We start from the raw sequence: 112545 nt of genomic DNA, 5'->3' as shown, positions 1-112545 counted from the left end.
GCCCAACCAGCATGCGGCCCCAGAAGGTCTTATTAAACCAGTGCAGTGCGCGTAAAGGCTTGTTCATGTGCGCCCATCGCGCCGGCGCGACGTAATTACTCTCGGTGTCCAGCGCAGGCATCGTCAAATGAAAATCGTTGTGGTGCCGCAGATGGCTGTCGCGGTACAGTCCATAGGGATACCAGACCGCCAGCGGCAGATACCCGAACAAGCGATTCACCGCCGGCCAGCGGGTGGGGTGGCCGTGTATCAGCTCGTGCTGAAGCGACATGTACCACGCACACCACCAGATCATCAGCAACGTAGCGACCACCGATCCGATCTCACGCCAATAGGCAAGCGTCAGCAGCCAGCCGCCGTGGATCACCACGATCAGCATCCAGGTCGGCCATTCGCCGAGCCATAGCAGGCGGCCCCGTTCCGCAGCGACCTCGCCGCGCTGACGCGCATCGATATACTCGGATGGCCGCTGCTTCAACATCAGAATCTCGCTTTAACGCGCAGCCCCACGGTGCGGGGACGCGCCATGTACACCAGATTACCAGGCTGAATCGCTATCGTGTTAGGAACCACATCGCTCACCTTGGCGCCATTGGTCAGATTGGTCCCGAACAGGCCAACTTCATAGGCGCCAGTCTTGTACGTCAGGGTGGCGTTGACCGTGTTCGACGACGGAATGCGCGCATAACTACCCTGCTCCGGCGCGAAGTTGGTGTAAGCGTCGCCGCGATACGCATAGCTGGCGGAGATGCCCACTTCGTCCGTGCCACGCACAGGAATGCTGTAGCTGGCGGTTGCCGTCGCCGACAAGCGCGGCGCATACGGCACGCGACTGTCTTCGGGAATGTTCTGCGCCGCGATTCCGGTCACCACGGTGCGCGTGGCGTAGGCGTGATTGTAGGCCGCGCTCAATCCCACCGATGCGCGGCGAGTCAGCTTGAAGGCCGTTTCCAGTTCCAGGCCTTCGCTGCGGATCTTGCCGGCGTTTTGCGTGAAGTAGTACGTGCAAGGCAGGCGGTTAAAGACCTGCACGTCCTTCCATTCGATCACATAGGCGCTGGCGTTGAACGTCATGCGGTGATCGAGCAGCGTGTTTTTCGAGCCGACCTCGTAGTTCCACAGGCTGTCCGGCTCAAAAGTGGTCGGCGCGTTGATGCCGCAGAAGTTGAAGGGCACCGGCTGGTTATTCCCGCCGTAGCGGAAGCCCTTACCCGCCGAAGCGTACAAGGTGTGATCCGGATCAAGGCGATAGGCGGCGACGAAGCGCGGATTGGCGCCCTTCGACGTCGCGCTGCTGTTGCTGAGGGTCGGCTGTCCAACCGGGGCGGCCGGCGTGGCGCCGACCAGATTGCCGAACAAGCCGCTGAAACGCAGATCGAAGTCCTGCGTGCCACGGAACAGCCGCACCCCGGCCGTCAGGTCCAGCTTCTCCCAAACGGTGTACGTCGCTTCCGCGAACAGCGCGGCCTGGCGCGATTTGGTGTTTTGCGCGCCGGAGAAGAAGTCGTCCGGATTGAAAGCCAGTTCATTGGTCAGCGAGCTATAGCCGGGGAAGTTGCGAGTCGCCGCGTAACGCGCATCGAAACCGACGGTCGGCTCATCCTGCAGCGTATTGCGCTTGCCTTTCTCGAAGAAGGCGCCGGCGGTCCACTTGAACGGACCCTGGCCCTTGGAATTGACGCGGAATTCCTGCGCGAAGTCCTCGACCTTGTTACCGATCGTGTATGCGGCCTGCATCAGCGGATTTTGCCCGCCGAAGATGAAGGCGGTCGCCGGATACTGGGCCGAAGTCACGTACAAGGTGTCGCGGTGCAGATAAGAAGTCGACGACACCAGCTGCGCGCCGCCCAGATCGTAGTTGACCCCGACGTTATACAACTGCAGTTTGTCGTTGCTGGTTTGCGGGATCAGCGCGAAGGTGGTGTACGGCGCCAGGTCGCCATAGGCGTCGTTGACGCCTGCCTTGACGTTGGAGACGGTGACGCTGGCGTCGACCACCAGGTCGCGCGAGGCCTTCAGGCGCAGCGCGGCGCGTTCCTGGTTGGTGGAGACGGCGTTGGTGATCGCGCCGTTATATTGGTTGCGAATGTAACCGGAGTCGTTACCCGTGTAGGCCGTCAGGCGAAGTCCCAGCACGTCGTTTTTCAGCGGCAGGTTCACCATGCCGCGGAGGTTGTGATTTCCGCCACCGAATTTGGAGGTGCTCGAGCCGACCGCCTCCACCGACCCGAAAAGATCGGTCAAATCGGGTTTCTGGGTGATCTGACGGACCGCGCCCGCCATCGCACCTGCGCCGAACAAGGTGCCCTGCGGCCCTTGGAGTACCTCGATGCGCTCCAGGTCGAGCACCTTGAGATCGGGATTGGACGATTTCAGCGTCACGGGCATATCGTCGATGTAGACGGCGACCAGCGACGCATCCTGTACTTCGGAAGGGACGATGCCACGCACGACCAGCCCGCGCATCGTGATGTTATTGATGCCGGGGCCCTGCTCTTGCACCGACATGGCCGGCACCAGGCTGGCGATATCGGTCAGATTCCCCAAGCCGTATTTGGTCAGATTGTCCGGTTTCAGCACCGTGATCGCCGCCGGCACCTGCTGCACGTCGACAGCGGTGGCGGAACGCGTGGCGGTGACCTCGACTTTTTCTATACGATCTGCGTCCTGCGCCGGCACGCCGGTCTGCGCATGTGCGCCCGCGATGACGCCAGCCGACAACACCACCGCAGCCCGAATCTCCCTCTTCCCCATCATTTTTCCTTTTTAAACAGCCTATACCATGAGTAAACAGTATATAGACCCGTAAAAAACAGGGAAAGGAAGATAAACGCGCTTACTTAGAAGAAAAGTAGAAGAAAGTCGAAGCGAAAGTGGCTTTGCGCCAACGTGGTACACCGCACAGCCGGCGTTTCGTGCTGAGGCCACAATAAGACCCATGGATACTTCAAACACCCCCAAACATACGCCCGCCGCCCGCGCACTCCATCGACAGATGAAGGCAGTTCAGCGGACCATGTCCGCGCCGACGGTGGAGGAATCGATGCTGGCGTCCAAATGGGCGATGGCGTGGTATTGCCTGGTGCAGCGCGAGCTGGAACAACTCCAGCACGCGCCAAGGTACCTGCATTAAGAGGCTTGAAGCGGAGACGTACTAATATAGAAGCGCTTATGCGGCGACGTAGCAACCGCCGGCGCGACGTTCCATGCCGCTGCGATCCAGAACGGTGACGGTGCCGCGACGGTATTCGATCAAGCCCTCTTCCTGCAGCTTACCGGCCGAGCAGGTGATGCTCTCGCGGCGCACGCCCAGCATATTGGCGATCATCTCCTGCGTCACTTTCAATTCGTTGGAGGTGGAGCGGTCCAGGCGTTCCAGCAGCCAGCGGCACAGGCGCTGCTCGATGCTGCCGTGACGGACACCAGCCACCGTCTGCGCCAGCTGGGCGAACAGCGCGCTGGTATGGCGCATCAGCTGCTGCGCCAGGGCGCCGCCGCTGAAGAAGGCTTCGCGCAGCACGGCCGATTTGATGCGGTAGCCGTAACCGGCGCTCTGCACAACCGCCGAGCAGTTGGCACGTTCGGTTTCGTACATCGACACACCAACCACGCCTTCGCGGCCAACCACGGCGATCTCGGTCGCGCCGCCATCTTCGGTCACATACTGCAGCGAGATGATGGCATTGGTTGGGAAGAAGGCATATTCCATCTTGTCGCCGAAGTCGAACAAGTGTTTGCCGGCGGTCAGCGGCACCAGTTCAAGGTGGTCGAACAGGCTAACCAGCTCCTCACGCGACAGCGCCCGCAGCAGTTCGTTTTGCTGCGCGCCGATAATGCTGATGGCGGGCGACGGCGCAGAAACCGGGGTAGCTGCGTGCATTGCCAGAACTGCGTTGCCGGAGACGTTGGTGTGAGTAGCTTGTTGCATGGCGAGCCTCTTATAGTGTGTTTTATTCCGATAGGCCGTTGCCGACCTGATGGATACACTATATCTCCACTATGTGCGCTAGCTCATAGGAGCGCGTAGGAGCCTTATGTAGGCTGGGAACATAGCACTTTGTCATCCCAGTCCTACGCTGACTCTCTTGTATTCCTACCCTTTACACGGTTGGTTTAAAAGGGATTTCAAAATGCCCCGACATAATTCTCCGCCAGCGCGGTCGCCATCGCGCGCGAGGAGACGATGTTTTCCAGCTCCGCGCGCTGCATTTCGCGCTCGAACGGCGTCGCGTCGGCGAAGGTGTGCATCAGCCGCGTCATCGTCCACGAGAAGTACTCGGCACGCCAGATGCGCTTGAGCGCATCGTCGGTGTAGCTTGCAAGCCGCTCCTCGCTGCCTTTTTTATAGAACTGCTCAAGTCCACGCGCCAGCAGTTTGACGTCGGCGACGGCCAGGTTCATGCCCTTGGCGCCCGTCGGCGGCACGATGTGCGCCGAATCGCCGGCCAGGAACAAGCGGCCCGATTGCATCGGCGTCGACACGAAGCTACGCATGCCGATGATATTTTTCTGGAAGATCCTGCCTTCGTTGAGCTTCCAGCCATCGTGGTTTTCCAAGCGGGCATGCAGCTCGGCCCAGATTTGATCGTCGGACCAGTTGTCGACGTTGTCCGACGGATCGCACTGGAAGTACAGCCGCTGCACCGTGGGCGATCGCGTACTCACAAGCGCATAGCCACGATCGTGCTGCGCGTAGATCAGCTCCTCCGACGACGGCGCCGACTCCACCAGGATACCGAACCAGCCAAAGGGATAAATGCGCTGGAAGTTTTTACGCTGCTCCTGCCCCGGCATCGCCGGGCGGCTGACGCCATGATAGCCGTCGCAACCGATGACGAAATCGGCCTCGATCGAGTGCGCCTCGCCTTTATGGACGAACGTCGCGGAAGGCGTCAAGGTATCGACGCCATGCAGCGCAACGTCGCTCACCTCGAACAGTATCTGGCCATCGGCCGCCAGCCGGGCCGCCACCAGGTCCTTGATCACCTCATGCTGCGGGTAGACGGTGATGGCCTTGCCGGTCAATCCCGTCAGGTCGATGCGATGGCGCTTGCCGCCGAACGCAAGCTCGAAGCCGTGGTGCAGCGCGCCTTCGCTGCGCATGCGCTCCCCGACGCCGGAGTTGTTCAGGATATCCATCGTGCCTTGCTCAAGCACGCCGGCGCGGATGGTCGCTTCGATGTCCGCGCGCGAGCGGGTCTCGATCACGATGGACTCGATGCCGTCGAGGTGCAGCAAATGGGATAACAGCAGGCCGGCCGGGCCGGCACCGATGATGGCTACTTGGGTACGCATGGTTGTCTCCGATGTGTTTGTGATTGCTCTGACGGCATCGTAGCGCCGCCACCCGCCAAAAAAAATGGATGAAACGGCATAAAACTTGTACTATTTAGACAAACAACGGATTCCACATCATGCCCTCCCCAGCCAGAGCCCCCCTCGCCGAGATTCCCAAATTTGCGCTGTATGGCGAGCAAACCCGCACGGACAACGCCGAATTCGTCCACATAGAACTGATTGAGACGCGCAGCCGCATGTACGACTGGCATATCGGCAACCATACCCATCCAGGCATGTTTCAGGTACTTTTTTTATTCGGTGGCGAAGTGCGCGCCAGCGTCAACGACGCGCTGTGGGAGCGGCGCGGCCCCGCCGTGCTGACCATCCATCCGTCGGTGGTGCACGGTTTCGATTTTTCGCCGGAGGCGCAGGGCTACGTGCTGACGGTGGATCAGAATGTGATTTTCTCGGCGGCGGACAACCAGGGCGATTTGTACTCCACCTTGTTCGTCGAGCCGCTGGCGATCGATCTGGCCGGCCTGCCGGACGTGCGCGCGCGGCTAGAGGCGCTGCTGCAACAGCTGCTGGCGGAAACGGCCTGGCCGCAATACGGGCATACGCTGATGCTGGAGTGGCTGGCGCGCGCCGCCCTGCTGCTGCTGGTGCGGGTGCAGGCCGATCACCGCTTCGCCGACCAGTCGGGCCGGGGCGACTTTGAGCTGTTCAGCCGCTTCAGGGCGGAGGTGGAACGTCATTTCAAGGACCAGTGGCAGGTCGGCCAGTATGCAGAGATGCTCAAGGCGTCGCCGGTGCGCCTGAATCGATTGTGCCTCAAGCTGTCCGGCAAATCGGCGTTCGACATCACCCAGGACCGGCTGATGCTGGAAGCCTGCCGCAAACTCACCTACGTCCCGGCCAGCATCGCCAGCATCGCCTATGAACTGGGGTTCCAGGACCCGGCCTATTTCAGCCGCCTGTTCAAGAAACGCATGGGCCTCACGCCCAAGGACTTCCGCAAAACCGACTAGAGCAAGGCGTTCAGCTCCACCTGCATCTTGATCAGCGCCGGCAGGCAGCGCTCCACCATCTGGTCGAGCGGCATGCGCGCCGCATGGACGCTGATATTCATGGCCGCCACCACGTCGCCGCGAAAATTCTTCAGCGGGACCGCCATCGTGCGCAGCCCGAGCTCCAGTTCCTGGTCCACCAGCGCATAACCCTGCGCCCGTGCACGCGCGATCTCCAGCGCCAGGCGCTCCTTGCTGACGATCGTATGCTCGGTGATCTGCTCCGGGCGCACGCGCGCCAGAAAAGCGTCCAGCTGGTCCTGCGGCAGGCTGGCCAACAGCATGCGGCCGTTCGCGGTGCACCACGCCGGCACCCGCGTACCCGGTTGCAGCGTCGCCGACACCAGCTGGCCGGCGCTGACCGCCGCCACGCACACCAGTTGGTCGTGATCGAGCACGCCGGCAGATGCCGCCTCCCCCACCGAATACGCGAGACGGTACAACAGCGGCTGCGCCAGACGCGGAAGCCGCGCCGAATGCAGGTAGGACTGGCCGAGGCGCAGCACCATCGGCGTCAGCGAGAACAGCTTGTTCTCGTGCCGCATGTAGCCAAGATGCGTCAGCGTGATCAGGTAGCGCCGCGCCGCCGCGCGTGTCAGGCCGGTGCGATCGGCCACTTCGGCGATGCTCAAGCGGCCGCGCTCCTGATCGAATGCTTCGATCACTTGCAGGCCTTTTTCAAGGCCGGCGATCATGTCGCGCTTGGCTGGAATCTCGTTTTCGGTGCTCATGGCTGAGAAAAATGCGAATTTGGGCGATATGCGCACAAAATGTGCGTATAGCGAATATAGCACGACGCCGATGACTTGTGACGGCCATCCGGCTTTCGTAACATCGACTGCACAACATCACCGCCTTATCATCAGGAGACCAGCAGTGAAATTCGATGCGATCGCGCCGGGCGTCTACCCGGAACTGATTTACCCGGAATATAAATCCACCGTCAAACGCGGCCCGGTGCAGCCGGCGCTGCGCATCGTCGCGCCGCTCCCGGTGACGCAAAATATCGCGCCGTCCCCGCGCATCCTGCTGCCGAACGATATGGACCTGACCGCGCACGGCGAGGCGGAACCGCTGGGCGAGAAGATCGTCGTCACCGGCCGCGTGCTCGATGAAGACGGCAAACCGGTACGCAATTCGCTGCTGGAAGTCTGGCAGTGCAACGCGGCCGGCCGCTATCGTCACAAGCGCGATCAGCACAACGCGCCGCTCGATCCCAACTTCAACGGCTGGGGCAAAATGATGACGGACGACGATGGCCGCTACCGCTTCGTCACCATCAAACCCGGCCCCTACCCTTGGGGTAACCACGACAAGGCCTGGCGTCCCGCGCACATCCACTTTTCGCTGTTCGGCAACGTGTATGCGCAGCGCCTGGTCACGCAGATGTACTTCCCCAGCGATCCGCTGTTCGACTACGATCCTATCTTCCAGAGCATTCCGGACCTGGCCGCGCGCCAGCGCCTGATTTCGCGCTTCAGCCTTGAGCGCACGGTCAGCGACCAGATGCTGGGCTATGAATTCGACATCGTGCTGCGCGGCCGCGACGCCACGCCAACCGGCATCTGAAGGGAACCGACATGACCAATCCAGCAAAACCGATCACCACCTCGCAGACCATCGGCCCGTTTTCGCACGAGGCCTGGCGATGGGCGGTGGACCTCAGCGACGCCGTCCAGCCAGTGGGCGGCGTCACCATCACCGGCACCATCTACGACGGCGACGGCGTGGCGATCAACGATGCCCAGATCGAAGCCTGGCAGCCAGCGGCCGCCGAGGCGGAAGCCGCGCAGCCGCTGGCCGGCTTCCGCCGCGTGCCGAGCGGCGACCAGGGCGAGTTCACCTTGCGCCTGTCCGTCTGCCCGCAGGCGCCGGGAGAGCCGCTGGCCTATATCACCGTGTTCGCGCGCGGACTGGTCAAGCACCAGTTCACCGCCATTTTCCTGGAAGACGACGCGGGACTGGCACAATCGGCGATACTTGAACAAATTCCGGCGGGGCGCCGACCCACCCTGCTCGCGGTCAAGACCACCGATGGCCAGTACCGCTGGAACATCCACATGCAGGGCGCACAGGAAACCGCCTTCTTCGACTATGTTTGAACCAGAACTGGAGTAGCAGTGAGTGTATCGATTTTCGACAGCTTCCTGACCACCACCGACATGATCGCCGTGTTCGACGACGCGGCCATCGTGCAGGCGATGTTCCGTTTCGAGGAAGCGCTGGCGCAGGCGCAGGCCGACGAAGGCATGATGACGCCGTCGGCGGCGCGTGCCATCGCCGGCGTCTGCAACGCCCAGCTCTATGACATCCCCGCCATCATCAGCGCTGGCCGGCGCGCGGGCAGCCTTGCCATCCCGCTGGTGAAGGAACTGACCAAGACCGTGGCGCTGTACGACGCGGAGGCGGCAGGCAGGGTCCATTGGGGCAGCACAAGCCAGGACGTCATCGACACCGCGATGGTGCTGGCCACGCGCGACGCGCTGCAACTGCTGGACGACGGCCTGCACGACCTGACCGGCCACCTGCTGGAGCTGGCGGAGCGGCACCTGGCCACGCCGGTACTTGCGCGCACGCTGATGCAGCCGGCCCAGGTGACCAGCTTCGGCTTCAAGCTGACCGGCTGGCTGGCACCGCTCGTGCGCGCCCGCCTCCGCCTGCGGGAAAGCGCCGCGCGCGCGCTGCAGCTGCAACTGGGCGGCGCCGTCGGCACGCTGGCGGTGATGGGAGAACAAGGTCCGGCGGTCGCCGCCCGGGTCGCCGCTACGCTCAAACTCAAGGTGGCCGATGCGGCCTGGCACACGCAGCGCGACGAGTGGGTGCGTCTGGGTCTGGAGGTGGCGGTGTTGTCCGGAAGCCTGGGCAAACTGGCCACGGACCTGAGCCTGATGGCGCAGGGAGAAATCGCCGAACTGGCCGAACCGTCGGGTAATGGGCGCGGCGGATCGTCGGCCATGCCGCACAAGCGCAATCCGGTGTCGGCGATGATCGCGCTGGCCGCGGCCGGCCGCACGCCACAGCACGCGGCGGCGCTATTGGCCAGCATGGGGCAGCAGCATGAACGAGGCCTGGGCAACTGGCAGGCGGAACTCGCCGAGTGGCCCAACCTGTTCCTGAGCGCCCACGGCGCCCTGCAAGCGCTGAACGACGCCTTCGCCGGCCTGCAAATCGACACCGCGCGCATGCTGCGCAATATCGATGCGTTGCAAGGACTAGTGTTCGCCGAGGCGGCATCGGCGTATCTGGCGGCGGCCATCGGCAAGCAGGCGTCCCACGCGCTGCTGGAGAAGATGACCGGCGATGCGCTTTCCAGCCGGCGTCATCTCGCCGACGTGCTGGAGGAAGCGGTAAAACAGGACCACACGCTGCGCGCCCACGTCGACACGGCGCATCTGCGCACGCTGTTCGATCCGGCCACCGCCACCGCGCCCGCACAGCGGCTTGCGCAACGACAGCTGCAAAGCCTGCGGGGCGATATCGCCTCGCTCAACCAAAAGTGACCACACCATGAGCTACGATCCCATCGACCACGACTTCGAACGTGGCCTGAACAACCGGCGCGCCATCCTGGGCGATGCGTGGGTGGACCGGTCCCTCGGCAACGCCAACAACTTCAACGCCGATTTCCAGAACCTGATCACGCGTTTCGCGTGGAACGAGATCTGGGGACGTCCGGGTCTGGAGCAGAAAACCCGCCGTGCCATCGTCCTCTCCATCACCACCGCCCTGGGCCGCTGGGAGGAGTTCGACCTGCATGTGCGCGCCGCGCTGCTGGGCGACGAGGCCAACCGCCTGGCACCGGACGAATTGAAGGAAGTGCTGATCCAATCGGCCATCTACGCCGGTGTACCGGCCGCGAACACCGCCTTTACCCACGCGCTGGCGATCCTGCGCGAAGTCGGCCCGCAAATCGGCTACGAACTGGAGCCGGCCGCGCCGGCCGACGCCAGCCACCCCGGCGTCGGCCGCGAAGGCCGCAGCGACAGCCGGGACAAAACCCGCCCATCGCTGCACTACACCGTGCGCGAGCCACGCAACGGCAAGGCGCCGCGCCACACGGTGGTGCTGAGCCACGCCATCGGCTGCGACCTGACAATGTGGGATGGGCTGGCGAACCAGCTGGCCGAAGATAGCCGCGTGATCGCCTACGACCACCGGGGCCATGGCAGTTCGGAGTCGCCTGCGGGACCTTACACGATGGCCGATCTGGCCGACGACGCGGCCGCGCTGCTGCGCGAGCTCGATACCGGGCCGGTGGTATGGGTGGGCCTGTCGATGGGCGGCATGGCGGGCCAGGAACTGGCGCTGCGCCATCCGACGCTGGTGCGCGCGCTGGTGCTGGCAAATACCACGTCCGGCTATCCGCAAGCCGCGCGCGACGCCTGGAAGCAGCGCATAGCCACGGTCAACGAGAGCGGCATCGAGGCGATCGCCGATGCCGTCATGGGCCGCTACTTCCACGATGGCTTCCGTGCCTACCATGCGGCGACGGTAGCCCGCTTCCGCAGCCGCGTGGTCTCGACCGACACCGTCGGCTACACCGGCTGCTGCAACGCCGTCGGCACGGTCGACACGACCGCGCGCCTGGCATCGATACAAGCTCCGACCCTGGTGATCGCGGGTGAACTGGATCAGGGAACGCCGATCGACATGTCGCAAACGCTTGCCGACGGCATACCCAACGCCAGGCTGGAGGTGCTGCGCGAGGCTTCCCACCTGAGCTACATCGAGCAGCCGGAGGCCTTCGGCCGGCTGGTCCGCTCGTTCATCGCGGAGCTCTAGACGGGAGGGGGACGCTCAAAATCTGTGGTGTATCCCGACCCCGTAAAAATTGACCGCTGTCGCAGCCTTGCGCTGCGACGCATCGGCATACAGGAACGTGCGCGTCGACAGGTTGTACTCGTACCCGACGCCAATCTGCCTGGTCGGCACAACCCCGTCGGGAGACTTGCGTCCGTACCCTGCCAGCAGCGTGCCAGGGCCGACGTCCAGATTCGCCCCCACCACCCAGGCCTTGGTCACCGAATTGACGGCCACCGTGCGATCCTGATCCTGGCTCTGATAGGAACTGCACGCACAGCTCAACGAGCTGTGAACGCGGCCGCATCAAACATTACACGCCCGGATCGCGCACCTTGTCGATCTTGTCGAATTCGACGTTGAAGAACGAGCCGCCGCTGGCTTCGGCCTTGCGGATATAAACCGTCTGGACGATATCGCGGGTGCCGGCATCGATGCTGACCGGACCACGCACGCTGGTCCATTCCATGCCTTTCATCGCGGCCAGCAGCTTGTCGCCGTTGCTGTCGCCAGCGGTCTTCTTGAGCGCCGCATACAGCAAATGCATGCCGTCATATGCGCCGACCGAATGGAAGTTGGGCCGCATACCCTTGTTGGCCTTGCCGAACGCCTCGACATAGGCCTTGTTCTCCGCCGACGGATGCGCAGCAGAATAATGATGGCTGCTGACCACACCCGCAGCGGCCGGGCCGATGCTTGCCATCAGATCGTCGTCCAGCACATCGCCGGTGCAGATCAACCGTATGCCGGCGCCGGCCAGACCGCGCTCGGTGAACTGCTTGAGCACCGCCGCGCCCTCGCCCGATGGCACAAACACAAACAGCGCATCCGGTTTCAAGTCCTTCACCTTCGCCAGGAACGGCGCGTAATCGGGATTGCGCAACGGCGCGCGCAGGCTCTCGACTACCTCGCCGCCACCTTCGTTGAAGTCCTTGACGAACACCTTCTCCGCGTCCAGCCCCGGACCGTAGTCGCTCACCAGCGTCACCACCGTCTTCATCTTGTTTTTGGCAGCCCATTGCGCCATCGGCGCGGTCACCTGCGCCAGCGTAAAGCCGGTGCGCACGATGTATGGCGAGCGCTGTGGTATCACCGACGTCGCGGCGGCCATCACGATCATCGGCACCTTGGCCTGCGTGGCCACCGGTGCCGCGGCAAAGGCCAGCGGCGTCAGGCCGAAGCCGGCCAGCACCTGTACCTTGTCGCGCGAGACCAGTTCCTGCGCCAGCCGCTTGGTAACATCCGGCGCCACGCCGCCGTCGTCCTTGAGGATGATTTCGACCTGGCGTCCGGCGACGCTGGCGCCGTTCTGCTGCATGAACAGCTTGACGGCGGCCTCGATCTGGCGACCGGTGGAAGCGAACGGCCCGGACATCGGCACGATCAGGCCCACCTTCAGCGGCTCGGCGGCGGTGGCGACCGCCGGCAACACGCCGGCGGACAAGGCGGCCGCGCCCAGCAGGATGTGGCGGCGATGCGTATTGATATTCTCTGACATGGTGTCTCCTTCTTGTTTTTTATAGGTCGAGCACGAGGGTCGGGCTTTTGGAACGGGAACAGCAAGGGGTGAACTGGTCGTTGGCCGCCTGTTCTTCTTCGGTCAAATACAAATCGCGGTGATCGGGCACGCCTTCGATGACGCGCGTCAGGCAGGTGCCGCACACGCCCTGCTCGCAGGAAGCCGCCACGAACACGCCGGCGTCTCGCAGCACCTGCATCACGGTCACTCCGGCGGGAACAGTGTAACGCGCACCGGTGGACGACAGCTCGACGTCGAAGGCCTGGTCGCTGCCCGTGTCGACGGCGGCGGCGCCGAAGTATTCCAGATGCAGCTGCGGCTCCGGCCACTTGTGCGCGGCGGCCGTCGCCTTCACATAATCGATAAAGCCGGCCGGCCCGCAAAAGTAGATGTGGGTCTCGCGGTCCAGCCCCGCCAGCAACGCTGCCAGATCGAGTTTTTGCTCCGGTGGGCCGCTGTCGTAGTGAAAATGCACGTGCGCGGCGAACGGCGAAGCGGCGATGCGCTCGCGGAAGGCGGTGCGCTCGGGCGAACGCGCGCAATAGTGCATCTCGAATGCCGCACCCTGGGCCGACAGCGCCTCCGCCATTGCCAGCACCGGCGTCACGCCGATGCCACCTGCCAGCAGCAGGCTGCGTTTGGCCTCCACCAGCGGAAAGTGATTTTTAGGCGCGCTGATGGTCAGCGCGGCGCCGGCGTGGATATTCTCGTGCATGCCCTGTGAGCCGCCGCGTGAGGCGGGATCGCGCAACACGCCGATAAGATAGCGGTGGGTTTCGTGCGGCGGATTGCACAGCGAGTACTGACGCACCAGATCCGGTCCCACATGCACATCGATATGCGATCCGGCGCTGAAGGCGGGTAGCGGCGATCCATCCGCGCTCACCAGCTCATAGCTGCAGATATCCTCCGCTTCGCTGATGCGGCGCTCGACGCGGACGTTGAGCAGATCGGCGCTCATGCCGCCTGCTCCGGCTTGCGTGACGCGTTTTCTTTTTCCAGCCACTGATCCAGCAGGCGGCGCGATTGCACACCGCCGGCGTCGATATTCAGCATCAGCAGCTTGCGGTCGGGATGGCGCAATATGTTTTGCTGCTGCAGTTCCAGCATCTGCTGGTCTTCGGCGAAGATCTTGCCCTGCCCCTCGCGTATGGTCGCCGTCAATTCCTTGTCCTCGGGCTTGAAGTTGCGCGCCATGCCCCAGAAGTACCAGTGCGACGTCTCCGTCTCCGGCGTGATGAAGTCGACGACGATGCTGGACGCCTTGAACTTCGGATCGGCGTCGTAGCCGCCATTGCCCGCGTGCGCCACGCCCACCTCGATCATCACATGGCTCGGTGGCGTGAAGCGGCATACCTGCCAGCGGTCGACCGGCACGTCGTCCGCCAGGCCGTTGCCGCGCAGGGCCGCGCGCCAGAACGGCGGCGCCATGATGTTTTCCATATAGCGGCTGGTGACGACTTCCTCGCCCTCGACGCGGGTGTTCACCGGCGCCTCGTCGATCTCCTTCTGGCCGATGCTCGACGCGTGCACGTAGGTCTCATGCGTCAGGTCCATCAGGTTGTCGATCATCAGGCGGTATTCACATTGAATGTGATACAGGCCGCCGCCGTAGGCCCACTCGGGATTGTCCGCCCATTCGAGATGGTGGATCAGCGCCGGATCGGCCAGCTCCTTGTCGCCGGTCCAGACCCAGATGAAGCCATAGCGCTCCTCGACCGGATAGCTGCGGATGCAGGGGAAGCCGCGCACGCGCTGGCCGGGCATGCTGATAACCTTACCGTCGCAGCCCATCTCCAGCCCGTGGTAGCCGCAGACCAGCTGCCCGTCGCGCACGAACCCCAGCGACAGCGGCGCGCCGCGATGCGGACAAAAATCCTCGACCGCCGCCACTTTGCCCCCGGCGCCACGGTAGAACACGATTTTCTCGCCGCAGATCTGGCGTCCCAGCGGCTTGCCGTCGATCTCGTCGGGTGTGCAAGCCACATACCAGGTGTTTTTCGGATACATCTTGTCTCCTTATTGGTTTTGAGCTTAACATTCAGTGTACTGAATATCGTAAAGTATAGACCGTAAAATCAGGAAGTAAACACCGAAGTCCAACTCTTTTTTATTGCGCCGCACAAGCAGAGAGCCGTCATGCCAGAAACCGAAAGCGCTTTAACCAACCTGTACGAGCATCCCGGCCACTTGCTGCGCCGCGCGCAGCAGATATCGGTCTCGATGTTTTATGACGAGATGGGTGGCGAGCTGACCCCGGTGCAGTACGCGATGCTGCGCAACCTGGCCGGCAATCCCGGCATCGACCAGGTTTCGCTGTCGGCCAGGAGCGGCATCGACACCTCCACCGGCGCCACCGTCTGCGCCCGGCTGGAGGAAAAGGGTCTGCTGGAACGCAAGGTCATCCCGACCAACCGCCGCCAGCGCGCACTGACCATCACCGAAGCCGGCCAACAGCTATTGGACGATATGATCCCAGGCGCACAGCGCCTGCGCCGCCGCCTTCTGGCGCCGCTGACCAGCGAGGAACAGCTCAAGTTCATGGAGCTGCTGAACAAGCTGGTACAGGAGAACAACGAACAAAGCCGGGCGCCGCTGACCGCGTCCTCCGGCGCTTCGGCGCCCTCCCCGACAACGCCAGTGCGCGACGCGCGCTAGTTAACCAAGCGCCATCGCGCGGCGTCCAGATAGGTAAGGAAACCGCTCGGGTGCACGCCACGCAAGTTTTTATTGACATATCGGGAAATGTCGATATACTCGGATTCATGGACCTGCTCGAAATATTCAAAGCCCTCTCGAACCGTACGCGACTTGAAATCTTAAAAGGTTTGAAGGAGCCGGCGAAGAACTTCCCTCCACAAGATGAAGGGGATGTTCATACGGTTGGCGTGTGCGTGAGCAGCATCCAGGAAGGCGTCGGCCTGTCGCAATCGACGGTGTCCGATTATCTTGCCACATTGCAGAGGGCAGGTCTGGTCGAAGTTCGCCGCATCGGCCAATGGACGTACTACAAGCGTAACGAAGCAACCATCAGTGCGTTTGCCGAGCTGATCGGCAAAGAACTGTAACTTTTTTTAACCCATGATATCGACATTTCCCGATATCCCTTTTTACCGAAGCGAGGATATAAAATGAAAGCAGCCCTACTCAAATCGTTTGGCGGTCCCGAAGCGTTTGAAATCAGCGACGTCGCCAAGCCCGTCCCCCACGCCGGACAAGTGTTGGTCCGGGTGCACGCAACGTCCATCAACCCGTTGGATTACCAGGTCCGTCGCGGCGACTATGCCGACCTGGTGCGACTGCCCGCCATCACCGGACACGACGTATCCGGCGTTGTCGAAGCAGTGGGACCGGGCGTGACCGCCTTCGCGCCAGGAGACGAAGTCTGGTACACCCCGCAGATTTTCGACGGACACGGAAGCTACGCCGAGTACCACGTCGCAGACGAACGCATCATCGGACTGAAACCATCGTCGCTGAGCCATCTGGAGGCGGCAAGCCTGACCCTGGTCGGCGGAACCGCATGGGAAGCACTGGTCGTGCGTGCCGGGCTGCGCGTGGGTGAAAGTGTTTTGATCCACGGCGGCGCCGGCGGTGTCGGCCACGTTGCGATCCAGCTCGCCAAAGCGATCGGCGCGCGGGTCTTTACCACCGTCCGTGAAGAAAATAATGAATTTGTGCGCAGTCTCGGCGCCGATGTCCTGATCGACTATCGCAAGGAAAATTATGTCGACGCCATCGTGCGCGAAACGGGCGGACGCGGGGTCGACGTCGTGTTCGATACGATCGGCGGCGGCACCTTGTCGGACAGCTCAGCCGCGTTGGCGCAACTCGGTCGCGTCGTCACCATCGTGGACACCGCGCAACCGCAGAACCTGCTCGCAGCATGGGGCAAAAACGCCAGCTATCACTTTGTGTTCACACGACAAAATCGCGGTAAGCTCGACGAGTTGAGCGCACTGGTGGAGCGCGGTCAGCTGCGGCCACACGTCGGCGCCGTGTTTTCGCTGGACGACGTTGCGAAGGCTCACGCGCTGCTGCAGAACCCGGAGAACGGACTGCGCGGAAAGGTCGTCATCGCTGTGGTGCCGCCAGCCGATTCCACGAGTGGCGACACCGGCCACGCAACCGGCTTGAAAGGAACGCCATGATTTACGAGATCGCCCTGCTCCCGGTCCGGAGCGAACACGCCGCAGCCCTCAAACGTGCATTTGCCGAGGTCGTCCCGCTGCTAAGCCGCGCAAAGGGATACGGCGGTCACTTGCTCGCGCAAGGGATCGAAAACCCTGAGCAGTTCAATCTCATCGTGAAATGGCGGTCGCTTGAGGATCACACGCCGGGATTCGAAGCGAGTGCAGACCATCAAGTGTTCATGACGGCCCTGCAAGCGTATTTTTCTGACGAGCCGACGGTCTATCACGTTGAAGGCCCGGAGTGGCCGGCGGGCGAGCATGACAGGCAGTAAATTACACGGTGTCGCGCCCGGCGAACTTGCGCCGGGCGCCATCCGTTTCGGACAGCACGCGTTGCTGCGCGCGTCGTCACAGCTAGTCGGCAAACAATTCCACGATCAATGAACGCAGCCATGCATTGGCACCATCCTTGGCGAACTTTCGGTGCCAATACGGCTTCAGATCGAATCGCGGTATCTCCATCGGCGGCTCCATCAACTTGATCGCCGCGAACTGCGCAAAGCTCTCCCCCACCGCGCGCGGAACTGTCGCCACCAAATCACCGGCGGAAATCAAAAACGGAATCGACATGAAGTGCGGCGTCTCCAGCACCACGCGGCGACGGATACGCCTGCGTATGAGGAACTGCTCGAACGCGATTGACTGCTCGTGTGAAGTCGGTGTGTGCGGCAGTTGCCGCACCGTTGTACTGGATGGCCGGCCCGAACATCTCGACTCGGTTTTGAGCGACGCGGAGAAGCAGGCCAATGGCTGCTTCATGCCGTGCGTTTCGCGGTCACTGACGTCAGTGTTGTATCTCGACCTCTAATGGCATTTCTCCTGTCAAGAAAACACCTGTTGCGCTAACATGATTTGTACCGGGACACCGGGAAAAAATCCATAACAATACAGGAGTCAACATGAAATCATCAACGCTTATCCCTTCGCTGGCGGCCGTTGCGCTGGCCGCCGCGCTGCCGGCATTCGCGCAAAACGCGTCCAAGCCCGAAGTGATCGCACTGGTCGACAAGGCGGTCGCGAATATCGAGAAAAAGGGCGCCGAAGAAGCCTGCAAGGACTTCGCCGATCCCAAGGGCGGCTATATTCAGGGCGAGTTGTACGTCTTCGTCCAGGATGAAAAAATGAAGATGACCTGCCACTCCGCCAATCCCAAAATGAACGGCAAGGACATGTCGGAACTGAAGGACGCCAACGGCAAGCGCTTCACAAAAGAGATGCTCGATGTCGCCATGTCGAACAAACCAGGCTGGGTCGATTACACATGGGTGAACCCTGTGACCAAGGCGCTGGAACCGAAGACCTCCTACATCCGCCTGGCGGCCGGCAAATACACCGTCGGCGTCGGCATCTACAAAAAATAGCACGTAAAAAGGCGCGCCACGATGGCGCGCCTTGAAGGCCAAGCCTAAGCGACCGACACCAGCTTATCGAGCTTGTCGCCATCGGCCAGCAGACTGGCGCTGTCCGAGTCGTGCACGATGCGGCCGCGATCGAGAACGATGGCGCGCTTGGTCAGCGACAGCGCCAGGCGCGCATGCTGCTCCACCACGATCACCGACATGCCCTCCTCCTCCACCAGCTTGCGGATCACCCGCACCAGCTCCTGCACGATGATCGGCGCCAGGCCCTCCATCGGTTCGTCCAGCAGCAGGATACGCGGATTGGTCATCAGCGCGCGTGCGATCGCCACCATCTGCTGTTCGCCGCCGGACAGCTGGTTGCCCATGTTGGCGCGGCGTTCGAACAGGCGCGGGAAGATCTGATACACCTTCTGCAGATTCCACGGACCGGGACGCGCAACCACGGTCAGGTGCTCCTCGACCGTCAGCGACGGGAACATATGGCGTTCCTGCGGCACCCAGCCCAACCCGGAGCGCGACCGTTTGTGCGTCGGCATGCGGGCGATGTCGTTGCCGTCCCAGCGGATGCCGCCGCCGTGCAGGCGCGTCAATCCCATCAGCGTCACCAGCAGGCTGGTTTTGCCGACGCCATTGCGCCCCAACAGCGCCAGGCTGTCGCCTTCATTCATCGTGAACGACACATCTTCCAGCACGATAGACTCGCCATAGCCGGCGGTGACTTTATCGAGCGCCAATAACTCACGCATGTTCGGCCTCCCCCAGGTAGACTTCCTTCACTCGCGGGTCCGCCGCGATTTCCTCCGGCGTGCCCTCGGTCAGCACCTTCCCGCCCACCATCACGGTGATGCGGTCGGCGAAGCGGAACACCAGCCCCATATCGTGTTCGATGAAAAGCACCGTCACGTCGCGCGGCAATTGCGTCAACACTTCGAAAAGCTCCTTGCTTTCTGCCGATGGAATGCCGGCCGCCGGTTCGTCCAGCAGCAGGATGCGCGGCTTGGTCGCCAGCGCCAGCGCGATCTCCACCAGCCGTTGCTTACCGTAAGCCATACTGCGCGTGATGCTGTTGGCCTGGTCCGTCAACTTCAGGGTGGCCAGCAGCTCCATCGCCTCGTCGATGACCTCCGAATGGTTCTCCACCGTCTTGTACCAGACCGACTGCAAGCCGCGACGCTCGCTGATGGCCAGCACCACCGATTCGAGCACTGTCATCCCCGCGAACAAGGTGTTGAGCTGGAAGGTGCGCGTCATGCCGCGATGTACCCGCTCGTGCTGCGGGAGGTTGGTGATGTCCTCGCCGCCCAGATAGACCTTGCCGCTGCTGGGCATGAAGCCGCCCGTCAGCAGATTGATGAAGGTGGTCTTGCCGGCGCCGTTAGGGCCGATCAGCGCGTGGCGCGCGCCGGGTTTGAAGGTCAAGGTCACGTCGCTGTTGGCGACGAATCCGCCCCAGCGCTTGCCCAGGCCTTCGGTGCGCAGTGTGGTGTCCTTGCTCATGCCTGCTCCTTACGCGATGGTTTGAAACGCTGGGCGATCTTCTCCAGGCCACCCAGGATGCCGCCGCGCGCGAACAGCACGATCAGCACCAGCAGCAGGCCGATATAGAACTGCCAGTAAGCCGGATTGAGCCCGGCGATATAGTCCTGTGCCACCATGAACACGGCGGCGCCGATCAGCGCACCGTAAAGACGTCCGGTCCCGCCCAGCACCAGCATGATCAGCAACTCGGCCGAGCGCGGGAAGCCCAGCGCATCGAGTCCGACGAACTGCGTCGTTTGCGCCAGCAGCGCGCCGGCCACACCGGCGATGGCCGCAGCGGCCGTGAAGATGGCGATCAGGCGGCGGTTGACGTTGACGCCCAGCGAAGGCATGCGGCGCACGCCTTCGCGGATGCCGATCAGGCTCAAACCGAACGGCGACTTGACCACGCGGCGCAGCACCACGAACAGGATGAACAGCACGGCAAAGCTGTACCAGAAGGCCACCGTGCCGTTCAAGTCGAATTCGAACACGCCGAAAAGCTTACCGACCATCATGCCGGACAGGCCATCGACACCGCCGGTGATGAAGGAAGCCTTATTGGCCGCTTCGTGCAGCATCAGGCAGATGCCCATGGTGACCATCAGGCGCGTCAGATCCTGCCCGCGCACCACCAGAAACGATGTGACGAAGCCGAACACGCCAGCCACCACCGCGCCGGCCAACAGGCCGCTCAACGGCTCGCCCCAACCATGTACCGCCAGCAGGCCGGCGGTGTACGCGCCCAGCCCGAAGAACGCCGCATGTCCGAGCGAGACGATGCCTGCGTAGCCGAGGATCAGATCCAGCGACAGTGCGAACAGGCCGATGATCATGATCTGGCTGATCAACACCAGGTAGCCTGGAAAGGCGAAGTAGGCGATCACCGGCAGCAGCCAGAAGACGACTTCCAGCGGCTTCCAACGATCGTTCGGTAGATTCAGTTGTCGTTTCTGGATAGGCGTCATGACGTTCTTTGCGAGGGGAATAGCTGCGGTTTCGGTAAAGGCGTTCATGCTTTCCTCCGTACCAGCCCAGCCGGGAAGACGATCAGCAGCACCACCATCAGCGCGTAGATGACAAACGCGCCGATTTCAGGCACATAGTATTTGCCGGCGACGTCGAACACGCCGAGTATCAACGCGGCCAGCAGCGGGCCCTTGATGGTGCCGGCCCCGCCCACCGCCACGACGAGCAGGAAGTAGACCATGTATTTGATCGGGAAGGTCGGGTCCAGGCCCAGCACATCGATGCCAAGGCCGCCGCCAAGGCCGGCTAGCCCGGAACCCAGCGCGAAGGTCAGGCTGAACACCAGGCTGACGTTGATGCCCAGGCCCGCCGACGCGGTTTGATTGTCGACCGACGCGCGGATCTGCGCGCCGAAGCGGGTACGCTCGATCAGCAGTCCAAGCGCGATGGTGATCAGCACCACGACGCCGATCAGGAACAGCCGGTATGCGCCAACATCGAGCCCAAACAGCGACACCTGCCCGTGCAACCAGGCCGGCAACGTGACCGGCTGCTGCGTCGGTCCGAAGAAGAAGGTGGCTGCGGCCACCGACATGAAGGTCAGGCCGATGGAGAACAGCACCTGATCCAGGTGGCTGGCCTTGTACAGGCGGCGATACAGCAGCCGTTCCAGCACCAGCCCAACGACTGCCGAGGCGATGAACGCCAGCGGCAGCGACGCCAGGAACGGCACGCCAAGGCGCGACAGCACCATCACGCTCACATACCCGCCCAGCATCGCGAAGGCGCCGTGGGCCAGGTTAATAAAGTTCATCATCCCCATCGTGACGGACAGGCCGACGCTGATGAGAAAAAGAAGGCTGCCATAGGCGATGCCGTCAAACAGCACGCCTGCAAGATTCCCTAGCATGGCCGCCTCCGTCGATATGCAAGGTGCTCATGGGCGCCGTTTTTTTGCTTGTTCATTTTGTCTCCTGCACTTGTAACTACATTGAATCGCGGCCGCTTTACACCCTCTCGATGATCATCGCGATGCCCTGCCCTACGCCGATGCACATGGTGCATAGCGCATACCTGCCGCCGGTGCGTTGCAGCTGGTACGTTGCGGTGGTGACCAGGCGCGCGCCGCTCATGCCGAGCGGATGGCCCAGCGCGATCGCGCCGCCGTAGGGGTTCACACGAGGATCGTCGGCGTTCAAACCGAGTTCGCGCAGCACGGCCAGGCCTTGCGCGGCAAATGCTTCATTCAATTCGATGAGGTCCATCTGCTCCAGCGTCAACCCGGTCTGGCGCAACAGCTTTTGCACCGCCGGCACCGGGCCTATGCCCATGATGCGTGGCGCCACACCTGCCGTGGCCATGCCGACGATGCGCGCCAGCGGCTTCAGGCCGTGCTTCTGCATGGCGTCGCCGCTGGCGATCAACAGCGCGCAGGCGCCGTCGTTGATGCCGGACGCATTACCGGCCGTGACGCTGCCGTCGGGGCGCACCACGCCTTTGAGTTTCGCCAGCGCCTCCATCGTCGTCGCGCGCGGATGCTCGTCCTGCGCAAAGATAACCGGATCGCCTTTCTTCTGCGGGATGGCGACGGGCACGATCTCGCGATCGAACAAGCCTTGTGCGATGGCGGCCGCGGCCTTTTCCTGGCTCGCCAGCGCAAAAGCATCCTGGTCGACGCGACTGACGCCGAAATCCTGGGCGACGTTTTCCGCCGTCTCCGGCATCGTGTCGGTGCCGTAGGCTTCTTTCATCTTCTTGTTGACGAAACGCCAGCCCATCGTCGTGTCCTGCAGCGAGGCGCTGCGCGAGAAGGCCGAATCGGCCTTGCCCATGACGAAAGGCGCGCGCGTCATCGACTCGACACCGCCGGCAATCATCAGGCAGGCGTCGCCGGCCTGGATCGCTCGCGCCGCCGTGCCCACGGCATCCATGCCGGAGCCGCACAGGCGGTTCAGCGTGGTGCCCGGCACCTGCTCCGGCAACCCAGCCAGCAGCGCCGACATGCGCGCCACGTTGCGGTTATCCTCGCCCGCCTGGTTGGCGCAGCCGTAGATCACATCGTCCACCTGGTCCCATTGCACGCCGGGATTGCGCTGCATCAGTTCGCGCAGCGGCGCCGCGCCAAGATCATCGGCCCGCACGTCTTTCAGCGCGCCGCCATAGCGGCCGATCGGAGTGCGGATCGCGTCGCAGATATAAGCTTCGTTCATGTTTCGGTCCTCGCTTTACATTCTATGTACTAAATTGTGTTCATTAAATCCGGTTGGCGCCGACGGACGGCGGCAGCAGCTTGGTGCCGGTGGCTGCCTGCAGCTCTTCAAAGGTCAGTCCCGGCGCCATTTCGCGCACCGCCAGACCGTCCGGCGTCACATCCAGCACGGCCATGTCGGTATAGATGCGGTTGACGCAGGCGACACCGGTCAGCGGATAGGTGCACTGGTCGACGATTTTACTGTCGCCGGTCTTGGTCAGGTGGTCCATCATGACGAACACCTGCTTGGCGCCGATCGCCAGGTCCATCGCGCCGCCGACGGCCGGTATCGCGTCCGGCGCGCCGGTGTGCCAGTTGGCCAGGTCGCCGCGCTCGGATACCTGGAAGGCGCCCAGCACGCAAACGTCCAGATGGCCGCCGCGCATCATCGCGAATGAATCGCCATGGTGGAAATAGGCGCCGCCGGTCAGCAAGGTCACCGGCTGCTTGCCGGCGTTGATCAAGTCTTCATCTTCTTCGCCCGGTTCCGGCGCGGGGCCCATGCCCAGCAGACCATTCTCGCTGTGCAGGAACACCTCGCGCTCGGCCGGCAGGTAATTGGCGACCTTGGTCGGCAAGCCGATGCCGAGGTTGACGTAAGCGCCTTCCGGGATGTCCTGCGCCACGCGGGCCGCGATCTGGTCGCGGCTATATCGGTTGTTGATACTCACGCCGCCTCCTGCACCACGCGTTGAACGAAGATACCCGGCGTGACGATCACTTCCGGATCGAGTTCGCCGAGCGGTACCACCTTGCGCACCTGCGCGATCGCGACCTTGGCCGCCATCGCCATGATCGGGCCGAAATTGCGCGCGGTCTTGCGGTACACCAGATTACCCCAGCGATCACCCTGCAGCGCCTTGATCAGCGCGAAGTCGGCGTGGATCGGCGACTCCAGCACGTAGTGGCGGCCGTCGATCAGGCGCGTCTCCTTGCCTTCCGCCAGCAGCGTGCCGTAGCCGGTCGGCGTGAAAAAACCGCCGATGCCGGCGCCGGCGGCGCGGATGCGCTCCGCCAGATTACCCTGCGGGGTCAGTTCGAGCTCGATTTCGCCGGCGCGGTACAACGCGTCGAAGTGCTGGGAGTCGGCCTGGCGCGGGAACGAGCAAATGATCTTGCGCACCCGTTTTGCCTTGAGCAGCGCGGCCAGTCCGGTTTCGCCGTTGCCGGCGTTGTTGTTGACGATGGTGAGCTCGCGCGCGCCCTGGGCGATCAGCGCGTCGATCAGCGCCGAGGGCATGCCCGCGTTGCCGAAGCCGCCGATCATGACGGTCGCGCCGTCGTGGATGTCGGCCACCGCGCGCTCCAGTGATTCAAATGTTTTATCGATCATATCTCTGCCTTGATGATTCGTCGCATGTCATTGTTTTACTTGTCATGCTCCGCCTGTCGTTTTGTGCGATAATCGAACTAATGATTGATTACCGCACACCCAGTGTAGAACCTGCGCATGCGGTGGTCAAGAAAAAACGCCAATTAAATCCACCGTCTGCATTAAAATCACGCCATGTCAAAAGCCACCACCACCGAAATGAGCGCCGTCGAGCCGGATGATGAGCGCGAGCCGACCATCGCCGAACAGATCGACGCGATGACCGATCCCAGTTTCATGACCTCCCTCGCCCGCGGCCTGGCTGTGGTACAGGCCTTCAGCGATTCGCGCAAGCCGCAGACCATCGCCAACATCAGCCAGAAAACCGGCATCCCGCGCGCGGCGGTGCGCCGCTGCCTGCACACACTGCGCGAACTCGGTTATGTGGACGCCGAACTGAATAATTTTTCGCTGCGTCCCAAGGTGCTCACGCTGGGCTACTCCTATCTGTCGTCGACGCCGTTGACGGTCTCGGCCCAGCCTTACCTGAACGACATCAGCCGCACCTTGAACGAATCGAGTTCGATGGCGGTGCTGGAGGACGGCGAGGTGCTGTATGTCGCGCGCGCGGCGACCGCCCGCGTGATGTCGGTCGCGCTCAACACGGGCAGCCGCTTGCCGGCCTATTGCACCTCGCTTGGCCGCGTGATGCTGGCGCATCTGCCGCCCGCTGAGCTGGAGCAGTACCTGGCCAGGACCAAGCTGCGCGCGATGACCGAAAACACGGTCGTCAACCAGAAGCGCCTGCGCGAGATCCTGGCCGACGTCCGGCGCGACGGTTACGCCATCAACGACGAGGAGCTCGAGCTGGGTTTGCGCTCGATCGCGGTGCCCGTGCGCGGCGCCTCCGGGCAGGTGCTGGCGGCGCTGAACGTGGGTGCGCAAGCGGCCCGGGTCAGCGTCAGGCAGCTGGAGAAGGAGTTCCTGCCGGTGCTGCTGCGCGGCGCGCAGGAGTTGGCGATTCTGCTGCCGTAGTGCGCACGGCAGCCGGTGGTGGCGGATCGGTCGGAACGCCGCGATCCGCCACCAGCCGCCACCAGCCGCCAGTGTCGGCTTAGAAGCTGTGACGCAAGCCGGCCATCACGCCGTTCTGCGTTTTGCCCACGCCGACCGTGCCACCGGCGTCCAGCGCAATCGCGGACAGACCGCTGTTCTTCATGCGGCCAATTCCGCCGTAGACGGCGGTCCGCTTCGAGAAGTAGTACGTCAACCGCGCCACCAGCAGGGTCGCATCCGCGCTGCTGTCCTTCACATCACGCTTGGCCACCTGCGCGTCGAGCGTGGTCAATGGCGTGACCGGATAGCTCACCCCGAGGAAGTACAGGTCCGATTCCGTCAGCCCCGTCACCGCGCGCGTGGTGCGATCAACCACGCCGGCGCCGATCTTGCCCTCGCCAACCTTGAAGTAACCGTTGACGGTGATGCGCTTGTCGCTGTTATCGCTGCTGGTCAGGCCAGCGGCCGCGCCGGTGTTCCCGTACAGGATATCGTAAGACGCATTCAAACCGTAAGCCGGCAACTCATAGCCGAACAACGCGGTGACTTGGCGGCAGGCCTTCGAATTGCCGGGCACCTCGCCGGCGCAACCCGTCGCAGCGGGACCGCCGGCGGCCGACGAATCGCGCCCGGTGCTGTAGGTGGCGCCGACCACGAAGTTATTGAAGTTACCCAGGTAGCCGATGGCGTTGTCGCTGCGGGCGTTCGGCAGGTACGGATCGATACTGCCGATCGCGAACAGGTTAGGGCCCATCACGTCGGCCTTCTGGCCGGCGATGTAGGTCATGTTGATCTGGCGTCCCAAGGTCACGGTGCCGAAGGCGCCCTTCAACCCCACCGACGCCTGGCGGCCGAACAGGCGGTTGCCCTGCTGGCTGGTGCCGGTATCCAGCGCCAGTCCCGATTCCAGCGTGAAGACCACCTGCAGTCCGCCGCCCAGATCCTCGACGCCGCGGAAGCCGATACGCGATGGGAAGGAACCCGTCAGCGACGGCATCTTGGTCACGGAATCGCCGGCCGCATTGACGTTGGTGACGTGAACCAGGCCGGTGTCGAGCAATCCGTACACGGTCACGCTACTTTGCGCCATCGCTGTGGACGCGCCCATGCCTGCCAGAAGCGCCACGGCGCAACGGATACTGTTTTTCATTACTGTCTCCTGTTATTTTATTGGATGTGCGATTATCGAACAATAGGTTGTTAATCGCACATAAATTGGATACTATGATTGTCGCGGGAGGTTGTCAAGAAACAGAACAGCAGCAACGCGTCGACAAAACGACACTAAAATGGTCGCGACGTGGACGCTTGGCACCTGCCCACATAGACAAAAACAGAACCAGACAGGAGACCGGCATGACGATGAAAAAATTTGTAAAGATTGCGACACTTGCGGCCATTACGCTGGCCGCGATGCCGCTGGCGCGCGCGCAGGACACCATCAAGGTCGGCGTGATCGCGGCGTTTTCCGGCCCGTTCGCCGACTATGGCAAACAGATGGAGGGCGGCATCAAGGCTTACATGGCGCAGAACGGCGCCACCGTGGCCGGCAAGAAGATCGAGATCATCATCAAGGACACCACCGGCCCGTCGCCGGAAATCGCCAAGCGCCTGGCGCAGGAGCTGGTGGTGCGCGACAAGGTCGACTTCCTGGCCGGCTTCGGCCTGACACCGGAGGCGCTGGCGGTGGCGCCGATCGCGGAACAAGCCAAGAAGCCGATGATCATCATGAACGCGGCCACGTCGATCATCACCACCAAGTCCAATTACATCACGCGCTTCTCAATGACCTTGCCGCAGATCTCCGCGCCGATGGCGACATGGGCGGTGAAGAACAATATCAAGAAGGTGGTGACGCTGGTGGCCGACTACGGTCCCGGTATCGATGCCGAAGCCGCGTTCAAGAATGAACTGGTCAAGGGCGGCGGCACGGTAACCGAATCGATCCGCGTGCCGCTGCGCAATCCGGAGTTCGCGCCCTACATCCAGCGCATCAAGGATGCCAAGCCGGATGCGGTGTTCATCTTCGTGCCGGCCGGGGAGCAAAGCATCGCCTTCATGAAGGGCTATCGCGAGCGCGGCCTGGCCGAAGCGGGCATCAAGGTCATCGCCACCGGCGACCTGACCGACGACCACGTGCTGCCGGCGATGGGCGACGCCACGCTGGGCGTGATCACCACCTTCCACTATTCGGCCGCGCACAAGTCGCCGGAAAACGCGGCGTTCCTGAAGAGTTTTGCGGCGGCCAATCCCACCGCCGGCCGTCCCAACTTCATGGCAGTGGCGGCGTATGACGGCATGGCCGCGATCTATGAAGTGGTCCGCAAGCTGAATGGAAAAATCGACAGCGACAAAGCGATGGCAGTCCTCAAAAACATCAAGCTCAATAGCCCGCGCGGCCCGATCGCCATCGACCCGCAAACGCGCGATATCGTGCAAACGGTTTATGTACGCAAGGTGGAAAAGATCGGCAATGAGGTCTACAACGTGGAGTTCGACCAGTTCACGAACCAAAAGGATCCGGGCAAATAGCCCGGCAAAGCCTGGCCACGCCCTCTAGAATTTGTAGTGTAGATTCAGCGTGGCCGTGCGCTCGGCGCCGGGCGACACCCACAACTGGCTGTACGAACTTGCGTAGTACTGCTTGTCGAACAGGTTGTCGATATTGAGCGACAACCGAAGATTCGTGGTGGGCGACCAGGCCGAGATGAGCCTCGCAATGGTGTAAGCCGGTAGCTTGAAATTGCTGGACACGGCCACGTCGCCCATACGCTCGCCCACGTAGTTCAAGCCACCGCCGGCGGTCGCCGTACCGCCGCCGATTGCGAATGCCCGCGTCAGAACGATCGTGCCGCTCTGGCGTGGCACATTCGGGAAACGGCTACCGGTACGGATGGTGTTGTCGCCCTTGGTCACGGTGGCGTCGGTGTACGCGTAGGCCGCCGACAAACGCAGGCTGCGCGCGATCTCTCCCGACACATCCAGTTCAACGCCTTTGCTGCCCACCTCTCCGGCGGAGATTGAGAAGTCGGTGTTCAGCGGATTGGTGGTCAGTACGTTCTGTTTCGATATCTTATAAGCCGCCAGGGTTCCGGTCAGCTTGCCGTCGGCCGATTCCATCTTCGTTCCCACCTCATGCGACTTGCTCTCCTCCGGCGCGAACGCCCGGTTGTCGATACTGATCCCGCTGTTGGGGCGGAAGCCCTTCGCGGCGGTCGCATACAGCGAAACAACGCGCGATGGCTGGTAGACCAGGCCAGCGCGCGGGCTCGTGGCGGCCAGCGACTGCGCGTTCGAAGCGGCGGTGCGAAAGTTCGTCACGGTCTGGTCGTAACTATCCCACCGCACACTTAGCAGCGCCTTCCAGCGCGGGCCCAGGTCGATCTGGTCCTGCGCATAGACCGCATGCGCGCGCTGGCTTTCCCTGGTGTCGATCGATGGCGTCATCACACCGGCGGCGCCGCCATAGACCGGCTGGTAAATATCGATCGCATACGGAAAGGCGGCGATCGGATTGCGGCGCAGTTGAACGCGACGGTCGTCGAACTTGTAGGCGTCGACTCCGGCCAGCACGTTGTGCGTCACCGCTCCGGTATCGAACTTCCCCACCACCTCCACCCGCCCCGAGAAGTCGGTGGCCGAGTAATCGCGGTGGCGGTGCTGTCGACGAAGCGTGCGGCCGTCGGCTTGCAGCGCGCCCGCTTCGGTCGACGAACCTTTCAATTCGCTGTCCCGATAGGACAGGCCGGATTGCAGCTTCCAGGCGTCGCTGAATTCATGCTCGACGAAGACCTGATGGCCCAGCGATTTCACGACGGTCGGCCCATCCGATGGCTCGCCGAGAAATCGCGAATTCGGAACAAGTCCGAGCACGCCGCCGACCGCCAGAACGCCACGGTCGAAAGGCACGCGCTGCTCGCCGGCCTCGATTTCGTACGAAACGCGGGTGACATCGCCGATCAGCCAGATGAACGACGGTGACAAAAACGCGTGCTCGGTCTTCACCGTATCGCGATAGCTGCCGCCTTTTGTATAGGCGCCGGTCAGGCGGTAGGCCACGTTCTCGTTGATTGGACCGGTCAGATCGAGTCCGCCTCGATGTGTATCGAAACTGCCTGCGGAGAGATCCAGTTCATACGACTGCGCGAAACGGGGCTTCCTGGTGGTGATATTGACCGTGCCACCGGGCTCCCCTCGCCCATACAGCGCCGATGCCGGTCCCTTGAGCACTTCCACGCTGGCGGTATTCGCGGACTCGCGCACGCCGTTATAGCCGCGACTGGAGCTGAAGCCGTTGACCAGATAGTCCGAGCCGAAATTAGGATCGCCTGTGAAGCCGCGCATGGCGTAACTGTCCCACAGGCCGCCAAGATTGCTCTGTCGGGCGACACCGCTGGTCAGATCCAGGGCCCCGGCCAGATCGGTGACGCCGACATCGCGCAGCAGATCGGCGGTCAGTACGCGCACGCTTTGCGGCAAATCCTTGAGCAGCGTATCGGTTTTGGTGGCGCCGGTTGCGGATAGGGCGCGGTAGTTCTGCCGCGACGCGCTCACCACCACGACATCCCGGCCGGACGGCGCATCGGCCTGCGCCACCTCCTCCGCGCTGACGGCTGCGTGATCGGATATGGCGGCCAGCGCGGTCAACGGACAGGTCGCGCCCATGAGCAGAACCCAGGTGCCGTGCGGCGTGCGGTGCATGAAGGCTCTCATTAGGTGTGGCGTCACGGCGGGGACACCGGTCCAAATATCTCTTCAGCCATCATATCCGAGTGAATACTGCGCAACCAGCGATATCCATCGCACTTTTTTGCGTCGGCGTGTCATCCGAATCGCTTAGTGATGCGTTATAGCAATGCAGGACAACGCAATCGGTGCCATTTGATCAACGTCCGACTATCAATAAATGAGACATCATGCAAGCATATCAAAACGCCAACGAAGCGGATTTCCGCTGCCAGCAAACGATTAATCCCAACCTGACGCAGGCCGTGCGTTATTGGGCGAGCGAGTTCGACGTGCCACCATCGAAGCTGCTCGAAGTGGTCCGCGAAGTGGGCCGCAACCTGCTCGAAGTGCGCAAACGCCTGTCGACCTAAGCGGGGGGCGCCGGCGGGTAAGCACATGCGGTGCTGGCTGGCGTCGGGATTCACACGTGGCTTGCATAATGAATGATTACCGTCACCGGATAACTTCAATTTGGTCAAGCGCGTGATTTACCGTCCTGCGTGCGGTAATGCACTGTAGGACGCGCGAATCGCTGCGACCATTGTGAATCCCGGCACTAACCATTTAACATCATGCACGCACAGCACACCATCCCTCCGGCGGACTTCCGCTTCCAGACCACCATCAATCCCAACCTCACGCAGGCGGTGCGCTATTGGGCCGACGAATTCGATGTCCCGCCCGCCAAACTCATTGAAGTAGTGCGCGAGGTAGGACGCAACGTTCTGGAAGTGCGCAGGCGCCTTTCCATCTGAACGCTGGCTACTGCGCCGGCGACGGCACGCCCTGCGGCGCCTTGCCGCCGTGCGGCACCAGCCACCCGCTGTCGCTGAGCCAATCGGCCAGACGATCGGGCCAATGGACATCGGACAGTCGCTCCGAACGCTGCCCCATGTTGAACGCGTGGTCGGTGTCCGCATACATATGCAGTTCCGCCGACACGCCGGCCGCCACCAGCTGCTGATATAGCGCCACCGCCGGCGGCCCACAGCATTTATCCGCCGATCCGGCGACGATGAAAGCCGGCGGCGCATTCTGCGCGGCCTTCGCCGGCACACCCAACGGCCCCGGATATACCAGCACTTGGAAGTCGGGCCGCCCGCTTTGCTGGTCGACCGCGTCACGCTTCACGCCAACCGCCGGCGTTGGCGCCGGGTTGTCCGCCACCAGCGACACCAGCTCTCCACCGGCCGAGAATCCCATGATACCCACCCGGTTCGGATCGACGCCGAATTCCGTCGCGTGCGCCCTCACCCACCGCACCGCGCGCCGCAAATCGGCCGCGCCGTCGTTCTCGATGCTGTAGGTGGAGCCCTGATCGCGCGCCAGCCGGTACTTCAGCACGAAGGCGGTCACGCCGACGCGGTTCAGCGACTTCGCCGCCACCATGCCCTCGTTCATCCACACCAACATCCGGTGCCCGCCGCCCGGCGCGATGATGACGGCCGCGCCGTTGGCATGGCGCGCGTCGGCCTTGACCACCGTCAGCGATGGATCGTGGATATTGCTGACGTATGTGTTTTGCACGGTCTCCGGCTCGCCATGGCGCTTCTCCGATCCCGGCGCGCCGTCCGGCCACAGCAAGTGCGTTTGCTGCGCGCCTGCCTGCGCGCAGACCGCCAGCAACAGCACCGAGAGCGCGCGTCCGATATTTTTAAGCGCCATTCAAGCCTCCTGTCGAGTACAACGCGCGGTGGGTCAGGATGAACAAGGTCCGTCCTCCCTCGCCGCCGAAGATCAGCTGCAACGGGCGCTCCGGCACGTCGATGCGGCCGATCTCCTTGCCATCCGGTGCGTAGACGAAGATCTGGCCGTTGGCCACATACACATTGCCCGCCGCATCGACGGCCGCGCTCTCGCCGCCGCGATTGGCCACTAGTTTGAGATCGGTGATGCCGCCGCCGGCGCCGATCACACCGCTGAAGGTGCGGTTCTCCGAGCCGTTGGTGAACACCACACGGCCATTTCGCCCGGCCGACACCAGACCATGGGTATCGAGCGTATCGGAGAAGCGCCAACCCAGATGGTTGGGCTGCCCCTGCTGGAACATGCGGTAGGCCGGCAGCACCAGCGTGCCGTCCGGCGACACGTACTCGCGCTTTTTCGGCAGCGCGACGTCGCGCGCGAACATCTCCGCCAGTGTGGTGAACTCGTAGGTCTCGGGATTGAGCTGGTCGCGGAATTCACCGTTCTGCCAGAAGTTGACCGGCACCACGGTCTTCGCGCCGGCGTGGGCTTTCACCGGGGTCGGTTTGATCAGCGTCACCTCGCCGGCCGGACGATCCGGATGGAAGGAATACACCGTTCCCTCGACGCCGTGCGACGACAACACCATCAGCGCGCCGCTGTTGTCGATGGCAAGATTGATCGGGTCGAGCGGCGCGTCGCGCACCACCACCAGTCCCTTGTCCTTCGACCAACTGTAGATGCGCTGGAATCGGCGGTCGACGAAATACAGCTTGCCCTTGGCATCGACGACGCCGCCGGCGATCGAGTAGAAGCCCTCCTCCAGCTTCTCCACTTTGATCGGATTTGCCGGTGGCGCCACCGGCTTGGCAACGATATCGAGCATGGCGAACTCGCGCTCGCGCACTTCCAGTTTGTGCGTGACATCCACCAGCGCGTTCTCGAACGGGAATTTGCTGGCGCGCAGATAGGTGTCGCAACCGTTGGCGTCGCAGGTGGCGTAACCGCTCTCGCCGTTGACGTGCACATTGCGGAAGCGGATATCGCTGGAATTGGTCATCTTCACGGCCGCAAGCGCCGGCTTGATCGAGCGGGTGACGCGATAGGCGTGATAGTTCGCGAACAGGATATTGCGTGAATTGCGGATCTCCAGCGACACCGCGTCCATGCCGTCACGTACCTCCTGCTCCGTTTGCGGGGCCAGGAACTCCCAGTTTTCCACGTTATCGAGCACGATCTCGGCGCGCACGTGATGCTCGGCGGAGAGCTCGTAAACACGGCCCGGCGTCTTGGTGTCGGAGACATAGAAGCCGGCCTGCGAGAAGGTGCTTGGCGACCAGACCGAGACAAAAGTGCCGCCACCACCGTCGGTTACCCAGATGCTCGGATACTGGCGGTCCCAGTGCGCGGTCGGATCGAAGTCGGCGCGCTTTTGATACGGATCGCGGCGCACGCCGTCGTAAAGGCGCGTACCGTGGCCGCCCTGGATGCGGATGTCGTCGACCAGCGAGTGCTCGCCGGCCTTCCACAGCAAGCCGACCGCGCGCGGATTGACTTCGCCGGTCGCCAGGCCGAAGCCGGAAACGATCGCTTCGCCGCCCTTGGCGCTTTCCAGCAGCGCCTTCGGTCCGTCCACGCCTGCGTATAGCGCAGAGCCGTTCGGCAGCACCAGTTGCGTCAGTCCCGGATGCAGCGCGACGATCACCGTGTCGGGCTTCATGCGGATGGTATCGTTGACGATGTAAAAGCCCAGCGGCAGGTACACGACGCGGTTGTTGTCGATGGCTTTCTGGATCGCCGCCGTGTCGTCGGTCTGGCCGTCGCCTTTGGCGCCCAGGGCGCGGGCATTGGCCCATTGGTTGGTCGGCGGCAGCGCGCGCAGCACGCGCTTGGGCGCGGCCGGCATGGCGCTCAGTGGAGAGATTTTGGAATTGGTGCCGAACTTGCCGGTGCTGCCCACACCCGGCAGCATCAAACCATAGTTGAATTCACCGACGCGGTAAATTGGACCGGGAGCGGCGATCTTCTTGCCGCTGTCGCGGAACTGCGCGAAGACCGGCGTATTGCGTGCGACCGCATTGTCGAAACCGACCTGGGTATAGACGTTGTCCTCGTTCGAGATGATAACCGCCGCCTTGGACACGTTCTCGAAGCGCACATCCTTGCCCCATAGCCAATCGCCGTATCCGCGATCGATCTCGATGCCGACCTTGGTATCGCGGATGGAGACGTTGATCATCGTCAGGCCGGCTTCGTGCTCGCGGATGGCGGCGTCACGCTGACCTTCGAAGGTCGAATCCATCAGCGTGAACTGCCATGCCGGCGACGTCTTCTCCGACAGAATGCCGTAGCGTCCACCGTAAAACTTCAGGTTGAAGCCCTCGTTGCCGACCTGGTAAATGCCGGCAAGGCCGGAGCCGATATGAAAGTCGATGTGGCTCAGGTTCGAGTGCTGCGCCGTGCGCAAACGCACCGCCGCCGCTGCCGGATTGCCGTCGCCGATTTCAAAGTCGACATTGCTCATCGCCGAATAAAAGGTCGAAGAATTCGCGTCGCGCACGTTCTCGCTGAACGGCACGGCACTTGCCACGGGCACCGGCACCTTGCCGACCGTGTACTGGTCGCCGCCGGTGAACACCACCATGTTGGCGACGCCTTTCTGGAAGCCTGGCGTGCGCTCGCCCAGCACCAGCACCGGTCGTGTCGCGCCAACGCCGTACACGCGCACCGCCAGCGGAATCAGTATGCTGCGCGTGATGCGGTAGCGGCCCGACGGCAGAAACACCACGCCGCCCTCGCCCTTGTTGGCGGCGCTGTCGACGGCTTTCTGGATCGCCGCCGTATCGTCCGTGCGGCCGTCGCCGGTCGCCTGGACTTTGACGGCCAGCGCGTCGTCCGGCATGGTCTGGTAGACGGATACCGACGCCGGGGCGGATGGTGCGGCGTGCGCGCCTCCCAACGGGACGGCCAGCATCGCCACGGTTGCCATCAGCAACCGCGTTATAGATAATTTCATTTGCTTAGTCCTTAGATAAAGATCGATAGGAGCAACACGAAAATCAGACCGAAGACGCCAACCAGCGTCTCCATCAACGTCCACGAGCGGAAGGTGTCCTTCAGCGACAGGCCGAAGTACTCCTTGAACATCCAGAAGCCGGAATCGTTCACGTGGCTGCACATCAAACTGCCGGCGCCGATGGCCAGCACCATCAGGCTCGGATCGATGCCCGAGCTTTCCACCAGCGGCGCGACGATGCCTGCCGCCGTCAGTCCCGCCACGGTGGCCGAACCAAGGCAGATACGGATCAACGTCGCCACCAGCCAGCCCAGCACCAACGGCGGCACCGGCAGGCCGCCCAGCTGCCGGCCAAGTTCCCCGCTGACGCCGGAATCGACCAGCACCTGTTTCAGTGCGCCCGCCCCGGCGATCACCAGAAGGATCGGGGCGATGTCGCGCAACGCATCCTGCGCGCCAGACATCAGCGCCGGCAGGCTTTTGCCGCGTGCCAGTCCCAAGGTCACCAGCGCCACGGCCAGCGCGATCAACATCACGATCATCGGGTTGGCCATGAAGTTGATCAACGCCTTCAGCGCCGCATCGTCGGTTGGCACCATGGTCAGCGCGGTCGCGCCGGCCAGCAGCCAGACCGGCAGCAGCGCGGTGGCGAAGCTGTTGAAGACACCCGGCAGCTGCGCCTCCTCCAGCAGGCCTGCGCGAAACATCGGCGCCGGCTCGCTGTGGATGCGCTTCAAGGTCATCGCGAATATCGGCCCGGCGATGATCAAGGTCGGTATCGCAACGATCAATCCGTAGAACAGCGTGCGGCCCATATCGGCATGGAACTGCGCCACCAGCGCGGTTGGCGACGGATGCGGCGGCAGGAAGCCGTGCGCGATCGACAGCCCGGCCAGCAGCGGTATCGCCAGCGCCACCGCCGGCCGCCCGCTCTGATACACCAGCGAGAACACCAGCGGCACCAGCAGCACGAAGCCGACGTTGTAATACAGCGGAATCCCGGCCACGAAGCCGGTCAGCGTCAACGCCACCGGCATGCGCTCCGAACCGAATACGCCGATCAGATAACTGGCGATGCGCTGGGCGGCGCCGCTGTCGGCGATCAATTTGCCGAACACCGCACCCAGGCAGACAATGACGATCAGCGATCCAAGCAGGTCGCCGATGCCTTTGTCGATCGATTTCGGAATGCTCTCCAGCGGCATGCCGAGTAACAGCGCCGCCGCCAGCGCGGCCACCACAAACGCCAGCAGCGGCTGCACTTTGCCCCAGGCGATCAAAAGGGTCAGCAGGCCGACGGACAAACCGACGGCCAACATGCCCCAGACGGCTGGCGTCACGCCGAACAGCGCGGCCAGCGGACTGGTAACGTTCATTAAGCGCCTTGGCGGTTAGAAGTTGTAACGCACGCCGACGCGGTACACGCGACCCACGACATCGTACAGCTGCGGATTAACGCCGATGCTAAGGTTGTTTTGCGGTGCCGGCGCCGGATCGACATTGCCGATGTTATCGACCTTGAAATAGGCGGTGGTCTTGTCATCGAACTTGTAGCTGCCACCCAGATCGACATAGAACGCGCCCTTCATCTTGTTGTCGAAGATGGTCGGGTGGATCGTTGTCGATGCCGGGCAATTGGTCTGGCATTCGATGTACTCGTTGCTGTAGACACCTTTGCTGATCCAGCGCTCGGTAAGCGTCAAGCTGTACTTGTCGTTGTCCCACGACTGCGAGGCCAGCCCCTTCCACTTCGGCGTCGCGCCCAGGTTGGCGCCTGCGCCTTCCGACGGAATCGTGCCAACCACGCCAGGATCCGTCAGGAAGCTGATATTACGCGTAACCAGCGCGCGCAGCGTCAGGCGGCCTGGCAGTCCCTTGAGGTTCATGCGATAAGCGCCTTCCAGGTCGTAACCCTTGGCGCGCAGCGATGCCAGGTTGAACGCCTGCACGGTCACGTAGTTGTTGATCGCCACAGGGCTGTTCAGGACCATCGCGCTACAGATTTCCTGGTTACCCGCCACGCACAGATCGACTTCCTGCTGCGCCGTCAGCGACGAAATCACACCCTTTACTTTGATATCGAAGTAATCGATCGAGGCGCTGAAGCCTGGCGCCCAGGTAGGCTGTGTCAACACAATGCCTGCGGTATTGTTACGGGCGATCTCCGGACGCAGGTTGGTGTTCCCGATGGCGCGCTGCTGGACGCTGATGGTATTGCCCTGGTAGGCGACGACGTTGTTGGTCACCACCTGTGCCGCAAACAGCTCGCTCAAGTTAGGCGCGCGCACGTCCTTGGACGTCACCGCGCGCAGGCGCAGGCCGTCGATACCGGTCTTCCAGCTGGCGCCCAGCTTCCAGCTCTCGACGTGGCCGGAGGTGCTGTACTTGGTGTGGCGATCGGCCAGGTTGATATTGGCCTCGCCCCAGGTGGCCGACTTGAGCACCGGTACGTTCAACTCGACGTAGGCTTCCTTGACGTTGTAGGTGCCGCTGGCGTTGTGATAATTACCGGCGTACCAGTTGTTACCGACGGTGGTATTGAGCAGCGGATCGGCCGGATAGCTGGCGTTGTTCTGGCTATCGGGGAAGATCCCGTTGCCATAGGGGTCGCCGGTGACCTTGTAGTGTTCGCGGCGATACTCGGCACCGGTCGCCACGGCGATCGGACCGGCCCACGATTCGAACGCCTCGCCGCTGAAGTTGACGCTGGCGACATCCTGCGTCTGGCGGGTGTGCTGACGCGGACCGTTTTCCGGTGCGATGTAGGCCCAGGTGGCCGCGTCGACCGGGTTGTTGCCGATGATGTTGAGTGGTTTGCAGCCCGACCCGGCGGCCAGCGGATTGCGGCAGACGATCGTACCGTCAGGCGCGCGCACGGCGTCGATGGCCGCGTTGTAGCGCGCGTTGAGCGTCATGTCGTTGACGATGATGTCGGTCTTGTTGGCGCCATGTTCGGCGTAGGCGTCATACGACCATTCCTTGCCCAGCAATTGGAACTTGCCGGTGCCGCCCACCACTACGCGTTCCATCTGGCGGGTCGGGTGGACGTTGATATTCTCCGGGAAGATGGCGTTGGCGGTGCCGTACTGGAAGCTGGTGATGTTGTTGGCCGCGCACGCGGCGGCGATTGACGCCGGCAGGTAGGGATTGCTGCACTGGATGGTCAGGTTGGCGTTTTTGGCGGCGCCCGGGTTCGGCGAGAAGGCCGACTTCACCTTGCCGAAATTGGCCGTCATGTAGATCTCATGATCGGGATTGATGTCGAAGCCGACGCGCGTATAGGCCACCTGGCGCGTCAGGTCCATCGCCAGGCTGGTGCCGGCGCCGACGCTGCCGCTCAAGTCTCCGCCGATGCACAGCGGGTTGATACAGCCGGTCACCGAGCCGGTGCCGGTCGGCACGCCGTTCGAGCCGTAGTTGAATTTATACGGCTGGCCGTTGTCCCCGAAGGCCGTGCCCTGCAACGGTCCGTTGGTGATCAAGCCGTACTTGGCGTACTGGTACTGCTGCGCGTGCAGCACCGAGTAGTACTGCGGCTTGCCGTCGGTGCTCTGCGCCAGCGTCCGAATCTGGAACGCCGGATTCTGGTACCACGTGCGGCCATTGGCACCGACTTCGCCGAAGCCCGGCGAGTCGATGCCCTTCTGGCGGCCATATTCACCGCTGACCTGCACGTGCAGGCGGTCGTCCATGAAGGAGTCGCCCCACGCGGCCTGCAAGGTGCCGTTCTTGTCGTCGTGGTAGGTGGTCTGCCCGCCCTGGACATTGGCCTTGAAGCCTTTGAAGCGCTTATCGGTGATGAAGTTGACCACCCCGCCGACCGCGTCCGAACCATACGATGCCGAGGCGCCGCCGGTGACCACGTCGACACGCTTGATCAGCAACTGCGGGAACTGGCTGACGTCCGTCACGCCGGTGACGTTGGCGCCGACCACGCGCTGGCCGTCCAACAAGGTCAGCGTGCGGATCGGGCCTAGGCCGCGCAGGCTCAGTGAACTCAAACCCTGTATGCCGCTACTGGTGCTGCCGGTGCTGGTTGTGCGGCCGGTGCTGCCTTGCAGGGCTGGCAGTTCGGCGATGCTGTTGAAGATGTTCGGCTGTGCGCCCTTTGCCAGATCGTCGGCGCTCAGCGTGGTCGTCGGCGTCGGCTGGGTGAAACCGCGTGCGGCGATGCGCGAACCGGACACGGTGACCACGTTCTGCACCGGCGCGGCGTCCGCCGCCGGAGTTTCAGCGGTTGCCAACGGCGCGCTGTCCTGCGGCGTGGCAGCTGGCGCGGTTGGAGCTTGAGCTTGAGCTTCGGCCTGCGCTCCGGCCGGGGTTTGCGCCGGAGCCTGGGCCTGGGCCTGGGCCGATAACGCGATCCAGCTGCAAGCGCTGGCGACGGCCAGGCGCATGATGGTATTACGGGTAGGGGTCGTCATGTTAGTCTCCGTTTTTATGGTCTGTAGTTGATTGCGCGCGATACTGCTGACGGTCCGCTGCGCTGTGATGCTTTTTGCTGCCACTTGCTACGTTGTGCTTCCTCCGTATTTTTGTTACCTAAGTCCCTTGACCGCAGGCGCAGTGCGACCTTCGCTTGCCACTATCTGCGCGACCAGTTGTGCCGGCGGCGCCGTGATGGGGAGTGTGATTCCGGCCTCGTCGGCCTGAAGCGGCTCCAGGTCCCTGAACTGGCTGTCCAGCAGCGACGGCGGCATGTAATGCCCGACCCGCGCCTGCATGCGGTCCGCAATCAGTTGACGCGGGCCGCTCAGATGGGCGAAACGCAGCGCCGGATCGGACGCCCTCAGCACGTCGCGATAGCGGCGCTTCAGCGCTGAACACGACAGCACCAGGCCGACACCGGACTTGCGCGCCTCGCCCACCTTCGCCTGCAATGCCAGCAACCAGTCGGCGCGGTCGTCGTCGGTCAGCGCTTGGCCGGCCGACATCTTGGCGACGTTGGCTGCCGGATGGAACTTGTCGCCCTCGATGAAGTCCACGCCTTCAGCCCTTGCCAGCGCTTGGCCCACCGTGCTCTTGCCGCAACCGCTCACTCCCATAACGACCCAGCGTATGGTGCTGTCTTGGGGGTTGCTGGAACTCTCCATCCATGTCTCCAACTGTAAGGTAGCGCTATCATTCAAGCCGTGAGTTACGCTCCCCGTCTGTGGAATGCGCTGTCGACTGAATATGGAATTTATCCGATGGTTTCGGCTAGCACCAAGTTAGCGTTATCATCGGTAAGTGAACTCTAGCGCAACGTAGAATTTTGTAAAGGATTATTAATATTGCATCGCAACACGCAAGTGGCTATCGAAAGCGATAGAGGCCCCTGCAAAGCAGCCCCGTGGCGGTGCAGCATGAACGTGGCGGACCCGCAACAGCCAGTACGGCCGATCCGCCCACCGCTCAGCGAATAAATTTATACCGCGAGGCCTCTTCGGCCAGCAGACTTTCGTCCTTGCCGCGCAGGCGCCCCATGTTGCGGCGATGCGCCGGCTCGGAGATGACCCGCGCGATGACAGGCTCAAGCACGCCGCGCTCGGTCAGATAGGCGGTGGCGCTGTCCGGCCCTTCCCGATCCGCCAGTTCGATGCCGGTTCTGACGATTTCCGACGACACCAGATCGGGACGAAAGGTATGGCTACTGGACATGATGGTTCTCCTTCAACAAGACAGCCATTGTGCGCTTGTTGCACCAGTTGAGTGCGTGCGCTTGCTCACTTTGGGCATTTTTGCCACATCATTTTTTCCTATCGCCATGTCATCGTGGCGTCATACCGGCAAAGAACAAATCGGCCGCCCGCGCCACCAACTGCTGGATTTCCTTGAGCGACAGCGGCGGCGGGTCGCGCTGGAAGATCCGCGCCGACACCTCGGCCGTCACCAGCGCCGTGTACTGGCGGGCCGCCACCGTCGCATCGACCCGGCGGATCTCGCCGCGCGCCATCGCCGCTTCCAGCACCGACGCCAGCACCGCCGTCGATTCGCTCGGCCCGGCGTCATGGAATAGCTGCCCCGCATCGGAGCGCCCGGCCTCGGCCACCACCATCCGATACACCGCCAGCGCCTTTTTATCGTTGGTCAGCACGTGCAGCATGCGCTCGCCGAAATGAATCAGCGCCATCTCCAGCGCGGTGCGCCCGACCACGTCGGTCTGCAGCTCGCGCGTGGCGTCGAACAGGTGGGCGGTGGCGACCGACCGCACCACGGCGCCGAACAACTCCTCTTTCGAGGGGAAATAGCCGTACAGCGTCGCCTTCGAGCCGCCCAGGCGCTTGGCCAGCTCGTTCATCGACGCCCCTTCGTAGCCGGCCTCCTGGAATAGCTCCGCCGCCGCGTCGATGATCGCCTGGCGGCGGGCCTCTGTACGTACCTTCATTAGGATCCCATATCTAAACCTGAACGTACATTTTATTGCAAAGTTCGAATGGTGAGAAGGTCCAGCGAAGCGCCAAACCGCGTATTTTCGCTTGACACAGCATGTCTAAGCCATCAATACTGTACATAACGGTTCGCTTTTGAATCATAAACCCTTTAAAAAGGCACCATCATGCAGATGTCCTTCAATTCCACCGTCCCCTTGTTAATCGCCGTCAGCCTCGCGCTGGCCGGCTGCGCCAGTACCCAGCCTGTCGCCTACAACGGCTTGGCCTCATCCAGCCAGCTACGTCCGAATCCGAACGACCAAAGCGGACGGATACCTTATAACTACACGACGCAGGCCAACCTGCGCGATTACCGCAACATCATTGTCGATCCGGTGGTGGTGTATCGCGGCCAGGACAGCCAGTTTGAAGAAGTGACGGAGGCCGACAAGGCGGCGCTGGCGCTCTACATGCAGAACGAATTCGAAGCAAAGCTGCGCGGACGCTTCAACCTCACCCGGGATGTGGGCCGTGACACCTTGCGTCTGAAGCTGACGCTGACGGGGGCCAAGTCCAGCACCCGTTTTCTGAGCACGGCGTCGCGCTTCGACTTGGCCGGAGGTCCGTATAACGCGGTGCAGGCGGTGCGCGGCAAGGAAGGCGCGTTCACCGGCTCGGTGATGTACGCGGTGGAGCTGTACGACGCCTCGACCAACCAGCTGCTCAACGCCTACGTCACCAAGCAGTATCCCGGTCCGTATAACCTGGGCGCCAGCCTGGGATTGATGGACGCCTCCAAGGCCGGAGTGCGCAACGGCGCCGATGCCCTGCTCGCCCAGCTGCAGTAACGTCGACGCGCAAGGCTATTCGAGGTTCTCGTGATGGGCGGACGCGCCCTGCTTCCAGTACGCGGAAATCCTCGCCGCCTCGCGCGAAAAGCCCTTGTCGACAAACAGGATATCGCGCACCTGCTTGGCCATACGCGCCTCGCCAGCGCACCACACAAAGCCATCGCCTGCGGGCAGCTGCATGTCGCGGAACGCGGCGACGATGTCGTCCGGTGTCGGCACCACCTGCACACGCAATTGGGCGGCGCTGGCGAATTCCAGCGCGGCCGCTTCCTCGCCGGTCACCAGCACCAGCACATCGGCCCTTGCCGGCAGCTCCTCCAGGCGGCGGCGGATGGCCGGCAAGGCGGTGGCGTCGCCCGCCAGGATTTGCCACGCGTAGTCGGTCGGGATGATCATCGAGCCCTTCGGACCGCCGATGACGGCCTGCTGGCCGGGTTGCGCCTTGCGCGCCCAATCGGTCATATGACCTTCGGTGTGCAGCGCGAATTCCAGGGTCAGCTCGCGGGCCTCGCGGTCGACATGGCGCGGCGTGTAGTCGCGCATCACGCGCTCGCCAGCGGCATCGTGCAGGATGAACTTGACGTGATCGTCAAACGACATCGAGACGAAATCATGCAGGCTCTCACCTTTGAATGTTACGCTAACGAAATTCTGCGCCAGTTGTTTCACCTTGCTGACAGTCACCTCGCGCGATTTCAGTTCGTGACGAACACGCTGGATACGTTTATCATTCATGAAATTCACCAGTTAGTTGATAATGTCCTCCAATCTACAGAAACAAGTTAACGTTGTCAACCAATTTGGGAGCGGTCCGGCCGAAGCCGTCTTCGACGCGATCCACACGCTCATGCACATGTACCGGTCGATGCAGCTACGCAGCCTGCGCGGCACAGGGCACGAGCTCACGCACATGGAATACAAGGTGTTGGGATTTTTCGCCAAGCATCCCGGCGCCAGCCAGAGCGAGCTGGTCACGCACTCCGGGCGCGACAAGGCGCAGTTGGCGCGCCTGATGCGTGGTCTGCGCGACAAGAAATTGCTCGATGCTCAGGTGGATGAAAGCGACCGCCGCAGCGCCCGGCTGCACCTGACCGAAGAAGGTTTGACGGTGATTCAAGGCATGCAGGCATTGGGCGCGGAGGTATCGAATCTGGCGATGACCGGCATGAGCGACGACGAATCCGCGCAGCTACTGGCGCTATTGCAGCGCGTACGAACGAACCTGGAAAGCAGTGAAGCCGTGGAAGCACGTCGGGCCGATTAGCGCCTAGCGCTTAGCTCACAAGCGAGCTCAACGCCGGAAGTCACGCCCCGGCCCCGGGGTCAAGTCTGTCATTCGGACACGATCCCAGCCGTAAGAGCTTCGGCGCGCAGCAGCGGATACGGATTAATCGCGCCGCCAAGGTCGTACACGCCGTAGTGCAGGTGCGGCGGCGTGCCTTTTGCATTGCCGGTGTTGCCGACGTAGCCCAGCACCCTGCCCGCCTCGATGCGCATCCCCGCCTCCACGTTCGCGTAACGCTCCAGATGGGCGTAATAATGACGCTGGCCGCCCGGCCCCATCACCCACACCACCAAGCCGCCGAGACGATTGGTGCCGACCTTCAGGATCAGGCCTTCGGTACTCGATACCACAGGCGTTCCGCGCTTGGCGAAAATGTCGATCCCTTCATGCCTGCGACCTTCCCCGCGCGCCCCACCCCAGGTGTCGCGCAGTGCACGTGCCCGCACGCCCTCAACCGGCACCGGCAGCGCTTCAGGCTTGGGCATCGCGGCCAGACGCATCGGATACAGCGCGCGTTCAATGACCGGCTCCAGCAAGCTGTAACCAAAGATAATGACGACGGCGGCCACGAAAGCGCGCAGAAAAACTCGCATGTCGGTTCGGGAATGGTCGGGAGATGAGGCAGATGGGGATGGATCGCCGGATTACCAGACGGGTCGTTGACCATCGCCGAAGCTTCTCAACCCGATTTTTCACCCACGGCCATCGCGAACCTTTGGCCGTCCCTCGAAAAACCATGCGACTCGTAAAACCGGTGGGCGCCTGAGCGATGGTCGGAGCTAGTTACTTCTATCTTCGTACAGCCAGACGATACAAACCAATCGCTGGCAGCGCTGATCAGCGCACTTCCCACGTGCTGGCGTCTATAGTGTTCGTCGATGACGAGGCTTGTAATTCGCCCAAGGTATCCTGCGGTATGAAACAGAGGAAGGAGATGGAGACTAATGCAGCCCACAACAACGTCATCCATTGTCGCAACGAGCACCACATCACTGGAACTGTCGCGAACCCGATCAAGCCTGTCGAGAATCTGCGATGGCGTGGCGTCATAACCGAGCTGCCGCATCAGCGATGCGATAACGATACGGTCATCAGGCAGCGCCCGGCGAATAAACGACGGTGAAGGACTCACGATTTTCCTGGCGCGGCTAGGACCGCCATGAGATGTGCGCATTCAGCTCTCGGCGTCATAGTAAAACTCGCGAAGTTCCTGGGCGCAACGGCAAGCTGAAGCAAGCTTTGCGGCCCAATCGACGGCGGCTGCCCTGGACGGCAACTCGAGTACACAAAAGCCGCCATCGAATTCTTTGGTCTCCCGGTAAGTCTGGTTCGTACATTCCCCATCGGCTGCCACCATCGACGGACCGACCTCGCTATTGATCCCGCCGCCGAAGACATACACCCCGGCGGCCTTGGCCTCCCTGATCACCGCTCGCGAGGCCTCCGACACGGCGGCCATGTCCTCATCCGTAACCTGCATCGCGCTCGCGGGAAAAGAGATAAGAAATTTCGTCACGATCACGCCTCCACTCTATTGGCTTGGCACTTCCCATCCGCCCGCCAGCGCCTTGTACACCGCCACCAGCGTGGTCGCCGCGCCGGCCTGCGACTGCGCCAGCCTGTCGCGCGCCGTCAGCAGCTCGCGCTCGGCGTCGAGCACCGTCAGGAAGTCGGTCGAGCCAACCGCGAACCGCTCGCGCGCGATCAGCGCCGCCTGCTCCGACGACTGCGCCGCCTCATACAACAACGCCGCCTGCCGCTGGCTGCGTGTATAAGACGCCAGCGCCCCCTCGGTCTCCTCCAGCGCCGTGAGAACCGCACGCTCGTAGGCGATCATCGCGCCGTCGTTGCGCGCGTCGGCGGCCGCGATTTGCGCGCGGATACGCCCGAAGTCCAGCAAGTTCCACGTCAACTGCGCACCGAGATTGTAGACATAGGCCGGCCCCTTGGTCAATTCGCTCAGATGCTGCGCATTCTGTCCCAGCGTCCCGCCCAGCACGATCTGCGGGAACAGCGCGCTGCGCGCCACGCCCACCTGCGCCGCCGCCGCACTGGCCTGCGCCTCCGCCAATTGAATATCGGGACGCCGCCGCAGCAGCTCGGCCGGCGATCCGATCGCCGACAACTCGACCGCCTGCAATCCCGGCAACGGCTTGACCGGTTCCAGTTCGGCGTCCAGCGCCGTCGGCTGCTGCCCGCACAGCACCGCGATGCGGTAGCGGGTGCGTATCAGCGCCGATTCCAGCGCCGGTATGTTGGCGGCCGTCGACTTGACCAGCGCCCGCGCGCGTTCGCTGTCGAGCGCCGTGCCACGGCCGACGTCGAGCCGCGCATCGACCAGCTTGAGCGCCTCGTTCTGCGTCTCGAGCGACGAGACGGCGACCCGCAGCTGCTCCTGCAAGCCGCGCAGGTCGAAGTAATTGCGCGCCACCTCGGCCGCCACGCTTACCTGCGCGGCGCGCACGCCTGCCGCGCCGGCCAGCACATTGGCCTCGGCCGCCCGACGGGCGTCGCCCAGGCGGCCGAACAGGTCAGCCTCCCAGCTCACATCCAGACCGGCGGAGTAGTTATTGTTGGTGCTGACGACACCGAGGTCGTTCGGCCCCCGTATGCGCGCGGCACCCGCGTTCACGCCGATACTGGGCAGCAGGTTGGCGTCGGCGAAGCGGTTCAGCGCGCGCGCCTCGCGCAGGCTGGCGGCGGCCGAGCGCACATCGGTATTGGCCGACAGCGCCCTCTCCACCAGACTATCAAGTAGCGGATCGTTGAAGCCCCGCCAGAACTGGCTGACCGGCGCCTCCGCCCTGGCGTTGGCCGGCGCGTTGGCGAAGCCCTCGCCCAGCACCGGCTCGAAACGCTTGACCGCCGGCGCGCTCGAACAGGCGGACAGCGCCACCGCGACCACGACAGCCATTGCGGCCGGACGCAGGGATGCCATGCGGCGCGACGTGATCATAAGTCCTCCTTGCGTGGCGCGTGGGCGGATGGCGCTTTGTGTGCACCCGGAGCACCGGCCGGGCCGGCGTCGTCGACACCGGCATGGAACGGATGCGCGGCGGCGTCGATTTCACGCCGCAGTTCTTCGGCGTGGGCGCGCCGTTTCTCGGTGCCCTTGCGCAGCAGCGCGTAGAACACCGGCGTCAGGAAGATGCCGAACAGGGTCACGCCGACCATGCCGGAGAAAACCGCGATCCCCATCGCGCGGCGCATCTCGCTGCCCGCGCCGCTGCCCAGGATCAGCGGCACCACGCCGGCGCAGAACGCGATCGACGTCATCAAAATCGGCCGCAGACGCAGATGGCAGGCCTCGATCACCGCGTCCATCATCGGCTTGCCCTGCTCTTCCAGCTCCTTGGCGAATTCCACGATCAGAATCGCGTTCTTGCACGCCAGGCCGACCAGCACCACCAGCGCGACCTGTGTGAACAGATTCAAGTCCCCCGCCTGGCCAAACGGCGGAAAGTGCGACAGCCACACGCCGAACAGCGCCGACAAAATACACATCGGCACGATCATGATGATGGCCAGCGGCAGACTCCAGCTCTCATACTGCGCCGTCAGCACCAGCACCACCAGCACCACCGACAGGAACAGCACCGCGCCCAACGTCGGGATCTTGATGTCCAGCCCCGGCAAGGTCACGGAGCGCGTCAACCGGTCCTGGTAAGCGAGGTCGGTCCACTCGTACGACATCCCGCGCGGCAGGGTCTTGACCAGGCGCTCTATCTCGGCTTCCGACTGCCCGCTGGAGAAGCCAGGGTTGGCCGCGCCGTTGATGTCTGCCGACGGGAAGCCGTTATAGCGCGTCACACGCGTCGGACCGAAAGTCGGATTGACCTGCATGACGGAACCGAGCGGCACCATCTGCCCCGCCGAATTGCGCGTCTCCAGCCGCGTGATGCTGTCGGCGCGCGAGCGGAACGGCGCGTCGGCCTGCACCACCACCTGATAGGTTTTGCCGAAGCGCGTGAAATCGTTCACGTACAACGAGCCCAGATTGATCTGCAAGGTGTCGTAGATATCCTGCAGAGGCACGCCCATCTGCTTGGCCTTGGTGCGGTCGACGTCCGCGAACAGCTGCGGCACGTTGATGTCGTAGGTCGAATACGGCGTGCCGATGCTGGACTTCCGATTGCCGTAGATCTGACCGAGCACGCCCCAGACAGCGCCGTACAGCGCCTGCTCTCCCTGGCTGCCGCGATCCTGTACCTGCACCTTGAAGCCGCCGGCGTTACCCAGGCCGTCGACGGCCGGCGGCGGGACTACGAACATGCGCGCGCCCTGGATCTGCTGGATCGCGCCATTGACCTTGCCGAGAATCGCATCCTTGGACAGGTCGCCGGAAGTGCGCTTGTCGAACGGCGCCAGGCCGAAGAAGACGATGCCCTCGTTCGGCGAGGCCGAGAAGCCGGCGATCGACAAGCCCGGGAAGGCGATCGAATCGGTGATGCCGGGCACCTTGAGCGCGATGTCGCTCATGTCGCGGATCACCTTCTCGGTGCGCGCCAGCGAGGAGCCGGCCGGCAGCTGCGCCACGCCGATCAGATACTGCTTGTCCGGCGCCGGTACGAAGCCGCTCGGAATACGTGTGAACAGCAGGCCTGTGAGCAGCAGCAGCACGCCGTACACCGCCAGCGCCAGCGACTTGCGCCCCAGCAGGCCGGTCACGCCGCGGCTGTAGGCCGCGCTGCGGCGCTGGAACATGCAGTTAAACCAGTGGAAGAAGCGGCCGAACAACTTGTCCATGCCGCGCGAGAGCCGGTCCTTGGGCGCGTCGTGCGGCCGCAGGAGCAATGCCGCCAACGCCGGCGACAATGTCAGCGAGTTGAATGCCGAGATCACCGTCGAAATGGCGATGGTGGCGGCGAACTGCTTGTAGAACTGGCCGGACAGGCCGGGCACGAAGGTCAGCGGAATGAACACCGCGCACAGCACCAGCGCGATGGCGATGATCGGTCCACTGACCTCGTTCATCGCCTTGACGGTGGCGTCGTGCGGCGTCAGGCCGTCGGCGATATTGCGCTCGACGTTTTCCACCACCACGATGGCGTCATCGACGACGATACCGATCGCCAGCACCAGCCCGAATAGCGTCAGCGTGTTGATCGAATATCCCAGCAACAGCAGCACGGCGAAGGTACCGACGATCGACACCGGCACCGCCAGCAGCGGAATCACCGAGGCGCGCCACGTCTGCAGGAAGATGATCACCACCAGCACCACCAGCAGCACCGCCTCGATCAGCGTGTGCACCACTTTTTCGATCGACGTCTGCACGAAGCGCGTCGGATCGTAGACGATGCTGTAGTCGACACCCTTGGGGAAGTTCTCCTTCAGCCGCGCCATCGTGGCCCGCACGTCGTCCGACAGCTGCAGCGCGTTCGATCCGGGCGCCTGGAAGATGGCGATCGCCGCAGCCTCCTTGTTGTTCAGCAGACTACGCAGCGAGTAGGTGCTGGCGCTCATCTCGACCCGGCCGACATCCTTGATGCGCACCACGGCGCCGTTGGCCGGATCGCTGCGCACGATGATGTTGGAAAAATCCTCTTCGGTGATCAAACGGCCCTGCGCGTTCACCTGCAACTGGAAATCCGTGTCGTCCGGCGCCGGCGGCGAGCCGACCACGCCGGCGGCCACCTGCGCATTCTGCTCGCGGATGGCCGAAACGACGTCGCCGGCGGTCATGCCGCGCGCCGCCAGTTGCTGGGGATTGAGCCACACGCGCATCGCGTAGTCGCCGGCGCCGAACTGCAGCACCGACCCCATACCCGATATGCGCAGCAGGTCGTCGCGCACGTTCAGGTTGGCGTAGTTGCGCAGATAGAGCGCGTCGTGGCTGTTGTCGGGACTGACCATGTGCACCACCATGGTCAGGTTGGGCGACTGCTTCTCGGTCGTCACGCCGATGGTGCGGACGATCTCCGGCAGCCGTGGCAAGGCGCGGTTGATGCGGTTCTGCACCGCCGTCTCGGCCTGCTCCGGCACCGTGCCGATCTTGAACGTCACGGTCAGCGCCATGCTGCCGTCGGCGGTGGCGCGGCTTTCGAAGTACAGCATGTTTTCCAGGCCGTTGATCTGCTCCTCCAGCGGCGCGGCCACGGTCTCCGAGATCACGCGCGGATTAGCGCCCGGGAACTGCGCGCGCACGACGATTTGCGGCGGCGCCACTTCCGGATACTCCGAAATCGGCAGCTGGAAAATGGCCAGCACGCCGACCAGGAAAATGAACAGTGAAAGAACAGTGGCGAAGCGCGGACGATCAATGAAAAACCGTGAGATATCCATGCGTGCGCCCCTTAGCTCTTGGCAGCGGCGGGAGCGGCCGGAGCCCCGGGAGCGCCAGGCGGCGGCGCCGGAATCGGCATGCCCTTGTCATCGACCTTGAGCTGCTGCGGCGTGACCGGCGCGCCGGGCATGGCGCGCAACAGGCCGTCGACGATCACCAGTTCGCCGGCTTTGACGCCGGTGACGGCGCGCATGCCGCCGATCAGCGCGCCGGTCTTGACCTCGCGCTGATCGACGATGTTGTTCTTGCCGACGACAAGCACCACCTTGCGCGTCTGGTCGGTGCTGATGGCGCGGTCCACCACCATCGTCGCCGAGTACTTGCCGCTGCCGACCAGCTGAAGGCGCGCGAACAGTCCGGGCGTGTACAAGCCATCCTTGTTGTCGAACACGGCCCGCCCGCGCATCGACGCGGTGGCCGGATTGAGGCGGTTGTCGACGAAGTCCATCTTACCCTCGTGCGGGAAGCCCTCCTCGTTGGCCAGGCCGAGGCGCACGCTGTTGGGCGTGTCGCGCGACGAGCCGCGCGAGCCTTCGCGCGACGAGCGCATATATTTAAGGTAGATCGCCTCGCTGGCGTCGAAGTAGGCGTACACCCGGTCGCTCGACACCACCGTCGTCAGCACCGGATCGCCGACGCTCACCAGGTTACCCTCGGTGATATTGGCGCGCGAGGTGCGGCCGGTGACGGGCGCGGTGATGTTGGTGAACTCCAGATTGAGCCTGGCCTGCACCAGCGCCGCCTCGGCTGCCTTGACGTTGGCCTGGGCGCTCGCCAGCGCCGCGCGCAGCTGATCGATTTCCTGCTGGCTCACGCCGCGCACCGACACCAGTCGTTCGGCGCGCGCCAGTTCGGTCCTGTTCAATTCACCCTGGGTTTTCGCGGCCAGCAGCTGCGCCTCCAGCCGCGCCGCCTCGGCGGCGAACGGGCGCGGGTCGATGGTGAACAGGCGCTCGCCCTTCTTGACCACCTGCCCCTCGCGGAAATGCACCTTGGTCAGCATGCCGGCCACGCGCGAACGGATGTCGACCGTGTCCGGCGCTTCCAGCCTGGCCGTGAATTCGTCGAACTCCTGCACCTCGCGCTGGACCACCGGCGCCACCGACACCGGCGGCGGACCACCGCCGTGCTGGCCGCCGTCATCGCCCTTGCCGCAGGCCGCCAGGGTGAGCACGAGGCCGCACATGAGGGAGGTTTTCGCCCAACGCGAGCGTGACAGTACGGCCAGAGTTTCCATCGTCGACTCCAAAAGGATGACAAGCGGTGAGTTGCTGGTTGATACTAAATTAAGAGTTGAATTCTGACAAAAAATTAATGGCCTGTCATCAACTTTGAGTAAAAAGGACTACAGCGCTCGGAAAACGCTGAATATCGTCTGGTTTCGTGTCCTACCCGGCCCCAAGTGCCACTCCTACGCCGCAGCCGATGTCCCGTGACAGAATCATCACATCGAGACAGGAGAAAAGACATGCCACAAAACGGCCCCGTGCACCTGAAAATCTACCGCTACGACCCCGACAGCGGAGAGCCGCCCCGCATGCAGGATTACACCGTGGAGGCTGGCTACAAGGGTACGATGGTGCTCGACCTGCTGATGCACATCAAAAGCGACGTCGACGACAGCCTGTCGTTTCGCCGCTCGTGTCGCGAAGGCGTGTGCGGCTCGGATGCGATGAACATCAACGGCAAGAACGGCCTGGCTTGCGTGGCGCCAATCTCGGAGACGCGCCAACCGATCATATTGCGACCGCTGCCGGGCGTGCCGGTGGTGCGCGACCTGATCGTCGATCTGAGCGAGTTCTGGATGCAGTACAACTCGATCAAGCCCTATCTGGTCAACGACGACCCGCCGCCCGAGCGCGAGCGCCTGCAATCGCCCGAAGACCGCGACAAACTAAACGGCCTGTACGAATGCATCCTGTGCGCCTGCTGCAGCACCGCCTGTCCCACGTTCTGGTGGAATCCGGACCGTTTCGTCGGCCCGGCCGGACTGCTGCAGGCCTACCGCTTCATCGCCGACACGCGCGACAGCATTCCGTCGGAACGGATCGACGATCTGAGCGACGCATACCGGCTGTTCCGCTGCCGCACCATCATGAATTGCACCGACGTTTGTCCGAAGGGACTCAATCCGGCGGCTGCGATCAGCAACATCCGCGATCTGCTGGTGCGGCGCATGATTTAGTCGTGCGCGAAGCGGGAGGAATTGACGCAGATCAATTTTTTTGACTTCAGACTTCGCACACCTACTGCTGCGACGCCGTCGCGCTGTGCGACAGCACGGTGTGCGCGATCTCGTACGCGATGCTCACCAGCCTGATACAACAGCGCAGCGACCTGCTGCTGCGCTTTCACGCGCTGTTCGGCACCGAGCTGGCGCGCCAGCAGAAGAATATGCTATTGCTCGGCAACGCCAAGGCGCCGCAGCGGCTGGCCGCTTTTTTGATGGACCTGGCGACCGGCCACGAGGCGCCGGAGCCGCCGGCGGCGGCGTTCGAACTGCGCATGTCGCGCGACGACATCGCATCCCACCTGGGTCTCGCGCTGGAAGGCGTGAGCCGTCAACTGACGCAGTTCCGCGCGGCCGGCCTGCTGGAAGTCCAGACGCCGCATCGAGTTACTCGACGCCGATGCCCTGCGGGCCATCGCCATTTCTTCATAGAAGACAGCATTGAGCCGGACCGTTTACGGGCTTTCGCTCTGGCGGACGATGTCCAGGAAGGCGGCGACTAATTTACTGCTTTCGCCGTTGCGCGTGACCGCCACCACCGTGGTGCTGGAATGGATATCGCGCACCGGGATGAAGGCAACGTCGTTGCGCTTGTTGTCGGCGATCGAACGCCCCACCAGGGTCGCGCCCAGCCCCGCGCTCACCAGCGCCAGTGCGGTGTAGATCTCCACCGCGCCATATGCGACCTTCGGCTCGGCGCCGCCGGCAGCCTTCAATATCGCCACGATCTGCTGCCCGAAGGGGCTGAGCGGATCTTTCGGGTACAGGATGAACGGCACCTCGGCCAGCGCCGCTGCCGTCAGCGATTTGCGTCGCGCCAGCGGATGATGGACCGGTAGCGCCGCCACCAGCGGATCATCCAGCTTGACCGCGTGCGTCAGATCGTCCGGCGCCTCGAAGTCGCCGATGAAACGCGACAATCCTACATCGATTCGGTTTTGCCGCAATTGCGCCGGTTGGTATTCGGACAGCGCCTCCACCAGGTCGAGCTGCACCTGCGGATACGCCGCGCGAAACCGCCGTATCACTCGGGGCAGCAGCGAGAAAGTCGCCGAACGCGTGAATCCGATCGATAGCCAGCCGCCGCTGCCGCTGGCGATGCCGCGCGCCTCGCTATCGAGCCGCGACATCTGCTGCAGCAGCTCCTTTGCGCGCGGGTAGAAGAACTTCCCAAGGTCCGTCAGGGCCATCGGCCGCCGCGAGCGGTCGAACAACTCTCCACCCAGCTGCGACTCCAACTGCGCCAGCTGCATGCTGATGGCGGTCGGCGCGACAAACAGGCGTTCGGCGGCATTGGCCGCACTACCCGCCTCCACCACTTCGCAGAAGTACCGCATCGTCTTTATGTTCATTTTTATTGATCCTATACTCAATAATCGATGTTTGATATCTAAATCACTTTATATAAAACTCCTTGCATGGTCAACAAGGAGACAAAAATGAACCATCCAATCACCGCCGAACTGCTGGCGCAGGCGCGCGGCCTGACGACCGCCGAAATATCCGACGCGCTCGATTTCTTCAAATTGTCTGGCAGCGCACCTGGCATCCACGCCATCGCCGGTCCCAAGCACATCGTCGGCATCGCCTTCACCGTGCGCTTCGCGCCGGTCGACACCAGCGTCCCCGGAACCGTGGGCGACTACCTCGACGACATGCCGGCCGGCGCGGTCGCCGTGCTCGATAACGGCGGCCGGACCGACTGCACCGTCTGGGGCGGGATCATGAGCCAGATCGCTGCCAGGCGCGGCATCGCCGGCACCGTCGTCAATGGCGTATGCCGCGACACCGCCGAAGCCGACCAAGCAGGCTACCCGCTGTACGCGGCCGGCCGCTTCATGCGCACCGGCAAAGACCGCGTGCAGGTCGACGCCGTCGGCGGCGCCGTCACCCTGGGCGACATCCGCGTCGTCGCCGGCGATCTGGTGGTGGCGGACCAGGATGGGGTTGTCGTCGTCCCCGCCGCCCGCGCATGCGAAGTAATCGGGCGCGCGCTATCGATGCAGCAGATCGAACAACGCATCGTCGCCGCCGCGCTGGACGGCATGCCGCTTTGCGAAGCGCGCCGCCGCTTCGGCTATCACACGCTGCAACGCCAGCCCCAAACATAAACCAACGAAAAGGAGACACCCACCATGAGCCAGATCAGTCCCGATATCAGTCTCGATACCCTGCGCGGCTTGCGCGAGCTCGGCGCCGCCACCGTGCACGAAGCCCAGGGCGGCAAAGGTGCGCTCGACAGCGGCATGAAACCCATCGACGCCGCCATGCGCGTCGCCGGCCCCGCTTTCACGGTCGACGCCCGCCCCGCCGACAACCTGATGCTGCACTACGCCATGCTCAAGGCCAGGCCGGGCGACGTGCTGGTGGTCGACGCCAAGGGATTCCTCGAAGCCGGTGTTTGGGGCGACGTCTTCACCGAGCAGGCCTTGAAGATGGGCCTTGCGGGACTGGTGATCAACGGCGCCGTGCGCGACGCCGCCGCCATCATCGCCGCCGGCTTCCCCGTGTTCGCGCGCGGCCTGTCGATCAAGGGCACCGGCAAGCACCAGCCGGGCCGCATCAACGTCCCCGTCGTTATCGGCGACGTGGAAATCCAGCCGGGCGACATCGTCATCGGAGACCAGGACGGCCTGGTGGTCGTGGCGCGCAAGGACGCGGACGCGGTGCTCGCGGCGGGCCGCGCCCGCGAAGCAAAGGAAGCGGCCTACCGCGAGCGGATCAGAAACGGCGCCACGACCGTCGATCTACTGGACCTTGCCGAGACGTTGCAGCGCCTGAATTTGCGCTAATCCCAGCGATCCATAAAAACACAACAAACCAGGAGACATCATGCATAGCAAATCCATGACGGTGGAGGGCACCGTTCGTCCAACGAAATACCGCTGGTTCGTCGCCGCGCTGTTCTTCGTCATCTACACGATCGCCGCCGCCGACCGCGCCAACCTTGGCGTCGCCCTGCCTTTCCTGCGCAAGGAATTTGCGATGACCAATACCGAAGCCGGTGGCCTGGTCAGCCTGTTCCTGATCGCCTACGGACTGGCGCAGCTGCCATCGGCCTGGCTACTGTCGCGGTTCGGTATCCGCAAGGTGTTCACGATCTCGATGATACTGACGTCGATCGCCACCGGACTGACCGGCATGGTCGGCTCCCTCCTGGCGTTGAAAGTCTGCCGCCTCGCGCTGGGCGTGGCCGAAGGACCACTGCCGATCGGCGTCACCTCCACCATCAACAATTGGTTCCCGGCGCGTGAAAAAGGCACGGCCACCGGCATCTTCCTGTCATCCGTCAAATTCGGTCCGGTGATTACGCCCATCCTCGGCGCCGCGATCATCGCCGCATGGGGATGGAAAGAGGTGTTCATCCTGTTCGCCATCCCCGGCGTTTTCCTGTCGGTGCTGTGGTATTTTTTGGTCGCCAACCAGCCATCGGAGAGCCGCTTCGTCAACAGCGCGGAACTGGCGTGCATCACCGACGATGGCGTCGGCGGCAATAGCCGCAGCCAGGGCGCGGCGTCGAAACCGATTCCATGGCTCGACAAACTGATACGCGTGCGCGACGAAAAGGTCTTGGACACCACCGGCGGCGTGCTCAAATCGTGGAACATCATCGGCTGCGCGCTGGGCTACTGCTGCCAGTTGGGTATTTCCAGCGTGCTGCTGGCATGGATACCGACGTATCTGCTGACGGTCAAGAACTTCTCGGTGATGAATATGGGCTTTGTGGCGGCGGCGCCCTGGGTCGGCGCGGTGGTCGGCAACATCCTCGGCGGCCTGTTCGCCGACCGTGTACTCGACAAGCGCCGCAAACCGGGCATGCTGATTTCCGCAGCGTCGACGGCCATCATGATGTACGCCTTGATCAACGCGCCGGCAGACCCGGTCACCTATGGCTTCCTGCTGTTCCTGACCGGGATCTTGCTGAGCATAGGCTACTCCGCCTACATGGTGTATCCGATGGCGTTCGTCTCAAAGGAGAAATTCCCCACCGCGAACGCGGTGGTGAACATGGGCGGACAACTGGGCGGCGCCGCCACCCCGTGGATCGTCGGCATGCTGCTCGATAGCCTGGGCTGGGACTATGTGTTCGGCTTCATGGCCGCGATATCGTGCCTCACCTTCCTGGTGGTGCTGACGATTTCGGAGCCGTTGAAGTTGCGTCAGTAATCCCGGGTCATCGTACCTTGATGACGACCTTCCCCTTCGACCTGCCTGTTTCGACGTATGCCAACGCTTCCCTGGTCTGCGCGAACGGGAACACGCGGTCGATCACCGGGCGGATGGCGCCGGCGTCGATCAGTTCCGCGAGCTGCCGCAGCTGCTCCCCGCTGGCGCGCATGTACAGGAAGGAATAGCTGACGCCGGCCGCCCGGGCCTTGCTGCGGATGCCGTAACTGAGCATGCGCATCACCAGCCCCACCAGCGGGTTCACGCCGCGCGCCTTGGCGAAGTCGGGGTCAGGCGGCCCGGCGATGCCGACGACTTTCCCACCCGGCTTGATTACGCCCAGCGATTTTTTCTGCGTCACGCCGCCCTGCGAATCGAGCACCAGATCGTAGTCGCGCAGCCGCAGCGAGAAATCATCCTTCTTGTAGTCGATGACGATATCGGCGCCCAGCTGTTTGAGCATGGCGGCGTTGGCCGCGCTGGCGGTCGTCGCCACCGTGGCGCCCACATGCTTGGCCAGCTGGATCGCGACCGTCCCCACCCCGCCGGTGCCGGCGTGTATCAACACCTTCTGTCCCTTCTTCAAATGGCCTTTTTCGATCAGCGCCTGCCACGCGGTCAGGGCGACCAGCGGCATCGCCGCCGCCTGTTCCATCGAAAGCGTCTTCGGCTTGAGCGCCAGCGCATCCTCCTTGATCGCGATGTATTCGGCAAACGTGCCGATGCGGTTGTCGTCGGGCCGCGCATACACTTCGTCGCCGACATTGAAGCGCCGTACGCCAGCGCCCACCCGGACCACCACGCCGGCCATGTCGTTGCCGAGGATGAGCGGCATGCGATACGGCAGCAGCAGTTTGAATTCGCCATCGCGGATTTTCAGGTCCAGCGGGTTGACGCTGGCGGCGTGGATCTGCACCAGCACGTCGTCCTCCCCCAGCTCCGGCTCGGGCATTTCGCCGGCGCGCACCACATCGGCCTTGCCGTAACGGTCAATAATGAATGCCTTCATGTCTCTCTCCGATGATCGTTTTTATTCCAGCACGGCGGCGACAGGGGCCACCGCCGGCTGCGCATCGAGCTTCATATCCTTGCGTATCGCCGCCTCCACCAGCGCGGCCGGTGCGAACCGTCGCAGCGCCCGCAGGCGCGCGGCCACCGCACCCGCCGTGTAGCGCACTTTCGGACGCGCGTCGCGCGCCGCCTTCAGCACCGTCTCGGCCACCAGCTCCGGGCGGTCGGCCTTCGCCATCGCTTGCTTCACGAAGTCCGCCAGCGAGGCGCGCAGTGCGCGGTACTCGGGCAGTTGGGCGTCGGCCTGCAACTGGTTGGCGTCGAACGGCGTATTCACATACGCCGGCTCGATCAGCGACACGCGCACTCCCTGGGTGCGCAGCTCCTGGTCCAGCGACTCCGAATAGGCTTCGACCGCATGCTTGGTGGCGCAATACAGCGCCGCATACGGTATCGCCACCAACCCGAGCACGGAACTGATGTTGAGGATGCGTCCCTCGCGCTGGCGGCGCATGTGCGGCAGCACCGCGCGCGTCATGCGCACCAGGCCGAAGAAGTTGGTATCGAAAATGGCCTGCGCCTGTTCCATGCTGCTTTCCTGCGCGGCCGCCGGCGCCACGCCGAAACCGGCGTTGTTGACCAGCAGGTCGATGCGCCCGTGACGGCTCATCACCTCGGCCACCAGCGCCGCCACCGATGCATCGCTGGTGACGTCCAGCGCCAGCATCTCGAACCCGCGCTTCGCTGCCGACGTCCCCTTGCGGCTGGTGCCATAGACTTTATAACCGGCTTGGGCCAGCAACTCGGCCGTCGCCTCGCCGATTCCCGACGATGCGCCGGTAACGATTGCAATCTTGTCGTTCATGGTGATTCCCTCATTGCGTGGCCATTGCTGGCGGCCGGTACAAAATATGACGATCGTCATATTATTCTTTAAAAAAAACGGCCGTCATGGCCGCTGCCTGGCGGACGATATCAGTCGCCCACCGGTGAAAAATACTTGAGCGCCGCGTCCCGCAGCGATGTCGCCAGCGCCGGATCGTCCACCGCCCGCGCCAGCACCACCGTGCCGACCATCGCGCTGATCCTCACCATCGCCTCGTCGTGGGCGCTGCGACCATCGCCTGCGGCGCCGTCTTTCGCCATCTGGCCCGCCACCATATCGATCAACTGCCGGATGTGGCGGGTGGCCACGTGCCGCACCTCCGGCGCCTGGCGATGCATCTCCGAGCCCAGCGCGGAAACCGCGCAACCCTGTTCGACGCCGTTCAAATGTTCGTCCGACAGATACGCCTGCGTTAGCGCCTGCACGCCGTGTCCCTGCGGCGCGGCCTCGAAGACCTGGGCCGTCCACCCCAGCGCCTCGGCGCGGGCGCGGTCCGCCGCTTCGGCCAGCAACGCTTCGCGCGAGTCGAAGTGCGCGTAGAAGCCGCCGTGCGTCAGACCGGCTTCCTTCATGATGTCCGCCACGCCGGTGCCGTCATAGCCACTGCGGCGTATCACCCGCGACGCCACTCCCACGATGCGCTCGTGCGTCACTTCCTTGCGGGCCTGGGTCGCGCGCGTTTGTGGGGCCTTGGCCTTGGCTTTGGCTGAGGGTATGGACTTATTCGGCATGACGATCATCATATACCATTTTCCGACAACGCGCCAAGCCGGCGTTATTGTGATGATTATGCTTGGGCGGGCGGCAAGACGAAGTCGGGATACTTCTCGCGCAGCGCATCGAGCTCCGACAGCGTGCCGGACAAATGGCGGCGCACCTCGTTGCGGGCCAGCTCCGAGTCGCCGGCGGCGATGGCGCCGGCGATCTGTCCATGGTCGTCCAGGATCCGCTGCGCCTTGCTGTTGAGGGGCAGATGCAGGCGGCGCAGCCGATCCAGGTTGCCGCTCAGGCGCCGCACCAGATGCCACAGGTCGGCAACGTCGGCGGCCATGTACAAGGTCTGGTGGAATTCGAGGTCGGCGCGGGCGAAGCTTTCCAGATCGCCGCGCTGAAGGGCCAGGCGCTGGCGCGCCAGCAGGTCGGCCAGTTCGCCGTCCAGCGTCGGTGGCCGGCGCCCGCACAACTGGTGCGCCGTTTCCAGCTCCACCGACAGCCGCAGCACGTGCGCCTGCCTGGCCGAGGTCAGGTCGATCGCGCTCACACGCGTCAGGTGCTGGGGATAGATATCCACCAGCCGCTCCTCCTCGAGGCGCAGCAGCGCGTCGCGGATCGGCGTGATGGACAGCTTGAAGTAATCGGCCAGTTGCTGCCGCGCGAGCACGGTGCCCGGCTCCAGCACATTGGTGACGATCTTCTCGCGCAGATGTTCAAACACTTGCGCGGTGGCGTTACGCGTGCGGTCCAACAAAAAAGCGCCTGGCAGCGATTGCAAAGCCATAGAGGGGGGACTGGCGGGTGATAAGGGCTCATATATTAACATATCAGCATCGGTATCCAGCCCCTCGAGCGGCGTCACGGCGCCCGGTAAAACTCGATTTCGACGATGGACAGCACGCCTTTCGGCGTGGTGTTGGCGCCGGTGTCGACGATCGCCTGATTCGCCACCTCGGTCATCTTGACGGTGTTGCCCTCCTCGGCCACGCCGTTCAGCTCCACCTTGACCACGCTGCCACGGCGCGGCTTGAGCGGCAGGGTCACGTAGCCCAGGCTTTTCGGCGTCATGCCGGAGAAGACCTCCTCGCCATCGACCGAGATCCTGATCGGGTAGCTGCGTTCGCGCCAGCCGGACAGCTTGAGCGCGACCTCGCTTAACGTGGCCGGCTGCGCCAATCGATACGTGATCGCTGGCGCCCCCTCGCCCGGCTTGCTGACCCACTTGGTGGTTTCGTCATCGTCGTAGGAGTTGGCCACATCGGCCGCGTTGCTGGCCGCTTCGGCCGATGCCGGTTGCACCGCCACCCGCGTCACCTTGTACGACGGTGTCGCGGGCGTCGGCCCGCGCTCCAGATGCAGCGGCAAGTCCGCTCCCGGCATACGCTGCGACAAGCCGTTCACCGATGCCGCCGGCAGCGACGCGAGCGACAGCTCGGCGCCCACCAGACCGGGCGCGCTGGCGCGCACGACGACCTTGCCGGCCTGCGTGGCGCTGCGTATCAGCACCCGGTTGACGCCACCCTCGACCGGCAAGGTCTTGGCCAGCACGTGGTTATTGGGCCCCTGCGCAATACCGCCCCGCCATTCGGCCGGCCCTTGCAGATCGAAGCTGACGGTATCCAGCGCCACCGGATTGCGGCGTCCCTGCGCATCGAACACCTCCACCTGCACCAGCGCCAGATCGGCGCCGTCGGCCTGCCAGCCGGACGGCGACACGATAGGCGTGAGCTTGAGCGCGGCCGGCGCGCCCGCCGTCGCCAGCACGGCTTCGCATACCTGCTTGCCGGCGGCGTCGAAGCCGAGCGCTTTCAATTCGCCCGGCTGCCACGCCACGTCGTCGAAGGTGAACAGGAACCGCTCGCTCTGGCGGCCCTGCCCGACCGGCTTGCCGTTCAAGCGCAGCTCCACCTTGTCGGCGCTGGAAATCACCGTCACCGCCTTGCTGGCGCCAAGCTGGTAGTTCCAATGACCGACGATGTGGGCGCGCGGCTTCTCGACATCGACCCAGCCATCCCACATGACCTGGTGCGCGTAGAAGCCGTCCTTCGGTATGCGCATCGCATCGACCTCGCCGCTGCGGCGGTAGTTTTCGGCGCCGCGATGGTGGGTGTTACTGTCGGAGAAAATGATATTCACGCCGCCCGACGACACCCGCGTGCCGGTGCCGGGCCGTTCGCGCCAGTAGTCGTACCAGCGCTTGACGTTCTCGATCGCGTGGGTGTCCTGGTTGCGGTTGTAGATGCTGGCGTCCTGCCCCTTGTGCAGCGGACCGTCGCCATCCTTGTGAAACGGCGGCGTCAGAGTGTCCCAGAACTTGCGCGCGCCCTCGTCGCGGGAATACTCCATGGCCCACATCGGGATGCGCGCGCTCTTGTTCACGTACAGCATCTCGCCGCCATATTCGGCCACCTGCTGCACGCGCGCGCTCAGCATTTCGCGGCTGCCGGAGGCGCGTCCGCCATGCGGGTCGAACTGGTCGCGCAGCGCCTTCATCTCCAGCATGTGCGCCTCGCTCACGCCACGGTTGCCGCTCTCGTAGAAGATGATGCTCGGGCTATTGCGGTTGTAGACGATCGCGTCGCGCATCACTTCAATGCGCTGCTCCCAGCGCCGGCCGGTCACGTCGGCCTCCGAATCTCCCGCCGGCATGGCCTGCATCAATCCAAGCCGGTCGAGCGATTCGACATCCTGCTTCCACGGCGTGATATGCATCCAGCGTATCAGGTTGGCGTTGCTGGCCAGCGCCAGGCCGTTGCTGTAATCGCTTAGCCAGGCGGGCACCGACATGCCGACCGCCGGCCACTCGTTGGAGGTGCGCTGTGCGTATCCCTTCATCTGCAGCACCCGGTCGTTCAGCTTGACCATGCCGTCGGCGAAGCCGGTCTTGCGGAAACCGGTGCGCGTCGTCAGCTCGTCGACCGGCTTGCCGTCGACCTTGAGGATGGTCTGCACGTCATACAGATAGCCGTAGCCCCAGCTCCAGAAGTGCAGATCCTTAACCGGCGCGCTGGCCTTGACGACCGTCGTCGCACCCGGCGCCAGCGTCTGCGCCGGCGAACTGAAAGCGGCCACCTGTCGCCCTTCCCGGTCGCGTATGCGCACCTCGTAGGTGAAGGTGCGCGGCCGGTCGTATTCGTTGCGCACCTGCGATTCGGCCATCACCGTCGCCCGGCGTGCGGGAATATCGAAGTCGCTGGCGTACACGTAGACGCCGGTGGTGCCCAGGCTCGAATATAGCGGCAAGGTCTGATACAGCTTGTCCGTCACATGCAGGCGCACGTTCTTCGACAGGCCGCCGTAGTTGGCGTTGAAGTTCTTGTCCGACCATTGATAGCGCTGGCCGGTGGCCTTCTCGCGGTAGTCCCAGCTGTTATCCGTGCGCACGGCCACCGTGTTCTCGCCGTCGACCAGCGCGGCGGTGATGTCGAAGCCGAAGGCGTTGATGCCGTTCTCGTGCAACCCCATGCGCTTGCCGTTGACGGTCACCTCGGCGGCCTGGCGCGCGCCCTCGAATTCGAGGAACACCTTTTGTCCGCGCACCGACGCCGGCAAGGTGAAACGCTTGCGGTACCAGGCCACGCCGGTCGACTGGTCGACGATATCCTTGGCAAAGGCGTCGTCCTCGTTCCAGGCACGCGGCAAGGTGACGCGCTTCCACGCCTGGTCGTCGAAGCCGGCTTGCGCGGCGTCGGCCGGATCGGCGACGGCGAGACGCCAGTCGGAATTGAAGTTGTAGGTCAGGCGCTCGGCCTGCGCCGGGAACGGCAACGCGATGCAGCAGGTGATCAAGAACGCCGGCAGGGTCGTGGCCGGGAAACGTCGACGGGTCATATGCGCTTTCGATGGGGATAGGGCCGACACCACGCCGCCCGCACTAAAATATTAGCATTTTAGTGCGAACAGAAAAGCCCTCCTGACGCATTGATCAACAAGCTGAGCAAAGCGCCGTCGGCACCACCGGCTTACGTGGCCATCACGTCGTCCAGCAACTCCATCAGCTTGCCGAAATTGACCGGTTTGACCAGATAGCGGTCGAAGTGGCCTTTGCCGCCGGCCTTTTCTTCGACATTGCCGTAGCCGGTGACCGCGATCAGCCGCGCCCCGGCCGTGTGGGCCTGTTCGCGCAGGCGACGCGCCAGTTCGTGGCCATCGATGTCCGGCATGCCGATATCGAGCAGGAACACGTCCGGCACCCGCTCCGCCGGGATGGCCAGCGCCGCGCGCGGGCTGGTCATCTCCTCGACGCTATGGCCGACCGCGCGCAGGCAGGTGGCCAGCGTCCACGCGGCATCGGCGTTGTCGTCGACCACGACGATGCGCAACGCCTGCTCCGTGTGCGGGGCCAGCCCGCCGGCGGCGCCGTTGTCCGCATCGACCACCTGATGGCGCGGCAGCCGAACTTCGAACACGCTGCCGGCGCCGGTGCCGCCGCTACTTGCGGTCACACGCCCGCCGTGCAGCTCGACCAGGCTTTTGACGAGCGGCAGGCCCAATCCCAGCCCGCCCTGCGCCCGGTCCGGCGTGCGCGCCCCCTGGACGAACAACTCAAACACGTGCGGCAGCAGGTCGGCGGCGATGCCGGCGCCGTTGTCGGCCACCGCCACAACCACTTCGCCGTCGTCGACACGCAGCGCCAATTCGATCGCGCCCCGGACCGGGGTGTATTTGGCAGCGTTGTTGAGCAAGTTGGCCAGCACCTGCACCAGCCGCTTTTCGTCGCCGATCACCTGCGCCTGCTCATAGGTGATCTGCGTGCTCACCTTGTGACCGCGCGTTTCGATCAGCGGGCTGACCTGTTCCATCGCGGCGGCGACCACCTGCTTGCAATCGACCACGGTTTTGCCCAGCTCCACCATGCCGCGCGTGACGCGCGAGACGTCGAGCAGATCGTCCAGCATGGCCGACATATGCCGCGCCTGGCGCGACAACACCTCGCTCATGCGGGCGATGCGCGCCGGCTCGGGCGGCGCGATCGCCAGCAAATCGGCGGCGGCGGTGATCGGCGCCAGCGGATTGCGCAGCTCGTGCGCCAGCATGGCGAGGAACTCGTCCTTCTGCTGGTTGCTGCGCGCCAGCTCGGCCTGGATGCGCTTGGTGTCGCTGATGTCGATGGTGATGCCGTCGAAGCGGGTCGGCGCGCCGTCGCGGTCGTAGTAGGCGCGGCCCTTGGCGCGCAGCCAGCGCTGGCGTCCGTCGGGCGCGAGCACGCGGTACTCGACGTCGTAACCGGTCCTGTTGGCGACGCTGGCGTCGACGGCGGCGCGCGTGTGCTCGCGATCGTCGGGATGGATCAGGCTGTAGAACAAATCGAAATCGATGTCGGCGTCTTCGGGCAGGAAGAAATGCTCGTTGCACTTGTCGTTCCAGTAGATTTTAGCGAGCGGCATGGGGCAGTAGAACGTGCCCAGTTCACCGGCCGCGACAGCCAGCTCCAGGCGTTCTCCCGCCTCGGTGGCGCGCGCCTCGGCCATGCGGCGGCGGCCCTCGCCTTCGCGCATCAGTTCGGCCAACTGCCGCAAGTCCTGCAACGAACGTGTCAACAGCGCCGGCTGGCTGCTCACGGCCGGCCCCTCCTCGCTCGCCAGGATGGCCGTCAGGTCGTAGACACGGTGCAGGATATAGCGTACCCCGCCGTCATCGCAGTGCACCGGAATGTTGGTCGGCAGCCAAGACTTGACGACAAAGCCGTCGCCATTCCGGTCCGGCACGTCGTAGCGCTGCACTTCCATCGCGTGCGTGCGTCCGGTGCGCACCACCGAATCAAGCGAGGCGCGCAACCGCACCGGCCCTTCGGCTTGCGGGGTATCGCCGGGAAACGCCTCAAACAATGGCCGGCCGATCAGATCGGCACGGCTGGTCAGGGTGGCGGCGAGGTATTCGTCGGAGGCGTGGAGGATAACGAAATCCGGACTGGTGTCGAGCACGAGGATAGCAAACGGCAACGCTTGCACGATAAGGGAAGTCTCAGGCGTCATGCGGATTTCTTTGAAGAATGCAGCGTTGACCGTACGCTTTATTGGGTACAGGAAAGTGTCTAATTGTAGCATTCGGGCACTCAACTGTTGGGTAACGCGACCTACACGGACACAGGAAATGGTCCTACATCGGATTGATGAGCACGCGTCTACTATGGCTTCACAGCAAAGCTTTTCCAACGCTAAATGTTATCCAAACACATTAGCTAACCCCATGCGGTCCAACCCAGGAGACGATGATGAGCAAACCAACCCAAGGCGGCAAAAACGGCGGCAACAGCAAAGTGGAAGAAACCGGCACCGCCAAGAACGCTGGCAACAGCAGCAGCGGGAAAGGCAACAGCCAATCGGCCGGCGCCGGCAGCAAGGCATCGTCGACCGGATCATCGGCGAAACCGGCCGGCAAGGCATCGACCGGATCGAAATCCAAGTAATTCCAGATACCTACAGCTCACTTACCGATACGAGGCAACCAATATGACTACCCCTACCACCGCAAAGAGCAAGGCGACGCGCGCGCCGCAAGGCACCGATTCCATCGACGCGATCGAACTGCTGACGCAGGATCACAAGACCGTCAAGGAACTGTTTGAAAAATACGAGAACCTGAGCGATCGTTCGACCGCCAGCAAGAAAAAGCTCGCCACGCAGATCTGCCTGGAACTGACCAAGCATGCCACCGCAGAGGAAGAAATCTTCTACCCTGCCGTGCGCGAAGCCAACGGCGATACCGAGGACCTGGTCGACGAGGCGACCGTCGAACATGCTTCCGCTAAAGACCTGATCGCGCAAATCCTGGCGATGGAACCTGGCGACGATCTGTACGACGCCAAGGTCAAGGTGCTGTCGGAACAAATCGAGCATCACGTCGAGGAAGAAGAGAGAGAAATGTTCCCGAAGGCGCGCAAAGCCAAACTGGATATGGCCGCGCTGGGCGAAGCCATCGCCGCCCGCAAGGAAGAAGTGGAACTGCCGCTTCCTTCGTTGCCGCACTAAGTAAAACTGTAGCAAACGCGTGCGGCGGTGTGGCGGCATCGACCGCTGTCACCCCCACGCGACGCCTGATGCTTATGTCAGCATTAGCGCATCGATATCCCTTCCTCGATCTCCCAGCTCCCCTACCTTTTTGAACCTGTCCCGGTGAAGCGAACTCATCAATTTTTGATTTGTCTCTCGCTTGCAACGTGATTGTTTTGCAGAACGAGAAATTGACGCTGGATAGCAACGGGATTGCATCTTCAGTCTGCAGTCTGCTTGCTTTCGCTCGCCGTAGAGTTTCTTCAAGGCTACACTTAGGTGATAGGCCATGCGCTCTGGAGATAACCAACGGACGCACGCCACAAGGGCAATCGCCAGCGAGATGCCATCCGCAACTACTCCACGGTTCAGTTTTGACAGGTTAGGCAATTATGCAAAGTTCTATTGAAGAAATCGGTACTTGCGATTCACGTTTAAGTATCGCCATGTCGGTGCTGGACGCCATTAACCGCAGTCAGGCGTTGATCGAGTTCGATCTGCACGGCGTTGTCACCCACGCCAACGAAAATTTCCTTAATGCCATGGGCTACACGCTTGGCGAGGTCGTCGGCAAGCACCATCGCATGTTTTGTACACCCGAGTTCGCAGCGTCCGACACATACCGCGACTTGTGGCTGGAACTGGCGGCGGGCCATCCCAGCAGCGGCGAATACATGCGCCTGCACAAAAGCGGCCAGCCGGTGTGGTTGCAGGCCTCGTACAATCCCGTCATCGGTCCCGACGGCAAGCCGTTCAAGGTCATCAAGTTCGCCACCGACATCACCGAGCAGACGCTGCGCAACGCCGACTTCGAAGGCAAGATGATCGCCCTCGACCGCGCGCAGGCGGAGATCGAGTTCGACCTGACCGGTCGCATCCTGCACGCCAACGATAACTTCCTCAAGACCATGGGTTACGAGCGCGACGAAGTGGTCGGCAAGCACCATGCGATCTTCTGCGAAGCCGCTTACGCGCGCTCGCACGAGTACCGCAGCTTCTGGTCACAATTGGCCCAGGGCGAGTTCCACGCCGGCGAGTTCAAGCGCTTCGGCAAGCAAGGCAATGCGATCTGGATCCAGGCGACCTACAACCCGATCTTCGGCGCCGACGGCAAGCCGTTCAAGGTGGTTAAGTTCGCCACCGATATCACGGCCGAGAAAATGCGCAACGCCAATTTTGAAGGCAGAAACCAGGCGGTCGACCGTGTCCAGGCCGTCATCGAGTTCGACCTGCACGGCAAAGTACTCTCGGCCAACGACAACTTCCTCGGCGTCATGGGTTATACGCTCGACGAGGTGCGCGGCCAGCACCACCGCATGTTCTGCGACCCCGCCTTCTCCCATTCGCCCGAGTATGTGGCGTTCTGGGAGCGCCTCGGACGCGGCGAATTCAACGCCGGCGAGTACCAGCGCGTCACCAAATCGGGCAAGGAGGTATGGATATTGGCCTCCTACAACCCGATCTTCGACGCCGAAGGCAAACCGGTGAAAGTGGTCAAGTTCGCCACCGACATCACCACGCAGAAAATGCTCAGCGCCGAGACCAAGGGCAAGCTCGACGCGCTGGGCCGCTCGCAAGCGGTCATCGAATTTGACATGCGCGGCAACATCACCGCGGTCAACGACAACTTCCTGCGCACGATGGGCTACGTCGAAGGCGAAGTGGTGGGCCAGCACCACAGCATGTTCTGCGACGGCGATCTGGTCAAAAGCGCCGAATACCGGAATTTCTGGGCCAACCTTGGCCAGGGCGAGTTCCAGTCGGGCCGCTTCAAGCGGGTCGGCAAGCACGGGGCCGAGATCTGGATCGTGGCCACCTACAACCCGATTCTCGACATCAACGGCAAAGCCTACAAGGTGGTCAAGTTCGCCATGGACGTGACCGAGCAGGTCAAGCGGGAAGAAGTGGTCACGCAAAAGGTCAGGGCCATTTCCAGCGTGCTGGGCGAGCTGACCTTGTCGATCGCCGGCATCGCGCAGGGTTCCCAGCACAGCGCCGGGCTGGCAGGCCAGACCCAGTCCGAGGCGGCCGACGGCAGCAAGCTGCTGGCGCGTTCCAAGGACGCGATTGTCGCCATTCAGCAATCGTCGGGCGCGGTGCATGAAATTATCGACACCATCAGCGACATCGCCGGCCAAACCCACCTGCTGGCGTTTAACGCGGCGATCGAGGCCGCCCGCGCCGGCGAGCACGGCTACGGCTTCTCCGTGGTCGCCAACGAGGTGCGCAAGCTGGCGGAAAAATCGGCAGTGGCCACCCGCGAAATCGCCAAGCTGATCAACGAGACCGTCAACCGCGTCGGCGAAGGCACGCGGTTGTCTGGCGACGTCGAGGCGGCCTTCGAGCGCATTGTCGAATCGGTGGCCAAAACCAGCGCGTCGATCGACCAGATCCACGCATCGACGTCGGCACAGGCGTCCGCGACGCAGGACGCCTCGTCGCTGCTGACGGAGCTGGAAAGCATGGCCACGGAGCGCTAAGGCATGACGGCTATCGAATCGACCCCGGCAGTGCGCCTGGCGGTGGCTGCGGTCGGAGGGATCAACATCGGCGTCGCCATCGACGCTGTGCTGCACGCCATTCCCGCCAAGGGCGCGCTGACCGCACTGCCACGGCGGCAGGGCGCGCTGTGCGGCGTGGCCGAGCACGTCGGGCGGCTGGTGCCCGTGGTCGACCTGGCGCGCTGGGTGGAACTGGGGGCGCCGCAGCCGGACGTGGAAGTTGCCGAGCGCGTCATGATGCTCAGCGACGGCCGGCGTACCATCGGCCTGAAGGTCGACAGCATCCGTGGCCTGACCGACGTCGATGGGCAGACACTTTCGCGAGTCCATCACGACGACGACAGCGAGGAAGTGTTCCACACCGTCGTCAAGTCGGCGGATATGGGACTGGTGCTCAGCATCCTCGATGTCGGCCGGTTGATTGCCCTGGCGTCGGCCTGGCATGAATCCAAAGACGGCGGCGCCGTCGGCGCGCCATCGGCTCCACAAACGCAGCAGGAAGATCGGAAGGTGTTGAGCGCGCTGCTGGCGGTGGGTGATGCGAAGGTCGCGCTGCCGGCGGCCGAGCTGGCCGAGGTCATCCCGCTGCCCGAACTGCTCGCGGTCGGCACGGCCGGCAGCAATCGCTATTGCAAGTGGCGCGACCGCACCATCCCCGTCGTCAACGTCGGCGCCCTGCTCGGCCAGGCTGACGCCGCACAAACCGGGCTGTTGGCGATCGTGCAGCGCGACGGACTGACCCTCGGCTTGCTGGTGAGCGAAGCGATCGAACTGCGGCCGTTGTCGGCCGCCGGCGCGGGCGTGGTGGACGGCGGCATAGCGGCCACCATTTTCGAGGAAGGCACGGGGGCCATCCAGATCATCGATACGGGATTGCTGTTTGCGATGACGCCGGAGGCCAGCATCAGCAGAAGCGCCGCGCCGGCGCAGGACAAGCGAGAAGCGCAGCGGGCTAACACCAGCGCCTACATCGTGTTTCAGACGGAACAACCGTTTGCGGCGGCGATCGACACGATGGAAGAGATCTTGCCGCTGCGCGCCGAGCACATGGACGGATCGGAGCGTTTGTCGGCCAATATCGCGTGGCGCGGACAGGCGGTGCGGCTAGTGGACTTGCGCACGTCGCCCGAGCCGCTGTCGGCCAAGCCGACCGCACGCATCATCGTGGTGAAGGGGCCCACCGGGCACGCGGGATATGTGGTGCGGCATGTGTTGCTGCTGATACCACCGCATACGGGCTGGCTATACCGGATGGCGCTGGCCGGCGCCGGGCAGGTGGAATTCATCACCACCGGCGAGGGCAGCGATCGGGTCAGCTACCGCACCATCGACCTGGCAAACATGCGTTAACTGATCAACCTTTGCTGCCGGCTACCCACTTCATGCCGAAGTTGTACTTGCGGTCCATGACTTCGTGCATGCTCTTGCCGCCTTCCGGCACGATGTAGTCCACCAGCTTGGTCACCTGCAGCTTGCCGCCGACGTTCTCGATCATCGCGATCGCGCACATGCGCTGGCTGGCGCCCTGGTCCAGGCGCACCTCGATCGGCGGCTGGTCCGGTACGTTGATCGTGACCACGCCATCGGTCGCCGCCCAATTCGGCGCGCCCTCGTAAATGAACGCAAATATCAGCGCCCGCTTGATTTCGTCGAAATGCTGGCCGTTGATCGTCAAGTTCTCGCCATCGACGTTGGCGCCGGTACGATCGTCGGCCGCCAACTGAATATAAGGACGGCCATTGAAGTTGCCGAAGCTGTCGCCCAGCGCCTGCACCACGCCCTTGGAACCATCGTTCAACTCGAACATGCAGGCCAGATCCAGATCCAGCCCCTTCGACGCGCGCATGCCGCCGGTCAGCTTGGACAGGAAGCCGCCCTTCTCGGCCGGCGCGACGGCCGCCGAACGGTTCCAGTTCAGGTTGACGTGGATACGGCCGAAACCGCGCGACGCCGATTTCTCCAGCGAGATCTTGTCGCCACGCTTCTCCAGCGTGACCTTGGACAGCGATACCTTCGCCTGCGGCGCCGGGGCAGGGGCTGGCGCCGCTGAAGGTGCCGAAGCCTGCGCCGAAGCCGACGACGACGCGCTCTCGCTGCCGCCGAAGTGCGTCAACAACGCCGACAGGCCGCCATTGAAGCCCTGCCCCACGGCGCCAAAGCGCCACAGCCCATCCTTGCGATACACCTCGGCCAGTATCACCGCCTTCTCATCCTGGAAGTCGGCGCCGGCCAGCGGGAACTGCGCCACGCCGCCCACCGTCACGCTGCCCTGGCTCAGCGAGCGCATGGCGCCGCTGTCGATGGCGGCGGTGAATACCAGTTTGGAAATCGACGCCGGCAGCGCCGCCAGGTTGACGGCAAAGCTGGAACGGTCGCCGGCGATGGTCAGCCTGACCGCGTCGCCGGGGCTGGCCAGCTGGTTGTAGAACACCATGTAGCGGTCGTCCGACAGCCGCTCCGCAGCGTCGAGGCCGAAGCAGGATACATCGGCGCTGGTGCCGCCGATTTTCAGTTCCACATCGACATTGAACGACTGGCCGCAGCCCAGGTCGTCGAGTTTGCTCTTTTGTCCGCGCGAGAATTGTTTCATTTAAATCACCTCAGTATGGTTTGACTCGTTAGCACCGGCGAAGTTGCGGCCTGCATCGTCTCCTGCCCCTGCTGAGGATGCGACCCGAACAGGCGCGAGCGTTCCAGCGTGCTTTCGGCCCAGGCGCGGTGGGTGGCCACCTCGCACATCGACTGGTTCATCGCGAACACGGCCGGACTGTCCGGCCGCAGGATGGCCGAAGCCTCCTCCAGGTCGCTGGCGGACACGCGGTAATGGCTTTCGATCGGATCGATCTGGCTCGGGTGGATCGCCGTCTTGCCCACCATGCCGTGCGCCAGGTCCTCGTTGACCTCCTCGGCCAGCAGCTGCGGCAGGTCCAGATGTTCGAACACCGGCGCCGTCAGCGCGAAGCCGTGCGGCCGGAAGGTCGTCACCAGGCGGCCGATCACCGGTCCCAGCGGCGTGCGGTAGATCGTCATGTTGCGCGGCCGGCGCAAGCCCAGCAGCGCCAGCAGGTCGTTGCCGCCGATGCGCAGCGCCACCACCCGCTCGCGGATGCCGGGCGAGCTGATCAAATGACGCAGCGCGTGCATCTCGGCGTCGTAGAACACTTCGGCCGTCTCCAGCGTCGGCATCAGCACGTGGGCCGTGTCGCGCACCAGGTTGCAATACATCGGCAGGTTGTACTGGGTGGCCTTGGGAATGACGAACCCGGTCAGCTTGTCGGCGCCGGGCATGGCCAGCACGCGCCCCATCACGTCCAGATTGCGCACGCGCACGAAGCGCTCGGCCTGGCTCGCCACCGGCATGTTCGCCAGCACCAGCGACAGGTTGAACAAGGCGTAGCTGAGCTCGCGGTCGGCAACCGCGTCCTCGGTGCACATGATCAGCGAGCGCACGTTGCCCAGGCGGGTTCCGCTGGCGACGTCCATCAGATATTTGTGGGTCGCGGGCACGTACAGCGAAGCCCCTAGTGTCTTAACCATCGGCGATACTCCTGATGATGGAAACGGCCTGGTAAGGCAGCTCCGGATCGAGTTGCACCGGCACGTCTTTCTCGCGTGCCAGCACCAGCAAATGGGCCACGTCGGCGCTGGCCGCGTCGCGCACGATCAGTCGGTCCGGCGTGCGCCGCAGCAGCACGCGCGTGGCTTCGCCCAGACCGGGTTTGATCAGGTTGCGGTCGGAGATGCCGTGCGCACGCATGGCCGCGACCATATAGTCTTGCGAGACCCGCGCCGCCGACGCCCGCGCCGCCTCGGTGGCGTTTTCAACCCGGGCGGAGTCCGGTGCGTTGGTGGTGCCGGCCGCGCCTGCGGCCCATTGCCGCGCCAGCTCGACCAGACGGTCGGCGAATACGCGCGACTGGTCCTGCGGTTCGAACTCGGCGTAATACACGCAACCGTGGAAATCGTCCGGACCGATGGCGTCGTTCAGGATCGAGCGGCTGACCAGCCCGGACACGGTGGCGTTCAAAATGCTCGACGGGATCAGGTAGTCGTCATGCCCGGCGGCGCAGGCGGCCACGCCGGCCAGGTCCGACAGCACGTACAGGCCGCTGTCGATGGCGCAGCCGTGGCGCGCGTTGAACACCGCCATGCTGGCGTGCAGCTCGGCGGCGATGACGCCCTTGCCGGTCCAGCCGTCGATGAAGACGATCGATTCCGGCGCGTGGCCCTGCGCCAGGATGTATTCCAGCGCGACCTGGTCGATGCCCCGGTCGCGGATGATGGACAGCGAATAGTGGGCGACCTCGCGGCCGAACACGCCGCCCAGCAAGCGCTTGAGCACCACGCCGACTGGCGTGCCGGCGCGCGCCAGCGATACCAGGGTCACCGGCCCGGCGCGGCGGCGAGCGACCAGTCCGGCGAGGGTGACGCAATCGCGCGCCATGCGTTCCAGATTGGCGTTGCAAGCCTGGCCGAACACGTCCAGGTAGCGCGGCGACGGCAGCGACTCGCGCGACAGCATCTCGCTGTAATGGCGCTGCCCCGACTGGATCAGGCGCTCCTTGTCGGGCACGTCGACGAACGAGGCCAGCTCCAGCGGCTTGAGCAGGAAGCGCACATCGTCGCCATGGTAGCTGCCGCTGAAGTTCATAGCGGCTCCAGCGCGATGCCCGCCAGTTGCGTGCCGCGCGGCACGATGGCGTAATCGCAGGCGGCCATGAAGCGCGCGTCCGAACGGCTGTCGCCCATGCCGAAGGTCAAGATCTGTCCATGCTCGGCGCGCAGCAGTTCGATGACGTAGGCCACCGCATGCGACTTGTTCAGCGCGTTGGGCAGGATGGCCAGGTTGTTGGCGTTCCGATGGACGAAGTAGTCATGGCCGCGCGCCTCGAGCCACGGACGCACGACCTCGCGCTCGATCGGCTCGAGCCGGGCGGCGATCTTGTCGGCGTCCTTGATCAGCAGATAGAACGGGGTCGAGTAGTCCTCGACGATGCGGCAGCGGCTGCTCTGGCCGGCTGCCTCGGCATAGGCGTCGATCAAGCGTCCCAGTTCGTTGAGCCCGTCCTGCGCGGCCAGCATCGCCGGGCGCATGCGCTCCAGCCAGCCCCGGTCGGCGCTGCCATCCGGCAGCAGCACCACGCCGCCGTAGTTGATCACGGCGTAGCTGGTGAAATCGATCTTGACGCGGATGTAGGCGTCCTGGTTGCGCGCGGTCGCGGGAATGACGGTCATGCCGTCATTCATGAACTCGAACATCGCGCGCTGGGCGGCGGTGGTGAACGAACAGGCGACGCCATCCTTGAGTACGGCCGCCGGTTCGAGATCGTCGCGGCCGGCGCACTTTTCCAGCGATTGGAACAGCGTGTCGTCCAGGTCAGCAAACAGGAATTTCTTCAATCAGGGCCTCACTCTTAAAATGGAACAGACGCGCCTTGAGCAACGCGGCCAGCTCGAACAACGCGGCGTTGGGCGGCGTCTCGTGGCAGATGAAAACATGGTCGTACTGACCGGGAGCGACGTTGTACAAAAAATTCGGGATGCCTTCGCCGTAGTTGTCGGCGAACGCCAGGCTGTGCGCCACCGCGCCCCAGCGGCGGATCGGCGAGCGCGTGGTCGATTGCACCATCACGTCGACGCCGTCACGGGCCAGTCCAGCGCCCAGCGCATAGGCCGCGTGCATGAACTCGCCCGTGCCGAGCACCAGCACTTTGTCGCCGGGGCCGATGTCGGACGCCAGGCCCGACACCAGCGTCTGCGGCAACTGCAGCGGCGTGGTGCGCCCGCGACGGCCGAACCGGTCGCTGGCGCCGCGCTCGGCGTCGGCGTCGAAACGCTGCGCCGGCGCCGCGCCGGATTCCATCGCGCCCGGCGTGAAACGATAGCTGCCATGCAAGCAGGCGCCCAGCGTCATCGGCAAAGCACAGCGTTGCGCTAATGCTTCAATGCCCTGCTCGCCCATGAAGTTGGTGATCACGGCCAGATGTAAGTGTTCAATCTCGGGCTGCACCTCACGGCAAGCGTTGAGCAGGTTGACGAACGTGTTGCCGGTGCTGGCCTCGTCGTCGACCAGCACCAGCGAGCGCATGCCGGCGAATAGCGCGCGCTGGACCGGATCGTCCGGCCAGTGCAGGAACTGGCGCGGCGCGTGGCTGTGCGCTTCCTCGAATTCGATCAGCGGTTCATCGCCGACCCGATAGCGGGTGGTGTGCAGGAACAGCGCCGGCTGATCCGGGTGCGCGCGTTGCCACGCCTCGAACATCCCCTGCCCCAGGCCGATGCCGGTTTCGGCCATGGAGATGAACACCACCGGCCCCGGCAACGCCGGCACGCCGGCGGCCAGGCTCTCGTGGATCTCGGCCATGCGCTGCGGCGTCACCGGCCAGTGCTTGCCCAGCACCTTGCTCAGAAACAGGAAGCCACGCTTGGCGTTGTCGCGCGCGGCAAAACCCAGCAGGCTGTCGGGCGCGAACTCGCTACCCGTGACCTGAAGTTCCAGGGTTCCGGTCGGCAGTTCGACCTCGACATTCCCGAGTAAGGGAGTGAAAAACGGTGATGGCCCGTTCATGGCAATTCCACCGCAATGCCCAGCTCGCCCACGCGCATGCCATCGTCCACCGCCAGTTGTTCCGGCGTCAGCCCTTCATGGCCATCGACAAAACTGATCAGCGCCAGGTAAGGCAGATTCGGTCCCGCCAGGCAGGCCATGCCGATACCGCCCGACGCGCGCGCGTTGATCTCCAGCAGGCGCAGGCCGCTCCGGCCTTCGCGGAACTGCACGTTGAACATGCCGCTCAGACCGAAATCGGCGGCCAGCTTGGCGCATGATTCGACAATGTCGGCGCGCTGTTCGATCACCTGGCCATGGCCCGGCTGCGGCAGCTTCTTGCGCGCCACCGCGCTCACCAGATGGCCTTTGGCGCCGACACAATCGACGCTGTATTCATAGCCGTCGAGATACTCCATCAGCAGCATGGTGCGGAAGGTTTCCAGCTCGGTCAGGCCACGGCGCAGGTCGCCCAAGCCGATGCGGTAGCTGGAACCGGCCAGCAGCAATGCGGCGCTGCTGCGCTGCTCGTCCAGCACGCTGAAGCCGAGACCGTACACCGAACGCGCCGGCTTGACGCACAGCTCCGCATGCAGCGGGCGCAATTCGGCGTGGGCGGCCTCGAACTGGGTGATGTCCTTGAACACGCGGAACTCCGGCGGCGGCGCCAGCGGCAGCTGCACGCCGGCATAAAAGGCGGCCTTGTCGTCGATGATGTCGAGCTTGTCGGCGTCGGCGGCGCTGAGCACCCGCACGCCGTGCTCGAGGAAGCGTCCACGCGCCGCGCTCAGCGCCGACGCATGCTTGGCCGGCGCAAACACGTCGACTTTGTGCTCGCGGCAAAATTCCAGGCACCAATCGACATAGTCGGCCGCCGTCAGGCCTTTCGGCTCGAGGTGGAACTCATGCGCGGCGCCGGCCGCCGGGGTGTGGGCGTGCGGGTGCGTATAGATGGTATGAAACCGACCGGCGTGGTCGGCTTCGCGGACAAGCGTGAGCACGTTCGCGATGGACGAGAAGGCGCTGTTATACCAGACGCGGCAAACCCGTTCCGGCGCGCTCACAGGCACGCCCCGGACAAAACGGTGAGCAGTCCCGTGCTCAGATAAATGCTCATGCAGTCCTCGTGTCAAACAATGATGTGTAGAGCGAGCGCGGCCATAGACCTCGCGCGCACGAGCAAACCGGGAGACATTGGCCTCCCGGTTTGAACGGTCGGCGCGCAAGCGGCGCCGTACTGGGTACTGGTGCTAGAGCTTAAGCGTTGACGCCGAACGAGCGCGCCAGCGGACCGAGGCCGCCTTTGAAGCCCTGGCCGACGGCTTTGAATTTCCACTCGGCGCCGGCGCGATACAACTCGCCGAAAATCATTGCCGTTTCCACAGAGCTATCTTCCGACAGGTCGTAACGGGCCAGCTCGCCGTTGCCGTTGGCGTTCAGGCAGCGAATGAAAGCCTTGCCGATCATGCCGAAGTTCTGCTTGCGCTGTTCGGCCTCGTGGATGGTCACGCAGAACGACAGACGGTCGATCTCGGCCGGTACGCGCGACAGGTCGACGGTCAGGGTCTCGTCGTCGCCGTCGCCCTGGCCGGTGGTGTTGTCGCCATTGTGGACCAGCGAGCCGTCGGTCGATTTGAGGTTATTGTAGAAGATGAAGTCGCTATCGCCGCGCACTTTACCGTCGGCCTTCAGCATGAAGGCGCTGCCGTCCAGGTCAAAAGCGGCGCCGTCGGTGGCGCGCGGGTCCCAGCCCAGGCCGATAATGACCTTGGTCAAGCCTGGTGCTTCCTTGCTGAGGTTGACGTTACCGCCTTTTTGCAAACTGATCGCCATACTGGTCTCCCATTTAAAGTTTCAAACTATCAATTTCCGCCCGCCAACTGGTGTCGCGGAACGGTCTTTAAATTTCATCCCAGAGTATGTGGCTACATTTGCGTGAAAATCAATACTGTCTGAAAACAATCTTTCAATCGATCTGGCGATCGATATTGCAATCACCGTTGCGCGCAGGCGTCGTAGACGGTATCGAACCAGCCTTCCGGCTTGCATTTTCCGTCCAGCAACGCCTCAATCCTGGCCACGCGGTCGGCGTGCTGGTCCGGATGCAGCAGCGGATGGTATTGGTCGGGCGCCTTGATCATCGCCACCAGGCCGATGAATTCGGGCTCGCTGGCCTCGTCGAGCGGCTTGCCCAGATAAGTTTCGGCCGCCATCGACAAGCCGGTGACTTGCTTGCCGTCGTGGCTGCCCATATAGATATCGGCCACGTACAAGGCCAACTGGTTGCGCTTGGGCAGTTTCGCGTTCAATACGAATGCCATGACGTCGCGGCCAAGGTCGACCTTCTTGCAGCAGTCGAACACGCGGCTGTAAAAACGCTGCAACACACCGGAGATGCCGGACAACGGCCGGTCCGACAGATACAGGTCGCGCGCCACCGCCGACGAGATCGTGGCCACGCCCTGCCCTTCCGCCAGGCTCACGCCTGCGTGGCTAAAAAAAGTGGGGTCCTCGACCCGCAGCAGGATGGCCGTCTGGCGCGTGGAAAGCGGCATCATCGGCGGCGCGGGCACCGCCTGCATGACGGCATTGAACGAGGATGACGCCCAGACCGCGACCAGCCCGAGATAGGCGGTCGCCAGCAGGATGATCGCGAACACGGTCTTCCACACAAAACGCATCACGATGACATCCTTGTCGTCAAGAAAGATGCCAATTTTACGCTGCGGCAAGGCCCACTGGGATATTGGCTGCGATATTAATTAGTACAGCACCACGGAGCGGATCGACTCGCCGCTCTTCATCAGGTCGAAGCCTTCGTTGATGCGCTCCAGCGGCAGCCGGTGCGTGATCAGGTCGTCGATGTTGAGCTTGCCCTCCATATACCAGTCGACGATCTTCGGGACATCGGTGCGGCCGCGCGCGCCGCCGAAGGCCGAGCCGCGCCACTCGCGCCCGGTCACCAGCTGGAACGGCCGGGTCGAAATCTCCTGCCCGGCCGCCGCCACGCCGATGATGAAGGACTTGCCCCAGCCCTTGTGGGTGCACTCGAGCGCCTGGCGCATCAGCGTGGTGTTGCCGACGCACTCGAAACTGTAGTCGGCGCCACCGTCGGTGAGCTGCACAATGCTGTCGACGACGTTCTCGACCTCGTTCGGATTGATGAAATGCGTCATGCCGAACTTGCGCGCGATCTCCTGGCGCGCCGGGTTGATGTCGACGCCGATGATCTTGTCGGCGCCGACCATGCGCGCCGCCTGGATCACGTTCAGGCCGATGCCGCCCAGGCCGAACACGACCACGTTGGCGCCCGCCTCCACCTTGGCCGAGAACAGCACGGCGCCAACGCCGGTGGTCACGCCGCAACCGATGTAGCAGACCTTGTCGAACGGTGCGTCCTCGCGGATCTTGGCCAGCGCGATCTCCGGCACCACGATGTAATTGGAAAAGGTCGACGTGCCCATGTAGTGGAACAGCGGCTTGCCGTCGAGCGAAAAGCGGCTGGTGGCGTCCGGCATCAGGCCACGGCCCTGGGTCGAACGGATCGCCTGGCACAGATTGGTTTTGCGCGACAGGCAGAACTTGCACTCGCGGCATTCCGGCGTGTACAGCGGAATCACGTGGTCGTCTTTTTTCAGGGTCTTGACGCCGGGGCCGACATCGACGACGATGCCGGCGCCCTCATGCCCCAGGATGGCGGGGAAAATGCCCTCCGGATCGGCTCCCGACAAGGTGTAGTAATCGGTGTGGCAAATGCCGGTGGCCTTCAGTTCGATCAGCACCTCGCCGGCCTTAGGGCCTTGCAGGTCGACTTCTTCGATGGTCAGCGGCGCGCCGGCGCGCCACGCGATGGCAGCTTTGGTTTTCATGGTCGGGTACTCGTAGGAGCAATATTGGAATCCGCCATTGTGCCGCCGGCCCCGGGCTACGCGCCCCGCCACGGATGAGAATGGCCGGAAATGGTGCCATAATGACCGGATTTTAAGGACCAACAGTGACCGCAAACACATGAACGCCAAGCCAGAGATGGCAGCCAGGACAGTCGCGAGGACAATCGCGAGGGCAATCGATATCGTCGTTTATCCCGGCTTCAAGGCGATGGAAGCGATCGGGCCGATGTCCGTTTTCGAGTACGCCAACCTGCACCTGCAACGCCGTGGCCGCGCGACCGGCTACGATGTGCGCATCGCCTCGACCGTTATCGGCCCGGTGCGCTCGGATACCTTGATGTCGCTCGACGCCACCAAGGCGCTGAGCCCGTTGGCGTTGCCGGATGACGCCATCATCGTCGGCGCCCGCCACATCCGCGCGGCGCTCGACGACGGCGCCGCCATCATCGACTGGGTGGCGGCCTCGGCGCCCCGCCTCAAGCGGCTGGCGGCGCTGTGCTCGGGCGCGTTTTTCCTGGCGGCGGCCGGTGTGTTGGACGGCAAGCGCGCCACCACGCACTGGAGCGTGGCGGACCGGCTGCAGGCCGACTTCCCGTCGATCTCGGTGGAAGCGGATGCGATTTTCATTCGCTCGGACAATTTGTGGACCTCGGCCGGCGTGACGGCCGGCATCGATCTGGCGCTGGCGTTGGTGGAAGAAGATTTCGGCCGCGACCTGGCGCTGGAAGTGGCCACCGAAATGGTGGTGTATCTGAAGCGGCCGGGTGGACAGTCGCAGTTCAGCGCGCATTTGCTGAGCGAGCGCACGGCCAAGCCCAACATCCGCGATATTCAAAACTGGATACTGGACAATCTGCACGAAAAGTTATCGGTCGCGCAGCTGGCGCAGCGGGCGATGATGAGCGAGCGGCATTTTACCCGCGTGTTCCAGCAGGAAGTGGGCGTGAGCACGCAAGCGTTCATCGAGGCCTGCCGCTTCGAGCGCGCCACGCAGTTGCTGGCGGACCTGGCATTGCCGATCAAGACGGTGGCCGCGCGCGCCAGCTTCAGCGACGAAGCACATATGCGGCGCGTGTTCCAGAAACGGCTGGGCATCACGCCCAAGCTGTACCGGGAGCGTTTTGCCACGACCGGGATCGCACCGAGCACTTGACTGACATGCGGCTAACGAAACGCCGCTCCGCTCAATGCGCGCCCGCGCTTGAAAAGACATTCATGATGACCACGCCGGCGATGATCAAGGCCATGCCGATCAACGCCGGCGCGTCCATCTTCTGGCCGAAGAACGCCCAGCCGACCGTCGTGATGAGGACGATGCCCACGCCCGACCAGACCGCGTACGCGATACCGACCGGGATCGAGCGCAAGGTCAGCGACAGAAAGTAAAACGCCACGCCATAACCGACCAGCACGATCGCCGACGGCACGAGTTTAGAAAATCCTTCGCTCGATTTGAGCGCCGATGTCGCGATGGTTTCCGCGACGATTGCAATGCCCAGCATCAGCCATTTGTTCATTGTGCACCTCCTGTTGAGGAGGCCAGTATGCATAAGTTTCGTTGCCGAAACCAGTCTGTTCAAACCCGCCGGGCTGTGCGCAAATGAAGCAATTTTCACCATACAAAATCGCGGCCGTCTTCCGCCCCCCAAGACCAGTTCGCATGATCGCGGTCAATTTGCCGGGGAACCGCGCACCTATACTGAACTTCACGCCTTCCGCCGCTCCCACCTCAGCGAGTTCACATGTCCACTGGTCACATCGTCATTGCCGCGACTTTTGTATGGCTGGGCGCCGCCTGCTGCGCCACCGCCGCCGCAGCCGATCCCGAGCCCGAGTCGGCCACCGCCACGGCGGCGACGGCGACGGGCGTGGTGACCGTGCAGACGGTCACCATCGCCGGCCATGATTTCTCGCAGTATTTTCTGGCCGCCTGGCGCGACATGGAAGGCAGCGAGCACTACACGCTGTCGATCAACGAACGCCCGTCGGCACGCCTGGGCAGCGAAGTGTGGATCAGCTTTGCACAGTGCAGGGTATTTCAAACCCGCCTGCCGCCGGCCCGCGCAGCCATTCGTTCGCTCAGTGAAAACGCAGCCGAGGCGGTGTGGCAGACGGTGCTGCAAACCGACGTCGAGCGCAAGCTGATCCGGGACGCCGACCTGGCGCCCGATGAATTCTGACCCCGAGGAGCCCGCCATGCACATCATCCGATCGACGACTCATGCCTGGAGCGCAGCCCGTCGCGCGGTCTGCATTGCGGCGTGCTTCATCCTGCTGCCGGCAGGCAGCGCCGGCGCGACCGACATCATCTATCAACCGGTGAACCCGGCCTTTGGCGGCTACCCCGGCAACGGCCAGCATTTGCTGGCCACGGCGACCGCCACCAACAAGCACGTCGGCAAGGATGGCCTGGGGCGCTCGATGCTGGACCAGTCGCCGCTGGCCCAATTCAACCAGACACTTGAGCGCACCGTCCTCAGTCAACTGGCGGCGGCGGCCACCTCCAAGCTGACCGGCACCGACGGCAAGCTGGTTCCAGGCACTTTCTCCACCGAAAACTTCACCATCAACGTGGTCGACCTGGGCGGCGGCATGCTGCGCATCACCACCACCGACAAGGCGACCGGCGCCTCGACCTCGTTCGAGGTGGCGCAATGAACGCCATGATGCGGCGGGTGGCGCCGTGTGCTGCGGTGATCGCGACCTTGCTGCTGGCGTCTGGCTGCGCCATCACGCATCCGCCGTCGGCCGCGCGCGAGGACGCCCAGCTGACGCAGGCGACCGCCGCCACCGGCGACCTGCGCAAGCTGCCGCCGCCCAAAGGCAAGGTGGCGGTGGCCGTCTATGGCATCCGGGACCAGACCGGGCAATACAAGCCGGCGCCGGACAGCTCGTTCTCCACGGCCGTCACGCAAGGCGCGTCGTCGATGCTGATCAAGGCGCTCAAGGAGTCGGGCTGGTTCATTCCGGTCGAACGCGAAAACCTGCAGAACCTGCTGACCGAACGCAAGATCGTGCGGGCGCTGGAAATGCCGCAGCCGGCCGGCGCCCCGACAGTGCAGATCCCGCCGCTGCTGGCGGCCTCGGTGCTGATCGAGGGCGGCATCACCGCGTTCGAAAGCAATGTGCGCACCGGCGGCGCCGGCGCCCGCTTTCTCGGCATCGGCGTCAGCACCCAATACCGGATCGACCAGGTCACCGTCAGCCTGCGCACCATCGACATCCGCACCGGGCAGATCCTGCAAAGCGTGTCGACCACCAAGACCGTCTACGCCTACGAAGTGCATCCAAGTGTATTCAAGTTCGTCAACGTCAAGGATTTATTGGAACTGGAGGCCGGCATGACACGCAATGAACCGACGCAGCTGTGCGTCAACGAAGCGATCGAGGCCGGCGTGGCCCACCTGATCGTCCAGGGCCTGCGCGAAGGCCACTGGGCACTGCAGGACCCGGCACGCTGGTCCGATCCGGTGGTGCAACGCTATGCCAACGACCGCGATACCCGCTACAACGCCGCATCGGGGATGCCATGAGCACCCGGCTGGGGATGGCGGCCGCCCTGTTCGTCGCCAGGCTGGCAAGCGCCGGCGACCTGGCCAGCGCGGAGCTGCCGTCGGGCGGTTTGCTCAGCGGCGGCTCGTTGGCAGCGGTCAGCCAACGCGGCGCCCTGAACGCGGTCGCAGTCGACCAGGGCGGCCGCGAACACCGACTGAGGCTCTCGCAGCGCGGCCGGCAAAACACGGCGACGGTGACGCAGGACGGAGACGCCAACGCCGTCCAACTGCTGCAGGACGGCAAGGGCAACGACGCCACCATCGTCCAGGGCGGCACCGGCAACAGCGCGCTGGTCGACCAGCACGGCACCGCCAACAGCGCGCGCATCGAGCAGTACGGACACGATGCCAGCGCCCGCGTCACCCAAACCGGCAACGGCAAGCGCGCTGTCGTGATTCAACATTGATTCCACTGCAAGGGAGCCTCCATGAAGTCCGCAACGTTCACCATCGGCACCGTTTTATTATTGGCCGCATCCCGCGCCGCCGCACAGGATCAGACCAGCGCCAGCATCACGCAGAGCGGTGTCGGCAACCAGTCCTACGTCGAGCAGCATCAGGTCAGCAGCGAATCGCACCTCACGATTATTCAACTTGGCAATTACAACAGCGTCGGCGATCCAGGCGGACGCACGGGCGGCGTCGTGCAACGCGGCACTGACCGCATGCGTATCACCGTTACACAGCTAGGCGACAACAACCAGGCGGCGTTCGGCCAGATTATCGGCGACAAGGACCAGGCCTCCGTCAATCAAACCGGCAACGGCAACTTCGCCGCGATCGAGCAGCACGGCGCCTACGAATCGGTGGTGAACATCGAGCAGCACGGCGACCGCAACCGGATCGACTCGGCCGGCGGCGACATCCTGGCCTATGGCTTCATTGCGTCGCAAACCGGCTCGGACAACGTGGCCAGCCTGGCGCGCAGCTGGTCCGGCTTTGGCGGGCCGCGCGTGACACAGGAAGGGATCGGCAACCGCGCGTCGGTCTCGCAGGACCAGGCCGACTATTCGTTTGTCGAGATACGCCAACTGGGCATCGACAACCAGACCACGGTCGGCCAGATCAACACGCTGTTCACCACCGCGTGGATCACACAATCCGGCGACGGCTTCTCGGCCACCATCACGCAAACGGGCAACGGCAACAGCGCCGGCATTTACCAGCACTGAGCGCAGCGACATATCTTTTCATCCCAACACGGAGCTATCATGAACCACACGAAACCCGTTGCTTTCGCCGGTCTGGCGCTGTTGCTGGTCCTGGCCGCGAGCGGCGCATCCGCACAAGCCCCCACCACGGCCACCGTCGCGCAGACAGGCCTCGGCAATCAAGCCTACGTCGAGCAGCGCCAGGCCGGCGAGGAAGCCACCATTGCCATCGTTCAGACCGGCAACAACAACGTCATCGGCGACCCGACCGGCCGCAGCGGCGGCGTCATGTTGAGCCAAACGCCGCGCATGATCGTCGAGATCAGCCAGCTGGGCGATGCCAACCGGCTCACGCTACAGCATCACGAAGGCGGCTTCTTCGGCTTTGCCTATCTGCACCAGTCCGGCACCGGCAACAGCACCTCGCTGCTGCAAAACGGCGCCTACGAATCGACGATCCGGGTCGAACAACACGGCGAGCGCAACGTGATCGAGGATACGGTCGACAGCTCCGGGGAGCTCAGCTTCCGTCCCACGCAGTACGGATCCGACAACGTCATCACCACCAGCAGAAACCTGTCGGGCCGCGCCGGCTTGCCCGTGTATCAGGAAGGCACGGGCAACCGGGCCACGGTGCGCTACGACAACGCCTTTTACTCGGGCATGGCGATCAGCCAGACCGGCAGCGACAACGAAGCGCGCGGCAGCCTGAGCTCGACCGGTTTCGCCACCGATGCCAGCATCAGCCAGAACGGCGCGGGCAATCTGGCGGACATCGACATCCGCGAATCCGGCGGCGCGACAACCACGCAAACGGGCAACGCCAACACGGCCAACGTACGCCAGAATTCCGGCGCCAACGGCGCCACCATCAGCCAGCTGGGCGCGCTCAACACGGCGTCGGTGACACAGGCCGGCCCGGTCTCCCTCTTGCCGAACACGGCCGGGATCACGCAAATCGGCGATGGGTTTAACGCCAGCATCACGCAGACCGGCAGCGGCAACCAAGCTGTTATCTTGCAGCATTGATTTGCGGCGTACGTGGCATGCATGCTACGCTTTAATGGTACCGGCTCTGACCGGCAACGCCTTTAAATCGCCAAGGAGGACTGCATGCTTGCCATGAATTTCCGAGGACCCTACCGTGTGCGCGCCGAGCAAAAGCCCGAGCCGGTAATAGAGCATCCCAACGACGCCATCGTCCGCGTCACCCGGTCCTGCATCTGCGGATCGGACCTGCATCTCTACCATGGGCTGGTGCCCGACACCCGGGTCGGCACCACGTTCGGCCATGAGTTCATCGGCGTGGTCGCGGAAATCGGCCCGTCGGTGCGCAACCTCAAGGTGGGCGACCATGTGCTGGTGCCGTTCAACGTCTTTTGCGGCTCCTGCTACTTCTGCCAGAAAGAACTGTACGGCAACTGCCACAACACCAATCCGGCCGCCACCGCGGTGGGCGGCATTTACGGCTATTCGCACACGGCCGGCGGCTACGACGGCGGCCAGGCCGAGTACGTGCGGGTGCCGATGGCCGACGTCGGCCCCACCGTCATTCCCGATGACCTCGATCACGACGACGCCGTGCTGCTCACCGACGCCCTCCCGACCGGCTACCAGGCTGCCGAGATGGGCGACATCGACAAGGGCGATACCGTCGTCGTATTCGGTGCAGGCCCGGTGGGCATCTTTGCGGCCAAGTCGGCCTGGCTGCTGGGCGCCGGCCGCGTGATCGTGGTCGATCATGTCGATTACCGGCTCGAGTTCGTGAAAAACTACGCCCAGTGCGAGGTCGTCAATTTCAAGGATGTCGAGGACATGGCCACCCACATCAAGAAGATGACGGACTGGCTGGGCGCCGACGTCTGCATCGACTGCGTCGGCTGCGAGGCGTCCGGCAGCGTGATGCAGACCGTCGTCGGCCGATACATGAAAATGCAGGCCGGCGCGGCCACCGTGCTGCACTGGGCGATCAATTCGGTGCGCAAAGGCGGCAACGTCTCCATCGTCGGCGTGTACGGCCCAACCTTTAACGCCATGCCGATTGGCAACGCGGTCAACAAGGGCTTGACCTTGCGCATGAACCAGGCCAGCGTCAAACGCCACCTGCCGCGACTGATCGAGCATATACGGGCCGGCCGGCTTGACCCGAAAAAAATCATCACGCACAGGGTGCCGCTGGAGGAGGTGTCGGACGCTTACCACATCTTCTCGGGCAAGCTCGACAATTGCATCAAGACCGTGCTGATTCCGCCTGGCGCGGACCGGGCGCGCGTCGGCGCCTACTAACATCCCCTCAGGAGCGATCATGGAATCGATATCCAACAAGGAACATCCCGCACCGCCGCGCGATCACAGCGCCGACAGCGTCTCGCCGTCCGCGCCGCGCAACGTGCCCGACACCACCAACCTGCCCGGCTGGGGCGCCGATCTGGATCACGCCGACCGGCCCGGCTATCCGATGGAGCGCACGCCGGCGCGGCTCGAGGGCCTGCACTGGAGCACGCCGGAAGACCAGCCGCTGACAATGAAGGTGTACCACTCGGTCGAGCGGCCCGGCGTCACGCCCGTGTTCGGCACGAGCGTGCCACCGACCGGCTTGAGCGGGCGGCTGCGGGGCGCGGCGTTCAAGCTCAGCGAGAACGACATCCGCCACTGGCTGCTGCTGATGCTGGCCGACCGCGTCAACGTGGTCGAAGGCGTCGCCGGTGACCTGCGCAAAGGCACCGTGCCGAATATTTTCGCCGAGATGGGCATCAAGTCGGAATGGCAATATAACCGGGCCGGGCTGATACGCAAGGTGGCGATTGCGTCGGCGGTGGCTGGGGCTGGCTATTGGTTGTTGAAGCGGCGTCGCTCGGAGTAGTTGTGTTGTTGCGCCGCTGGCGTAGCGGGCAATGGCGGATTACGCTGCGCTCATCCGCCCTACGTTTTTATGTGGCGGAGCTCATTGTACGTAATTGTTTATAGGCTAGTTTTGCGGCGGCCAGGTCTTCCAGCGCGGTGCCCACCGCCTTGAAGATCGTGCGCTGCCGCGGCGAGGTTCGGGCCGCGCATTGTCCGCGCGCCAGCGACGACAGGTCGCCGCGTATGTCTTCGCTTGTCAGGCAGCCGGCGGCAATGGCGTTGAGGATGTCGCCCGACTTTTGCGTGGCCTCGACCGTGTCGACCCAGACACCTGCGCCGGCGAAACATGCGGGTTCGGCCTCGCACATCTGCGGTGTGAAGCCGCCGATCAGATCGACATGGCTGCCCGCCGCCAGCCATTCGGCCCGCAGAAACGGTTCGCCGGCAAGCGTGGCGCAACTGATGATGTCGGCGCCGCGCGCGGCCGGCTCCAGTTCTCGCATAACGCGAGCGGGCAAGCCTTGCGCCAGCAATCCTTGCACCGTCCGCTCGGCGGCGGCGGCGTCTATGTCCCAGAGCATGATGTCGTCCAGTTGCCGCACCGTGGCGATGGCCGGCGCCAGCAGGCTGCCGACGCGACCGGCGCCGCACACCAGCAGCGAACGCGCGTCCTGCCGGGCCAGGTAATCGACGCCGAGCGCCGAGGCCGCAGCCGTGCGGCGCGAGGTGATGACGTTGCCGTCGAAAATGGCCAACGGTTCGCCGGTGGTGGCGTCGTGCAGGATGTAGGTGGCGTGCAGGCCGGGCTTGTTGCGCTTGTGGTTGTTGCTGTAAATGTTGACGATCTTGACGCCGAAGAAGCCGTCGGCGTCCCAGGCCGGCATCAGCAGCGAGATACCGGTGCTGTCGCCGCTGCCGATGTGGTGCGTGTGGCGCAAAGGCACCTCGGCGCCGGTGGCGAAGGCCTCGCGCAGTGATTGAATCAGCGCAGGGAACGGCAGCGCGTCGGTCAGGGACGATTCATTGGGCAGCAACATCGGCAAGCCTCTATTTCAAGTAGGGGCGGATTAGCGTAGCGTAATCCGTCACGAGCCGCCGGCGGCGCACGCATGGCGGATTACGGCGTTCCGCCTGATCCGCCCTATTTGTCCCCCGGGCAGGTCGCGGTCAGTGGACCGTGGTCGCCGCGAACATGGCCGCCATCGCCGTCACATCCCGTCCCACGCCACGGTAGCCGACAAAGCGGCTGGCGTCGTCGAACATCGGCTCGCCGCTGACCTGCAAGTGCTGCACCGTGCCATTCGCGGCCGTGCGCCGGTAGACGAAATCGAGGAACGGCTTGCGCTCGGCGATATTGGCCGCCAAGGTCGCGCGCTCGACGACGTCCCAGCCGTCGGCGGCGCTGGCGCCGATGCCGACCATGTCCATCACCGGCCCCGACCAGTGGGTCAGCTTGCCGTCGGCGTCCTGTTCCCAGTACCAGTCGCTCGACAGCTCGGCAAAGCGCTGGAAGCGCGCCTCGCTGGCACGCAACTCGGCCGTGCGCTCCATCACCTGGTGTTCCAGCTGCTGGTTGTAGCGGTTGAGCTGGCGATGCAGCAGACGCACCTCGAGCATGTTGCGGATGCGCGTCTCGACCTCGACCAGCTCGAACGGCTTGGCGACGAAATCCTTGGCGCCGGCCTGCAGCGCACGCAGCTTGTGGCCAGGCTGGGCGGTCACCACCAGCACCGGCACGTAGCCCTCGGGCTCGACCAGCTTGAGCGCTTCCAGCACCTCGAAACCATCCATACCCGGCATTTGCAGGTCGAGCAGGATCAAATCGTAGTGGTTGGCCAGGTGCAGCGCGGCAACGGCGTACGGGTCCATCGTGCTGGTGACGTGGGTGTAGCCGGCGTTGTCGAGCATGCGTTCGAGCAGCATCACGTTGGCCTCCTGGTCGTCGACGATCAGGATACTGGCATTCAACAGCTGGGTGGCGTCAATCATGGTGCACTTCCTTATGGGCGGCGGCAAACGCCAGCGCCAGGTCCAATGCGTCCATGAACTGGGCCACGTTGATGGGTTTGGTGAGATAGCGGAAGAAACCGGCCTCCTCGCCTTTTTCGATGTCGCGCGGCATGGCGTTGGCCGACAGCGCCATGACCGGAATGTGCGCCGTCGTGACGTCTTCCTGCAATATCTTCAGGCAGCCGAAACCGCTGACGCCGGGCAGGTTGATGTCCATCAGGATCACGTCGGGCTGATAGGTGCGCGCCAGCTGTATGCCGGCGTAGCCGTCTATCGCCGTCAACAACTTGAGGTCGGGACGGCGCGTGATCAGCTGCTCGACCAAATTCAGGTTGGCCGGATTATCCTCGACATACAGCAAGGTGCGCGGCGCAACATTGACATGTTGATCGATGTAGGTGCTGGTGTCGAAGGCGGCCATCTCCAGCACCGGTTCGTCGCTGGCGGCCAGCTCGACCCAGAACGTGGTGCCGCTGCCGACCGCGCTGTCGACGCCGATGGCGCCATGCATCAGTTCCACCAGTTGCTTGGTGACGACCAGGCCGATGCCGGTGCCCTCTTCGCCGCCCTCTTCCTGTCCAAGGCGGTTGAACGGTTCGAACAGGTGGACGATCTGCTCGTCGCTCAGGCCGGCGCCGGTGTCGGCCACGCTCACGCGCACCATGCCGTCGCTGCCTTCGGCGCAGGTCACCGTCACGCTGCCGCCGACCCGGTTGTACTTAATAGCGTTCGACAACAGGTTGATCATCACCTGCTTGACGCGGGTACGGTCGGCATGGACGAAGAACGGCCGAACCATCGGGCTGAACACGAGCCGGATGCCGCGCTTTTGCGCCTGCGGCGCGACCATCGCCTCGCAATCCTTGAGCACGTCGGACAGCCCCATCGATTCCTGCGACATCGTCACCTTGCCCGATTCGATCATGGCCAGGTCGAGGATCTCGTTAATCAGTTGCAGCAGATACCACCCGCCCTTGAGGATCTGGTCGATCGAGCGCAGTTGCGACGGACTCGGCGGCGGTTTGTCCGACGCCAGCAGTTGCGCAAAGCCGAGCACCGCGTTGAGCGGCGTGCGCAACTCGTGGCTCATGCTCGACAGGAATTCCGATTTCGCCCGATTGGCCTTGTCGGCGACGGCGCGCGCGGCCTCCAGTTCGACGTTGGTTTCCTGCAGCGCCAGTTGCTGGTCGCGCAGGCGGGCGTCGAGCACCGCCTGCGCCGCCTCGGCCTGCTTGCGAACCGTGATGTCGGTGCCGATCAGCAGGTAACCGATGATGTTGTCGTCGCCGTCGCGCAGCGGGCTCACCGAGACGCTGGCGGGGAAACGGCTGCCGTCCTTGCGCACATAGGTCAGCTCGTACATATCCTCGATGCCGCGCGAGGCCTTGAAGGCCAGCGCCTCGAAACCGGGACGGATGGTGGTGCCGAGCTCCAGGCTCAGCGCCTCGGCCCGTTCGACTGTTTCATGGACGTCCGAAAAATCGGCCGGCGTGATGCGGTTGACGACCTCGCCCGCGCTATAGCCGAGCATGCGCTCCGCGCCGACATTGAACAGCTGGATGACGCCCTGGGCGTCGGTGGCGATGCAGGAAAAATTGGCGCTCTTGAAAATGGCCTGCTGCAAGGCGTCCGCCTTGAGCAGCGGCGCGTCGGTCTTGTTCTGGCTCATTTGGTTCCCTGGCGTTGCCGCACGTCTGACATCAGCCGCGCGAATTCCTTTTTGACGACGTCGTAGCACTCGCACACTTCGACCTCCAGGCCGACCCTGTCGAGCACGGTGATGTGGCCGCGGCGGTAGCTGATGTAGCCGTTCTCCTGCAGCTTGCCGGCGGCGACGGTGACGCCCTCGCGGCGCACACCGAGCATGTTGGCGATCAATTCCTGCGTCATCGTCAGCTCGTTGCCCGGCAAGCGGTCGAGCGTGAGCAGCAGCCAGCGGCACAATTGCTGCTCGACGGTATGGTGGCGGTTGCAGACGGCCGTCTGCGACATCTGCGTCAGCAGCGCCTGCGTGTAGCGCAGCAGCAGCCGCATGACGGGACCGGCGCGGTTGAACTCATCCATGAGGATCTGCGACTTGAGCCGGTAGCCGTGCCCGGCCGTCTGGACCACGGCGCGGCTGGGCGTTGTATTTCCGCCCATAAACAGCGAGATGCCGAGGATGCCCTCGTTGCCGACGCCTGCGATCTCGGAAGAGCCGCCGTTTTCCAGCACATAGTGCAGCGAAACGATGGCAGATGTCGGGAAATAGACATGCTGTAGCTGGCCGCCGGATTCGTACAGCACGTCGCCCAGCCGCATCATGATGGGTTCGAGGTGCGGCGACAGGCGCGCGAAATCGGACTCGAGCAGGGCGGACAGCAGGTGGTTTTGGTTGGGGTCGTTAAGACGCATGGAGAAACTTGTTTTTCCAGTCGTCAACTAGGCGGGCTGCGGGGACGGTGAACGAGGACCGTTCCGCACAATAACACATTCGGGCGTCCGGGCTTGATGCGCGCCCCGGGAAAGCCCCGTGCAAGCCCCGAAAACGGCGAAAAACCGCCCGGCGACCTCGTCCTTTGCAGGGGTTTCCGCCCATCTCCGCCCGTATTGTCCTAAAATAAGCGCTTGAGTGAAAATGGCGACCGCGCCAACGCACCATCCGCCCCGGGTTTTCGCAGACTATCCTGCCCCACCCGGAACGGGATCATTAACTACACTACCGTATACAAGGGAATGACATGTCAACAGAAAAGTCAAAAATCATCTACACACTGACTGACGAGGCGCCATTGCTGGCGACGTATTCCCTGCTACCGATTATCAAAAAGTTCACCGCGCCGGCCGGCGTCGACGTTATCGCCAAAGATATTTCCGTCGCCGCCCGCGTGCTGGCCGAGTTCCCGGAATTCCTGACCGACGAACAAAAAGTGCCGAACAACCTGGCCGAACTGGGCGCGCTGACCCTCACGCCCGAAGCCAACATCATCAAGCTGCCTAACATCTCGGCCTCGGTGGCCCAGCTGCAGGCCGCCATCCGCGAACTGCAGGAAAAGGGCTACGCCCTGCCCGACTTCCCGGAAGACCCGAAAACCGACGAGGAAAAAGCACTCAAGGCGCGCTACAGCAAGTGCACCGGCTCGGCCGTGAACCCGGTCCTGCGCGAAGGCAACTCCGACCGCCGCGCCCCCAAGGCCGTCAAGGAATACGCCCGCAAGCACCCGCACTCGATGGGCGAATGGAGCCAGGCCTCGCGCACCCACGTGTCGCACATGCACGGCGGCGACTTCTACCATGGTGAAAAGTCGATGACCCTGGACAAGGCACGCAACGTCAAGATGGAACTGATCACCGCGTCGGGCAAAGCTGTCGTGCTCAAACCGAAGGTCGCGCTGCAGGCCGGCGAGATCATCGACTCCATGTTCATGAGCAAAAAAGCGCTGCTGGAGTTCTACGAGAAGGAAATCGACGACGCCTACAAGACCGGCGTGATGTTCTCGCTGCACGTCAAGGCGACGATGATGAAGGTGTCGCACCCGATCGTGTTCGGCCACTGCGTGCGCATCTTCTACAAGGACGCGTTCGAGAAGCACGCCAAGCTGTTCGAGGAACTGGGCGTGAATGTCAACAACGGCATGGTCAACCTGTACGACAAGATCGACAAGCTCCCTTCGTCGCAGAAGGAAGAGATCATGAAGGACCTGCACGCCTGCCTGGAGCACCGTCCGAAGCTGGCCATGGTCGATTCGGCCAAAGGCATCACCAACTTCCATTCGCCCAACGACGTCATCGTCGACGCCTCGATGCCGGCCATGATCCGCATCGGCGGCAAGATGTGGGGCGCCGACGGCCGCACCGCCGACGTCAAGGCGGTCATGCCGGAGTCGACCTTCGCCCGCATCTACCAGGAGATGATCAACTTCTGCAAATGGCACGGCAACTTCGACCCGACCACGATGGGCACCGTGCCCAACGTCGGCCTGATGGCCCAGCAGGCCGAGGAATACGGCTCGCACGACAAGACGTTTGAAGTGGCCGAAGGCGGCATCGCCAACATCACCGACCTCGACACCGGCGAAGTGCTGCTGAGCCAGACCGTCGAAGCGGGCGACATCTGGCGCATGTGCCAGGTCAAGGACGCGCCGATCCGCGACTGGGTCAAGCTGGCCGTCACCCGCGCGCGCCAGTCCGGCATGCCGGCCGTGTTCTGGCTCGACACCTACCGTCCGCACGAAGCCGAGGTGATCAAGAAGGTCCAGCTCTACCTCAAGGACCACGACACCAGCGGCCTGGACATCCACATCATGTCGCAGACGCGCGCCATGCGCTACACGCTGGAACGCGTCTCGCGCGGCCTGGACACCATCTCGGTGACCGGCAACATCCTGCGCGACTACCTGACCGACCTGTTCCCGATCCTGGAACTGGGCACCAGCGCCAAGATGCTGTCGATCGTGCCGCTGATGGCCGGCGGCGGCATGTACGAGACCGGCGCCGGCGGTTCGGCGCCGAAGCACGTCAAGCAGCTGGTCGAGGAAAACCACCTGCGCTGGGATTCGCTCGGCGAGTTCCTGGCGCTGGCCGTCTCGCTGGAAGAGCTGGGCATCAAGGAAGGCAACGCCAAAGCCAAGATCCTGGCGCAAACGCTGGACATCGCCACCGGCAAACTGCTCGACAACAGCAAATCGCCATCGTCGCGCACCGGTGAGCTCGACAACCGCGGCAGCCACTTCTACCTGTCGCTGTACTGGGCCCAGGCGCTGGCCGCGCAAACCGACGACGCCGAGCTGCAAGCGCACTTCGCGCCACTGGCCAAGACGCTGGCCGACAACGAAGGCAAGATCGTTGGCGAGCTGAACGACGTGCAGGGCAAGCCGACCGACATCGGCGGCTACTACTATCCGGATCCGGCCAAAACCGAAGCGATCATGCGTCCAAGCGCCAGCTTCAACGCTGCGCTCGACAGCATCTGACGATCGGCCGGTGAACGGCGCGGCGCCTGGCGCCGCGCATAGCAAAAAGGGAAGCCTGCGGGCTTCCCTTTTTTATGCCGGCGTCCGCGCGGATTCGACTTAGAAAGGCTGGCGACGCCGGGCAACGAAGCCCATCAAAGCCAAGCCGGCCAGCAGCATTGCATAGCTGCCGGGCTCCGGAACCGGGGACGCGACCGGACCAGGGAAACCAGGATCGTATGGGGGCAGCTGTGGATACACATCTGTCAGGTCGAGAATGAGTTTCGTCGACTTCGTCACATCGAGATTTTGGAAGTTCAAGAATAACTGATTCGACACAACCTCGATACGGTCCGCCGTAAACTCGTCCCAAACGGTGGCTGCATTCATCGTGAAATTAGGTATTTTCCATTCAGTATCAAATGACAAATTGATGCCGTTGAACGCGGCTTCGCTGAAACGCTGTTGTTCAAACTGCGCAGAAAAACCATCGATGACAATTTGCGTGTCAGTGATATGCACCGAGAAGAAGTCAGGTTGAGTAAACGTTATGCCACCATCGGCGACTTCACCATGACCAAAAATCCCGTCGGGATAGGAAATCGTCGATTTGTCAGGAAATAACTGGAATGCTGTGACCACATCTCCATTCATGCCTGCAAACGCCGGGGCTGCGCTAAGCAGTGAAAAGACCAGAGAGAAAAGAGATAGGCGCAAAAATGCAATAAATTTCATAGGTAAAAGCCTAAAGATGAGTTGGTTAGCATTCTAAATTGTCTGTTCAGCAACTCAATTTTAGCACAAGAAATACTCTTGGTAATCTAATAAAAGTATCCGGAAGTTTGAAGGTCAACGCACCGCCGAATACCCGGTCGGCTCCAGGAACGAGTTGTCGATGCGCTCGACGATGATGCCGTCGGCCTCGGACGCCGCGCGCGCGGCGATCCATTCCGGATCGGTGGCGAAGGCGGTCCACTTGGTCTCACGCTCGGCCAGACTCTCCCACTTGAGCAAGTAGGTCAGCGTCTGATTGCTCGGACCAACCACGGTGGTGAAGAATCCGGCCTGCTCGATGCCGTGTTTTTGCCACAGCGGCAAGGTCACCTGCGTAAAACGTTGGTGCAAGGCCGGCAGACGGCCGGCGGCGCAGTGGTAGACGCGTAACTCGTAAATCATCAGTTTTATCCTTGAGGTATTGTTCGGGCGGACCCAGCCTGCCGCCAAAGGCTTGATTCTACCCGGATGCGACAATAAGGAATGAGGAGTTGACAGCCCGCAGCTTCACGGACAAACTTTATCGATGCAACCATCCCGCCATCCCTTGCGTTGTCAATTCAACACCATGCGCAAGCGGGGCTGGCTGGCACGGGTAGCGTTGTGTCTCGCGCTCGCGCCGCCCGCCATTGGCGCGCCCACCGAGCACCTGGTGATCGATTACGTGGTCTCCAACACCCCGCAGCGCACCACCTGGGTCGGCATCATCGATGAATTCGCCGCCGCCAATCCGGACATCCAGATCATCCACCAGGGCTATCCGCAGGAGGAATACAAGCGCGGCTTCACGGCGCGCCTGCGCTCCGGCCGGGCCGACCTGGCGTTCTGGTACGCCGGCGAGCGCCTGGGCGACGCCGCCCGCCACGAGCTGCTCTCCCCGCTCGACGCCGACCTGGTCGCGCTGCTGAAAAAAAAGAAGTTCTCGCCCGCCACCCTCGACGGCACCCGCATCGACGGCGCCGTCTACGGTTTTCCGCTGTATTACTACGTCTGGGGCTTCGTCTACCGCAAGTCGCTGTTCGACCGTCTCGGCATCCGTCCGCCGGCCACATGGGCCGAGTTCCTGCAAACCTGCGAACGGTTGCAGGCGGCCGGCGTGACGCCGCTGGCGGTCGGCGCCAAAAGCGGCTGGCCGGCAGCCGGCTGGTTCGATTATCTGAACCTGCGCATTAACGGCATCGACTTCCATCGGCGGCTGCTGCGCGGTGAAGTGCGCTTCGACAGCCCGCAGGTGCGCCGCGTGTTCGACGTCTGGGGCGACTTGCTGCGCAAGGGCTACTTCCTCGAGGCGACGATGGGGCAGGAACCGGAGCGCGTGATGCCGTATGTGTATCGCGACCGCGTCGGCATGATGCTCGCGGGCAGCTTCGTCGCCTCCCGCTTTCCCGCCGCGATCGCGGCCGACATGGGCTTTTTCGGTTTCCCGAGCTACACGCCGCACATGCCGACCTATGAGGAGGCGCCGATCGACGTGCTGGTGCTGCCGGCGCGCGGCCTGAACCCACGCGCGCGCAAGCGCTTCCTGACCTTTCTGGCCGAGACGGGCGCCATGCGCAAGATCGCCGAGGCCGACCAAACCCTGTCGGCGCAGGAGGACCCGAACCCGCGCCCGATCTGGCTGGGCGACGCCCCCGGTCGCGTATGGGGCGCGGCCGCCGGGCTGACCTTCTTCTTCGACCGCGACGCCAACGCCGAACTGGTCGGCCCCACCTACGAGGGCCTGCGCCGGTTCCTGAAGCCGCCGCACGACACCGGCCAAGTCGTGCGTTACATCGACGAGGCGATCGCGAAGGCACAGCTGGTCAAAACCGCGCCCTGAGCGACGGTCGCCCCCCCTCGCCGCCCGGCCGCGCCCTCGCAGAAAATCGGATATTTTTATAACGAATTCGGCAATCACGCCATTTTCGGACCCGCTCCCGGCGACCCGTGATAGATTCGCTTTTTTTCCAAAACGGAGACGAGACCCCATGAAAAACCTGTTCACCAAAACCGCCCTGCTCGGCGCCCTGTTCGCGCTGAGCTGCGCGGCGTCGGCCGCCGACGCCGGCCCCTGGAAATCGCTCTTCAACGGCAAGGACCTGGGCGGCTGGAGCACCTACGTCAGCATGCAGCCGACCACCGACGGCATGAAGGCGCCGACCTCGGTGCGCGGCGTGAACAACGATCCCCGCAAGGTATTTTCCGTGGTCGACGGCATGCTGCGGGTCTCGGGCGAGGAATGGGGCAGCGCCTCCACGCTGGACGAGTATGAAAACTTCCACCTGAAGTTCCAGTTCAAATGGGGCGTCAAGAAGTGGCCGCCGCGCGAGAACGTGATGCGCGACAGCGGCTTGCTGTACTACGCCGTCGGCAAGGAAGGCGCGCAGGACGGACACTGGATGCGCAGCCACGAGTTCCAGCTGCAGGAAGGCGATTGCGCCGACTACCACAGCCTCGACGGCGTGTCGGTCGACGCCCATGTCGGCGACGCCAACCAGGGCGACTGGAAGTTCTACCGCTACGAGCCGTCGCTGCCGCTGCGCACCGACATCAAGGCGCGTATCCTGAAGAAGGGCAATTTCGAAAAACCGAGCGGCGAGTGGAATACGATGGAAGTGATCGCCGACGGCAAGACGCTGGTGCACATCGTCAACGGCCACGAAGTGCTGCGCGTGGCCAATTCACGTCAAGTGGTGGACGGCAAAACGGTGCCGCTCACGCGCGGCAAGTTCTCGATCCAGTCCGAGGGCGCCGAAGCGTTTTTCAAGGACATCCAGGTACGGCAATTGGGAGCGCCGATCCCGCCGCCAGCGCCCGCGAACAAGGCCGGCTGACGTCGGAAATCGCACCAGATCAGATCCGCCGAGCCGCCTGTCGTTGCAGGGTCAGCTGATCTTCAGCGCGCTGGCGTAGGCCAGTGCGGGCCTATTCCCCGGCAACGTCACCTCCAGGCCATCGGCGGTCTGGCGGAACGCCAGCGCCGCGCCGCTGCCAAGCAGCTCGACGCGCTGGACCGGCCGCGTCAGGTGCGCCGCGCCGCTGGCCATGGCGCGGATCGCCAGCTTGCCCGATGCCGGCCAGCCCATCAGGAACGCGTACACGCTATCGCCCTTGGCGGTGAAGCGGATATCGGCCGCCGAGAACGGCTTGCCCTTGCCCTCGTTGAAGCCCGGACCCGACATCGGCGCGCCCGCTTCCGACGCCACCGGCCCTTCACCGAACAGCGCCCACGGCCGCGTGTCGTAGATGCCCTCGCCATTGACGGCGATCCAGCGGCCGATCTCCTCGACGATGGCGCGCTCCTGCTCGTCGATGGTGCCGTTGCCGCGCACCGGCACGCTCAGCAGCAGGTTGCCGTTCTTGCTGACCACGTCGATCAGGGTGTGCACCACCGTTTGCGCGCTCTTGTAGGATTTGTTGTCGTACACGCGCCGGTCGTAATGCCAGTTGCCGATGCAGGTGCAGGTCTGCCACGGCAACGGCTCGATCCGGTCGCTTTGACCGCGTTCGATGTCATACACCATGCTGCGGCGCTGCTGCGGGTTGAGGATCTTGCCGTTGACGACCGCCTCGAGCTTGCCCTTGCGCGCGATGCTGCGGTTGTACATATGCGCCGCCAGGCGCAGGCCGACGTCGCTGAACGGCCATAGCGGCAGCACGGTATCGTCGTAATACACCAGGTCGGGGTCGTAGTTGTCGATCAGCTCGCGCGTGCGGTTGAAGAACTTATCGCTGTAGGCCTGGTCGGGAATCGAGGCGCCGCCGCCCCATTGCCATTGTTCGTCCAGCACGCCGCCTTCGCCGCCCGACTTGCTCAGCGCGTGGTTCTGCGCATACAGCGCCTGCGGGTCCAGCCCTTCCCACCATTGACCCTTGCCGTCGGCGCGGGTCAGCTTGCCATCGTAGGGAACGCCGGCGTACGGGCCCTTCTTGTCTGCGCCCTGCGCCGTTTCATACCAGGCCCACGCGTGCGCAGCGTGCACGCTGACGCCGAAACGCAAACCGTTGGCGCGCGCCGCCTTGCTCCAGCCGCCGACCAGGTCCTTGCGCGGGCCCATGCTGGTGGAATTCCACTGCGGCTGGTAGCTGCTTTTGTACAGGTCGAAATTATCGTGATGGTTGGCCAGCGCCACGAAGTATCTGGCGCCGGCACGCTTGTAGAAGGCCACCAGTTCGTCCGGGTTCCATTGCTCGGCTTTCCACTGGTGAATGACGTCTTTGAAGCCGAATTTCGACGGGTGACCGTACTTGCGCACGTGGTAGCGGTACGGATCGCTGCCCTCCTCGTACATGATGCGGCCGTACCAGTCGCCGAATTCCGGTTCGCACTGCGGGCCCCAATGGGCCCAGATGCCGAACTTGGCGTTGCGGAACCAGTCCGGCGTCTGGTACTTCTCCAGCGAATTCCAGTCCGGCGAAAACGGGCCGGCGGCGATGGCGCCCGGCGGCGTTTGCGTCAGCGCGTCTGCCGCGCGCGCCACGCCGGACAAGGCAACCGCCGGAATGGCCGCGCCCATGTGTTTCAACAAGTCCCTACGCTTCATTCGGTCTCCTCCGATTCTCTGTATTTATTAAGTCCGCGCGGGCTGCCCCAGCACGGCGCGCAGATACTCGTCGTGGCTGGGCATGCGCGCCACGGTCGCGGCGATGTGCTCGCGGCGCTGCCGCAAGCCCACCAGCGCCGCCTCGGCCGGGACTTCGCTCAGTGCCGGGTCGGCATGTTCGGGCCAATGTCCCATGCCGGCGTGGATCGCCAGCCAGCTGGTGGCATCGAAGCCCTCTTCGCCGTACTGGTGCAGCGTGCCGGTCTGGCGCCACGCGTGGATCTTGAAGGCCAGCGTGTCGGGCAGCGCCATTGTGGCCATCGTGCGCCACAGCGCGCTGTCGCGGCGCGCCGTCAGGCGGTAATGCAGGATGATGAAGTCGCGCACCCGCTCGAACTGGCGCACCATGCCGGTGTTGTACGCTTCAAGCGCTCGCGCGTCGGGCACTGCGCCCGGCAACAACGCTTCGATCAGGCGTCCCAGCCCGCTTTGGACCAGGAAAATACTGGTCGATTCCAGCGGCTCCAGGAAACCGGACGATAGCCCCAGCGCCACGACGTTTTGTACCCAGAAGCGTTTCCGGTGCCCGGTGGTAAAGCGCAGCAGACGCGGTTCGGCCAGCGCCGGGGCGTCCATTTGCGCCAGCAGCTGGGACCGCGCCCGCTCCTCGTCGATGTGGCGGCTGGCGAACACATGGCCGTGGCCGGTGCGGTTGCTCAGCGGGATGCGCCACGCCCAGCCCCCTTCCAGCGCCGTGGCCCGCGTGTAGGGCGCCAGTCCGGTTCCGCTGCGTTCGGCCGGGCAGGCCCAGGCCCGGTCGACCGGCAGCCAGTGACTGAAATCGACAAACGGTTCCTCCAGGGTGTGGCCCAGCAGCAGCGAGGCAAAGCCCGAGCAATCGACGAACAGATCGCCCTCCACCACCCGGCCGTCCTCCAGCCGCAGCTGGCCGACGCCGCCGTCGGCGCGGCGGGCGACATCGACGATGCGGCCCTCGGTGCGGCGCACGCCCTTGCGCAATGCCATGGTGCGCAGGAAGCCGGCATACAGCACGGCGTCGAAGTGGTAGGCGTAGTTGAAATGCTGTCCCTGCTCCGGCGGCGCCTGGAAGCGTCCCTGGCCGGCCATCACGCTGGGCAGGCATTGCTCACCCAGCGCGCCCAGGGCGGCGTCGTTCATCCGCCGGTGCTGGCCCCACAGCGACTGCGGGCCGTCGAGCGCGCCGAAATTGCCGAAAGTGTGAAAGTAGCGCTCGCCGTGCACGCGCCAGTCGCAAAACTCGATGCCCAGTTTGTAAGTGCCATTGGTGGCGCGCAGGAACTCCGCCTCGTCGATGCCGAGGATGTGGTGGAAGGCACGAATGGACGGAAAGGTCGCCTCGCCGACGCCGATGATGCCGATCTCTTCCGACTCGACCAGCTCCACCGTGCTGCCCGGCAGCGCCGTCGCCAGCGCCGTGGCCGCCATCCAGCCGGCGGCGCCGCCGCCGACCACAACGATGCGCCGATACGCACTCTTATATTTTGTCTCCATGCTTTCTCCCCGTGCCATCTGTGATTCGAACAGTGCATTGTGCAAGTAAGGGTAACACGCGGCAATTACCAAAACCACTAACCCGTTGAACGATATCAATCAACGCCATCTTCCAAACGCCTGCGCTGATAAATCATTGCGCCTCCCGGTGATTTTGGTAATTGCGCGAAAGCACCGCGTGTGGTCACAATAGACGCGCGCCCGTTTTATCAGGCCATGTAGAGCCATGAGCGCCATTGACAAAACAAACCCGGAGACACCGAATGCTGAAACGCCCCCTCATCTCGTACGCGCTGACGTGCGCGCTCGCGGCCGCGCTGCACGGGCCGGCCGCCGCGCAAACCGCGCCCGCCGCCCGCACAACGCCGCCGGAATTTCCCACCGTGCTGTACGGCGCGGCCTACTACCACGAGTACATGCCCTACGAGCGACTGGAAAAAGACGTCGAGATGATGAAGGCGGCCGGTTTCAACGTGGTGCGCCTGGGCGAATCGACCTGGAGCCTGTGGGAGCCGGAAGACGGGCGCTTCGAGTACGCGTGGATGGACCGCGTCATCGACGCCATGACCAAGGCCGGGATCAAGGTCATCATGGGCACGCCGACTTACTCGATTCCCGCCTGGATGGCCAAGCAGAATCCGGAAATCCTGGCCCGCAAACTGAACGGCACGCAAAACACCTACGGCATGCGCCAGAACATGAACACCGACTCGGCCGCCTACCGTTTTTACGCCGAGCGCCTGATCCGCAAGATCGCCACCCGCTACAAGGACAACCCGAACGTCATCGGCTGGCAGGTCGACAACGAAACCGGCACCTACGGCGCCGCCAACGACGACGTTTTCATCCGATTCCAGCACTACTTGGAGAAAAAGTTCGGTACGCCGGAAGCGCTGAGCAAGGCCTGGTTCCTGAACTACTGGGGCCAGAACCTGCACAGCTGGGTGGACCTGCCGCGCCCGGACGGCGCCCAGAGCACCGGCTACAAGCTTGAATGGTCGCGCTGGGGCCAGATGCGCGTGACCGATTTCCTGCAATGGCAGACCGCGCTGATCCGCGAATGCACCTCGCCGCGCCAGTTCGTCACGCACGATTTCGCCGGCTCCCTCCACGGCGACGTCAACGAGGTGGCGGTGTCGCGCAAGCTCGACATGCCGGCCGTGAACGTCTACCACTGGGGCCCGCGCGAACACTACAACGGCGCCCCGCAGACGCTGGACGCCGATTTCACGCGCTCGCTCAAGCGCGGCAATTTCCTGGTGACGGAAACCAATGCGCAAACGACCGACTGGAGCTCGTCGTTCCAGTATCCGCCGTATGACGGCCAGTTCCGCCAGGACGTCTACACCCACCTGTCGAACGGCGCCAACATGGTCGAGTATTGGCACTGGGCGTCGGTCCACGCCAACCAGGAGACGTACTGGAAAGGCGTGCTGTCGCACGACCTGGAACCGAACCGCGCCTATGCCGAAATGCGCCGTACCGGACAGGAACTGAAAAAGATCGGCCCGCGCCTGGTGAACCTGAAGATCAAGAACGATGTCGCCATCCTGTGGAGCCGCGACTCGCTCAACGCCCTCAACGACATGCCCTTCGCCAAGGAATCGCAATGGGGCGGCGGCGGCACCAAGGCCGACTACGGTTCGCTGGTGCGCCAGCTGCACCGCCAGCTGTACGACATGAATGTCGGCACCGACTTCGTGTTCGACGATACCGAGGATTTCTCGTCCTACAAAATGCTGGTGGTGCCGTCGCTGTACGTGGCCGACGACGCGCTGCTCAAGCGCATCTCGGACTACATCCGCAAGGGCGGCCACGTCGTGATGACCTTCAAGAGCGGCTTCGTCAACGAGAACGCCGCCGTGCGCTGGACCATGGCCCCGGGCCCGCTGCGCGAGGCGCTCGGCTTCCACTACCAGGAGTTTTCCAATCTGGCGCAGCCGCTGGCCTTGAAGGGCGATCCCTTCCAGGCGGGCGCGGACAACCAGGTCAAGCACTGGGCCGAGTTCCTGCAGCTGGACACGGCCAAGGCGCTGGCGTGGTACGACCATCCGTTCTTCGGGCGTTGGCCGGCGATCACGGCCAACCAGTTCGGCGCGGGCAAGGTGGTGTACCAGGGCACCTACCTGTCGGACAAGCTGCAAAAGGCCGTGTTGCAGTCGTCGTTGCGGGAGCTGGGCATGCTGGGACCGGAGCAGCAGTTGCCGCCAGGCGTGCAGACGCGCACCGGCATCAACGGTTTCAAACGTGCGGTCCATTACTACTTCAACTATTCCGGCGCCGAGGTCAGCTTCACCTATCCGCGCAAGGCCGGCACCGAGTTGCTGGCGGGGCGGCGCGTCGCCGCCGCCGGGAAACTGACCCTGGGGGCGTGGGAAGTCGCCATCGTCGAGGAAGACAACTGATCGAGGGCGGGCGCGACGGGCGTGCGACCGGGACCGGTCCGCGCGCCACCATCGGGTAAAATTGATTCGCTGGCAATAATTCGTCCGCGTTCCTTTCACCATATTCGATGAGCCGTCCATGAAAATATCCACTTCCCTGCCCCTCTGGGCCATCGCCGGACCGGTGGTTGGCTGGCTGGCCCTGGCCGGCAAGGCGCTTGGCGCGCAAGAGCTGCTGGGCGGCGCCTATCTGGTGGTGCTGGCCATCGGCTTGTTCTGGGGTGTGCTGGCGGCGGTGTTCCACGCCGAGGTGGTGGCGCACAAGATCGGCGAGCCTTATGGCACGCTGGTGCTGGCGGTGGCGGTGACCGCGATCGAGGTGGCGCTGATCGTGTCGCTGATGATCGCCGGCGGCGTCGAGACCACCGGCCTGGCGCGCGACACCGTGTTCGCCGCCGTCATGCTGATCCTCAACGGCATGGTGGGCATCTGCCTGCTGGCCGGCGGCAGCCGCCACGGCGAGCAAACTTTCACCTTGAGCGGCGTGTCGGCGGCGCTGACCACCCTGGCGGCAATTTCCGTGCTGACGATGGTGCTGCCGAACTACACCACCACCACGCCGGGGCCTTTCTACAGCGGCAGCCAGCTGATTTTCATCGCCGTGGTGTCGCTGGTGCTGTACGGGACGTTCGTATTCGTGCAAACGGTGCGCCACCGCGATTACTTCCTGCCCGCCACCGGCGGCGAGGACGAGCACGCGCCGGTGCCGCCATCCAGGCTGGCCTGGTGGAGCGGCGCGCTGCTGCTGGTGTGCCTGGGCGGCGTGGTATTGCTGGCCAAGTCGCTGTCGCCCGCGCTGGAGGCGGCGGTGCTGAAAATGGGCGCGCCCAAGGCGCTGGTCGGCATCATCATCGCGGCCGTGGTGCTGCTGCCGGAAGGGATCGCGGCCTATCAGGCGGCGCGCGCCAACCGCCTGCAAACCAGCCTGAACCTGGCCCTGGGATCGGCCCTGGCCAGCATCGGGCTGACCATCCCGGCGGTGGCGATCGTCTCGCTGGTCAACGGCTGGACCCTGACCTTGGGCATCGACGTCAAGTCGACGGTGCTGTTGCTGCTGTCGATCATCGTCACCTCGCTGTCGCTGGGCAGCGGGCGCACCACCATCATGCAGGGCACGGTGCTGCTGATGATCTTCGCGGTATATTTATTCGTCACGGTGGTGCCGTAAGCACTGGCCATCGATGCCACGCCTGCAGGCGTCACGGCTTCGGGGGCGCCCAGTTCTCGTACTTGCGGCTGATCCGCTCCATCGTTCCGTCGCGCCACATGGCGGCCACGGCGGCATTGAGGCGCTCGATCAGCGCATCGGGCACCGAGTTGTTGCACGCCAGATAAACCTGAACCTGATGAAACGATAGCAGCGGCGTCACCTCGGAACCGGTCAGCCCGCGCGGCCCCCTGGTGCCGTTGCGTACGCTGACCGCCCACAGGTCGATGCGTCGCAGCAGTAGTTTTTGCGCGTTCAACATGTCTTCATTGACAGGCTCGACCGCGAACCCCCGGCTGCGCAAAAACTCATCCCGCGCGTCGCCGTTGGTGGTGCCGATACGCAGCTTGCGCGCGTCCTCCAGGGTTTTCAGCGACAGCCCGGAATCGACGCGCCCCCACAACTGCCAGTCCGCCGAATCGGTCGCGCCCACCCATTTGAACAGCGGTTCCCTTGACGGCGTGCGTGTCGTGGAATAGACGCAGGCGTAATCCTGCGTCAACGCGGTCACATAGGCCCGCTTCCATGGCAAAAGTGCAAGGGTGTACGCGGTGCCGGTGCGCGCCATGATTTCGCGTATCTTGTCCGTCTCGCGGCCGGTGATCACGCCGTCGACCACCATGCTTGACGGCGGCATGCGCTCGGTGGCGATGCGCAGCGTGACGCCCTCGGCGGCAGCCGCCGGGATGGCCGTGGCAAAAATGATAATGCACAATACTGCTCGAATCGTCATGCCGTTTTCGCCCTGTATAGTTCCTTTCCTCTATATCGGCAAAATTTCGCGTAACTGAAATGCCCGTTTCACGCCTCGACGTCGCAGATGCGGTCGCGCCCCGACGACTTGGCCTGGTACAGCCGGCGGTCGACCCGGTCGAGGAAGACGTTGGCGTCGTCGCGCGCGCCCGGCACGATGGTGCCCACGCCCATGCTGACGGTGACGGTGCGGCCGACGCCCGAGCGGGCGTGCGGCAGTTCCTTCTGCGCCAGCAGCTTGCGGCAGCGCTCGGCCACATTGCGGGCCGCCTCGGCGTCGGTCGCGGGCAGCAGCAAGATGAATTCCTCGCCGCCGAAGCGGGCGCACAGGTCGCGCGCCCGTGAAGCGCCGGCGTCGAGCGCCTGGGCCACGCGGCGCAGGCACTCGTCGCCCTGCACGTGGCCATAGTGGTCGTTGTACTGCTTGAAATAGTCGATATCGACCACCACCACCGACAGCGGCTCGCCGGTGGCGCGCGCCTTGGCCCATTCCACCGGATACAGGGTATCGAACATGCGGCGGTTGGCGACGTTGGTCAGGCTGTCGCGATAGGACAGCGCCTCGAGCTCGCGCTGCAGCTGGACGATCTTGTCCTCGGCCTGCTTGCGCTCGGTGATGTCGAACATGAAGCCGACCAGCGAATCGACGCTGCCGTCCTCGCGCCGCACCACGTGCACCACGTCGCGGATCCAGACGTAGTCGCCGTCGCTGGTGAGCGCGCGGTAATCGGCTTCGTGGTCGACACCCTTCTGCGACTGGGCGATGCAAAAATCGACGGTTTTCTGCCGGTCCTCTTCGTGGATGCGCTCGATCCAGTCGGTGGCGGAGAGCCAGCTGGCCTGGCTCCACCCGAGCAGCGCCTCGATCTGCGGGCCGATGTAGCTAAAACTCATCGTCGCCCAGTCGATACGCCACGGAATTGCGCGGGTCGATTCGAGCAGGGTGCGATAAACGCTGGGATCTTGCGGGGCGGCGGGCGCGGGGGCAGTGGCGGTGGCGGGATGCGTGGATATCATGGATGAAGTAAGCGGGCTGGGACGACGTATTGTGCGCGCAAACAGCGCCAATGGGAATGTATTCCGCAAAGATTCAACGCCCGCCACGCGCGGGCCGGCGCCATGGCACCGGCCCGGTTTATCCGCGCCAGCCTACCGCCGGCGGCGCGCGTGTGCCATCAGGGCCAGCAGCCCGGCCAGCATCATCAACACACTGGACGGTTCGGGAACGGCCTGCACATGGCTCAGCGAACTGACGTTATTGACCACAAAATTCGCGCCCGGCTGCAGCGACACCGTCCCCAGATCGCCGTCGGCGCCGAGGTAGCTGGTCGCGTCGAACAGCGACCAGCCGAAGGTCGTGCCAACGTCCCCGGCGCCCAAGGTGAAGCCGACGTCGAACGAGAGCAAGCCGCCCAGGCTGACCGTCATCACCAGCTCCCCGCCAGCACCGGCGTTGGTGAACACCAGCGGGCCCGGTGGCGTGCCGGTGACCGACCCGGTCAGCTGCGGCTTGCCGGAGAATGCGCCCGTCAAATGGTTCACCGTGGCCGTGGCCGGCGCGGCGTCGGCCAATCCCAGGAAGTACAGCCCCAGATACGCCGGACCGCTACCCAACGTGGCCGTGTCGATGGTGATGGTGTACTGCTGGGCGGCGCCGGCCTGCCCCGCTCCACCCAGCACGCAGGCGGCCAGCAGCAGTTTCGCCAACAGGATTTTTAAGTAGTTCATTGTTTTAGCTCCTAATATTTAGCGCGGATCAGCTTGCGTCCGTAGCTGATGGCCAGCCTGGACGGATTGCTGAAGGTGGTTGTCAGGGTTACGCTCTGGCCCGGCGCCAGTTCGCCGGCCGGCAGCGTGATGTACGGCACGCCGTCGTCGACGCCGGAGGCGTTGTCGAGCGTGACGCCGGCGCTGAGGTTCTCCAGCCTGAAGTGCAACGGCCCCTTGATCGCCTGTGCGGTCGCGTTGGTCATGGTCACCGTGCCCGTGTACTTTTGCGTGAATCGGTTCACGGTCAGGCCGGACTGCTGCATCCGGACACTGGCGCTGACATCGACCGGCGCCAGCAAATCGTAGCGCGTGCCGTGGAAGTGCAGCTCGCTGTACGACGAGATGCCGGGGTAGGCCGGATCGGTCGGCGGCCCCGGATGGTCGACGCGCACCATGAAGTAGCGATAGCGCTCGTTTTCCAATCCAGGCAGCACGGGAATGACTTCCATGGCGAAGTTCTGGCCGCTCGTATCGGTGGTTTCGCGGCTGGTCAGCAAGGTCCAGGACGCGTTGTCGTTCGAGCCATAGACGTTGATGCCCTGGCTGCGGTTGCCGAACATGAAGCGCGCGCGGATGCCGAATGCGTTGGCGGCCACGCGGTAGTTTTCGCCGAAGTCCAGCGTCACGGGATTGCGCAAATCGCCCGAGGTGGTGTTGTAGTCATCGTCCACCAGCGATGGAATGGCGCCGGCGCCCAGAACGGTCGGCGTGACCATGTTCTTGCTCCAGTCCAGACTGCCGTCCGAGACCAGCCGTGGATTGACCAGCTCAAGCTTGCGCGTGACTTCCTGCACTTTTTTCAGCAACGCCGGAAATTCGGCGTCGGGCGTGGTCGCCAGCGCCTGGCGCAACGGCGCCAGTTCGGCCTTGAACGCGGCATACGATGGCGTCGTGTAGATCGCCGCCGCGTCGTAACCGCCCAGCGCGGCGGCAAACGCGGTCTGGCGATCTGGCTGCACGCTCAGGCGCGCCGTCATCACGCTGATGGCGACACCGTCGGTGGCGCTGACCACCAGATCGTGGATGCCGGTCTGGTTCGTGGCCGGCGTCCAGGTCAGCGCCCCGGTGCTTGTATCCAGGGTCGCGCCCGGCGGCAGGCTGACCGCCTTGTAGACCACGCTGTCAGCGGCGTTGGCGTCGGTGGCCGTGTACAAGGCCTGGTAAGGCATGCCCTGCACCACCAGCTCGGTCAACGGGAACACCGGCATGGCAAAGCGCGGCGGCGTCAGTTGCGTTGGCGCCGCCATGTTGACGAAGTCCACATCGACCGTCGCGCCCTCGGCGCCGCTGAATTTAAAGTAGATGATGTTGTCGCCCAGGCGCCGGCCGGCGGTCGCCGCGCTCGCGCTGTCCGGCACGATGTAGCGCCATTGGCCGCCGGTGTCCGGCACCGTCATCTCGCTCCATGGCTTGGCGTCCTCGGTGGCGCTGGCGGCCAGCCTGGTCACGGCGTTGGTGCGCACCATGATGCCTACCGGCGCGTACTTGCTGCGGTCGGCATAGCCGATGTCGTGGAACACCACGGTGGCGCCGGACGGCGTCAGCTGCGCGCGCCCATAAGTGCGCTCGCCTTCGGTCGCCTTGCTCCAGTCGCCGTTGAGGAAGATCGACTTGCGCTCGGTCTCCAGCATGCCCGTGTTGGGAGGCAGCGGGATGCCGGTCAACGCCTTGGGCAAGGTCAGGAACGCCTCGGCGCCGAAATCCTTGTTCGCCGGGCTGGCCGGTCCCCATGGCGTGACGGGACCGTTGGCGTGGGCGGCCGCCATCGCCAGATAAGGAGCGACGGTGTCGACGTCCACGCCCTCCTCGTATTTGTAGACGTTATAGACCTCTGGGATGCCTTCGACCTGGTTCAGGCGCCCACGGTAAGCCTCCGAAATGCCGGAGGTGCCGCCGCTGGTGTCGGCCCATGGCGTGTTGTAGCCGAGCATGAAGCGCGCGTAGGCGTCGGCCCCCATCAGCAAGCGGTTGCCGCCGAATTTGTAGACGCTGACGGCGTCGCTGGAGGTGGAAGGCTTGCCGCTGTAGGGATCGACTTTGGTGCCCTGTGCGGTCACCAGGCGCAGCAGGCCGATCAGGTTGTCGACGTTGTCGCCGCCGTGGGCCTGGTCGCGCATCATCTCCTGGATCTGGTAGAACGGATAGCCCACCGTGTTGTGCGGATTGTCCGTCTCGATCAGCGGAATCAAGGGCAGGATGCCGCCGTTGATGTCCTGGCGGGTGGAGGTGGCGTTGACCGTCAGCCATTCCACCGTTTCGTCGTAGCGCGCGCGGTTGTCGGTGAAGATCGCGCCGGCCAAGCGGCCCGCGATCGAATACACGTGCTGGTTCATGAAGCGCTCGTTACTGGCAAAGAAGGTGCGCTCCATCGGATCGATCAGGTTGTCCTTGATCTTTTGCGTGTCGGTGGCGGTCCAGGCCAGCGGATACGCGGTATAGGTGGCATCGGCCGGCGTATAGCGCATGATCTCGGCTGCCAGCAGCATGCGGAACAACGGCACGCCGGTGTGGATGTGCGCGTCCGGGTAGTAGGCGTAGCCGGTGGGGTTCATATTGCTCCATGTGCGCAGGATGCGCATCGCGTTGCGGCGATACTCGTTCTGGCCGGTCATGTAGTACAGCAGCGCCTGCGTCAGCGCGCCCTGCGAATCGTTGATCAGCCGGGTCTGGGCTGTGCCGTTGTTGAAGTTTGGCGTGTTGGGCGTATCGACCTTGGTGGCGTCGCGGTTGGTTGGCTGCAGGTTGATGTTGGCGTAGTTGCAGCAGACCGTGGCAAGGATGTTGTAGTACGTCTTGTACGGCTCGACGTCCGCCCTGACCTGCTGGCGGGCGTACTCGAGCTGCTCCGGGGTAAAGCCCAGTGCGGGATGCCTGAAGCCGGCGTCGCTGACCGATGGCTGGGCCTGCGGGGTGGCGACAAAGCTGATTGCCGTTGCCGGCGCGGCCGAAAAAGCCAGCAGCGCCGAGGTGATCGCAGCGTACAGCCTGCCGCGTCGGCGGGTGGATGGATGTGTCCCGGGCAGCTTGGCGCCCTGTGAGTGGTAGTCCATATGTCTCCTTATAGTTAGAAATGCGGATGCACGTACAAAGCTCTTCAACCAATGCCAGTTGTTATCGATAACAAATTAGCGAAAAAAAAAGGCTGAGGTGCAGCCTGGCCTGCTATCGAGTAGCGGCTATCTCGATGGCGAATAAAAGTTATCGATAACAATTTTTGACCTAAATCGCCGTTTGGATCGGTTCAAAGAGAGAGAGAGTAATTTACCATGAGCCATCGGATTTTTCTGTAGCAAAAAAACATCAACTCATGGCCCCTCGCCTGCCGGAAGAAAAATGACTCGTGCATTGGTGATTTTGAAAATTGCGGTGCAGACGGGGAGCGCGCAGAATTCAGATCACCCTGTGGCGGACCAATCCCAATGAAAAAAATATTCACGCTCTTCTTTGCTTCACTGATATTGGCTGTTTCGACCGTCGCTTTCGCGCAGGCACAAAACCCCTTGATTTTTGCCGACGTGCCCGACATCGCCATGATCAGGGTGGGCGCAAACTACTACATGAGCAGTACTACCATGCATATGAATCCAGGCCTGCCGATCATGAAATCGACCGACCTGGTCAATTGGAAGATCATTAATTACGCCTACGACACGCTGGCGGATATGCCAGAGTTGAATTTAACCGACGGCAAAAACACCTACGGCAAGGGCACATGGGCCAGCAGTCTGCGCTTCCACAAGGGCATGTACTATGTGACCACTTTTTCGCAGACCACCGGTGAAACCTACATTTTCAAGACCAAGGATATAGAAAAGGGACATTGGAAGCGGGCGTCGTTCAAACCAGCCTATCATGACTCTTCGCTATTTTTTGACGATGATGGCAAAGCCTATTTGATCCATAACGCCCACACGCTGAAGATCGTTGAGTTGAATGACGATCTGACCGGCATTAAACCAGGTGTGCCGGAGAGAATCCTCATCGAGAACGCCAGCGCGCCGGCGGGCGATGACATGGCACTGGGCGCCGAAGGATCTCAACTATTCAAAGTGAATGGCAAATATTACCTGTTTAATATTTGCGCGCCCAAGGGCAAGAACCGCACTGTGGTCATACATCGGGCCGATAGTATCGACGGTCCCTGGGAAGGAAGGGTCGCCCTGCAGGATAGAGGAATCGCCCAGGGCGGATTGATCGACTCGCCCGACGGACGCTGGTTCGCCTATCTTTTCCGCGATTTCGGTTCTGTTGGACGGATTCCTTATCTGGTCCCGGTCAAGTGGGAAGACGGCTGGCCCGTCCTCGGAGAAAACGGCAAGGCGCCGGAAAAGCTGGACCTGCCCGCCAGCACAGGCCTGATACCAGATTTAGTCGCTTCCGATGAATTCAATCGCAAGAAAGGACAAGCAGCGTTGCCGTTGGTTTGGCAGTGGAACCATAATCCGGACAACAAGCTTTGGTCGGTACAGGAACGACAAGGATATCTTCGGCTAAAAACAGCGAGGATCGACACCTCGTTTGTGCAGGCGAGAAATACACTGACCCAGCGCACCATCGGCCCGGCAAGCACCGGCTCCACCTTGCTGGATGTCTCCAACATGAAGGAAGGCGATTTCGCGGGCTTGAGCGCCTTTCAAAAAAATTTCGGGCAGGTCGGCGTCAAGGTCGACAACGGTAAAAAATGGTTAGTCATGGTCAATGCCGGATCGGATCAGCCGGTGGAAGTGCAGCAAGTTCCTTTGACGGCAAACCGGGTCTATCTGAGGATCGATTGTGACTTTACCGATAAAAAAGACCAAGCCACCTTTGCGTACAGCCTCGATGGCAAGGTTTGGAAACCCATCGGTGATACATTGAAAATGACTTACGCCATCCCGCATTTCATGGGATACCGTTTCGGCCTGTTTAACTATGCAACCAAACACCCGGGCGGCTATGCGGATTTCGATTGGTTCAGGATTACCGACGGCGCCGACGTGCTGCCACGACGACGGACAAGCCGCTCAACAACAGCACCAGCGAGCCCGGCTCCGGAACGGCGCTGACGCTTGCCACATTGATGTTGTCGAGCTGGTTGAAAGCGCCCGAGCTCAGACGCAGCTCGCGGATACCATCCAGCCTGGTGCCCCAAGTGCCCCAGTCCCGCAGCACGCCGACCTGCTTGCCGTCCGCCGACAGCGCGCTCGCATCCGTGGAGTAATCAAAGCTGATCAGGTTGAACAGGCCGCCGCCGACGCGGGTCAGCGTCACGAACGAATTGGCGGCGTTTTCCAGACCGTCATGCCAGTTGAAGGTCTGCGGCGCATACGTGCCATCGCCGATGTGGGCTGCGCCGGCCGGCGCCTCGGGTGTGGTCAGCGTCAGCACGAAGCCCGCCTCCTGGTAGCTCAGGCTCTGGCCGCTGGCGCTCATGCTGTCGAGCAGCGCTTCGCCGTTGCCATAGAACCCGAACCTGGTCAGGCTGTCGAAGGTCAGCACTTCGGCGTTGGCGTGACCGGCCGCCGCGCACCAACCGAGGACCAGTGCAGCGAAGATGTTCGATAACTTCAAGGACTTCATTGTTGCTCTCCAATTTGATTGATGTAAACACGTTTGCTTGCGCGCAGCGTCGCAGCGCCGCGCGCAAGGACTGGCCGGCAGGTCAGTAGCTGAAGAAGACGCCACGGCCCGAGCCGCTGATGTACAGGCGTCCAGGCACGGTCTGATCGGCCGCCAGGGTGCTGATACCGCCGAACTGATGCTTGTCATCGTTGAAGCGATTCCAGGTAGCCCCGGCGTCGTCGGACCGGTACACGCCCCACACGCCGTTGACCACGCCTACCACATACACCGATGCCGAGTAGCTGGCGCCAGCGGGCGCCTTGCCCAGCGCTATGGATGTGGCGCCGTAAAGATCGGGATACCAGGTCGATTCGCCAAAAATCGGCGCGGTCACGTTCAGCCTGGTCCAGGTCGCGCCCGCGTCGAGCGAATGCAGGATGCTTTTGCCGTCAACGATCCAGATGTCGCCCTCCGCGTTCGGATTGACCGCGATCGACGTGTACCGGGTATCCGTATTCCAGGTATTGGCCGCGAACGTGGCGCTGTCGGTGAAGGTGCGGCCACCGTCGGTGGAGGTGTAGAAGTGCGCAGACTCCGACCACTGCACATACCAGGCGCCACCCGACTCGTAGGCATACACCTTGTTCGGATTTTTGCGGTCGGCCACCACCCGGTAGCCGCGATCGCCCACGCGGCTCAGTGCCGGCAGGTTGGTGTAGGTCCAGGTCGCGCCGTTGTCGGTGGTGTAGGCCGGCACCGACTGGGCCGGCGCCCATACGATGTGGCCGGGTCTGAGGACCGCGATGTTCGATGCATTGGTCATGTTGGCCAGAGCGTCCGGATGGTTGGTCTGGAACGCCGTCCAGGTCACGCCCGAATCGGTGGAGTAAGCGCCGCCGGTGGTGTTGTTCCAGGCGGGGTTGCCGATCGTTGCGATATAGGCCGGATGGGACCAGGCCATGTCGGCGCTGTAGGTGTTACCGTTGAACATGCCTTGCGGCGGCATGCGCGTGGGCGATTTCGTCAGTTCGGTCTGCACCC

The 112545-nt window shown here is 63.5% G+C and carries 105 protein-coding genes (2 of these 105 only partly in view); 41 read left to right on the top strand and 64 right to left on the bottom strand.

Annotated elements, in window-relative coordinates:
* The 4 genes from ACZ0BA_RS04350 to ACZ0BA_RS04335 all read right to left on the bottom strand — a co-directional run.
* A protein-coding gene (locus tag ACZ0BA_RS04350) for a fatty acid desaturase (RefSeq protein WP_463450106.1) crosses the window boundary here: on the bottom strand, nucleotides 1–481 show its 5' portion. The gene continues 482 nt to the left of window position 1, outside the view; 481 of the gene's 963 nt are visible here — the first part of the coding sequence; it begins with the start codon at nucleotides 479–481; its stop codon lies off the left edge, out of view.
* The gene (locus ACZ0BA_RS04345) at nucleotides 481–2754 is read right to left on the bottom strand and encodes a TonB-dependent receptor (RefSeq protein WP_463450105.1); all 2274 of its coding nucleotides are present in this window, start codon (nucleotides 2752–2754) and stop codon (nucleotides 481–483) included. The genes ACZ0BA_RS04350 and ACZ0BA_RS04345 overlap by 1 nt, the downstream gene beginning before the upstream one ends.
* Nucleotides 2755–3169: 415 nt before the next feature.
* The gene (locus ACZ0BA_RS04340) at nucleotides 3170–3880 is read right to left on the bottom strand and encodes a Crp/Fnr family transcriptional regulator (protein WP_463454706.1); all 711 of its coding nucleotides are present in this window, start codon (nucleotides 3878–3880) and stop codon (nucleotides 3170–3172) included.
* A gap of 245 nt (nucleotides 3881–4125) precedes the next feature.
* Nucleotides 4126–5295, bottom strand: a complete 1170-nt coding sequence (locus ACZ0BA_RS04335) for a 4-hydroxybenzoate 3-monooxygenase (protein ID WP_463450104.1) — start codon at nucleotides 5293–5295, stop codon at nucleotides 4126–4128.
* A 119-nt stretch (nucleotides 5296–5414) separates the two neighbouring features.
* On the opposite strand from ACZ0BA_RS04335, the gene ACZ0BA_RS04330 reads away from it, so the two are divergent.
* Nucleotides 5415–6308, top strand: coding sequence for a helix-turn-helix domain-containing protein (locus tag ACZ0BA_RS04330; protein WP_463450103.1), 894 nt, complete (start codon nucleotides 5415–5417; stop codon nucleotides 6306–6308).
* Here the strand turns inward: ACZ0BA_RS04330 and ACZ0BA_RS04325 are convergent.
* Nucleotides 6305–7078, bottom strand: a complete 774-nt coding sequence (locus ACZ0BA_RS04325) for an IclR family transcriptional regulator domain-containing protein (protein ID WP_463450102.1) — start codon at nucleotides 7076–7078, stop codon at nucleotides 6305–6307. The two genes, ACZ0BA_RS04330 and ACZ0BA_RS04325, sit on opposite strands and share 4 nt — an antisense overlap.
* Nucleotides 7079–7223: 145 nt before the next feature.
* Here ACZ0BA_RS04325 and pcaH point away from each other — a divergent pair, with 145 nt between their 5' ends.
* The 4 genes from pcaH to pcaCD are packed head-to-tail and all read left to right on the top strand — an operon-like array spanning nucleotide 7224 to nucleotide 11129.
* Nucleotides 7224–7916, top strand: a complete 693-nt coding sequence (gene pcaH, locus ACZ0BA_RS04320; protein ID WP_463450101.1) for a protocatechuate 3,4-dioxygenase subunit beta — start codon at nucleotides 7224–7226, stop codon at nucleotides 7914–7916.
* An 11-nt stretch (nucleotides 7917–7927) separates the two neighbouring features.
* Nucleotides 7928–8449: a peptidase associated/transthyretin-like domain-containing protein gene (locus ACZ0BA_RS04315; RefSeq protein WP_463450100.1), complete on the top strand. Its 522-nt coding sequence runs from the start codon at nucleotides 7928–7930 to the stop codon at nucleotides 8447–8449.
* A gap of 18 nt (nucleotides 8450–8467) precedes the next feature.
* A complete protein-coding gene (locus tag ACZ0BA_RS04310) occupies nucleotides 8468–9847 on the top strand; it encodes a lyase family protein (protein ID WP_463450099.1) in 1380 nt (459 codons plus the stop codon).
* A 7-nt stretch (nucleotides 9848–9854) separates the two neighbouring features.
* Nucleotides 9855–11129, top strand: a complete 1275-nt coding sequence (gene pcaCD, locus ACZ0BA_RS04305) for a bifunctional 4-carboxymuconolactone decarboxylase/3-oxoadipate enol-lactonase PcaCD (RefSeq protein WP_463450098.1) — start codon at nucleotides 9855–9857, stop codon at nucleotides 11127–11129.
* Nucleotides 11130–11144: 15 nt separating this feature from the next.
* Here pcaCD and ACZ0BA_RS04300 read toward each other — a convergent pair whose 3' ends face one another.
* The 4 genes from ACZ0BA_RS04300 to ACZ0BA_RS04285 are packed head-to-tail and all read right to left on the bottom strand — an operon-like array spanning nucleotide 11145 to nucleotide 14676.
* Nucleotides 11145–11432, bottom strand: a complete 288-nt coding sequence (locus tag ACZ0BA_RS04300; protein WP_463450097.1) for a porin — start codon at nucleotides 11430–11432, stop codon at nucleotides 11145–11147.
* 28 nt (nucleotides 11433–11460) lie between these two features.
* Nucleotides 11461–12645 (bottom strand): ABC transporter substrate-binding protein, encoded by a 1185-nt coding sequence (locus ACZ0BA_RS04295; protein WP_463450096.1) that lies wholly within the window; start codon nucleotides 12643–12645, stop codon nucleotides 11461–11463.
* A 19-nt stretch (nucleotides 12646–12664) separates the two neighbouring features.
* Nucleotides 12665–13627, bottom strand: a complete 963-nt coding sequence (locus ACZ0BA_RS04290) for a PDR/VanB family oxidoreductase (RefSeq protein ID WP_463450095.1) — start codon at nucleotides 13625–13627, stop codon at nucleotides 12665–12667.
* On the bottom strand, nucleotides 13624–14676 hold the full coding sequence (locus tag ACZ0BA_RS04285; RefSeq protein WP_463450094.1) for an aromatic ring-hydroxylating dioxygenase subunit alpha: 1053 nt from the start codon (nucleotides 14674–14676) through the stop codon (nucleotides 13624–13626). Before ACZ0BA_RS04285 ends, ACZ0BA_RS04290 begins: the two co-directional genes overlap by 4 nt.
* Nucleotides 14677–14805: 129 nt before the next feature.
* Between ACZ0BA_RS04285 and ACZ0BA_RS04280 the strand changes: the two genes are divergently transcribed.
* The 4 genes from ACZ0BA_RS04280 (at nucleotide 14806) to ACZ0BA_RS04265 (ending at nucleotide 17131) form a co-directional block, all read left to right on the top strand.
* Complete coding sequence (locus ACZ0BA_RS04280; protein WP_463450093.1) at nucleotides 14806–15324, top strand: MarR family winged helix-turn-helix transcriptional regulator; 519 nt, start codon at nucleotides 14806–14808, stop codon at nucleotides 15322–15324.
* A 107-nt stretch (nucleotides 15325–15431) separates the two neighbouring features.
* Entirely contained in the window at nucleotides 15432–15734 is a 303-nt protein-coding gene (locus ACZ0BA_RS04275; protein WP_463454705.1) for an ArsR/SmtB family transcription factor, read from the top strand.
* Nucleotides 15735–15797: 63 nt separating this feature from the next.
* Nucleotides 15798–16817 (top strand): zinc-dependent alcohol dehydrogenase family protein, encoded by a 1020-nt coding sequence (locus ACZ0BA_RS04270; RefSeq protein ID WP_463450092.1) that lies wholly within the window; start codon nucleotides 15798–15800, stop codon nucleotides 16815–16817.
* The gene (locus ACZ0BA_RS04265; RefSeq protein ID WP_463450091.1) at nucleotides 16814–17131 is read left to right on the top strand and encodes an antibiotic biosynthesis monooxygenase family protein; all 318 of its coding nucleotides are present in this window, start codon (nucleotides 16814–16816) and stop codon (nucleotides 17129–17131) included. The genes ACZ0BA_RS04270 and ACZ0BA_RS04265 overlap by 4 nt, the downstream gene beginning before the upstream one ends.
* A gap of 82 nt (nucleotides 17132–17213) precedes the next feature.
* On the opposite strand, the gene ACZ0BA_RS04260 is transcribed toward ACZ0BA_RS04265, so the two are convergent.
* On the bottom strand, nucleotides 17214–17429 hold the full coding sequence (locus ACZ0BA_RS04260; protein ID WP_463450090.1) for a hypothetical protein: 216 nt from the start codon (nucleotides 17427–17429) through the stop codon (nucleotides 17214–17216).
* Between ACZ0BA_RS04260 and ACZ0BA_RS04255 the strand changes: the two genes are divergently transcribed.
* Nucleotides 17428–17667, top strand: a complete 240-nt coding sequence (locus ACZ0BA_RS04255; protein ID WP_463450089.1) for a 2Fe-2S iron-sulfur cluster-binding protein — start codon at nucleotides 17428–17430, stop codon at nucleotides 17665–17667. The two genes, ACZ0BA_RS04260 and ACZ0BA_RS04255, sit on opposite strands and share 2 nt — an antisense overlap.
* Nucleotides 17668–17758: 91 nt before the next feature.
* Nucleotides 17759–18220, top strand: a complete 462-nt coding sequence (locus ACZ0BA_RS04250) for a cache domain-containing protein (protein ID WP_463450088.1) — start codon at nucleotides 17759–17761, stop codon at nucleotides 18218–18220.
* 44 nt (nucleotides 18221–18264) lie between these two features.
* Here the strand turns inward: ACZ0BA_RS04250 and ACZ0BA_RS04245 are convergent, their stop codons facing one another.
* The 7 genes from ACZ0BA_RS04245 to ACZ0BA_RS04215 form a co-directional block, all read right to left on the bottom strand.
* Nucleotides 18265–18966 carry an ABC transporter ATP-binding protein gene (locus tag ACZ0BA_RS04245; RefSeq protein WP_363498434.1) on the bottom strand — a complete coding sequence of 234 codons (702 nt, stop codon included), beginning with the start codon at nucleotides 18964–18966 and terminating at the stop codon, nucleotides 18265–18267.
* Entirely contained in the window at nucleotides 18959–19717 is a 759-nt protein-coding gene (locus ACZ0BA_RS04240; protein ID WP_463450087.1) for an ABC transporter ATP-binding protein, read from the bottom strand. The genes ACZ0BA_RS04245 and ACZ0BA_RS04240 overlap by 8 nt, the downstream gene beginning before the upstream one ends.
* Nucleotides 19714–20706: a branched-chain amino acid ABC transporter permease gene (locus tag ACZ0BA_RS04235; RefSeq protein WP_463454704.1), complete on the bottom strand. Its 993-nt coding sequence runs from the start codon at nucleotides 20704–20706 to the stop codon at nucleotides 19714–19716. Before ACZ0BA_RS04235 ends, ACZ0BA_RS04240 begins: the two co-directional genes overlap by 4 nt.
* Nucleotides 20707–20750: 44 nt before the next feature.
* A complete protein-coding gene (locus tag ACZ0BA_RS04230) occupies nucleotides 20751–21617 on the bottom strand; it encodes a branched-chain amino acid ABC transporter permease (protein WP_463450086.1) in 867 nt (288 codons plus the stop codon).
* A 97-nt stretch (nucleotides 21618–21714) separates the two neighbouring features.
* Nucleotides 21715–22917, bottom strand: a complete 1203-nt coding sequence (pcaF, locus tag ACZ0BA_RS04225; RefSeq protein ID WP_463450085.1) for a 3-oxoadipyl-CoA thiolase — start codon at nucleotides 22915–22917, stop codon at nucleotides 21715–21717.
* Nucleotides 22918–22960: 43 nt separating this feature from the next.
* Nucleotides 22961–23629 carry a CoA transferase subunit B gene (locus ACZ0BA_RS04220; protein WP_463450084.1) on the bottom strand — a complete coding sequence of 223 codons (669 nt, stop codon included), beginning with the start codon at nucleotides 23627–23629 and terminating at the stop codon, nucleotides 22961–22963.
* Nucleotides 23626–24291, bottom strand: a complete 666-nt coding sequence (locus ACZ0BA_RS04215; protein ID WP_209714754.1) for a 3-oxoacid CoA-transferase subunit A — start codon at nucleotides 24289–24291, stop codon at nucleotides 23626–23628. Before ACZ0BA_RS04215 ends, ACZ0BA_RS04220 begins: the two co-directional genes overlap by 4 nt.
* 174 nt (nucleotides 24292–24465) lie before the next feature.
* Here ACZ0BA_RS04215 and ACZ0BA_RS04210 point away from each other — a divergent pair, with 174 nt between their 5' ends.
* Complete coding sequence (locus ACZ0BA_RS04210) at nucleotides 24466–25305, top strand: IclR family transcriptional regulator domain-containing protein (protein ID WP_463450083.1); 840 nt, start codon at nucleotides 24466–24468, stop codon at nucleotides 25303–25305.
* 79 nt (nucleotides 25306–25384) lie between these two features.
* Here the strand turns inward: ACZ0BA_RS04210 and ACZ0BA_RS04205 are convergent, their stop codons facing one another.
* Nucleotides 25385–26476, bottom strand: a complete 1092-nt coding sequence (locus ACZ0BA_RS04205) for a porin (RefSeq protein WP_463450081.1) — start codon at nucleotides 26474–26476, stop codon at nucleotides 25385–25387.
* A 206-nt stretch (nucleotides 26477–26682) separates the two neighbouring features.
* Here ACZ0BA_RS04205 and ACZ0BA_RS04200 point away from each other — a divergent pair, with 206 nt between their 5' ends.
* Nucleotides 26683–27858 carry an ABC transporter substrate-binding protein gene (locus ACZ0BA_RS04200; RefSeq protein WP_463450080.1) on the top strand — a complete coding sequence of 392 codons (1176 nt, stop codon included), beginning with the start codon at nucleotides 26683–26685 and terminating at the stop codon, nucleotides 27856–27858.
* A 24-nt stretch (nucleotides 27859–27882) separates the two neighbouring features.
* Here ACZ0BA_RS04200 and ACZ0BA_RS04195 read toward each other — a convergent pair whose 3' ends face one another.
* Nucleotides 27883–30027 carry a TonB-dependent siderophore receptor gene (locus ACZ0BA_RS04195; protein ID WP_463450079.1) on the bottom strand — a complete coding sequence of 715 codons (2145 nt, stop codon included), beginning with the start codon at nucleotides 30025–30027 and terminating at the stop codon, nucleotides 27883–27885.
* 215 nt (nucleotides 30028–30242) lie between these two features.
* Between ACZ0BA_RS04195 and ACZ0BA_RS04190 the strand changes: the two genes are divergently transcribed.
* Nucleotides 30243–30425: a DUF3606 domain-containing protein gene (locus ACZ0BA_RS04190; protein WP_463450078.1), complete on the top strand. Its 183-nt coding sequence runs from the start codon at nucleotides 30243–30245 to the stop codon at nucleotides 30423–30425.
* A gap of 201 nt (nucleotides 30426–30626) precedes the next feature.
* Complete coding sequence (locus ACZ0BA_RS04185; RefSeq protein WP_463450077.1) at nucleotides 30627–30809, top strand: DUF3606 domain-containing protein; 183 nt, start codon at nucleotides 30627–30629, stop codon at nucleotides 30807–30809.
* 7 nt (nucleotides 30810–30816) lie between these two features.
* Here ACZ0BA_RS04185 and ACZ0BA_RS04180 read toward each other — a convergent pair whose 3' ends face one another.
* From ACZ0BA_RS04180 to ACZ0BA_RS04150, 7 genes are all read right to left on the bottom strand, one after another.
* Entirely contained in the window at nucleotides 30817–31719 is a 903-nt protein-coding gene (locus ACZ0BA_RS04180; RefSeq protein ID WP_463450076.1) for an alpha/beta hydrolase, read from the bottom strand.
* Nucleotides 31709–34756 (bottom strand): glycosyl hydrolase family 28-related protein, encoded by a 3048-nt coding sequence (locus ACZ0BA_RS04175; protein WP_463450075.1) that lies wholly within the window; start codon nucleotides 34754–34756, stop codon nucleotides 31709–31711. The genes ACZ0BA_RS04180 and ACZ0BA_RS04175 overlap by 11 nt, the downstream gene beginning before the upstream one ends.
* Nucleotides 34757–34767: 11 nt before the next feature.
* Nucleotides 34768–36132 carry a gluconate:H+ symporter gene (locus ACZ0BA_RS04170; RefSeq protein ID WP_463450074.1) on the bottom strand — a complete coding sequence of 455 codons (1365 nt, stop codon included), beginning with the start codon at nucleotides 36130–36132 and terminating at the stop codon, nucleotides 34768–34770.
* Nucleotides 36133–36147: 15 nt separating this feature from the next.
* Entirely contained in the window at nucleotides 36148–39180 is a 3033-nt protein-coding gene (locus tag ACZ0BA_RS04165) for a TonB-dependent receptor plug domain-containing protein (protein ID WP_463450073.1), read from the bottom strand.
* 114 nt (nucleotides 39181–39294) lie between these two features.
* Nucleotides 39295–39801 (bottom strand): gluconokinase, encoded by a 507-nt coding sequence (locus ACZ0BA_RS04160; protein ID WP_463450072.1) that lies wholly within the window; start codon nucleotides 39799–39801, stop codon nucleotides 39295–39297.
* Nucleotides 39802–40150: 349 nt separating this feature from the next.
* Entirely contained in the window at nucleotides 40151–40396 is a 246-nt protein-coding gene (locus ACZ0BA_RS04155; RefSeq protein WP_463450071.1) for a hypothetical protein, read from the bottom strand.
* 109 nt (nucleotides 40397–40505) lie between these two features.
* Entirely contained in the window at nucleotides 40506–41123 is a 618-nt protein-coding gene (locus ACZ0BA_RS04150) for a TetR/AcrR family transcriptional regulator (RefSeq protein WP_463450070.1), read from the bottom strand.
* Between the two features lie 171 nt (nucleotides 41124–41294).
* Here ACZ0BA_RS04150 and ACZ0BA_RS04145 point away from each other — a divergent pair, with 171 nt between their 5' ends.
* Nucleotides 41295–41957, top strand: a complete 663-nt coding sequence (locus tag ACZ0BA_RS04145; protein ID WP_463450069.1) for a DUF3313 domain-containing protein — start codon at nucleotides 41295–41297, stop codon at nucleotides 41955–41957.
* A 15-nt stretch (nucleotides 41958–41972) separates the two neighbouring features.
* On the opposite strand, the gene ACZ0BA_RS04140 is transcribed toward ACZ0BA_RS04145, so the two are convergent.
* Nucleotides 41973–42695 carry a siderophore-interacting protein gene (locus ACZ0BA_RS04140; RefSeq protein ID WP_463450068.1) on the bottom strand — a complete coding sequence of 241 codons (723 nt, stop codon included), beginning with the start codon at nucleotides 42693–42695 and terminating at the stop codon, nucleotides 41973–41975.
* Between the two features lie 22 nt (nucleotides 42696–42717).
* Here ACZ0BA_RS04140 and ACZ0BA_RS04135 point away from each other — a divergent pair, with 22 nt between their 5' ends.
* Nucleotides 42718–43224 carry a MarR family winged helix-turn-helix transcriptional regulator gene (locus tag ACZ0BA_RS04135; protein WP_463450067.1) on the top strand — a complete coding sequence of 169 codons (507 nt, stop codon included), beginning with the start codon at nucleotides 42718–42720 and terminating at the stop codon, nucleotides 43222–43224.
* A gap of 68 nt (nucleotides 43225–43292) precedes the next feature.
* Here the strand turns inward: ACZ0BA_RS04135 and ACZ0BA_RS04130 are convergent, their stop codons facing one another.
* From ACZ0BA_RS04130 to ACZ0BA_RS04105, 6 genes are all read right to left on the bottom strand, one after another.
* Nucleotides 43293–43838, bottom strand: a complete 546-nt coding sequence (locus ACZ0BA_RS04130; RefSeq protein WP_463450066.1) for a M23 family metallopeptidase — start codon at nucleotides 43836–43838, stop codon at nucleotides 43293–43295.
* 86 nt (nucleotides 43839–43924) lie between these two features.
* The gene (locus tag ACZ0BA_RS04125) at nucleotides 43925–44377 is read right to left on the bottom strand and encodes a GNAT family N-acetyltransferase (protein ID WP_463450065.1); all 453 of its coding nucleotides are present in this window, start codon (nucleotides 44375–44377) and stop codon (nucleotides 43925–43927) included.
* Nucleotides 44378–44419: 42 nt separating this feature from the next.
* A complete protein-coding gene (locus tag ACZ0BA_RS04120) occupies nucleotides 44420–44725 on the bottom strand; it encodes a YciI family protein (RefSeq protein ID WP_463454703.1) in 306 nt (101 codons plus the stop codon).
* 51 nt (nucleotides 44726–44776) lie between these two features.
* Nucleotides 44777–46201, bottom strand: a complete 1425-nt coding sequence (locus ACZ0BA_RS04115) for an efflux transporter outer membrane subunit (protein WP_463450064.1) — start codon at nucleotides 46199–46201, stop codon at nucleotides 44777–44779.
* Nucleotides 46198–49530, bottom strand: coding sequence for an efflux RND transporter permease subunit (locus ACZ0BA_RS04110; protein WP_463450063.1), 3333 nt, complete (start codon nucleotides 49528–49530; stop codon nucleotides 46198–46200). The genes ACZ0BA_RS04115 and ACZ0BA_RS04110 overlap by 4 nt, the downstream gene beginning before the upstream one ends.
* Before the next feature lie 11 nt (nucleotides 49531–49541).
* Nucleotides 49542–50768 (bottom strand): efflux RND transporter periplasmic adaptor subunit, encoded by a 1227-nt coding sequence (locus tag ACZ0BA_RS04105; RefSeq protein ID WP_463450062.1) that lies wholly within the window; start codon nucleotides 50766–50768, stop codon nucleotides 49542–49544.
* A 231-nt stretch (nucleotides 50769–50999) separates the two neighbouring features.
* Between ACZ0BA_RS04105 and ACZ0BA_RS04100 the strand changes: the two genes are divergently transcribed.
* Together ACZ0BA_RS04100 and ACZ0BA_RS04095 are read left to right on the top strand one after the other, a co-directional pair.
* Nucleotides 51000–51716, top strand: coding sequence for a succinate dehydrogenase iron-sulfur subunit (locus tag ACZ0BA_RS04100; RefSeq protein ID WP_463450061.1), 717 nt, complete (start codon nucleotides 51000–51002; stop codon nucleotides 51714–51716).
* A 98-nt stretch (nucleotides 51717–51814) separates the two neighbouring features.
* Nucleotides 51815–52264, top strand: a complete 450-nt coding sequence (locus ACZ0BA_RS04095) for a Crp/Fnr family transcriptional regulator (protein WP_463450060.1) — start codon at nucleotides 51815–51817, stop codon at nucleotides 52262–52264.
* On the opposite strand, the gene ACZ0BA_RS04090 is transcribed toward ACZ0BA_RS04095, so the two are convergent.
* The gene (locus ACZ0BA_RS04090) at nucleotides 52217–53113 is read right to left on the bottom strand and encodes a LysR family transcriptional regulator (RefSeq protein WP_463450059.1); all 897 of its coding nucleotides are present in this window, start codon (nucleotides 53111–53113) and stop codon (nucleotides 52217–52219) included. The genes ACZ0BA_RS04095 and ACZ0BA_RS04090 overlap by 48 nt on opposite strands.
* Before the next feature lie 87 nt (nucleotides 53114–53200).
* Here ACZ0BA_RS04090 and ACZ0BA_RS04085 point away from each other — a divergent pair, with 87 nt between their 5' ends.
* From ACZ0BA_RS04085 to ACZ0BA_RS04075, 3 genes are read left to right on the top strand one after another with little or no spacing between them, the layout of a single operon-like run.
* Nucleotides 53201–53872, top strand: a complete 672-nt coding sequence (locus ACZ0BA_RS04085; RefSeq protein WP_463450058.1) for an RraA family protein — start codon at nucleotides 53201–53203, stop codon at nucleotides 53870–53872.
* Nucleotides 53873–53896: 24 nt separating this feature from the next.
* The gene (locus tag ACZ0BA_RS04080) at nucleotides 53897–54553 is read left to right on the top strand and encodes a 4-carboxy-4-hydroxy-2-oxoadipate aldolase/oxaloacetate decarboxylase (RefSeq protein ID WP_463450057.1); all 657 of its coding nucleotides are present in this window, start codon (nucleotides 53897–53899) and stop codon (nucleotides 54551–54553) included.
* Between the two features lie 40 nt (nucleotides 54554–54593).
* A complete protein-coding gene (locus ACZ0BA_RS04075; RefSeq protein ID WP_463450056.1) occupies nucleotides 54594–55928 on the top strand; it encodes an MFS transporter in 1335 nt (444 codons plus the stop codon).
* A gap of 7 nt (nucleotides 55929–55935) precedes the next feature.
* On the opposite strand, the gene ACZ0BA_RS04070 is transcribed toward ACZ0BA_RS04075, so the two are convergent.
* The 6 genes from ACZ0BA_RS04070 to ACZ0BA_RS04045 form a co-directional block, all read right to left on the bottom strand.
* The gene (locus ACZ0BA_RS04070) at nucleotides 55936–56937 is read right to left on the bottom strand and encodes an NADP-dependent oxidoreductase (RefSeq protein WP_463450055.1); all 1002 of its coding nucleotides are present in this window, start codon (nucleotides 56935–56937) and stop codon (nucleotides 55936–55938) included.
* 21 nt (nucleotides 56938–56958) lie between these two features.
* Nucleotides 56959–57804, bottom strand: coding sequence for an oxidoreductase (locus ACZ0BA_RS04065; protein WP_463450054.1), 846 nt, complete (start codon nucleotides 57802–57804; stop codon nucleotides 56959–56961).
* Between the two features lie 110 nt (nucleotides 57805–57914).
* Complete coding sequence (locus ACZ0BA_RS04060) at nucleotides 57915–58568, bottom strand: TetR/AcrR family transcriptional regulator (protein WP_463450053.1); 654 nt, start codon at nucleotides 58566–58568, stop codon at nucleotides 57915–57917.
* Nucleotides 58569–58612: 44 nt separating this feature from the next.
* Nucleotides 58613–59290, bottom strand: a complete 678-nt coding sequence (locus tag ACZ0BA_RS04055) for a GntR family transcriptional regulator (RefSeq protein ID WP_463450052.1) — start codon at nucleotides 59288–59290, stop codon at nucleotides 58613–58615.
* A gap of 107 nt (nucleotides 59291–59397) precedes the next feature.
* Nucleotides 59398–62370: a glycoside hydrolase family 2 protein gene (locus ACZ0BA_RS04050; RefSeq protein WP_463450051.1), complete on the bottom strand. Its 2973-nt coding sequence runs from the start codon at nucleotides 62368–62370 to the stop codon at nucleotides 59398–59400.
* A gap of 131 nt (nucleotides 62371–62501) precedes the next feature.
* Nucleotides 62502–64514 carry a PAS domain-containing hybrid sensor histidine kinase/response regulator gene (locus ACZ0BA_RS04045; RefSeq protein ID WP_463450050.1) on the bottom strand — a complete coding sequence of 671 codons (2013 nt, stop codon included), beginning with the start codon at nucleotides 64512–64514 and terminating at the stop codon, nucleotides 62502–62504.
* Nucleotides 64515–64753: 239 nt separating this feature from the next.
* Here ACZ0BA_RS04045 and ACZ0BA_RS04040 point away from each other — a divergent pair, with 239 nt between their 5' ends.
* The 4 genes from ACZ0BA_RS04040 to ACZ0BA_RS04025 all read left to right on the top strand — a co-directional run bounded on the left by ACZ0BA_RS04040 (nucleotide 64754) and on the right by ACZ0BA_RS04025 (nucleotide 69382).
* Entirely contained in the window at nucleotides 64754–64948 is a 195-nt protein-coding gene (locus ACZ0BA_RS04040; protein WP_463450049.1) for a hypothetical protein, read from the top strand.
* A 43-nt stretch (nucleotides 64949–64991) separates the two neighbouring features.
* The gene (locus ACZ0BA_RS04035; RefSeq protein ID WP_463450048.1) at nucleotides 64992–65510 is read left to right on the top strand and encodes a hemerythrin domain-containing protein; all 519 of its coding nucleotides are present in this window, start codon (nucleotides 64992–64994) and stop codon (nucleotides 65508–65510) included.
* 413 nt (nucleotides 65511–65923) lie between these two features.
* A complete protein-coding gene (locus tag ACZ0BA_RS04030; protein ID WP_463450047.1) occupies nucleotides 65924–68011 on the top strand; it encodes a methyl-accepting chemotaxis protein in 2088 nt (695 codons plus the stop codon).
* 3 nt (nucleotides 68012–68014) lie between these two features.
* On the top strand, nucleotides 68015–69382 hold the full coding sequence (locus tag ACZ0BA_RS04025) for a chemotaxis protein CheW (RefSeq protein ID WP_463450046.1): 1368 nt from the start codon (nucleotides 68015–68017) through the stop codon (nucleotides 69380–69382).
* A 4-nt stretch (nucleotides 69383–69386) separates the two neighbouring features.
* Here ACZ0BA_RS04025 and ACZ0BA_RS04020 read toward each other — a convergent pair whose 3' ends face one another.
* The 9 genes from ACZ0BA_RS04020 to ACZ0BA_RS03980 form a co-directional block, all read right to left on the bottom strand.
* Nucleotides 69387–70622 carry a TerD family protein gene (locus ACZ0BA_RS04020; protein ID WP_463450045.1) on the bottom strand — a complete coding sequence of 412 codons (1236 nt, stop codon included), beginning with the start codon at nucleotides 70620–70622 and terminating at the stop codon, nucleotides 69387–69389.
* Between the two features lie 5 nt (nucleotides 70623–70627).
* Nucleotides 70628–71569, bottom strand: a complete 942-nt coding sequence (locus ACZ0BA_RS04015; protein ID WP_463450044.1) for an HpcH/HpaI aldolase/citrate lyase family protein — start codon at nucleotides 71567–71569, stop codon at nucleotides 70628–70630.
* Nucleotides 71562–72683: a cysteine protease StiP family protein gene (locus ACZ0BA_RS04010; RefSeq protein ID WP_463450043.1), complete on the bottom strand. Its 1122-nt coding sequence runs from the start codon at nucleotides 72681–72683 to the stop codon at nucleotides 71562–71564. The genes ACZ0BA_RS04015 and ACZ0BA_RS04010 overlap by 8 nt, the downstream gene beginning before the upstream one ends.
* Nucleotides 72680–73432: an HAD family hydrolase gene (locus tag ACZ0BA_RS04005; RefSeq protein WP_463450042.1), complete on the bottom strand. Its 753-nt coding sequence runs from the start codon at nucleotides 73430–73432 to the stop codon at nucleotides 72680–72682. Before ACZ0BA_RS04005 ends, ACZ0BA_RS04010 begins: the two co-directional genes overlap by 4 nt.
* Nucleotides 73410–74600 carry a phosphoribosyltransferase domain-containing protein gene (locus ACZ0BA_RS04000; protein WP_463450041.1) on the bottom strand — a complete coding sequence of 397 codons (1191 nt, stop codon included), beginning with the start codon at nucleotides 74598–74600 and terminating at the stop codon, nucleotides 73410–73412. The genes ACZ0BA_RS04005 and ACZ0BA_RS04000 overlap by 23 nt, the downstream gene beginning before the upstream one ends.
* On the bottom strand, nucleotides 74597–75643 hold the full coding sequence (locus tag ACZ0BA_RS03995) for an ATP-grasp domain-containing protein (protein ID WP_463450040.1): 1047 nt from the start codon (nucleotides 75641–75643) through the stop codon (nucleotides 74597–74599). The genes ACZ0BA_RS04000 and ACZ0BA_RS03995 overlap by 4 nt, the downstream gene beginning before the upstream one ends.
* Nucleotides 75644–75836: 193 nt before the next feature.
* Nucleotides 75837–76412 carry a TerD family protein gene (locus ACZ0BA_RS03990; protein ID WP_463450039.1) on the bottom strand — a complete coding sequence of 192 codons (576 nt, stop codon included), beginning with the start codon at nucleotides 76410–76412 and terminating at the stop codon, nucleotides 75837–75839.
* A gap of 161 nt (nucleotides 76413–76573) precedes the next feature.
* Entirely contained in the window at nucleotides 76574–77260 is a 687-nt protein-coding gene (locus ACZ0BA_RS03985; RefSeq protein WP_463454702.1) for a transglycosylase domain-containing protein, read from the bottom strand.
* A gap of 81 nt (nucleotides 77261–77341) precedes the next feature.
* Nucleotides 77342–78448, bottom strand: coding sequence for an S-(hydroxymethyl)glutathione dehydrogenase/class III alcohol dehydrogenase (locus ACZ0BA_RS03980; RefSeq protein WP_463450038.1), 1107 nt, complete (start codon nucleotides 78446–78448; stop codon nucleotides 77342–77344).
* Nucleotides 78449–78605: 157 nt separating this feature from the next.
* On the opposite strand from ACZ0BA_RS03980, the gene ACZ0BA_RS03975 reads away from it, so the two are divergent.
* Complete coding sequence (locus ACZ0BA_RS03975; protein WP_463454701.1) at nucleotides 78606–79622, top strand: GlxA family transcriptional regulator; 1017 nt, start codon at nucleotides 78606–78608, stop codon at nucleotides 79620–79622.
* Between the two features lie 31 nt (nucleotides 79623–79653).
* On the opposite strand, the gene ACZ0BA_RS03970 is transcribed toward ACZ0BA_RS03975, so the two are convergent.
* Nucleotides 79654–79986 (bottom strand): DMT family transporter, encoded by a 333-nt coding sequence (locus tag ACZ0BA_RS03970; RefSeq protein WP_463450037.1) that lies wholly within the window; start codon nucleotides 79984–79986, stop codon nucleotides 79654–79656.
* A 225-nt stretch (nucleotides 79987–80211) separates the two neighbouring features.
* On the opposite strand from ACZ0BA_RS03970, the gene ACZ0BA_RS03965 reads away from it, so the two are divergent.
* The 8 genes from ACZ0BA_RS03965 to ACZ0BA_RS03930 all read left to right on the top strand — a co-directional run bounded on the left by ACZ0BA_RS03965 (nucleotide 80212) and on the right by ACZ0BA_RS03930 (nucleotide 86037).
* On the top strand, nucleotides 80212–80649 hold the full coding sequence (locus ACZ0BA_RS03965; protein WP_463450036.1) for a CsgE family curli-type amyloid fiber assembly protein: 438 nt from the start codon (nucleotides 80212–80214) through the stop codon (nucleotides 80647–80649).
* Nucleotides 80650–80665: 16 nt separating this feature from the next.
* Entirely contained in the window at nucleotides 80666–81127 is a 462-nt protein-coding gene (locus ACZ0BA_RS03960) for a curli assembly protein CsgF (protein WP_463450035.1), read from the top strand.
* Nucleotides 81124–82002: a CsgG/HfaB family protein gene (locus ACZ0BA_RS03955; protein ID WP_463450034.1), complete on the top strand. Its 879-nt coding sequence runs from the start codon at nucleotides 81124–81126 to the stop codon at nucleotides 82000–82002. Before ACZ0BA_RS03960 ends, ACZ0BA_RS03955 begins: the two co-directional genes overlap by 4 nt.
* Nucleotides 81999–82430 (top strand): hypothetical protein, encoded by a 432-nt coding sequence (locus tag ACZ0BA_RS03950; protein WP_463450033.1) that lies wholly within the window; start codon nucleotides 81999–82001, stop codon nucleotides 82428–82430. The genes ACZ0BA_RS03955 and ACZ0BA_RS03950 overlap by 4 nt, the downstream gene beginning before the upstream one ends.
* A gap of 21 nt (nucleotides 82431–82451) precedes the next feature.
* A complete protein-coding gene (locus tag ACZ0BA_RS03945; RefSeq protein ID WP_463450032.1) occupies nucleotides 82452–83195 on the top strand; it encodes a hypothetical protein in 744 nt (247 codons plus the stop codon).
* 39 nt (nucleotides 83196–83234) lie between these two features.
* The gene (locus ACZ0BA_RS03940) at nucleotides 83235–84203 is read left to right on the top strand and encodes a hypothetical protein (protein ID WP_463450031.1); all 969 of its coding nucleotides are present in this window, start codon (nucleotides 83235–83237) and stop codon (nucleotides 84201–84203) included.
* A gap of 84 nt (nucleotides 84204–84287) precedes the next feature.
* The gene (locus ACZ0BA_RS03935; protein ID WP_463450030.1) at nucleotides 84288–85460 is read left to right on the top strand and encodes a zinc-dependent alcohol dehydrogenase; all 1173 of its coding nucleotides are present in this window, start codon (nucleotides 84288–84290) and stop codon (nucleotides 85458–85460) included.
* Nucleotides 85461–85479: 19 nt separating this feature from the next.
* Nucleotides 85480–86037 (top strand): hypothetical protein, encoded by a 558-nt coding sequence (locus ACZ0BA_RS03930; RefSeq protein ID WP_463450029.1) that lies wholly within the window; start codon nucleotides 85480–85482, stop codon nucleotides 86035–86037.
* A gap of 67 nt (nucleotides 86038–86104) precedes the next feature.
* Here ACZ0BA_RS03930 and lhpI read toward each other — a convergent pair whose 3' ends face one another.
* From lhpI to ACZ0BA_RS03910, 4 genes are all read right to left on the bottom strand, one after another.
* Nucleotides 86105–87055: a bifunctional Delta(1)-pyrroline-2-carboxylate/Delta(1)-piperideine-2-carboxylate reductase gene (lhpI, locus tag ACZ0BA_RS03925; RefSeq protein ID WP_463450028.1), complete on the bottom strand. Its 951-nt coding sequence runs from the start codon at nucleotides 87053–87055 to the stop codon at nucleotides 86105–86107.
* Nucleotides 87056–87185: 130 nt separating this feature from the next.
* Entirely contained in the window at nucleotides 87186–88007 is an 822-nt protein-coding gene (locus ACZ0BA_RS03920; protein WP_463450027.1) for a response regulator, read from the bottom strand.
* Nucleotides 88000–89697, bottom strand: a complete 1698-nt coding sequence (locus tag ACZ0BA_RS03915) for a PAS domain-containing hybrid sensor histidine kinase/response regulator (protein ID WP_463450026.1) — start codon at nucleotides 89695–89697, stop codon at nucleotides 88000–88002. The genes ACZ0BA_RS03920 and ACZ0BA_RS03915 overlap by 8 nt, the downstream gene beginning before the upstream one ends.
* Entirely contained in the window at nucleotides 89694–90422 is a 729-nt protein-coding gene (locus ACZ0BA_RS03910; protein ID WP_463450025.1) for a Crp/Fnr family transcriptional regulator, read from the bottom strand. The genes ACZ0BA_RS03915 and ACZ0BA_RS03910 overlap by 4 nt, the downstream gene beginning before the upstream one ends.
* A 326-nt stretch (nucleotides 90423–90748) precedes the next feature.
* On the opposite strand from ACZ0BA_RS03910, the gene ACZ0BA_RS03905 reads away from it, so the two are divergent.
* Entirely contained in the window at nucleotides 90749–92980 is a 2232-nt protein-coding gene (locus tag ACZ0BA_RS03905) for an NADP-dependent isocitrate dehydrogenase (protein ID WP_463450024.1), read from the top strand.
* A gap of 99 nt (nucleotides 92981–93079) precedes the next feature.
* Here the strand turns inward: ACZ0BA_RS03905 and ACZ0BA_RS03900 are convergent, their stop codons facing one another.
* Both ACZ0BA_RS03900 and ACZ0BA_RS03895 read right to left on the bottom strand, forming a co-directional pair.
* A complete protein-coding gene (locus ACZ0BA_RS03900) occupies nucleotides 93080–93694 on the bottom strand; it encodes a PEP-CTERM sorting domain-containing protein (protein WP_463450023.1) in 615 nt (204 codons plus the stop codon).
* Nucleotides 93695–93808: 114 nt separating this feature from the next.
* Nucleotides 93809–94135: an NIPSNAP family protein gene (locus ACZ0BA_RS03895; RefSeq protein ID WP_463450022.1), complete on the bottom strand. Its 327-nt coding sequence runs from the start codon at nucleotides 94133–94135 to the stop codon at nucleotides 93809–93811.
* 124 nt (nucleotides 94136–94259) lie between these two features.
* Between ACZ0BA_RS03895 and ACZ0BA_RS03890 the strand changes: the two genes are divergently transcribed.
* Complete coding sequence (locus ACZ0BA_RS03890) at nucleotides 94260–95552, top strand: ABC transporter substrate-binding protein (protein ID WP_463450021.1); 1293 nt, start codon at nucleotides 94260–94262, stop codon at nucleotides 95550–95552.
* 148 nt (nucleotides 95553–95700) lie between these two features.
* Nucleotides 95701–96546, top strand: coding sequence for a 3-keto-disaccharide hydrolase (locus ACZ0BA_RS03885; protein ID WP_463450020.1), 846 nt, complete (start codon nucleotides 95701–95703; stop codon nucleotides 96544–96546).
* A gap of 51 nt (nucleotides 96547–96597) precedes the next feature.
* Here ACZ0BA_RS03885 and ACZ0BA_RS03880 read toward each other — a convergent pair whose 3' ends face one another.
* Together ACZ0BA_RS03880 and ACZ0BA_RS03875 are read right to left on the bottom strand one after the other, a co-directional pair.
* Nucleotides 96598–98256, bottom strand: coding sequence for an alpha-L-fucosidase (locus ACZ0BA_RS03880; protein ID WP_463450019.1), 1659 nt, complete (start codon nucleotides 98254–98256; stop codon nucleotides 96598–96600).
* Between the two features lie 27 nt (nucleotides 98257–98283).
* A complete protein-coding gene (locus ACZ0BA_RS03875; RefSeq protein ID WP_463450018.1) occupies nucleotides 98284–99789 on the bottom strand; it encodes a tryptophan halogenase family protein in 1506 nt (501 codons plus the stop codon).
* A gap of 263 nt (nucleotides 99790–100052) precedes the next feature.
* Between ACZ0BA_RS03875 and ACZ0BA_RS03870 the strand changes: the two genes are divergently transcribed.
* Both ACZ0BA_RS03870 and ACZ0BA_RS03865 read left to right on the top strand, forming a co-directional pair.
* Nucleotides 100053–102194 (top strand): beta-galactosidase, encoded by a 2142-nt coding sequence (locus ACZ0BA_RS03870; RefSeq protein WP_463450017.1) that lies wholly within the window; start codon nucleotides 100053–100055, stop codon nucleotides 102192–102194.
* Between the two features lie 118 nt (nucleotides 102195–102312).
* Entirely contained in the window at nucleotides 102313–103401 is a 1089-nt protein-coding gene (locus ACZ0BA_RS03865; protein WP_463450016.1) for a calcium:cation antiporter, read from the top strand.
* A 31-nt stretch (nucleotides 103402–103432) separates the two neighbouring features.
* Here ACZ0BA_RS03865 and ACZ0BA_RS03860 read toward each other — a convergent pair whose 3' ends face one another.
* The 4 genes from ACZ0BA_RS03860 to ACZ0BA_RS03845 all read right to left on the bottom strand — a co-directional run bounded on the left by ACZ0BA_RS03860 (nucleotide 103433) and on the right by ACZ0BA_RS03845 (nucleotide 109013).
* Nucleotides 103433–104173: a substrate-binding periplasmic protein gene (locus tag ACZ0BA_RS03860; protein WP_463450015.1), complete on the bottom strand. Its 741-nt coding sequence runs from the start codon at nucleotides 104171–104173 to the stop codon at nucleotides 103433–103435.
* A gap of 68 nt (nucleotides 104174–104241) precedes the next feature.
* Entirely contained in the window at nucleotides 104242–105210 is a 969-nt protein-coding gene (locus ACZ0BA_RS03855) for a GGDEF domain-containing protein (RefSeq protein ID WP_463450014.1), read from the bottom strand.
* Nucleotides 105211–105342: 132 nt separating this feature from the next.
* Nucleotides 105343–105921 carry an NF038129 family PEP-CTERM protein gene (locus ACZ0BA_RS03850; protein WP_463450013.1) on the bottom strand — a complete coding sequence of 193 codons (579 nt, stop codon included), beginning with the start codon at nucleotides 105919–105921 and terminating at the stop codon, nucleotides 105343–105345.
* An 11-nt stretch (nucleotides 105922–105932) separates the two neighbouring features.
* Entirely contained in the window at nucleotides 105933–109013 is a 3081-nt protein-coding gene (locus ACZ0BA_RS03845; protein WP_463450012.1) for a putative Ig domain-containing protein, read from the bottom strand.
* 369 nt (nucleotides 109014–109382) lie between these two features.
* On the opposite strand from ACZ0BA_RS03845, the gene ACZ0BA_RS03840 reads away from it, so the two are divergent.
* Entirely contained in the window at nucleotides 109383–111008 is a 1626-nt protein-coding gene (locus ACZ0BA_RS03840; RefSeq protein WP_463450011.1) for a glycoside hydrolase family 43 protein, read from the top strand.
* On the opposite strand, the gene ACZ0BA_RS03835 is transcribed toward ACZ0BA_RS03840, so the two are convergent.
* Nucleotides 110923–111522, bottom strand: coding sequence for a PEP-CTERM sorting domain-containing protein (locus ACZ0BA_RS03835; protein WP_463450010.1), 600 nt, complete (start codon nucleotides 111520–111522; stop codon nucleotides 110923–110925). The two genes, ACZ0BA_RS03840 and ACZ0BA_RS03835, sit on opposite strands and share 86 nt — an antisense overlap.
* A gap of 82 nt (nucleotides 111523–111604) precedes the next feature.
* Nucleotides 111605–112545, bottom strand: partial view of a sialidase family protein gene (locus ACZ0BA_RS03830; RefSeq protein WP_463450009.1) — the 3' portion only. It continues 1423 nt past the right edge of the window; 941 of the gene's 2364 nt are visible here — the last part of the coding sequence; its start codon lies beyond the right edge, outside the window; it ends in the stop codon at nucleotides 111605–111607.

Source organism: Duganella sp. AC917, from assembly GCF_979258245.1.
Note: the sequence above shows the minus strand (reverse complement) of the source record. Positions and strands in the feature narration are given on the sequence as shown.

Coding starts and splice junctions, on each gene's coding strand:
- ACZ0BA_RS04345 (WP_463450105.1), bottom strand. CDS start 2,754: ATGGGGAAGAGGGAGATTCGGGCTGCGGTGGTGTTGTCGGCTGGCGTC.
- ACZ0BA_RS04340 (WP_463454706.1), bottom strand. CDS start 3,880: ATGCACGCAGCTACCCCGGTTTCTGCGCCGTCGCCCGCCATCAGCATT.
- ACZ0BA_RS04335 (WP_463450104.1), bottom strand. CDS start 5,295: ATGCGTACCCAAGTAGCCATCATCGGTGCCGGCCCGGCCGGCCTGCTG.
- ACZ0BA_RS04330 (WP_463450103.1), top strand. CDS start 5,415: ATGCCCTCCCCAGCCAGAGCCCCCCTCGCCGAGATTCCCAAATTTGCG.
- ACZ0BA_RS04325 (WP_463450102.1), bottom strand. CDS start 7,078: ATGAGCACCGAAAACGAGATTCCAGCCAAGCGCGACATGATCGCCGGC.
- ACZ0BA_RS04315 (WP_463450100.1), top strand. CDS start 7,928: ATGACCAATCCAGCAAAACCGATCACCACCTCGCAGACCATCGGCCCG.
- pcaCD (WP_463450098.1), top strand. CDS start 9,855: ATGAGCTACGATCCCATCGACCACGACTTCGAACGTGGCCTGAACAAC.
- ACZ0BA_RS04295 (WP_463450096.1), bottom strand. CDS start 12,645: ATGTCAGAGAATATCAATACGCATCGCCGCCACATCCTGCTGGGCGCG.
- ACZ0BA_RS04290 (WP_463450095.1), bottom strand. CDS start 13,627: ATGAGCGCCGATCTGCTCAACGTCCGCGTCGAGCGCCGCATCAGCGAA.
- ACZ0BA_RS04285 (WP_463450094.1), bottom strand. CDS start 14,676: ATGTATCCGAAAAACACCTGGTATGTGGCTTGCACACCCGACGAGATC.
- ACZ0BA_RS04280 (WP_463450093.1), top strand. CDS start 14,806: ATGCCAGAAACCGAAAGCGCTTTAACCAACCTGTACGAGCATCCCGGC.
- ACZ0BA_RS04275 (WP_463454705.1), top strand. CDS start 15,432: ATGGACCTGCTCGAAATATTCAAAGCCCTCTCGAACCGTACGCGACTT.
- ACZ0BA_RS04270 (WP_463450092.1), top strand. CDS start 15,798: ATGAAAGCAGCCCTACTCAAATCGTTTGGCGGTCCCGAAGCGTTTGAA.
- ACZ0BA_RS04265 (WP_463450091.1), top strand. CDS start 16,814: ATGATTTACGAGATCGCCCTGCTCCCGGTCCGGAGCGAACACGCCGCA.
- ACZ0BA_RS04255 (WP_463450089.1), top strand. CDS start 17,428: ATGAAGTGCGGCGTCTCCAGCACCACGCGGCGACGGATACGCCTGCGT.
- ACZ0BA_RS04260 (WP_463450090.1), bottom strand. CDS start 17,429: ATGTCGATTCCGTTTTTGATTTCCGCCGGTGATTTGGTGGCGACAGTT.
- ACZ0BA_RS04250 (WP_463450088.1), top strand. CDS start 17,759: ATGAAATCATCAACGCTTATCCCTTCGCTGGCGGCCGTTGCGCTGGCC.
- ACZ0BA_RS04245 (WP_363498434.1), bottom strand. CDS start 18,966: ATGCGTGAGTTATTGGCGCTCGATAAAGTCACCGCCGGCTATGGCGAG.
- ACZ0BA_RS04240 (WP_463450087.1), bottom strand. CDS start 19,717: ATGAGCAAGGACACCACACTGCGCACCGAAGGCCTGGGCAAGCGCTGG.
- ACZ0BA_RS04235 (WP_463454704.1), bottom strand. CDS start 20,706: ATGACGCCTATCCAGAAACGACAACTGAATCTACCGAACGATCGTTGG.
- ACZ0BA_RS04230 (WP_463450086.1), bottom strand. CDS start 21,617: ATGCTAGGGAATCTTGCAGGCGTGCTGTTTGACGGCATCGCCTATGGC.
- pcaF (WP_463450085.1), bottom strand. CDS start 22,917: ATGAACGAAGCTTATATCTGCGACGCGATCCGCACTCCGATCGGCCGC.
- ACZ0BA_RS04215 (WP_209714754.1), bottom strand. CDS start 24,291: ATGATCGATAAAACATTTGAATCACTGGAGCGCGCGGTGGCCGACATC.
- ACZ0BA_RS04210 (WP_463450083.1), top strand. CDS start 24,466: ATGTCAAAAGCCACCACCACCGAAATGAGCGCCGTCGAGCCGGATGAT.
- ACZ0BA_RS04205 (WP_463450081.1), bottom strand. CDS start 26,476: ATGAAAAACAGTATCCGTTGCGCCGTGGCGCTTCTGGCAGGCATGGGC.
- ACZ0BA_RS04200 (WP_463450080.1), top strand. CDS start 26,683: ATGACGATGAAAAAATTTGTAAAGATTGCGACACTTGCGGCCATTACG.
- ACZ0BA_RS04195 (WP_463450079.1), bottom strand. CDS start 30,027: ATGCACCGCACGCCGCACGGCACCTGGGTTCTGCTCATGGGCGCGACC.
- ACZ0BA_RS04190 (WP_463450078.1), top strand. CDS start 30,243: ATGCAAGCATATCAAAACGCCAACGAAGCGGATTTCCGCTGCCAGCAA.
- ACZ0BA_RS04185 (WP_463450077.1), top strand. CDS start 30,627: ATGCACGCACAGCACACCATCCCTCCGGCGGACTTCCGCTTCCAGACC.
- ACZ0BA_RS04180 (WP_463450076.1), bottom strand. CDS start 31,719: ATGGCGCTTAAAAATATCGGACGCGCGCTCTCGGTGCTGTTGCTGGCG.
- ACZ0BA_RS04175 (WP_463450075.1), bottom strand. CDS start 34,756: ATGAAATTATCTATAACGCGGTTGCTGATGGCAACCGTGGCGATGCTG.
- ACZ0BA_RS04170 (WP_463450074.1), bottom strand. CDS start 36,132: ATGAACGTTACCAGTCCGCTGGCCGCGCTGTTCGGCGTGACGCCAGCC.
- ACZ0BA_RS04165 (WP_463450073.1), bottom strand. CDS start 39,180: ATGACGACCCCTACCCGTAATACCATCATGCGCCTGGCCGTCGCCAGC.
- ACZ0BA_RS04160 (WP_463450072.1), bottom strand. CDS start 39,801: ATGGGAGTGAGCGGTTGCGGCAAGAGCACGGTGGGCCAAGCGCTGGCA.
- ACZ0BA_RS04155 (WP_463450071.1), bottom strand. CDS start 40,396: ATGTCCAGTAGCCATACCTTTCGTCCCGATCTGGTGTCGTCGGAAATC.
- ACZ0BA_RS04150 (WP_463450070.1), bottom strand. CDS start 41,123: ATGAAGGTACGTACAGAGGCCCGCCGCCAGGCGATCATCGACGCGGCG.
- ACZ0BA_RS04145 (WP_463450069.1), top strand. CDS start 41,295: ATGCAGATGTCCTTCAATTCCACCGTCCCCTTGTTAATCGCCGTCAGC.
- ACZ0BA_RS04140 (WP_463450068.1), bottom strand. CDS start 42,695: ATGAATGATAAACGTATCCAGCGTGTTCGTCACGAACTGAAATCGCGC.
- ACZ0BA_RS04135 (WP_463450067.1), top strand. CDS start 42,718: ATGTCCTCCAATCTACAGAAACAAGTTAACGTTGTCAACCAATTTGGG.
- ACZ0BA_RS04130 (WP_463450066.1), bottom strand. CDS start 43,838: ATGCGAGTTTTTCTGCGCGCTTTCGTGGCCGCCGTCGTCATTATCTTT.
- ACZ0BA_RS04120 (WP_463454703.1), bottom strand. CDS start 44,725: ATGCAGGTTACGGATGAGGACATGGCCGCCGTGTCGGAGGCCTCGCGA.
- ACZ0BA_RS04115 (WP_463450064.1), bottom strand. CDS start 46,201: ATGATCACGTCGCGCCGCATGGCATCCCTGCGTCCGGCCGCAATGGCT.
- ACZ0BA_RS04110 (WP_463450063.1), bottom strand. CDS start 49,530: ATGGATATCTCACGGTTTTTCATTGATCGTCCGCGCTTCGCCACTGTT.
- ACZ0BA_RS04105 (WP_463450062.1), bottom strand. CDS start 50,768: ATGGAAACTCTGGCCGTACTGTCACGCTCGCGTTGGGCGAAAACCTCC.
- ACZ0BA_RS04100 (WP_463450061.1), top strand. CDS start 51,000: ATGCCACAAAACGGCCCCGTGCACCTGAAAATCTACCGCTACGACCCC.
- ACZ0BA_RS04090 (WP_463450059.1), bottom strand. CDS start 53,113: ATGAACATAAAGACGATGCGGTACTTCTGCGAAGTGGTGGAGGCGGGT.
- ACZ0BA_RS04085 (WP_463450058.1), top strand. CDS start 53,201: ATGAACCATCCAATCACCGCCGAACTGCTGGCGCAGGCGCGCGGCCTG.
- ACZ0BA_RS04080 (WP_463450057.1), top strand. CDS start 53,897: ATGAGCCAGATCAGTCCCGATATCAGTCTCGATACCCTGCGCGGCTTG.
- ACZ0BA_RS04075 (WP_463450056.1), top strand. CDS start 54,594: ATGCATAGCAAATCCATGACGGTGGAGGGCACCGTTCGTCCAACGAAA.
- ACZ0BA_RS04070 (WP_463450055.1), bottom strand. CDS start 56,937: ATGAAGGCATTCATTATTGACCGTTACGGCAAGGCCGATGTGGTGCGC.
- ACZ0BA_RS04065 (WP_463450054.1), bottom strand. CDS start 57,804: ATGAACGACAAGATTGCAATCGTTACCGGCGCATCGTCGGGAATCGGC.
- ACZ0BA_RS04060 (WP_463450053.1), bottom strand. CDS start 58,568: ATGATGATCGTCATGCCGAATAAGTCCATACCCTCAGCCAAAGCCAAG.
- ACZ0BA_RS04050 (WP_463450051.1), bottom strand. CDS start 62,370: ATGACCCGTCGACGTTTCCCGGCCACGACCCTGCCGGCGTTCTTGATC.
- ACZ0BA_RS04045 (WP_463450050.1), bottom strand. CDS start 64,514: ATGACGCCTGAGACTTCCCTTATCGTGCAAGCGTTGCCGTTTGCTATC.
- ACZ0BA_RS04040 (WP_463450049.1), top strand. CDS start 64,754: ATGAGCAAACCAACCCAAGGCGGCAAAAACGGCGGCAACAGCAAAGTG.
- ACZ0BA_RS04035 (WP_463450048.1), top strand. CDS start 64,992: ATGACTACCCCTACCACCGCAAAGAGCAAGGCGACGCGCGCGCCGCAA.
- ACZ0BA_RS04030 (WP_463450047.1), top strand. CDS start 65,924: ATGCAAAGTTCTATTGAAGAAATCGGTACTTGCGATTCACGTTTAAGT.
- ACZ0BA_RS04025 (WP_463450046.1), top strand. CDS start 68,015: ATGACGGCTATCGAATCGACCCCGGCAGTGCGCCTGGCGGTGGCTGCG.
- ACZ0BA_RS04020 (WP_463450045.1), bottom strand. CDS start 70,622: ATGAAACAATTCTCGCGCGGACAAAAGAGCAAACTCGACGACCTGGGC.
- ACZ0BA_RS04015 (WP_463450044.1), bottom strand. CDS start 71,569: ATGGTTAAGACACTAGGGGCTTCGCTGTACGTGCCCGCGACCCACAAA.
- ACZ0BA_RS04010 (WP_463450043.1), bottom strand. CDS start 72,683: ATGAACTTCAGCGGCAGCTACCATGGCGACGATGTGCGCTTCCTGCTC.
- ACZ0BA_RS04000 (WP_463450041.1), bottom strand. CDS start 74,600: ATGAACGGGCCATCACCGTTTTTCACTCCCTTACTCGGGAATGTCGAG.
- ACZ0BA_RS03990 (WP_463450039.1), bottom strand. CDS start 76,412: ATGGCGATCAGTTTGCAAAAAGGCGGTAACGTCAACCTCAGCAAGGAA.
- ACZ0BA_RS03985 (WP_463454702.1), bottom strand. CDS start 77,260: ATGCGTTTTGTGTGGAAGACCGTGTTCGCGATCATCCTGCTGGCGACC.
- ACZ0BA_RS03980 (WP_463450038.1), bottom strand. CDS start 78,448: ATGAAAACCAAAGCTGCCATCGCGTGGCGCGCCGGCGCGCCGCTGACC.
- ACZ0BA_RS03975 (WP_463454701.1), top strand. CDS start 78,606: ATGGCAGCCAGGACAGTCGCGAGGACAATCGCGAGGGCAATCGATATC.
- ACZ0BA_RS03970 (WP_463450037.1), bottom strand. CDS start 79,986: ATGAACAAATGGCTGATGCTGGGCATTGCAATCGTCGCGGAAACCATC.
- ACZ0BA_RS03965 (WP_463450036.1), top strand. CDS start 80,212: ATGTCCACTGGTCACATCGTCATTGCCGCGACTTTTGTATGGCTGGGC.
- ACZ0BA_RS03960 (WP_463450035.1), top strand. CDS start 80,666: ATGCACATCATCCGATCGACGACTCATGCCTGGAGCGCAGCCCGTCGC.
- ACZ0BA_RS03955 (WP_463450034.1), top strand. CDS start 81,124: ATGAACGCCATGATGCGGCGGGTGGCGCCGTGTGCTGCGGTGATCGCG.
- ACZ0BA_RS03950 (WP_463450033.1), top strand. CDS start 81,999: ATGAGCACCCGGCTGGGGATGGCGGCCGCCCTGTTCGTCGCCAGGCTG.
- ACZ0BA_RS03945 (WP_463450032.1), top strand. CDS start 82,452: ATGAAGTCCGCAACGTTCACCATCGGCACCGTTTTATTATTGGCCGCA.
- ACZ0BA_RS03940 (WP_463450031.1), top strand. CDS start 83,235: ATGAACCACACGAAACCCGTTGCTTTCGCCGGTCTGGCGCTGTTGCTG.
- ACZ0BA_RS03935 (WP_463450030.1), top strand. CDS start 84,288: ATGCTTGCCATGAATTTCCGAGGACCCTACCGTGTGCGCGCCGAGCAA.
- ACZ0BA_RS03930 (WP_463450029.1), top strand. CDS start 85,480: ATGGAATCGATATCCAACAAGGAACATCCCGCACCGCCGCGCGATCAC.
- lhpI (WP_463450028.1), bottom strand. CDS start 87,055: ATGTTGCTGCCCAATGAATCGTCCCTGACCGACGCGCTGCCGTTCCCT.
- ACZ0BA_RS03920 (WP_463450027.1), bottom strand. CDS start 88,007: ATGATTGACGCCACCCAGCTGTTGAATGCCAGTATCCTGATCGTCGAC.
- ACZ0BA_RS03915 (WP_463450026.1), bottom strand. CDS start 89,697: ATGAGCCAGAACAAGACCGACGCGCCGCTGCTCAAGGCGGACGCCTTG.
- ACZ0BA_RS03910 (WP_463450025.1), bottom strand. CDS start 90,422: ATGCGTCTTAACGACCCCAACCAAAACCACCTGCTGTCCGCCCTGCTC.
- ACZ0BA_RS03905 (WP_463450024.1), top strand. CDS start 90,749: ATGTCAACAGAAAAGTCAAAAATCATCTACACACTGACTGACGAGGCG.
- ACZ0BA_RS03900 (WP_463450023.1), bottom strand. CDS start 93,694: ATGAAATTTATTGCATTTTTGCGCCTATCTCTTTTCTCTCTGGTCTTT.
- ACZ0BA_RS03895 (WP_463450022.1), bottom strand. CDS start 94,135: ATGATTTACGAGTTACGCGTCTACCACTGCGCCGCCGGCCGTCTGCCG.
- ACZ0BA_RS03890 (WP_463450021.1), top strand. CDS start 94,260: ATGCAACCATCCCGCCATCCCTTGCGTTGTCAATTCAACACCATGCGC.
- ACZ0BA_RS03885 (WP_463450020.1), top strand. CDS start 95,701: ATGAAAAACCTGTTCACCAAAACCGCCCTGCTCGGCGCCCTGTTCGCG.
- ACZ0BA_RS03880 (WP_463450019.1), bottom strand. CDS start 98,256: ATGAAGCGTAGGGACTTGTTGAAACACATGGGCGCGGCCATTCCGGCG.
- ACZ0BA_RS03875 (WP_463450018.1), bottom strand. CDS start 99,789: ATGGAGACAAAATATAAGAGTGCGTATCGGCGCATCGTTGTGGTCGGC.
- ACZ0BA_RS03870 (WP_463450017.1), top strand. CDS start 100,053: ATGCTGAAACGCCCCCTCATCTCGTACGCGCTGACGTGCGCGCTCGCG.
- ACZ0BA_RS03865 (WP_463450016.1), top strand. CDS start 102,313: ATGAAAATATCCACTTCCCTGCCCCTCTGGGCCATCGCCGGACCGGTG.
- ACZ0BA_RS03860 (WP_463450015.1), bottom strand. CDS start 104,173: ATGACGATTCGAGCAGTATTGTGCATTATCATTTTTGCCACGGCCATC.
- ACZ0BA_RS03855 (WP_463450014.1), bottom strand. CDS start 105,210: ATGATATCCACGCATCCCGCCACCGCCACTGCCCCCGCGCCCGCCGCC.
- ACZ0BA_RS03850 (WP_463450013.1), bottom strand. CDS start 105,921: ATGAACTACTTAAAAATCCTGTTGGCGAAACTGCTGCTGGCCGCCTGC.
- ACZ0BA_RS03845 (WP_463450012.1), bottom strand. CDS start 109,013: ATGGACTACCACTCACAGGGCGCCAAGCTGCCCGGGACACATCCATCC.
- ACZ0BA_RS03840 (WP_463450011.1), top strand. CDS start 109,383: ATGAAAAAAATATTCACGCTCTTCTTTGCTTCACTGATATTGGCTGTT.
- ACZ0BA_RS03835 (WP_463450010.1), bottom strand. CDS start 111,522: ATGAAGTCCTTGAAGTTATCGAACATCTTCGCTGCACTGGTCCTCGGT.